Annotated in this window: 108 protein-coding genes and 1 pseudogene (2 of these 109 running past the window's edge); 51 read left to right on the forward strand and 58 right to left on the reverse strand. The window is 64.2% G+C overall.

The genetic code is table 11. The annotated features are described in order from the left end of the window. The 7 genes from NCS00_RS23640 to NCS00_RS23670 all read right to left on the reverse strand — a co-directional run. Positions 1-272, reverse strand: the 5' end (the start) of a protein-coding gene (locus tag NCS00_RS23640) for a hybrid sensor histidine kinase/response regulator (protein ID WP_250441133.1). 2,944 nt of this gene lie to the left of the window's left edge; only the first 272 of its 3,216 coding nucleotides appear in the window; it begins with the start codon at positions 270-272; the stop codon falls past the left edge of the window. Positions 273-322: 50 nt separating this feature from the next. Then, the gene (locus tag NCS00_RS23645; protein ID WP_008347384.1) at positions 323-961 is read right to left on the reverse strand and encodes a response regulator; all 639 of its coding nucleotides are present in this window, start codon (positions 959-961) and stop codon (positions 323-325) included. 168 nt (positions 962-1,129) lie between these two features. Beyond that, positions 1,130-1,564, reverse strand: coding sequence for a hypothetical protein (locus NCS00_RS23650; RefSeq protein WP_250441134.1), 435 nt, complete (start codon positions 1,562-1,564; stop codon positions 1,130-1,132). Between the two features lie 392 nt (positions 1,565-1,956). Continuing rightward, entirely contained in the window at positions 1,957-2,949 is a 993-nt protein-coding gene (locus tag NCS00_RS23655) for a glycosyltransferase family protein (protein ID WP_250441135.1), read from the reverse strand. Further along, the gene (locus tag NCS00_RS23660; RefSeq protein ID WP_284508168.1) at positions 2,946-4,544 is read right to left on the reverse strand and encodes a two-partner secretion domain-containing protein; all 1,599 of its coding nucleotides are present in this window, start codon (positions 4,542-4,544) and stop codon (positions 2,946-2,948) included. The genes NCS00_RS23655 and NCS00_RS23660 overlap by 4 nt, the downstream gene beginning before the upstream one ends. 457 nt (positions 4,545-5,001) lie before the next feature. Then, positions 5,002-5,691, reverse strand: coding sequence for a response regulator (locus tag NCS00_RS23665; RefSeq protein ID WP_250441137.1), 690 nt, complete (start codon positions 5,689-5,691; stop codon positions 5,002-5,004). Between the two features lie 5 nt (positions 5,692-5,696). After that, positions 5,697-6,383, reverse strand: a complete 687-nt coding sequence (locus NCS00_RS23670; RefSeq protein WP_250441138.1) for a response regulator transcription factor — start codon at positions 6,381-6,383, stop codon at positions 5,697-5,699. Between the two features lie 435 nt (positions 6,384-6,818). Here NCS00_RS23670 and NCS00_RS23675 point away from each other — a divergent pair, with 435 nt between their 5' ends. Beyond that, positions 6,819-7,007 (forward strand): hypothetical protein, encoded by a 189-nt coding sequence (locus NCS00_RS23675; protein ID WP_008347374.1) that lies wholly within the window; start codon positions 6,819-6,821, stop codon positions 7,005-7,007. Here the strand turns inward: NCS00_RS23675 and NCS00_RS23680 are convergent. From NCS00_RS23680 to NCS00_RS23690, 3 genes are read right to left on the reverse strand one after another with little or no spacing between them, the layout of a single operon-like run. Continuing rightward, the gene (locus NCS00_RS23680; RefSeq protein WP_008347372.1) at positions 7,004-7,657 is read right to left on the reverse strand and encodes a response regulator transcription factor; all 654 of its coding nucleotides are present in this window, start codon (positions 7,655-7,657) and stop codon (positions 7,004-7,006) included. The genes NCS00_RS23675 and NCS00_RS23680 overlap by 4 nt on opposite strands. Next, positions 7,647-9,155: a sensor histidine kinase gene (locus NCS00_RS23685; protein ID WP_175982010.1), complete on the reverse strand. Its 1,509-nt coding sequence runs from the start codon at positions 9,153-9,155 to the stop codon at positions 7,647-7,649. The genes NCS00_RS23680 and NCS00_RS23685 overlap by 11 nt, the downstream gene beginning before the upstream one ends. A 60-nt stretch (positions 9,156-9,215) precedes the next feature. Continuing rightward, positions 9,216-9,596: a response regulator transcription factor gene (locus NCS00_RS23690; RefSeq protein WP_033535859.1), complete on the reverse strand. Its 381-nt coding sequence runs from the start codon at positions 9,594-9,596 to the stop codon at positions 9,216-9,218. Positions 9,597-9,798: 202 nt separating this feature from the next. On the opposite strand from NCS00_RS23690, the gene NCS00_RS23695 reads away from it, so the two are divergent. Continuing rightward, a complete protein-coding gene (locus NCS00_RS23695) occupies positions 9,799-11,016 on the forward strand; it encodes an MFS transporter (RefSeq protein WP_034472203.1) in 1,218 nt (405 codons plus the stop codon). 3 nt (positions 11,017-11,019) lie between these two features. Here NCS00_RS23695 and pssA read toward each other — a convergent pair whose 3' ends face one another. Then, positions 11,020-11,634: a CDP-diacylglycerol--serine O-phosphatidyltransferase gene (pssA, locus tag NCS00_RS23700; RefSeq protein ID WP_033535860.1), complete on the reverse strand. Its 615-nt coding sequence runs from the start codon at positions 11,632-11,634 to the stop codon at positions 11,020-11,022. 161 nt (positions 11,635-11,795) lie between these two features. On the opposite strand from pssA, the gene NCS00_RS23705 reads away from it, so the two are divergent. Beyond that, positions 11,796-12,611 carry a cytochrome c gene (locus NCS00_RS23705; RefSeq protein ID WP_250441139.1) on the forward strand — a complete coding sequence of 272 codons (816 nt, stop codon included), beginning with the start codon at positions 11,796-11,798 and terminating at the stop codon, positions 12,609-12,611. A gap of 9 nt (positions 12,612-12,620) precedes the next feature. Here NCS00_RS23705 and NCS00_RS23710 read toward each other — a convergent pair whose 3' ends face one another. Further along, positions 12,621-13,445 carry an isocitrate lyase/PEP mutase family protein gene (locus NCS00_RS23710; RefSeq protein WP_250441140.1) on the reverse strand — a complete coding sequence of 275 codons (825 nt, stop codon included), beginning with the start codon at positions 13,443-13,445 and terminating at the stop codon, positions 12,621-12,623. Positions 13,446-13,573: 128 nt separating this feature from the next. Here NCS00_RS23710 and NCS00_RS23715 point away from each other — a divergent pair, with 128 nt between their 5' ends. Continuing rightward, positions 13,574-14,329 carry a COG4705 family protein gene (locus NCS00_RS23715; RefSeq protein WP_250441141.1) on the forward strand — a complete coding sequence of 252 codons (756 nt, stop codon included), beginning with the start codon at positions 13,574-13,576 and terminating at the stop codon, positions 14,327-14,329. A 72-nt stretch (positions 14,330-14,401) separates the two neighbouring features. Here NCS00_RS23715 and katG read toward each other — a convergent pair whose 3' ends face one another. Continuing rightward, positions 14,402-16,666 (reverse strand): catalase/peroxidase HPI, encoded by a 2,265-nt coding sequence (gene katG / locus NCS00_RS23720; RefSeq protein WP_250437024.1) that lies wholly within the window; start codon positions 16,664-16,666, stop codon positions 14,402-14,404. A 396-nt stretch (positions 16,667-17,062) separates the two neighbouring features. Here katG and NCS00_RS23725 point away from each other — a divergent pair, with 396 nt between their 5' ends. Further along, a complete protein-coding gene (locus NCS00_RS23725) occupies positions 17,063-17,422 on the forward strand; it encodes a toxin-antitoxin system TumE family protein (protein ID WP_250441142.1) in 360 nt (119 codons plus the stop codon). Further along, a complete protein-coding gene (locus NCS00_RS23730) occupies positions 17,419-17,898 on the forward strand; it encodes an HVO_A0114 family putative DNA-binding protein (protein WP_250441143.1) in 480 nt (159 codons plus the stop codon). The genes NCS00_RS23725 and NCS00_RS23730 overlap by 4 nt, the downstream gene beginning before the upstream one ends. A 10-nt stretch (positions 17,899-17,908) precedes the next feature. Here NCS00_RS23730 and fae (NCS00_RS23735) read toward each other — a convergent pair whose 3' ends face one another. Beyond that, positions 17,909-18,442 (reverse strand): formaldehyde-activating enzyme, encoded by a 534-nt coding sequence (gene fae / locus NCS00_RS23735; RefSeq protein ID WP_008347352.1) that lies wholly within the window; start codon positions 18,440-18,442, stop codon positions 17,909-17,911. A 316-nt stretch (positions 18,443-18,758) separates the two neighbouring features. On the opposite strand from fae (NCS00_RS23735), the gene NCS00_RS23740 reads away from it, so the two are divergent. Then, positions 18,759-20,051: an MFS transporter gene (locus NCS00_RS23740; protein ID WP_250441144.1), complete on the forward strand. Its 1,293-nt coding sequence runs from the start codon at positions 18,759-18,761 to the stop codon at positions 20,049-20,051. 6 nt (positions 20,052-20,057) lie between these two features. Here the strand turns inward: NCS00_RS23740 and NCS00_RS23745 are convergent, their stop codons facing one another. Beyond that, a complete protein-coding gene (locus NCS00_RS23745; RefSeq protein ID WP_008347350.1) occupies positions 20,058-20,768 on the reverse strand; it encodes a GntR family transcriptional regulator in 711 nt (236 codons plus the stop codon). Between the two features lie 171 nt (positions 20,769-20,939). Here NCS00_RS23745 and NCS00_RS23750 point away from each other — a divergent pair, with 171 nt between their 5' ends. Continuing rightward, positions 20,940-21,848: a TauD/TfdA dioxygenase family protein gene (locus NCS00_RS23750; protein ID WP_250441145.1), complete on the forward strand. Its 909-nt coding sequence runs from the start codon at positions 20,940-20,942 to the stop codon at positions 21,846-21,848. A 26-nt stretch (positions 21,849-21,874) separates the two neighbouring features. Continuing rightward, the gene (locus NCS00_RS23755; RefSeq protein WP_250441146.1) at positions 21,875-23,302 is read left to right on the forward strand and encodes an aldehyde dehydrogenase family protein; all 1,428 of its coding nucleotides are present in this window, start codon (positions 21,875-21,877) and stop codon (positions 23,300-23,302) included. 60 nt (positions 23,303-23,362) lie between these two features. On the opposite strand, the gene NCS00_RS23760 is transcribed toward NCS00_RS23755, so the two are convergent. Both NCS00_RS23760 and NCS00_RS23765 read right to left on the reverse strand, forming a co-directional pair. Beyond that, positions 23,363-23,731, reverse strand: a complete 369-nt coding sequence (locus NCS00_RS23760; RefSeq protein ID WP_250441147.1) for a BON domain-containing protein — start codon at positions 23,729-23,731, stop codon at positions 23,363-23,365. A 106-nt stretch (positions 23,732-23,837) separates the two neighbouring features. Then, a complete protein-coding gene (locus tag NCS00_RS23765) occupies positions 23,838-24,950 on the reverse strand; it encodes a porin (protein ID WP_175982025.1) in 1,113 nt (370 codons plus the stop codon). Positions 24,951-25,246: 296 nt separating this feature from the next. Here NCS00_RS23765 and NCS00_RS23770 point away from each other — a divergent pair, with 296 nt between their 5' ends. Then, a complete protein-coding gene (locus NCS00_RS23770) occupies positions 25,247-28,054 on the forward strand; it encodes a winged helix-turn-helix domain-containing protein (protein WP_175982027.1) in 2,808 nt (935 codons plus the stop codon). Positions 28,055-28,071: 17 nt separating this feature from the next. On the opposite strand, the gene NCS00_RS23775 is transcribed toward NCS00_RS23770, so the two are convergent. From NCS00_RS23775 to NCS00_RS23800, 6 genes are read right to left on the reverse strand one after another with little or no spacing between them, the layout of a single operon-like run. Then, positions 28,072-29,211, reverse strand: a complete 1,140-nt coding sequence (locus NCS00_RS23775) for an acyl-CoA dehydrogenase family protein (RefSeq protein ID WP_008347336.1) — start codon at positions 29,209-29,211, stop codon at positions 28,072-28,074. Positions 29,212-29,219: 8 nt separating this feature from the next. Further along, positions 29,220-30,413, reverse strand: a complete 1,194-nt coding sequence (locus tag NCS00_RS23780; protein WP_250441148.1) for an acyl-CoA dehydrogenase family protein — start codon at positions 30,411-30,413, stop codon at positions 29,220-29,222. A gap of 59 nt (positions 30,414-30,472) precedes the next feature. Continuing rightward, positions 30,473-31,261 carry a citryl-CoA lyase gene (locus NCS00_RS23785; RefSeq protein WP_250441149.1) on the reverse strand — a complete coding sequence of 263 codons (789 nt, stop codon included), beginning with the start codon at positions 31,259-31,261 and terminating at the stop codon, positions 30,473-30,475. 9 nt (positions 31,262-31,270) lie between these two features. Next, positions 31,271-31,774: a MaoC family dehydratase gene (locus tag NCS00_RS23790; protein ID WP_008347330.1), complete on the reverse strand. Its 504-nt coding sequence runs from the start codon at positions 31,772-31,774 to the stop codon at positions 31,271-31,273. A 7-nt stretch (positions 31,775-31,781) separates the two neighbouring features. Further along, positions 31,782-32,930 carry an acyl-CoA dehydrogenase family protein gene (locus NCS00_RS23795; RefSeq protein ID WP_250441150.1) on the reverse strand — a complete coding sequence of 383 codons (1,149 nt, stop codon included), beginning with the start codon at positions 32,928-32,930 and terminating at the stop codon, positions 31,782-31,784. A 42-nt stretch (positions 32,931-32,972) separates the two neighbouring features. Then, the gene (locus NCS00_RS23800) at positions 32,973-33,725 is read right to left on the reverse strand and encodes an SDR family NAD(P)-dependent oxidoreductase (RefSeq protein ID WP_250441151.1); all 753 of its coding nucleotides are present in this window, start codon (positions 33,723-33,725) and stop codon (positions 32,973-32,975) included. A 227-nt stretch (positions 33,726-33,952) separates the two neighbouring features. Between NCS00_RS23800 and NCS00_RS23805 the strand changes: the two genes are divergently transcribed. From NCS00_RS23805 to NCS00_RS23835, 7 genes are all read left to right on the forward strand, one after another. Continuing rightward, on the forward strand, positions 33,953-35,836 hold the full coding sequence (locus NCS00_RS23805; protein ID WP_250441152.1) for a feruloyl-CoA synthase: 1,884 nt from the start codon (positions 33,953-33,955) through the stop codon (positions 35,834-35,836). 20 nt (positions 35,837-35,856) lie between these two features. Next, on the forward strand, positions 35,857-36,996 hold the full coding sequence (locus NCS00_RS23810; protein WP_250441153.1) for an acyl-CoA dehydrogenase family protein: 1,140 nt from the start codon (positions 35,857-35,859) through the stop codon (positions 36,994-36,996). 35 nt (positions 36,997-37,031) lie between these two features. Continuing rightward, a complete protein-coding gene (locus tag NCS00_RS23815; RefSeq protein ID WP_008347320.1) occupies positions 37,032-38,219 on the forward strand; it encodes a lipid-transfer protein in 1,188 nt (395 codons plus the stop codon). After that, positions 38,219-38,656: a MaoC family dehydratase N-terminal domain-containing protein gene (locus tag NCS00_RS23820; RefSeq protein WP_008347319.1), complete on the forward strand. Its 438-nt coding sequence runs from the start codon at positions 38,219-38,221 to the stop codon at positions 38,654-38,656. The genes NCS00_RS23815 and NCS00_RS23820 overlap by 1 nt, the downstream gene beginning before the upstream one ends. Before the next feature lie 14 nt (positions 38,657-38,670). Continuing rightward, positions 38,671-39,087, forward strand: coding sequence for a MaoC family dehydratase (locus NCS00_RS23825; RefSeq protein ID WP_008347317.1), 417 nt, complete (start codon positions 38,671-38,673; stop codon positions 39,085-39,087). A gap of 22 nt (positions 39,088-39,109) precedes the next feature. Then, on the forward strand, positions 39,110-39,931 hold the full coding sequence (locus tag NCS00_RS23830) for an SDR family NAD(P)-dependent oxidoreductase (protein WP_008347316.1): 822 nt from the start codon (positions 39,110-39,112) through the stop codon (positions 39,929-39,931). A 331-nt stretch (positions 39,932-40,262) separates the two neighbouring features. Further along, positions 40,263-41,246 carry a glycosyltransferase family 2 protein gene (locus NCS00_RS23835; protein WP_250441154.1) on the forward strand — a complete coding sequence of 328 codons (984 nt, stop codon included), beginning with the start codon at positions 40,263-40,265 and terminating at the stop codon, positions 41,244-41,246. A 45-nt stretch (positions 41,247-41,291) separates the two neighbouring features. Here NCS00_RS23835 and NCS00_RS23840 read toward each other — a convergent pair whose 3' ends face one another. Next, complete coding sequence (locus tag NCS00_RS23840) at positions 41,292-42,452, reverse strand: CaiB/BaiF CoA transferase family protein (RefSeq protein WP_250441155.1); 1,161 nt, start codon at positions 42,450-42,452, stop codon at positions 41,292-41,294. 124 nt (positions 42,453-42,576) lie between these two features. On the opposite strand from NCS00_RS23840, the gene NCS00_RS23845 reads away from it, so the two are divergent. Both NCS00_RS23845 and NCS00_RS23850 read left to right on the forward strand, forming a co-directional pair. After that, positions 42,577-43,830 (forward strand): aconitase X, encoded by a 1,254-nt coding sequence (locus NCS00_RS23845; RefSeq protein WP_008347313.1) that lies wholly within the window; start codon positions 42,577-42,579, stop codon positions 43,828-43,830. Further along, positions 43,817-44,257 carry an aconitase X swivel domain-containing protein gene (locus NCS00_RS23850; RefSeq protein ID WP_250441156.1) on the forward strand — a complete coding sequence of 147 codons (441 nt, stop codon included), beginning with the start codon at positions 43,817-43,819 and terminating at the stop codon, positions 44,255-44,257. Before NCS00_RS23845 ends, NCS00_RS23850 begins: the two co-directional genes overlap by 14 nt. Here the strand turns inward: NCS00_RS23850 and NCS00_RS23855 are convergent. The 10 genes from NCS00_RS23855 to NCS00_RS23900 all read right to left on the reverse strand — a co-directional run bounded on the left by NCS00_RS23855 (position 44,238) and on the right by NCS00_RS23900 (position 54,780). Then, complete coding sequence (locus NCS00_RS23855) at positions 44,238-44,939, reverse strand: GntR family transcriptional regulator (RefSeq protein ID WP_250441157.1); 702 nt, start codon at positions 44,937-44,939, stop codon at positions 44,238-44,240. The two genes, NCS00_RS23850 and NCS00_RS23855, sit on opposite strands and share 20 nt — an antisense overlap. Before the next feature lie 46 nt (positions 44,940-44,985). Beyond that, entirely contained in the window at positions 44,986-46,221 is a 1,236-nt protein-coding gene (locus NCS00_RS23860; RefSeq protein WP_250441158.1) for a metal-dependent hydrolase family protein, read from the reverse strand. Between the two features lie 12 nt (positions 46,222-46,233). Next, positions 46,234-47,232, reverse strand: a complete 999-nt coding sequence (locus tag NCS00_RS23865) for a 4-hydroxyproline epimerase (RefSeq protein WP_008347309.1) — start codon at positions 47,230-47,232, stop codon at positions 46,234-46,236. Next, positions 47,229-48,131: a dihydrodipicolinate synthase family protein gene (locus tag NCS00_RS23870; RefSeq protein ID WP_008347307.1), complete on the reverse strand. Its 903-nt coding sequence runs from the start codon at positions 48,129-48,131 to the stop codon at positions 47,229-47,231. Before NCS00_RS23870 ends, NCS00_RS23865 begins: the two co-directional genes overlap by 4 nt. Before the next feature lie 15 nt (positions 48,132-48,146). After that, positions 48,147-49,373, reverse strand: a complete 1,227-nt coding sequence (locus tag NCS00_RS23875; protein WP_250441159.1) for an NAD(P)/FAD-dependent oxidoreductase — start codon at positions 49,371-49,373, stop codon at positions 48,147-48,149. Between the two features lie 4 nt (positions 49,374-49,377). Beyond that, the gene (locus tag NCS00_RS23880; RefSeq protein ID WP_250441160.1) at positions 49,378-50,457 is read right to left on the reverse strand and encodes a proline racemase family protein; all 1,080 of its coding nucleotides are present in this window, start codon (positions 50,455-50,457) and stop codon (positions 49,378-49,380) included. Between the two features lie 2 nt (positions 50,458-50,459). Further along, a complete protein-coding gene (locus NCS00_RS23885) occupies positions 50,460-51,770 on the reverse strand; it encodes an MFS transporter (RefSeq protein ID WP_008347300.1) in 1,311 nt (436 codons plus the stop codon). A 129-nt stretch (positions 51,771-51,899) separates the two neighbouring features. Further along, positions 51,900-52,535: a M12 family metallopeptidase gene (locus NCS00_RS23890; RefSeq protein ID WP_250441161.1), complete on the reverse strand. Its 636-nt coding sequence runs from the start codon at positions 52,533-52,535 to the stop codon at positions 51,900-51,902. Positions 52,536-52,736: 201 nt separating this feature from the next. After that, positions 52,737-54,113, reverse strand: a complete 1,377-nt coding sequence (locus tag NCS00_RS23895; RefSeq protein ID WP_008347296.1) for a sensor histidine kinase — start codon at positions 54,111-54,113, stop codon at positions 52,737-52,739. Continuing rightward, positions 54,103-54,780 (reverse strand): response regulator transcription factor, encoded by a 678-nt coding sequence (locus NCS00_RS23900; RefSeq protein ID WP_008347294.1) that lies wholly within the window; start codon positions 54,778-54,780, stop codon positions 54,103-54,105. Before NCS00_RS23900 ends, NCS00_RS23895 begins: the two co-directional genes overlap by 11 nt. Before the next feature lie 167 nt (positions 54,781-54,947). Between NCS00_RS23900 and NCS00_RS23905 the strand changes: the two genes are divergently transcribed. Genes NCS00_RS23905 through NCS00_RS23915 form a run of 3 tightly spaced genes read left to right on the forward strand, consistent with a single transcriptional unit; the run spans position 54,948 to position 57,647 of the window. Beyond that, on the forward strand, positions 54,948-55,964 hold the full coding sequence (locus tag NCS00_RS23905) for an ABC transporter substrate-binding protein (protein ID WP_250441162.1): 1,017 nt from the start codon (positions 54,948-54,950) through the stop codon (positions 55,962-55,964). A gap of 10 nt (positions 55,965-55,974) precedes the next feature. Further along, positions 55,975-56,763, forward strand: coding sequence for an ABC transporter ATP-binding protein (locus NCS00_RS23910; RefSeq protein ID WP_008347290.1), 789 nt, complete (start codon positions 55,975-55,977; stop codon positions 56,761-56,763). Between the two features lie 23 nt (positions 56,764-56,786). Then, the gene (locus tag NCS00_RS23915; RefSeq protein WP_008347288.1) at positions 56,787-57,647 is read left to right on the forward strand and encodes an ABC transporter permease; all 861 of its coding nucleotides are present in this window, start codon (positions 56,787-56,789) and stop codon (positions 57,645-57,647) included. Positions 57,648-57,713: 66 nt separating this feature from the next. Here NCS00_RS23915 and NCS00_RS23920 read toward each other — a convergent pair whose 3' ends face one another. The 3 genes from NCS00_RS23920 to NCS00_RS23930 all read right to left on the reverse strand — a co-directional run bounded on the left by NCS00_RS23920 (position 57,714) and on the right by NCS00_RS23930 (position 59,599). After that, on the reverse strand, positions 57,714-58,037 hold the full coding sequence (locus NCS00_RS23920; RefSeq protein ID WP_008347287.1) for an outer membrane protein assembly factor BamE: 324 nt from the start codon (positions 58,035-58,037) through the stop codon (positions 57,714-57,716). Between the two features lie 64 nt (positions 58,038-58,101). Further along, positions 58,102-58,857: a phosphatase PAP2 family protein gene (locus NCS00_RS23925; protein ID WP_250441163.1), complete on the reverse strand. Its 756-nt coding sequence runs from the start codon at positions 58,855-58,857 to the stop codon at positions 58,102-58,104. Between the two features lie 52 nt (positions 58,858-58,909). After that, a complete protein-coding gene (locus tag NCS00_RS23930; RefSeq protein ID WP_250441164.1) occupies positions 58,910-59,599 on the reverse strand; it encodes a 4'-phosphopantetheinyl transferase family protein in 690 nt (229 codons plus the stop codon). 248 nt (positions 59,600-59,847) lie between these two features. Here NCS00_RS23930 and fae (NCS00_RS23935) point away from each other — a divergent pair, with 248 nt between their 5' ends. The 6 genes from fae (NCS00_RS23935) to NCS00_RS23960 all read left to right on the forward strand — a co-directional run bounded on the left by fae (NCS00_RS23935) (position 59,848) and on the right by NCS00_RS23960 (position 65,305). Continuing rightward, on the forward strand, positions 59,848-60,357 hold the full coding sequence (gene fae, locus NCS00_RS23935; protein WP_250441165.1) for a formaldehyde-activating enzyme: 510 nt from the start codon (positions 59,848-59,850) through the stop codon (positions 60,355-60,357). Between the two features lie 13 nt (positions 60,358-60,370). Next, complete coding sequence (locus NCS00_RS23940) at positions 60,371-61,408, forward strand: aldo/keto reductase (protein WP_008347280.1); 1,038 nt, start codon at positions 60,371-60,373, stop codon at positions 61,406-61,408. Further along, a complete protein-coding gene (locus NCS00_RS23945) occupies positions 61,405-62,844 on the forward strand; it encodes an NAD-dependent succinate-semialdehyde dehydrogenase (protein ID WP_250441166.1) in 1,440 nt (479 codons plus the stop codon). The genes NCS00_RS23940 and NCS00_RS23945 overlap by 4 nt, the downstream gene beginning before the upstream one ends. A 106-nt stretch (positions 62,845-62,950) precedes the next feature. Continuing rightward, positions 62,951-64,321 (forward strand): MFS transporter, encoded by a 1,371-nt coding sequence (locus NCS00_RS23950; protein ID WP_250441167.1) that lies wholly within the window; start codon positions 62,951-62,953, stop codon positions 64,319-64,321. 401 nt (positions 64,322-64,722) lie between these two features. After that, complete coding sequence (locus tag NCS00_RS23955) at positions 64,723-64,968, forward strand: BPSL0067 family protein (RefSeq protein ID WP_250437063.1); 246 nt, start codon at positions 64,723-64,725, stop codon at positions 64,966-64,968. Beyond that, positions 64,955-65,305 carry an STY0301 family protein gene (locus NCS00_RS23960; RefSeq protein ID WP_250441168.1) on the forward strand — a complete coding sequence of 117 codons (351 nt, stop codon included), beginning with the start codon at positions 64,955-64,957 and terminating at the stop codon, positions 65,303-65,305. Before NCS00_RS23955 ends, NCS00_RS23960 begins: the two co-directional genes overlap by 14 nt. A gap of 22 nt (positions 65,306-65,327) precedes the next feature. On the opposite strand, the gene NCS00_RS23965 is transcribed toward NCS00_RS23960, so the two are convergent. The 6 genes and pseudogenes from NCS00_RS23965 to aldA form a co-directional block, all read right to left on the reverse strand. After that, a complete protein-coding gene (locus NCS00_RS23965) occupies positions 65,328-66,209 on the reverse strand; it encodes a LysR substrate-binding domain-containing protein (protein ID WP_175982054.1) in 882 nt (293 codons plus the stop codon). 11 nt (positions 66,210-66,220) lie between these two features. Further along, the gene (locus tag NCS00_RS23970; protein WP_033535896.1) at positions 66,221-67,141 is read right to left on the reverse strand and encodes a LysR substrate-binding domain-containing protein; all 921 of its coding nucleotides are present in this window, start codon (positions 67,139-67,141) and stop codon (positions 66,221-66,223) included. A gap of 158 nt (positions 67,142-67,299) precedes the next feature. Continuing rightward, positions 67,300-68,958 (reverse strand): GMC family oxidoreductase, encoded by a 1,659-nt coding sequence (locus tag NCS00_RS23975; RefSeq protein WP_250441169.1) that lies wholly within the window; start codon positions 68,956-68,958, stop codon positions 67,300-67,302. 17 nt (positions 68,959-68,975) lie between these two features. Next, positions 68,976-70,193 (reverse strand): mandelate racemase/muconate lactonizing enzyme family protein, encoded by a 1,218-nt coding sequence (locus tag NCS00_RS23980; protein ID WP_250441170.1) that lies wholly within the window; start codon positions 70,191-70,193, stop codon positions 68,976-68,978. Beyond that, a pseudogene (locus NCS00_RS23985) lies at positions 70,190-71,493 on the reverse strand (MFS transporter). Before NCS00_RS23985 ends, NCS00_RS23980 begins: the two are co-directional and overlap by 4 nt. 115 nt (positions 71,494-71,608) lie before the next feature. Then, positions 71,609-73,033 (reverse strand): aldehyde dehydrogenase, encoded by a 1,425-nt coding sequence (aldA, locus tag NCS00_RS23990; protein ID WP_008347265.1) that lies wholly within the window; start codon positions 73,031-73,033, stop codon positions 71,609-71,611. A gap of 280 nt (positions 73,034-73,313) precedes the next feature. On the opposite strand from aldA, the gene NCS00_RS23995 reads away from it, so the two are divergent. From NCS00_RS23995 to NCS00_RS24015, 5 genes are all read left to right on the forward strand, one after another. Beyond that, complete coding sequence (locus NCS00_RS23995; protein ID WP_250441171.1) at positions 73,314-74,459, forward strand: porin; 1,146 nt, start codon at positions 73,314-73,316, stop codon at positions 74,457-74,459. A 185-nt stretch (positions 74,460-74,644) separates the two neighbouring features. After that, the gene (locus NCS00_RS24000) at positions 74,645-75,307 is read left to right on the forward strand and encodes a response regulator transcription factor (protein WP_008347261.1); all 663 of its coding nucleotides are present in this window, start codon (positions 74,645-74,647) and stop codon (positions 75,305-75,307) included. Next, entirely contained in the window at positions 75,304-76,587 is a 1,284-nt protein-coding gene (locus tag NCS00_RS24005; RefSeq protein ID WP_250441172.1) for an ATP-binding protein, read from the forward strand. Before NCS00_RS24000 ends, NCS00_RS24005 begins: the two co-directional genes overlap by 4 nt. Before the next feature lie 23 nt (positions 76,588-76,610). Further along, entirely contained in the window at positions 76,611-77,081 is a 471-nt protein-coding gene (locus NCS00_RS24010; protein WP_502801597.1) for a hypothetical protein, read from the forward strand. 260 nt (positions 77,082-77,341) lie between these two features. Then, a complete protein-coding gene (locus tag NCS00_RS24015) occupies positions 77,342-79,705 on the forward strand; it encodes a beta strand repeat-containing protein (protein ID WP_250441173.1) in 2,364 nt (787 codons plus the stop codon). 20 nt (positions 79,706-79,725) lie between these two features. On the opposite strand, the gene NCS00_RS24020 is transcribed toward NCS00_RS24015, so the two are convergent. Next, the gene (locus NCS00_RS24020; RefSeq protein WP_250441174.1) at positions 79,726-81,501 is read right to left on the reverse strand and encodes a ShlB/FhaC/HecB family hemolysin secretion/activation protein; all 1,776 of its coding nucleotides are present in this window, start codon (positions 81,499-81,501) and stop codon (positions 79,726-79,728) included. 281 nt (positions 81,502-81,782) lie between these two features. Between NCS00_RS24020 and NCS00_RS24025 the strand changes: the two genes are divergently transcribed. Continuing rightward, complete coding sequence (locus NCS00_RS24025; protein ID WP_008347252.1) at positions 81,783-84,173, forward strand: ATP-binding protein; 2,391 nt, start codon at positions 81,783-81,785, stop codon at positions 84,171-84,173. 64 nt (positions 84,174-84,237) lie between these two features. On the opposite strand, the gene NCS00_RS24030 is transcribed toward NCS00_RS24025, so the two are convergent. Further along, complete coding sequence (locus NCS00_RS24030) at positions 84,238-85,395, reverse strand: porin (RefSeq protein WP_008347250.1); 1,158 nt, start codon at positions 85,393-85,395, stop codon at positions 84,238-84,240. An 839-nt stretch (positions 85,396-86,234) separates the two neighbouring features. On the opposite strand from NCS00_RS24030, the gene NCS00_RS24035 reads away from it, so the two are divergent. Continuing rightward, positions 86,235-86,546: a hypothetical protein gene (locus NCS00_RS24035; RefSeq protein WP_075583514.1), complete on the forward strand. Its 312-nt coding sequence runs from the start codon at positions 86,235-86,237 to the stop codon at positions 86,544-86,546. A gap of 25 nt (positions 86,547-86,571) precedes the next feature. Here NCS00_RS24035 and NCS00_RS24040 read toward each other — a convergent pair whose 3' ends face one another. The 5 genes from NCS00_RS24040 to NCS00_RS24060 form a co-directional block, all read right to left on the reverse strand. Then, the gene (locus NCS00_RS24040) at positions 86,572-86,877 is read right to left on the reverse strand and encodes a hypothetical protein (RefSeq protein WP_250441175.1); all 306 of its coding nucleotides are present in this window, start codon (positions 86,875-86,877) and stop codon (positions 86,572-86,574) included. Positions 86,878-86,901: 24 nt separating this feature from the next. After that, positions 86,902-87,291 carry a hypothetical protein gene (locus NCS00_RS24045; protein ID WP_250441176.1) on the reverse strand — a complete coding sequence of 130 codons (390 nt, stop codon included), beginning with the start codon at positions 87,289-87,291 and terminating at the stop codon, positions 86,902-86,904. A gap of 134 nt (positions 87,292-87,425) precedes the next feature. Next, positions 87,426-88,865 carry an MFS transporter gene (locus NCS00_RS24050; protein ID WP_250441177.1) on the reverse strand — a complete coding sequence of 480 codons (1,440 nt, stop codon included), beginning with the start codon at positions 88,863-88,865 and terminating at the stop codon, positions 87,426-87,428. A gap of 59 nt (positions 88,866-88,924) precedes the next feature. After that, positions 88,925-90,073 (reverse strand): CaiB/BaiF CoA transferase family protein, encoded by a 1,149-nt coding sequence (locus tag NCS00_RS24055; RefSeq protein ID WP_008347241.1) that lies wholly within the window; start codon positions 90,071-90,073, stop codon positions 88,925-88,927. Positions 90,074-90,080: 7 nt separating this feature from the next. Then, entirely contained in the window at positions 90,081-91,022 is a 942-nt protein-coding gene (locus NCS00_RS24060; protein ID WP_250441178.1) for a hydroxymethylglutaryl-CoA lyase, read from the reverse strand. Positions 91,023-91,140: 118 nt separating this feature from the next. On the opposite strand from NCS00_RS24060, the gene NCS00_RS24065 reads away from it, so the two are divergent. Next, on the forward strand, positions 91,141-92,043 hold the full coding sequence (locus NCS00_RS24065) for a LysR family transcriptional regulator (RefSeq protein WP_250441179.1): 903 nt from the start codon (positions 91,141-91,143) through the stop codon (positions 92,041-92,043). Here the strand turns inward: NCS00_RS24065 and NCS00_RS24070 are convergent. After that, positions 92,040-92,378, reverse strand: coding sequence for a cupin domain-containing protein (locus NCS00_RS24070; RefSeq protein ID WP_250441180.1), 339 nt, complete (start codon positions 92,376-92,378; stop codon positions 92,040-92,042). The genes NCS00_RS24065 and NCS00_RS24070 overlap by 4 nt on opposite strands. Positions 92,379-92,445: 67 nt before the next feature. After that, the gene (locus NCS00_RS24075) at positions 92,446-92,721 is read right to left on the reverse strand and encodes a hypothetical protein (RefSeq protein WP_250441181.1); all 276 of its coding nucleotides are present in this window, start codon (positions 92,719-92,721) and stop codon (positions 92,446-92,448) included. A gap of 138 nt (positions 92,722-92,859) precedes the next feature. Between NCS00_RS24075 and NCS00_RS24080 the strand changes: the two genes are divergently transcribed. After that, positions 92,860-93,915 (forward strand): DMT family transporter, encoded by a 1,056-nt coding sequence (locus tag NCS00_RS24080; RefSeq protein ID WP_175982066.1) that lies wholly within the window; start codon positions 92,860-92,862, stop codon positions 93,913-93,915. On the opposite strand, the gene NCS00_RS24085 is transcribed toward NCS00_RS24080, so the two are convergent. Further along, positions 93,912-95,300 carry an FAD-binding oxidoreductase gene (locus NCS00_RS24085; protein WP_250436985.1) on the reverse strand — a complete coding sequence of 463 codons (1,389 nt, stop codon included), beginning with the start codon at positions 95,298-95,300 and terminating at the stop codon, positions 93,912-93,914. The genes NCS00_RS24080 and NCS00_RS24085 overlap by 4 nt on opposite strands. A 97-nt stretch (positions 95,301-95,397) precedes the next feature. Here NCS00_RS24085 and NCS00_RS24090 point away from each other — a divergent pair, with 97 nt between their 5' ends. Then, positions 95,398-95,676 carry a hypothetical protein gene (locus NCS00_RS24090; protein WP_008347227.1) on the forward strand — a complete coding sequence of 93 codons (279 nt, stop codon included), beginning with the start codon at positions 95,398-95,400 and terminating at the stop codon, positions 95,674-95,676. Between the two features lies 1 nt (position 95,677). Here NCS00_RS24090 and NCS00_RS24095 read toward each other — a convergent pair whose 3' ends face one another. Next, a complete protein-coding gene (locus tag NCS00_RS24095) occupies positions 95,678-96,550 on the reverse strand; it encodes a LysR family transcriptional regulator (protein WP_008347225.1) in 873 nt (290 codons plus the stop codon). A gap of 131 nt (positions 96,551-96,681) precedes the next feature. Between NCS00_RS24095 and NCS00_RS24100 the strand changes: the two genes are divergently transcribed. The 11 genes from NCS00_RS24100 to NCS00_RS24150 all read left to right on the forward strand — a co-directional run bounded on the left by NCS00_RS24100 (position 96,682) and on the right by NCS00_RS24150 (position 107,268). Next, positions 96,682-97,935 carry an MFS transporter gene (locus NCS00_RS24100; RefSeq protein ID WP_250441182.1) on the forward strand — a complete coding sequence of 418 codons (1,254 nt, stop codon included), beginning with the start codon at positions 96,682-96,684 and terminating at the stop codon, positions 97,933-97,935. 296 nt (positions 97,936-98,231) lie between these two features. Then, positions 98,232-98,672: an SET domain-containing protein gene (locus NCS00_RS24105; RefSeq protein WP_008347218.1), complete on the forward strand. Its 441-nt coding sequence runs from the start codon at positions 98,232-98,234 to the stop codon at positions 98,670-98,672. A gap of 30 nt (positions 98,673-98,702) precedes the next feature. Then, entirely contained in the window at positions 98,703-99,275 is a 573-nt protein-coding gene (locus NCS00_RS24110; RefSeq protein WP_008347216.1) for a sigma-70 family RNA polymerase sigma factor, read from the forward strand. Beyond that, positions 99,272-99,997 (forward strand): anti-sigma factor, encoded by a 726-nt coding sequence (locus NCS00_RS24115; RefSeq protein WP_008347214.1) that lies wholly within the window; start codon positions 99,272-99,274, stop codon positions 99,995-99,997. The genes NCS00_RS24110 and NCS00_RS24115 overlap by 4 nt, the downstream gene beginning before the upstream one ends. A gap of 110 nt (positions 99,998-100,107) precedes the next feature. Next, on the forward strand, positions 100,108-100,887 hold the full coding sequence (locus NCS00_RS24120) for a DUF1295 domain-containing protein (RefSeq protein WP_250441183.1): 780 nt from the start codon (positions 100,108-100,110) through the stop codon (positions 100,885-100,887). A gap of 19 nt (positions 100,888-100,906) precedes the next feature. Further along, positions 100,907-102,028 (forward strand): SAM-dependent methyltransferase, encoded by a 1,122-nt coding sequence (locus NCS00_RS24125; protein ID WP_250441184.1) that lies wholly within the window; start codon positions 100,907-100,909, stop codon positions 102,026-102,028. Continuing rightward, positions 102,025-102,630 (forward strand): lipocalin family protein, encoded by a 606-nt coding sequence (locus NCS00_RS24130; RefSeq protein WP_250436979.1) that lies wholly within the window; start codon positions 102,025-102,027, stop codon positions 102,628-102,630. The genes NCS00_RS24125 and NCS00_RS24130 overlap by 4 nt, the downstream gene beginning before the upstream one ends. Before the next feature lie 120 nt (positions 102,631-102,750). Next, positions 102,751-104,052, forward strand: coding sequence for an NAD(P)/FAD-dependent oxidoreductase (locus tag NCS00_RS24135; RefSeq protein WP_250441185.1), 1,302 nt, complete (start codon positions 102,751-102,753; stop codon positions 104,050-104,052). After that, on the forward strand, positions 104,037-104,807 hold the full coding sequence (locus NCS00_RS24140) for a DUF1365 domain-containing protein (RefSeq protein WP_250441186.1): 771 nt from the start codon (positions 104,037-104,039) through the stop codon (positions 104,805-104,807). Before NCS00_RS24135 ends, NCS00_RS24140 begins: the two co-directional genes overlap by 16 nt. After that, positions 104,804-106,015 carry an SAM-dependent methyltransferase gene (locus NCS00_RS24145; RefSeq protein WP_250441187.1) on the forward strand — a complete coding sequence of 404 codons (1,212 nt, stop codon included), beginning with the start codon at positions 104,804-104,806 and terminating at the stop codon, positions 106,013-106,015. Before NCS00_RS24140 ends, NCS00_RS24145 begins: the two co-directional genes overlap by 4 nt. A gap of 209 nt (positions 106,016-106,224) precedes the next feature. Next, positions 106,225-107,268 carry a sensor domain-containing diguanylate cyclase gene (locus tag NCS00_RS24150; RefSeq protein WP_008347198.1) on the forward strand — a complete coding sequence of 348 codons (1,044 nt, stop codon included), beginning with the start codon at positions 106,225-106,227 and terminating at the stop codon, positions 107,266-107,268. 4 nt (positions 107,269-107,272) lie between these two features. Here NCS00_RS24150 and NCS00_RS24155 read toward each other — a convergent pair whose 3' ends face one another. The 4 genes from NCS00_RS24155 to NCS00_RS24170 form a co-directional block, all read right to left on the reverse strand. Beyond that, entirely contained in the window at positions 107,273-107,974 is a 702-nt protein-coding gene (locus NCS00_RS24155) for an SDR family NAD(P)-dependent oxidoreductase (protein ID WP_008347197.1), read from the reverse strand. Between the two features lie 58 nt (positions 107,975-108,032). After that, positions 108,033-108,419: a potassium channel family protein gene (locus NCS00_RS24160; protein WP_008347195.1), complete on the reverse strand. Its 387-nt coding sequence runs from the start codon at positions 108,417-108,419 to the stop codon at positions 108,033-108,035. Between the two features lie 162 nt (positions 108,420-108,581). Beyond that, entirely contained in the window at positions 108,582-109,775 is a 1,194-nt protein-coding gene (locus tag NCS00_RS24165; RefSeq protein WP_250441188.1) for a polysaccharide pyruvyl transferase family protein, read from the reverse strand. A 54-nt stretch (positions 109,776-109,829) separates the two neighbouring features. Beyond that, the gene (locus NCS00_RS24170; protein WP_175982076.1) at positions 109,830-110,306 is read right to left on the reverse strand and encodes an outer membrane lipoprotein; all 477 of its coding nucleotides are present in this window, start codon (positions 110,304-110,306) and stop codon (positions 109,830-109,832) included. Positions 110,307-110,487: 181 nt separating this feature from the next. On the opposite strand from NCS00_RS24170, the gene NCS00_RS24175 reads away from it, so the two are divergent. Both NCS00_RS24175 and NCS00_RS24180 read left to right on the forward strand, forming a co-directional pair. Beyond that, positions 110,488-111,246, forward strand: a complete 759-nt coding sequence (locus tag NCS00_RS24175) for a hypothetical protein (protein ID WP_250436972.1) — start codon at positions 110,488-110,490, stop codon at positions 111,244-111,246. A gap of 231 nt (positions 111,247-111,477) precedes the next feature. Further along, positions 111,478-112,263, forward strand: partial view of a PQQ-dependent sugar dehydrogenase gene (locus NCS00_RS24180; protein WP_034472221.1) — the 5' portion only. The gene runs 483 nt beyond the window's last position; the window shows 786 of its 1,269 coding nt (coding positions 1-786); the start codon lies at positions 111,478-111,480; its stop codon lies beyond the right edge, outside the window.

Here is a 112,263-nt window from a genome sequence, read left to right on the forward strand (position 1 = left end):
GGCAGCGCGGCCCGAGGACCGTTGGGCGATGGATGGTAGTCCTGCGGGGTGACTTCGAGGAGTAGCTCGCCCGTCTTCAGCATGTTGTAACGACTGAAGATACCGATATTCACGCCGCGCATGACGGACTGGACGTCGGCAAGCTCGGTCCTGAGCGTACTATTGACCAGAAAAACGATGGCCGCGAAAGCGGCACACATCGAAGAGAAAATCAGCAAGCCGATGGCGACCGCGAAAATGCGTCGCTCGCGTTTGAGATTGTCCTCGAGCATTCGCAGCATCTGCAGAGGAGAATCTCGCGATGCGGCGAAAACATGCTCCATCAGGCAAGTCCTGCTCTGGCCGCGTATTTGACGAGATCGACGTGGTTCTCCACATGCAGCTTGCGCATGGCCGATCGCTTCTGCGTGGCGACGGTCGGCACGGATCGGTTCAGCGTGCGCGCGATTTCAGTCACCGAAAGGCCCTGTGCGAAGAGGCGCACCACTTCCAGTTCGCGGGGCGAAAGCGGCTGCTCGCGCGCGAGGTCCTGCAGGGTCGATCCATCGCGCGCCAGACGGTGTTGAATCTTAGGCGAAATGATCGTCTCTTTCGTGCTCAATGCACGAAGCGTGACCTGGCTGAGCTCGCTGGCGGGCTCCTCCTTGCTCATGATCGCAGCGACGCCCAGCTTGCACAATTCGTGGTAGATGCCACCGCTCGTCATCATGGTCAGCACAATGACGGGTATGTTAGGAAAGGACCGCTTGAGCTTGCTGATCAGCCGCAAGCCGTCTATGTCCGTCTCGTCTTCTCCCTGCATCACGAGATCGGTGATGATAAGGTCGACGGGCTCCTTTTCGAGTACGCGAAGCAACTCGGCGCCGGAATGAGCCATGGCGGCGATCGTAAAACCCGGAATTTTCGAGAATTGGTCGGCTACAGCCAACAGCACGATCGGATGATCGTCCGCCAAAACCATCCGAATCTTGTCCCCTCGTGCGTTCATATAACAACCGTTTTTTGAGTTGCCGCTCTTCGAGTCAAAACCCGAAACGTACGGCTCATTTATTGATGTAAAAGCAACTCACGAATGTCGGGCGGGCCTGAGCTATCCCGCAAAGGAAGCCTATCGGATTTTAGGACGTGCTCAATCCGGGAGAAACATCGGCGGTGTCAGAAGTGCGTTTCGCCCGGCGAAACGAATCTTCCCGGCGACACCGGCTTCACGTCCCGCACGCACTTTGTCTGTAGCGCGGACGTTTGTGCATCCTGACCCGCGCTGCTCATGCTCATTGCTTCCACGAAGCGAACTCGCGAGCTGGTCGAGCGGAATCGATGTCACCGGTGGCCTGGCCTCACGTTCGTACTTACGGCTTTCGGATAGCAGCATGCAAGCAAAGATGATCATCGAAAGGCTGAATACCAAAGCAATCGGCACGATCAAATTCCAACTCGATACCCCTAGCGCTGCCAGAAGCAGGAACGACAAGCCGAAATAAACCGACGTGAGAATCGACGACGCGCGCCCGGCCATTGCGCAGTAATGCCGAAATTTTCGGCTCAGAAATTCGAGAATTGACATGGCGATATTCAGTGCAAAGGGCACGACGGTCGACCCCGGCTCATACAGGATCCGAAGGAAGACAGTGCTTACTCAGGCCAGCACGCAGGCAGAGCGAGTGCCCATCGCTCGTGACTTGCGCCCTGCCACAACGATGGTCGAATTTAGCCGACGGGCTCTCCGCTCGATATAGAAAAATATCGAAAGCCCGATATGGTCAAAATATCCGCACGATTCATCCGGGAATGGTCTTGCTTCGATCTGCGAACTTATGTAGGGAGATCGTTTTTTTCGTCATCTCCGAAGACGAAAACACCGAAGCGCGAGAGGGTCTATCGCGGAGTCTTCGGTGATTGGGCACAGCATGCAAGACATCCCGCAGACTCGCGTCTTGAGGATGTCTTATGAATTTCTCAGACGCACGTGGTATCGTCCCTTAGCATCTTCAGATGCCCGGCGATGCGCGCGACCACTTCCGACCAGTCGCAACCGTGACGCTTGCGGAAGAGACGCATCGTCGGATACCAGGGACTGTCCTCGCGGGTGTAGTGCCAGCGCCAGTCGCCGTAGAACGGCAGCATCATCCACACGCGCTTGCCCATCGCACCGGCGACGTGCGCCACCGACGTATCCACCGTGAGCACGACGTCGAGTGACTCGATGGCTTTCGCCGTCTCCGCCATCGTCGTGATATGCGCGCCTACATCGTGGAAGTTCGCGTGCTTCTGCGCGTAGTCGGCGGCTTCGTCGGCTCCGGCGCCCTTCTGCAGGCTGAAGAACTCGATGTCCGGAATCCTGAGCAGATCGTCGAGCACGGCAAGCGAGGGCAAGGAGCGCGCGCGATCGTTCTCATGCGTGGGATTGCCCTTGAACACCAATCCCACTTTCAGCTTGTTCGGCGCGACGATCGGCAGCTTAGAAGGCACAGCGGACGGCGCACGAAGATACGGCACTGCTTTTGGCAACGCTTCGAGATCGAGCGTCAAATGAGCCGGGATCGCGTGCGGATACACCCAGTAATCGATGTCCGGAAGATTCGCGGCCGATTCGGTGCTCACGACTTCGTCCGCCTCGCCCGACGCCTCGTAAAGCTCGACGAGCGGCGGCTGACACATGACGATGACGCGTTTTGCCCCGCACTGCTCGCGGAAGAATCTCGCGAAACGCAGGAAGAAGATTTCGTCACCGAGGCCGAACTCGCTCCAGATCGCAATCGCTTTCCCCTCAAGCGACTGGCCGCTCCACTCCGTTACATGACGCGGCGGCTCGACGGTCGTGCGGCGCTTCCAGCCGAAGCGTGCCATCAATTCCTCGCGCATGCGAAAGCCCTTCTGCAGCCGTCCGCGTGCGATCTCGTGCAGCACGTGATAAAGGCGCGGGTGATGTTCCCCAGGCAGGCGCTTCACGCATTTCTCCCACATCGAGTCGACTTCTTCCAATGCGTCCCAGCGCAGCAGTTCCAGCAACACGTATCGATAAAGGTCGAAGTGATACGGATATCCGCCCCCGCCTGCTGCACGATGTTGCCCGTGGCCGTGCCCGAGCTCGCCGTCGTGATCGTCACGTTCGTGCCGCCGCTCAGCACGTTGCTGATCGACTGGTTGTTCACCGTCGCCGCGTTGCCGCTCGGCGTGAAGCCGCTCATGCCGCCCGTGTAGTTCGCATCCGGGTTCGTGCTGATGGTCACGTCCGTCGGATCGATCAGCCACTCGCCGCCCTTGCCGTTCGGCGCCGCCGCGCTCAGGTTGCCCTGCACGCTCAGGCTATGGCCCGACGTCTCGATGAAACCGCCATCGCCATGCGCCGCGTCCGCCTTGATCGTCGCGCCGCTATCGACTTGCGTGAAGTCCGCGAACTGCACGCCGTCTTGCAACATGCCTTGTGCTTGCGTGCCCGAGAGCTTGCTCAGGCTGTCACCACCGATGATGACCTTGCCGCCCGACTTGTCGCCGCTCGCGTCGATGCTCGCGTTGCCGAACACGCCCACGCGGTTGCCCGAGAGCACCACCGTGCCGCCCTGACCGCCCGCGCTCATGTTCGATGCATCGATCTTGCCCGACACCGTCACGTCGCCCGTGTTGCCCGCATCGGCCACCACCGTGCCCGCCTTCACCACGCCAGACATGTTCACCACGCTGTTCAAGAGCGTGTTGCTGCCGCGCGCGGTCAGCAGGACCGAACCGTTGTCCGCCTTGATCGTGCCGCTGTTCTCGACGAGCGCGTTGGCCGTCGCGTTGTTCAGCGTCAACTGGATGCCCTGGCCGTTGGCGAGCGCAACCGTCGCGCTGTCGCCCGCGGCGAGCGCGACCTGACCGTTCTTGCCCGCATCGATGGAACCGGTGTTGCGCACCTGATCGCCCATCAGCGTGACATAGCCTTGCGCGTTGATCGTGCCGTCGTTGACCACGCTCGCGTTCTTGCCCGTGCCCGACAGCTTCAGCGGACCGCCCGACATGAACTGGTTCGCGTCGATCGACTTGGTCGTCGCCAGCAGCGAACCGACGTTCACCACCGCGCCCTTGCCGAACAGCACGCCGTTGGCGTTCTGGATCAGCACCTGACCGTTGGCCAAGAGCGAACCTTGAATGTTGGAAGCGCCCGCGCCCGTCACGCGGTTCAGCGCCTGCGCTTGTGCGTTCGGCTGATTGAACTGGACCGTGTTGCCCTGGCCGACGTTGAACGAGTTCCAGTCGATCACGGCACGTTGCGTGCCCTGATTGATGGTCATCGTGTTGGAATTCTGCGAGATCGAAGCCTGACCTGCGGTGACTTGACCGCCGGTCGGCAGTGCCTGCGCGAAGCTCGTCGCAGGGGTCGATGCGAACATCGCGAGCGCGAAAGCCGTCATCGTTGCGATGACGCCCATTTTCGCGCTTTGAGGAGAAGAGGAGGAAGCGTTGCCTTCGCCGGGCGCCTTGCCCTGGCTTGTTACGTCTTCCGCAACGGCGACCAGCATGCCATGACGCTTACTGAAAACACGACGAAACCGATTCTTGTTCATCCGAAAATAAACCTAGTAAATGAGATTTAGCCGTCCCGGATATCGAGTACGGCGCAACGTGTGACAGGAATTCGCTCAGCTCGACGCACGCGCGGTCGCGCACCTTTTTCACACTCAGGAACCGGTGCCAGAAAGCAGACCAACTCCACGGATCGAATGCTATTGATCGACGCCGCGTCGCCATATAGAAGAAATTCGAATGCCCTCACGGCTGCCCGAGCGGGTACCGTGGATCAAAGGCCCGGCGGGCCAAGCGTCGATGGAATTCAGAATGTTCCCCAATCGACAAAGCGTGAACTTCGAGACAGCCGGCAGTTAGCGGCGCGCGCACCTCGATGCGCGCCATCCAGCCCGGTACACCGATAAGGGATCGTGGGAGAAACGCGCCGTTTCTGTACGCGACGCCGAAACGCGTGCGCCCGGTCTGGATAGACCGGGCATCGGCACGCCGCCCGAATCAGGCTGCGTGAGAAAGGTCGCCCGGACCGAACCGGTCCAGCTTCAATCCAAGGTTCGATGCGAAGCGATGCAGCTCAGAAAGCCGGTCGAAGCCCAGCAAGCTGCGTACTTTGATACTCTGCGAGCTGATCGCGCTCTTGCGACGTTGCATCAAACTCGCTATCTCGCGGCCTGAAATGCCGCACAGCATGAGCCCGGCGATCTCCATCTGGCGCGCCGTCAGCATCCCGAAGCGCTGTAGCTCCGGATTACTCCGGTACTGATACAAAGCCGCGCGCGCGGTCGCCGACAGATATGACGCGCCGCGCTCGAGCTCCCGCACCGCGGTCAACACTTCGGACATCTCGTCGGATTTGCTCACGATCCCTGCCACACCGCGTTGCTCGAGCGATCCAACGAGAAACGGCTCATGAAATTCGGTATAGACAAGAATCCGCAGATCGGGAAATTCGCGCGAAACAATGGAAAGGAATCGCCATCCGTCTGGCGATCCTCTGCCAGGCATCGAATAGTCGGCGATCAAAATATCGCATTCGCGGTGTGCCAGTAAATCCATCAGATCGGAGACGTCGTGCGTCGTGCCGACCACATCGCAGCCGGCCTCATCCAATGCCTTGCGGAGACCAAATGCGACGAGTGGATGATCATCCGCGATAACGACCTTCAGCTTCTCGCGTTTGCCAGTCATGACATTTACCCCCGGATCGCGTCGAATTCGACGCCGATTTGCGAACGCTCCAACGACAATCCGTGTCTCGCCGCGAAGCGATACATCTCGGATTCCCGGGAAAACCCCAGTCGCTTGCAAGCCGCCGCACGCTGAGAGCTGATCGTATTCATTCGGCGATCGAGCAGGCGCGCTGTTTCGCATACAGAAAGACCACATAGCATCAAGCCCGCGATCTCCATCTGCCGACGCGTGAGCGCGGTGAAGCGGCTCAGCTCGGGCGACACATTGAAGCGCTCTACTGCCGATTGCGCGACGGGAGACAAATAGCGCCCGCCAGCGAAGAGCGTATGGATCGCGACAAGCATTTCAGACATGTTTTCGCGCTTGCTGACCACGCCAGCGACGCCGCGTTGCGCGAGACTTCCCACGAGAAATGGATCGTCGAATTCGCTGAAAACGACGACGGGCAACTTCGGGTATTTGCTCGACAAGGCGGTCAGAAATTGCCAGCCGTCCAACGAGGAAGCATCCGGCATCGAATAATCGGCCACGACCACATCGCACGCTTCATTTTCAAGGACGTTCATCAAACCGTCGGCGCTGCTTTCCACGCCACGTACGTTGAATCCCGCTTCAAGTAATGCTTTATTGAGGCCGCACAGGACGATCGGATGATCGTCGACTATTGCGACTCGAATGTCTTTCGCCATCGTTTCATCTCCCCGAAATCTGCTTAGCTCAACCGTACTGAATATGGATAACGATCCGGATGAACAATATCGACCGGGATTTCGGCTCGATATAGAACGACTTTGAAACGAACCGGGAAGGACGAAACGTTCGACTTGCGTCATGAAAGCCGATGGTTTGCCGAGCAAGGCGCATCGCCGTATTGCGGATAGCGGACGTACACACGAAAAAAAGCCGCCGGGCTAACGCAACGGCGGCTGAACGGGGGCAGACTTAAAACTACGACGGGAGATTACGCGCGATCCGGGCGCCGATATATCGATCGATTTCGAAATGGCGAAGACCTGCCTTGCTTGCATCAAACGTTCGTATAAGCACGCCGAGCCGTTCGTAGAATGGCGCGCGCGCATGCGCTTCTCTAAGCTGACGTCATGGTCACGCATCGGGAGCGCATCATGGGCGATACATCGACACGCAGGCTGTTATCCGCTTGCGCCGCCGTTCTGGCGTTCGGAACGTGGTATTCGCTGAGCGCGCCGCACGACTGGAGCGCGCTCGATCGCGCCGGTTACGACACGCAGTTGCCGCTCGAACGCATCGCGTTGAGCGAAGAAACCGCGCCCTCGATGATGCAAGACCGCTAGGCGCGCGGCGGCGTCGATGCGCCTTGCGGCATCTTCACGCCGAGCGCTTCGGCTTTTAGCACCAGGTCGGCCAGCGAACGCGCGGCCATTTTCTTCATCGCCTGGCCGCGATGAATCTTCACCGTGATCTCGCTCAGATTCATCTCCGCTGCGATCTGCTTGTTCATCAGACCCGACACGACGAACGCCATCACCTCGCGCTCACGCGGCGTCAGCGACTCATACGCGCGCCGCAAGTCCGCGACCGAGCGGCTCGCCGCGCGCCGTTCTTCATCGGCTTCGAGCGCCTGCGCGACGGCATCGAGCATGTCCTGATCGCGGAACGGCTTCGCGAGAAAATCCTTCGCACCCGCTTTCATTGCTTTCACCGTCATCGCTATGTCGCCGTGCGCCGTCATGAAGACGATCGGCAAGCCGAGCTGGCTCGCGGCCATCTGCTCCTGCACGGCAAGACCGCTCTGCCCTTTCAGCCGCACGTCGAGGATCAAACAGCTCGGCACTTCGGGCATGTCGTGCGCAAGGAACTCGTGCGCGGACGCGAACGTCGTCACGTTCAGTCCGACCGAACGCAGCAGCATGCGCAGCGCATCGCGCATCGATTCGTCGTCGTCGACCACGTAGACCATCGCGGCGTGCTTGTCATTGCTCATCGTCTCTTCTCTCGTTTTCGGGCAGCACGAAAAGCAGACGCGCGCCGCCTTCATCGGGCGATTCCGCCCATATCCTGCCGCCGTGCGCCTCGATGATCGAACGGCAGATCGACAAGCCCATGCCCATGCCTTCGGCCTTCGTCGTAAAGAACGCATCGAACAGACGCCGCGCGTTCTCGTCGCTGATGCCCGTGCCCGAATCCTGCACGACGATCTGAGCGTAACCGGGATCGCTGTCGCTCTCGCGCGTCGCCACACGCAACACACGCGGCCCGTTCACGGCGGACATCGCCTGCGCCGCGTTCATCATCAGATTGATGAGCACCTGCTGCAACTGCACGCGGTCGCAACGCACCGTCGGCGACGGCGTCGCGAGATCGGCGCGCACATCCACGCGATGACGCGCGAGTTCGCGCCGCACGAGCTCGATCGTCTCGCCGACGATCTCGTTGACTTCGAGCGTCGCGGGCTGGCTGTCGCGCTTTCTCGCCATCGCGCGAATGCGTGCGATGACTTCGCTCGCGCGCTTGGCGTCGCGGACCATCTGCGCGATCGATTGCTGCGCCTCCGCGATATCCGGTTGCGCGCGATTGAGCCAGCGCAAGGCGGCGCCGCCGCTCGTGACGATCGCGGCCATCGGCTGCGTGACTTCGTGCGCGATCGACGCGGCCAGCTCGCCCAGCATCGTCACGCGCGTCACATGCGCGAGTTCGGCGGTCGAGCGCGCGAGCGCTTCCTGCGCGAGCTTGGTTTCGGTGACGTCCATCAGCGCGCCGACGTATTCGCCGCCGTCGTTTTCGCTCGATGCACGATGCGCCACGTAATGAACGTGCTTCACGGTTCCATCCGGCAGCAGCAGCCGATGCTCGACATCGATATCGCGCACGCTGGACAGCGCCGCTTCATGCGCGCCGCGCACGATCGCGATGTCGTCGGGATGCGAGCGCGCGAGAATTGCATCGATGGAAGGCGTCATGTCGCGCGGATAATCGAAGATGCGATACGCCTCGTCGGACCACCACATCGTGCCGGCGGGCAGACGCGTCGCGATGCTGCCGGTAAGCGAAAGCCGCTGCGCATCGAGCAGGAACGCTTCGCTGCGCTTCAATGCATCGCGCTGACGCTGCAACTCGGCTTCCATGCGCTTGCGCTGCATCGTCGTGGCCTGAATGCGCAGCGAGAGAACGGCGGTCGTGCCGATTGCGAGCAGGCTCACCGCGCAGCGTGCGAGCGCGCCGCCCGAGACGTTCTCGTCGTGCGAAAGAATGAAGCCGACGAGCGTGAGGATGACGCAGCCCCACGCGGTCGCGACCGTCGCGGTGCGATTGCCCGTCGATGCGATCAGCAGCACGACGACGACATACAGCACCGCGATGGCGATATCGAGCGGCGTGAGCGCGTCGATCAGAAACACGGCGAGCGCGATGGCCGCCGCGAGCATCGACACGATGCGCGTATCGTGACGCACCGCGCGCGGCGCGCTCTGGAATGTCTCCATCAATCAATCATCGGCGTTCGTTGGAAAGGTCCGGGCCCGCGCCAGATTACGCGAAGCATTCTAATCCTTCAAAAATCCTTGCCGAATGCGTTCGAGGCAATCGGCGACGGCGGTTCCATCGACGGGCTTGCTGAGAAAGCACACCGCGCCGCCGTCGAGCGCCTGACGGCGCGCGGCATCGGATGCGAACGCGGTGATGAACATGACCGGCACGTTCAGATTCAGCTCGTGCAGACGTTGCTGAAGTTGCAGGCCGGACATGCCGGGCATGTTGAGATCGGTGATGATGCACGCGAGGCCGTCGAGCGGATCTGCGTCGAGAAACGTCTCCGCCGACGCGTACAGGCTGACCTCCCAGCCGAGCGAGCGCAGCAGACTGGAAGAGGCGACGCGGACGGATTCGTCATCGTCGATCACGGAAACTCTGGAAGGCGATTGCAAGGGCGTTGTCCTGTTTCGGCGCGCAATGAACTGATCCACGCCTGATTGGAAGCCATCTTACGCACGCGCCTCGTGCCGCGAAATAACATGAAGGTATAGGTCCGAAGCGCCCGCTTTCATCTGATGAAACGGCGTGAGCCCTTTCTGCGGGAAATGCGCCGACAACGTATAGTCCCGTTCTGCTACCTCAGGGTCTGTTTACATGCCGGCTTCAGCTTCGACCACACGCGACGGCGGCAAGCACGTCGAACTCACGCGCGGCCTGATCGCGCTCTTCGCCTTCTGCTGCGGCGCGATCGTCGCGAATCTGTATTACGCGCAGCCGATCATCGAACTCATCGCGCCCGATCTGCACATGGCGGGCGGCACGGCGAGCCTGATCGTGTCGCTCACGCAGATCGGCTATGCGCTCGGGCTGTTCTTCATCGTGCCGCTCGGCGATCTGCTCGAAAACCGCAAGCTCATGATCGCGACCGCGCTCGTGTCGATCGCGAGTCTCACGGCCGCCACGTTCACGCACACGCCCGGCTGGTTTCTCCTGATCTCGCTCGTGATCGGCTTTTCGTCGGTGGCGGTGCAGATTCTGATTCCGCTCGCCGCGCATCTCGCGCCGGACGAATCGCGCGGCAAAGTGGTCGGCACGATCATGAGCGGGTTGTTGCTCGGCATTCTGCTGTCGCGGCCGATATCGAGTCTCGTCGCGGGCCACTTCGGCTGGCGCGCGATGTTCGGCGCGGCCGCCGTGTTGATGATCGGCATCACGAGCGTGCTCGCGTTCACGATTCCGAGCCGCAAGCCAGATCATCAGGCGACGTATTTTCAGCTCATCGGCTCGCTCGGGCATCTCGTGCGAACGATGCCGGTGCTGCGTCATCGCTCGCTTTATCAAGGGCTGATGTTCGCGTCGTTCAGTCTCTTCTGGACCGGCATTCCGATCGAACTGACGCGTCATTACGGGCTTTCGCAGACGGCCATCGGCATCTTCGCGCTGATCGGCGCGACCGGGGCGACATCCGCGCCGATCGCCGGGCGTCTCGCCGATGCGGGCCACACCGTGCGCGCGACCTTCATCGCGCTGATTCTCGCGGCGATCGCGTATCTTCCCGTGGTGATTCATCCCGCGTGGGGCGTGGGCGCGCTTGTCGTGACGGGCATCGTGCTCGATTTCGCCGTGCAGATGAACATGGTGCTCGGCCAGCGTGAAATCTACGCGCTACACGCCGCGAGCCGCAACCGGCTGAACGCCGTCTACATGACGAGCATTTTCATAGGCGGCGCATTCGGCTCGGCGTTCGCGAGCCAGCTTTACGAGCACGGCGGCTGGACGCTCGTCGCGAGCGTCGCGACGTGCTTTCCGCTCATCGCGCTCGCGCACTTTCTGCTGATCGGGCGGCATCACGCGGCTTCGGCCAGCGCCTGATCCTCACGGCTTGGGAATGCGGATGCGGCTGATCATCAGCGAGCCGGAGATCGCGTAGATCAGCACGAGCGGATGCAGCGTGAAGCCGCCGAGACGCACCGTGCCGAGCCACATGCTTTCGCCGATCGCGCCGGACCACGCGCCGATGGTCAGCAGCAGCACGATGAGAAACGATGTGGGAATGGGCGTGCCTTCGAAGTGCGTGACCTTGCCGCTTGCGCCCGACATCTCTTCGGTCGTGACGTTGTAGCGCGCGAGCCGCGACACGCCGCACGCGACGAAATAGGCCAGGATCACGCGGTCGTAGAGGCCGCGCATGCCGAACCCATAGCCGATGATCGCCGGCGCGACGCCGAACGAGATCACATCGGCCAGCGAGTCCAGCTCCTTGCCCAAGAGCGACGCCTTCTGACGCCAGCGCGCGATGCGGCCGTCGAGCACGTCGAACACGAGCGCCGCGAACACGAGCGCGCAAGCGAGATAGATATGCAGCACATCGGAGTCGTCGAGATAGGACATCGACGAGAAAAGCGCGCCCGTGCCGCACACCGCGTTGCCCAGCGTGAACCAGTCGGCCAGATGGAAATCGCGGATCATCGAGAATCGTTTGGCTTTCATTCGTTTCTGTTTTCGTGACGTTCGGGCAGCGCCGATGGCCAGCGCCGCGAGACTTTCAAGTCTATCATCGCGCCCTCTTTCCCCTAGCACTCCGCATGCCACGCATCGTGGCAAACGGCGTGAGGCAGTATCATCACCGCACGCAAAGGAGGACCGCGACGATGATGTTCAAACGCGCCCTGGCGCTCGCGAGCCTGATGCTCGCCTGCGCGTCATCGATGGCCGCATCGCTCACGATCAACGTCGGCGGCGAGCGCTCGCTCACGGCCGATCAATTGCTCGCGCGCCCGGATGCCGCGATCATCCGCGTGCCGAACGACGTCACGTTTCATCGCAGCATGACGTATCGCGCCGTGCCCTTGCGCGCGCTGCTCGGCATCACGGAACTGCCCGCGGGCAAGGAGCTTCAGGTCACGGCCACCGACGGTTTCATCACGCACTTTTCCGCGAAGCTGCTGTTCGGCGATGCGAAGAAGCGCGCCGAACCGTGGCTCGCGATCGAGCCGGCGGACGACCCTTGGCCACAGGTGCCGGGCAGCGGCGATGTCGGTCCGTTCTATGTCGTGTGGATCGATCCCGCCGCGTCGGGCGTCACGAGCGAGCAGTGGCCGTTCAAGGTCGACGCGATTCGCATTGCGCCGACGCTCGCCGCGCGCTTCCCGCAGATCGCCGTCGACAAGAGCGTGCCCGCGAATTCGCCGATACGTCGCGGCATGACCGTCTTCACGACGCAATGCATGGTCTGCCACAAGCTGAACGGCGCGGGCGATGCGTCGGTCGGCCCGGACCTGAATCGTCCGCATAATCCGACCGAATATTTTCAGCCGTGGGCGCTGAAGGGATACATCCGGGATCCGAAGTCGATTCGCGCGTGGGCCGACATGAAGATGCCCGGCTTCGACAAGAACGCGATCAGCGATAGCGATCTCGATGCGGTCATCGCGTATCTCGGCTACATGGCGAAGCGCAAGAAGTAGCCGGGTACGTTACGCGCGCGCGTCGAAAATCGCGTTGAGATCGTTGCCCGCCGCGGCGTCCTTGAACCCGTCGAAGCGGCCATCGACAAGTCCTTGCGCCGCGCGCATGAACCCGCCCCACGCGACGCGCGCAAGCCCTCCGCCGACGCTCACGCGCCGCACGCCGAGCGCGGCGACGTCGCTCAGCGTGAACTCGGACACGCCGCCGATCAGCAGATTCACCGGCTTCGGCGCGACCGCCTTCACGACAGCTTCGATCTGCTCGCGCGTCTTGATGCCGGGCGCGTAGAGGCAATCGGCGCCGGCATCGGAATACGCCTTGAGACGCGCGATGGCATCGTCGATATCGGGCTTGCCCGCGAAGAAGTTTTCCGCGCGGCCGACGAGCAAGGTGTCGCCGCCGCTTGCGTCGATCGCGCGCCGCGCCGCCTTCATGCGCGCCACGGCGACATCGAGCGCAAAGAGCGGCGCGGATGCGTCGCCGGTCGAATCCTCGATCGACAAGCCCGCGACGCCCGCCTCCACCGCGAGCATCACGCTTTGAGCCACTTCGTCGGGCGTCGCGCCGAAGCCGCTTTCGAAGTCGGCGTTCACGGGCAAATCCGTCGCCTCGACGATTACGCGCAGATGAGCGAGCACGGCGTCGCGCTGCATGTGATTGTCCGCATGACCTTTGGACCATGCGAAGCCCGAGCTCGTCGTCGCGAGCGCCTTGAAGCCGAGCGTCGCGAGATAGCGGGCGGAACCGACGTCCCAGGGATTCGGCAACATGAAGCAGCCGGATTCGTGCAGCGCGCGAAAAGCGGCGCGTTTCTCGGCGACGGTGCGGGGCATGGCGTGGCTCCTTGTGGATGAACGGGTCGGAAGGTCGACGATACGCGAAGGGGCGAAATGGTGCTCGTACTAAGCCGCTCCTAAGCCCTTACCCCTACGCTCGAGTCTTTCCTCGCATGAGAGACGACATGGAGCGAACAGAAAATGCACTCGCCAAGGTCCCCGAACTGACCCTGGCGTTCTGGATCATCAAGATAGCGGCGACGACGCTCGGCGAAACCGGCGGCGACGCACTCTCGATGTCGATGAACCTCGGCTATCTGGTGAGCACGTTCATCTTCGCGGCCGTGTTCGTCGTCGCGGTGATTGCGCAAGTCAAGGCGGAGCGATTCCAGCCCGCGCTCTACTGGATCACGATCATCGCGACGACGACCGTCGGCACCACGCTCGCCGACTTCGCGGACCGCTCGCTCGGCATCGGCTATGCAGGCGGAAGCGCGATCTTGCTTGCGTTGCTGATCGCATCGCTCGCGGTGTGGCATCGCGCGATGGGATCGGTCTCGGTATCGACGATCGCATCGCCGAAAGCGGAAGCCTTCTACTGGGTCACGATCATGTTCTCGCAGACCCTCGGCACCGCGCTCGGCGACTGGACCGCCGACACCGCGGGCTTCGGCTACACGGGCGCCGCGATGATCTTCGGCGGCGCGCTGTTGCTGATCGTGCTCGCGTATCGCTTCACGAACGTTTCGCGCACCCTGCTGTTCTGGAGCGCGTTCATCCTGACGCGGCCGCTCGGCGCCGTAGTCGGCGATTTTCTCGACAAGCCGGTCGCGAACGGCGGTCTCGCGATGAGCCGCTACGGCGCGTCGATCGCGCTCGCGATGTTCATCGTCGTGTGCGGATTTCTCTTCAAGCAGCGGCCCGCGCGCGTCGCGCATTGAAGCGCGTTGCAAGAAGAAACGGCGGCCCCGAAGGACCGCCGCGTTGCCTGCAGCTTCTACCAGCCTGGCCGCTTACTTCTTCAGATCGAAGCGGTCGAGGTTCATCACCTTCGTCCACGCCGCGACGAAGTCGCTGACGAACTTCTCCTTCGCATCGCTGCTCGCATAGACTTCGGCGAGCGCGCGCAGCACCGAATGCGAGCCGAAGATCAGATCGACGCGGCTGGCGGTCCACTTGCGCTGCCCCGACTTGCGATCGCGCCCTTCGAACACATCGCGGCGCGACGACATCGGCAACCACTCCGTATTCATGTCGAGCAGGTTGACGAAGAAGTCGTTCGTCAACGTTTCGGGCTTGTCGGTGAAGACGCCGTGCGCGTTGTCTGCGGCGGTCACGTTGAGCGCGCGCAAACCGCCGATGAGCGCTGTCATCTCCGGCGCGGTCAGCGTCAGCAATTGCGCCTTGTCGATCAAGAGCGTCTCGACGGGCACGCGCACGTTCGACTTGACGAAGTTGCGGAAGCCATCGGCGACCGGTTCGAGCGCCGAGACCGAGAGCACGTCTGTCTTGTCCTGCGACGCGTCCATGCGGCCCGGCGTGAACGGCACCGTGACCGTGTGGCCCGCCTTCTCCGCCGCCTTCTCGATCGCCGCGTTGCCCGCCAGCACGATCAGATCGGCCATCGAGATCTTCTTGCCGCCCACTTGCGCGCCGTTGAATTCTTTCTGAATGCCTTCGAGCGTCGACAAGACCTTGCCGAGCTGTTCAGGCCTGTTCGCCTCCCAGTCCTTCTGCGGAGCGAGACGAATGCGCGCACCGTTCGCGCCGCCGCGCTTGTCGGAGCCCCGGAACGTCGATGCCGATGCCCACGCCGCCGACACCAGATCGGTAATCGACAACCCCGACGCCAGCACCTTCTGCTTGAGCCCCGCGACATCCTGATCACCGACGAGCGGATGATCCACCGCCGGAATCGGGTCTTGCCACAGCAGTTCTTCCTGTGGCACTTCCGGCCCGAGATAGCGAGCCTTCGGACCCATGTCGCGATGCGTCAGCTTGAACCACGCGCGGGCGAAGGCGTCGGCGAACTGGTCTGGATTCTCCCAGAAGCGCTTGGAAATCTTCGCGTATTCCGGATCGAAGCGCAGCGACAGGTCCGTCGTCAGCATCGTCGGCCTGATCTTCTTCGACGGGTCGTGCGCGTGCGGGATGGTTTCCGTCGAATCCTTCGCGATCCACTGATTCGCGCCCGCGGGACTCTTCGTCAGTTCCCACTCGTAACCGAAAAGGTTCTCCCAGAATCCCTGGCCCCACTTCGTCGGCGTCGTGGTCCAGGTGACTTCGAGGCCGCTCGTGATCGTGTCCGCGCCCTTCCCGCTGCCGTAGCTGTTCTTCCAGCCGAGGCCCATGTTTTCCAGATCCGCCGATTCCGGCTCCGGACCGACGTTATCGGAAGGCCCCGCGCCGTGCGTCTTGCCGAACGTATGGCCGCCGGCGATCAGCGCGACGGTTTCTTCGTCGTTCATCGCCATGCGGGCGAAAGTCTCGCGGATGTCATGCGCCGCCGCGAGCGGATCGGGATTGCCGTCCGGGCCTTCCGGATTGACATAGATCAGGCCCATCTGCACCGCGCCCAGCGGATTCTCCAGATTGCGGCCGCCGTCGGTGCGGCTGACTTCCTCGCCGTGCTTCTGTTCGTCGGCGGTGATGACGCCCTGATCTTCATCGTTGCCGGCCGCGCCCTTGCCGTAGCGGACATCGCCGCCGAGCCAGGTCTTTTCATTGCCCCAGTAGACGTCCTGATCCGGCTCCCATGTGTCTTCGCGTCCGCCCGCGAAGCCGAACGTCTTGAAGCCCATCGTTTCCAGCGCGACGTTGCCGGCGAGGATGATCAGATCGGCCCATGAAAGATTCTGTCCGTATTTCTGCTTGACGGGCCAGAGCAGGCGGCGCGCCTTGTCGAGGCTGACGTTGTCCGGCCAGCTATTGAGCGGCGCGAAACGTTGCTGGCCGCGTCCGCCGCCTCCCCTGCCATCGCCGATGCGATACGTGCCCGCGCTATGCCACGCCATCCGGATGAACAGCGGACCGTAGTGGCCGAAGTCGGCAGGCCACCATTCCTGCGAATCGGTCATGACCTCCGCGAGATCTTTCTTGACCGCGGCGAGGTCGAGGCTCTTGAATGCTTCGGCATAGTCGAAACCCGAGCCGAGCGGATTCGACTTGTCGGAATGCTGACTCAGCAGATCTACCCGCAGTTGCCGCGGCCACCAGTCACGGATGGTCGTTCCGGTGCCGGCGGCATGCGTAAACGGGCACTTCGATTCGTTTGACATGCGTTATCTCCTTGCGAGGACGTACCCACTAGTACTAGTTCTTGTGCTACTGACTACCATGGCGTCAGATCCATGCGAGGCGCTGCACGAACCTGGTCCGATAAGGGATTTCGCGGCGTGCATCGGGCGATGCGTGGTTCATCCCGACAGCCTTGTGCAACTTAAAAAATACGTGAGAGCGGCGCTCAATAGAATGCGATTTTTGCAATGCCGCCGATAGGTGACGGCTATAAGGTGGTGGCGCGTTGTTGTCGCGCGGGCATGTTGCAGTGCGGAATCGCGGGCGGCGCGTCTGACTTCTTTTCGTCATGAAAGCGCGCAGCTCGACGCGCGTGTCAGTCTAGCAGCGTCTCGCGAGCTTGGCAGCGAAGGTGTGTCAAGTCGTCCGTTCGGGGAATGGCGGGCGGCGGCCGGGTGTTGGAGCATTTGACAACACACTATGGCGTTGTCAGAGTGTCCAACAGAAAAGCTCCGCTCGTCCTGGGTGCGCGAGAGGAGCTGCCTTCCGGTGGTTTCGTCGAACTAACGATATGGCATGTCCCTGAGCCTGCTCCGGGATGCACACATTCATATAAATACAGGCTTGCGTATGTCGTCGCTGGCGAGTGCGTGCTGCGTTACGACAACGAGCGAGGCAAAGGCGATCACCGTCACTTCGCGAACGTCGAGACACTTTATGAATTTACGTCGGTCGAGCAGTTATGCGCCGACTTCTTCACGAATGTGCAAGTCTGGAACAGATGGAGCTCAAGATGATGAAGACCGTCACGATCGGCATCGCGTCGCTGGAAGAGTTCAGCGAGCGCGTTCTTGCCACGGTCAAGAGCGGCAAGTTCCCAGGAAGGTTCTTCTCCTACGCCACGCCCGAACTCCTCTTCCGCACCTTCACCACGCCCCGCTGGCAAATCATCCGCGCGATGAGCGGCGCCGGCCCGATGTCGATCCGCGAGCTGTCGCGCCGGCTCGAACGCGACGTGAAAGGCGTGCATCGCGACGTGCAAGCGCTTCTCGAAGCCGGCTTGCTGGAACACGACGAGCACGGCGCCATCGTGTTTCCGTACGACACCGTGCGCGTCAACTTCACCTTGAAAGCGGCCGATCTCGCGCCGCCCGCCGCGCAGCACAAATCCGCCGGCACCGCCATCGGCGAAGATTGCGCACCGTCGCCGCGCAGCCCGCGTCGGCGAGCGGCGCCACGAAAGCGCGAGCCGCGTCCGGCGGGAAACCGCTGAGCCGCGGAATTCAGCTCCAGTCGTCCATGTCGTGCTTGATCGTGTGGCGATTCGCGATGAGTTCCTCCACGCTCGGCTCGTTGCTCATGGCGCGCTGAATGGCGAGCTTGGTCGCTTCGTAATTCGTGCGGTACATGTCCTTCTTGTCGATGTTCGCGTCCGTCGCGCAACGCGGATCGATCCACACCAGACTGATGATGCACAAATCGTTCGCCTGATCCTTCGGCAGGATGCCTTCTATCAGGCAATCGACGACCGCATCGGCGGTTGCCGACTGCACCACGCCGCCGAACAGATCGATGTTCGCCATGTCCTTCAGCGTCACTTTCGGCACGATCATCGTCGCCGGGCGCACCATCTGATTGCACGCGCGTATCGCGAACATCGCCGTGTGTCCTTTCGATTGCGCCATCATGTTGGCGAACGCGTGGCCGACCGGCCCGTCGACGCGGCCGATGAGAATTTCGGGCATCGCGTCGGTCGCTTGTCCCGGCGCCGCCAGCACGGTTGCTTCGCCTGCGCGGAAGGTCAGATCCAGACTCATGAGCACTCTCCTTTCAGGGCTGAACGATGGTTCGATAGTCCGGAGGAAGAACCGTTTGCAAGGACGATGCCATCCGCGTGATGCCAGGCGCGCCGGCAATCCAGGCAACGAGGCGGCGAACAGTCTGCGCCCGCCGCGTGACACACTGTGCGGGACGGCGTTTTCCCTGTCCTCCCTGTTTCGGGTGGGGGTGCGGTTCGTCACGCGCACTTAACGTGGCGACGTGCAGCTTGCACTCCGCGCGAGCGCGCGCGGCGAAACCTACAACGCACCCCGCGGCCCGAACGGGCGCCGCATTTTTGAGCCGATCCGACCCATGAACTCACTCGACGGTTACAGGCCACGCGCGGCGTGGTTGACGACGCTGATGCTGACGGCGCTTGCCCTCATCAATTTCCTCGACAAGATCGTGCTCGGCATGGTGGCCGTGCCGCTGATGCGCGATCTGAACCTGTCGCCGGCGCAATTCGGCGTCGTCGCGGGAAGCTTCTTCTGGCTGTTCGCCGTATCGACGGTGCTGGTCGGCTTTCTGTCGAACCGCATCCAGACCCGCTGGCTACTGCTCGCGATGGGCGTCATGTGGGCCGTGCTGCAGATTCCGCAGGCGCTCTTCAGCAGCATGGCCGCGTTTCTCCTGAGCCGCATGGTGCTCGGCGCGGCGGAAGGCCCGTTCTATCCCGTTTCCGTACACGCGCTCTACAAATGGTTTCCCGACGAAAAGCGCAACATGCCGGTCGCCTTGCTCAATCAGGGCGCGATGGTCGGCCTGCTGCTCGCGGGCCTGCTCATTCCGGTGATCACGCATCACTGGGGCTGGCGCATGAACTTCATCCTGCTCGGCATCGTCGGCGCGTTGTGGAGCGTCGTGTGGCTGTTCGTCGGACGCGAGGGCAATCTTGCGCGGCGTCCGCGCGGCAACGCCAGTGCCGACGCCGCGCTTCAGAAAGTGCCGTATCGCAAGCTCCTGAGCAATCCGACCGTCCTCAGCGTGTTCATGCTCGGTTTCGCCGCTTACTGGATGCTCGGCGCCAACACGACCTGGCTGATGAGTTACCTCGAAAAAGCGCTCGGCTTCTCCGGCATCGCGTCCGGACGCTGCTTCGCGCTCGTGATCGCCACCGCGGCGCCGTTCAGCCTCGGGCTCAGTTGGCTGTCGCAGCGCATGCTCGCTCGCGGGGCGTCGTCTCGCAGCGCACGCGTGCGTTTGCTGTGCGCCGCGTTCGCGATATCCGCGTGCCTTTTCTTCGCGCTGATGCTGCCGGGCCTCAGCTCCGCGCAGAAGGTCGCCGTGTTCGCGGTGGCCGGCGCGCTGCCGGCCGTGTGTTTCGCGCTCGCGCCCGCCGTGCTGTCCGAAGTCGTGCCGGATGCGCAGCGCGGCGCGCTCATCGGCATCCACACCGCGCTCACGAGCACGGGCGCGGCGATCGCGCCGATGGTCATCGGCCGCATCGTGCAGGCGCACGGCAGCACGAGTGCCCACGCCTACGAACTGGGCTTCGCGACGACCGCCGCCATGCTGATCGTCGCCACGCTCATCGCGCTGCGCTGGATGCATCCGGATCGCGCGCCGCGCGCTTCGACCGAGCCGGTCGCGACGAGCGCCGCCTGAGCGCGGCTAGCGCGACACCTTCGCCTTGTACGCGAAGCGGTCGCCGCGAAACAGCAGTTCGGCGCAGCACAGCGCCTTGCCCTGAATGTCGAAAGGCGTGCACCGGACGCGCAGAAGCGGCGCGCCCGGATCCACCTTCAGCCGCCGCGCGTGCTCTTTCGTGGCGGCGATCGCGGCGCTCTCGGTTTCCAGGTGCTTCAGCCGATAACCGAGGCGTTCTTCGAGAATGCTCGTGACGTCGTTCGTTTCGAGGTCTTCGGCGACGAGTGCGTCCATGAGCGCCGGGTCGGCCATCACCATGAACATGGCGACAGGCGCGGCGTCCCACAGACGCAAGGTCGTCGCGCAGACGAGCGTGTCGCCTTCGCTTAAGCCGAGCGCTTCCATCGCGAACGGCGGCGGCGTGATCGTCCGCACCGACAGCAGTTCGCCGTTGGCCGTCTGGCCGCGCTTGCGCGCCGCTTCGTAGAAACCGGTCAGTTGTCCGAGATCCGAGCGCTCCGACGGACGCGTGACGAAACTTCCCTTCCCGTTGATCTTCTCGATCAACCCGCTCGCATGCAGCCCGGCGAGCGCCTGCCGGATCGTGATGCGGCTCGCGCCATATTGTTCGACGAGTTCCGCTTCCGACGGCAGCTTGACGCCCGGCGCGAGATCGTTGGCGATGATCTGCTGCCGCAACGCTTCTTCGATCTGCCTGAAACGAGTTTGTGTCATGGCGCCCTTTTATCTTGTCCGGTGGATCGAAACACTGACGGCGATTGTAGCTGTCATGACAGGCTACGGGTTTTAACCGGTACACCTGTTATGACAGGTTGTGCGACCATGCTCGCGAGCATCGCGGCTCGGGCGCCTGTTTTGGCGACGCCGCATCAACGGGAGATCGACATGCAGCAAGCCGGTTCGACCATCGAAGCACGCACTTCCGATTCGGCTCCAGGCGAAATCTGGCCGTTCACCGTCACGCAGGCCACACCCGCGATCGGCGCTTACGTGAGCGACATCGACCTGCGCCAGCCGCTCGACGAGCCGACGTATCTCGCGCTGCGCCGCGCGCTGATCCGCTACAAGGTGCTGTTCTTCCGCGATCAGGACATTACGCCCGCGCAGCACGTCGCGCTCGGGCAGCGGTTCGGCAAGCTGGAAGTGCATCCCGTCATCGCGCATCATCCCGATCATCCGGAGCTCGTCGTCTTCGACAAGTCCGACAAGAAGCGCGGCCGCGAAAACATCTATCACAGCGATGTTTCGTGGCGCGAAGTGCCGTCGATGGGCTCGATCCTGCGTTGCGCCGAATGTCCGCCAACCGGCGGCGACACCATCTGGGTGAACATGGCGCTCGCCTACGAGAACCTGCCCGCCGAAGTCAAAGCGCGTCTCGAGGGCCTCATCGCCGTGCACGATCTGATGCCGCTCTTCGGCTCGATGCTGCCGCCCGAACAGCGCATCACCGTGCGCGCGCAAAACCCGGCCGTCACGCATCCGGTGGTCCGCACGCATCCCGAATCCGGCGAGAAGCTGCTCTTCGTCAACGAGGCATTCACGACGCATTTCTCCAACTACGCGGAGATCGCGGGCTATCGCTTCGGCTTCGATCTCAAGCTGGCCGAAATGGACCTCCTTCAGTATCTGTTCCGGCAAGCGGCCGCGCCGGAATATCAAGCGCGCCTGAAATGGGAGCCGCACACGATCGCGTTCTGGGACAACCGCGCCACGCAGCACTATGCCGTTCAGGACTACTATCCCGCCGTGCGCCGCATGATGCGCGCGACGATCATCGGTGAGCGCCCGGTCTGAGCGCGTCATCACGCAATGGAGAAACCGTGAAAGAGTTGAACAAGTTCTATATCGGCGGACGTTGGGTCGAGCCGGCCGCCGGCGCGCATTTCGCCGACATCGTCAATCCCGCGACGGAAGACGTCATCGGCCGCGTGGCGATGGGCACGAGCGCCGACGTCGACGCCGCGGTCGCAGCGGCGCGCGCCGCGTTTCCCGCGTGGTCGCGCACGAGCGTCGCGACGCGCGCGGCGTTGCTGAGCCGCGTCATGACGCTGTACAAGGAACGCATGGGCGCGCTCGCCGACGCGATCACCACGGAAATGGGCGCGCCCGCATGGCTCGCGCGCGAGAAGCAGGCGCCCGCCGGACTCGGCCAGTTTCACGGCACGCTGACCGCGCTGCAGGACTTCCCGTTCGTCGCCACGCGCGGACGCACGCAGATCGTGCGCGAGGCGATCGGCGTGGCGGCGCTCATCACGCCGTGGAACTGGCCGCTCAATCAGATCGCGGCGAAAGTCGCGCCCGCGCTTGCGGCGGGCTGCACCATCGTGTTGAAGCCATCGGAAATCACGCCGCTCGACGCCGAACTTTTCGCGCAGATTCTCCACGACGCGGGCGTGCCAGCCGGCGTGTTCAACATGATTTTCGGCGATGGCGCCGACATCGGCGGGGCGCTCGCGAGCCATCGCGGTGTCGATATGGTGTCGATCACCGGATCGACGCGCGCGGGTGTCGATGTCGCGATGAAAGCGGCGCCGACCGTGAAGCGCGTCACGCAGGAGCTGGGCGGCAAGTCGCCGAACCTGATCCTCGACGACGCCGATCTGAAGAGCGCTGTATCGAACGGCGTGATCTTCTGCATGCTCAACTCCGGCCAGACGTGCATCGCGCCGACGCGCATGCTGGTGCCGAAGCGTCTGCACGACCACGCCGTTGCAATCGCTGCCGCGACCGCGAACGCGCTGACGGTCGGCGATCCGGCGCATCCCGATACCAAACTCGGCCCGATCTCGAATCGGCGTCAGTACGAGCGCGTGCAGCAGATGATCCAGCGCGGCATCGACGAAGGCGCGACGCTCGCAGCCGGCGGCCCCGGCCGGCCCGATACGCTCACGCGCGGCTTCTACGCGCGCCCGACCGTGTTCGCCAACGTGCGCAACGACATGAGCATTGCGCGCGAGGAAATTTTCGGTCCGGTCGTCGTGATGATTCCGTATTCGAGCGAAGACGAAGCCATCGACATCGCCAACGATACCGACTTCGGTCTCGCCGCCTACGTGTCGTCATCCGACGCGGCGCGCGCGCGTCGCGTCGCGGATCATCTGCGCGCGGGGGCGGTGATGCTCAACGGCGCGACGCTCGACCTGAACGCGCCTTTCGGCGGCTACAAGACATCCGGCAACGGTCGCGAGTTCGGCGAGCACGGTTTGTCCGAGTTCCTCGAAACGAAGTCGATCGCCGGCTGCGCGTAATGCAAACGCCCCGCGTCGGCGCAAACCGGCGCGGGGCCATGAAGGAACGTTCAAGCGCTATCAGAACGTCGAGAGCGTCAGCGTGTTGCGCACCGTTTTCACGCCCGGCACGCCCTGCGCCACGCGCGTCGCCTGCTCGATCTGCGCGACTTCGGGAACCCAGCCTTCGAGCAGCACGTCGCCGTCGGTGGCGCGCACAGTGATGCCGGCCGCGCGCATTCCCTTTGCGTCGGCGAGCGCGGTGAGGATCTTCCGGCGCAGCGCGCGATCCGCCGCTTTCGACGAAGTCTTGCCGCCATTCGCCGCCGATGCCATCGCCGGCGCGGACGCGCTCACGGGCGCCGACGCGCCGCTCTGCGCGTTGCCATAAAACGATGCGCTGACGGCGGCGACGCCGATCATCAGCTTTGCAGTTCGAAGTAATTTCATAGTGTGATTTGCCGCCATGTTTGTTGTAACGATGCTCGATGCGATGAATGCCGAACGGCGCACTCCGCCGCGCCCGCAGGTTCGGACGAAGCGCGCCCGCTGTCAATCAGAAGCGATGCGACATGCCGACGCCGACGAGCGTCTGATTCTCGCCCGCGGTCGTCGTGTAGCCGGGCCAGGCGGTCGTCGCGAGGCCGTTGTTCTTCATGAAGCCCGCGCGCGCATAAAGGGTCGTGCGCTTCGAGAGGCTATGATCCGCGCCGACCTGCACGCCCCAGGTGTTGTCATGCACGCCGCGCGCGAGGCGCTGAAAGCCGGCGATTTCGATGGCGTCGGCGGGCGTCGCCTGAATCGTCGCGCCGATTTCCGCGACGCTGAACGGATGCGCCGCGTTCAGCCGCGCCGCGACGGAACCCGCGGCCGGATTCTCCGGCTTGTGATACGTGTAGTTGGCCTGCAGATTCACGATGCCGATGCGATACGCGAGCGCCGCCGTGTAATGCTCGACGGACACCGTGTTCACCGCAGCCGGCAATCCCGGCAAGGTCTTCGATCCGGGATGCTGGAACTGATACGACACGCCTGCGTACAGCCCGTAACCGGAGTACGTGGCGGCCACATCGAGCATGTTGCCCGTGCTCTGCGGATACGGCTGCGTCACGGACGCCGCGAGCGCATACATGCCCCAAAGCTGGAATCCGCTGAGATTCGGCGACTTGTAGACGATCGCATTGCTCGAACGGCCGCCGCCCGTCTGCGTGGCGATCGTGTTTCGGTCGATGGAATTCGCCGATGCCGCGAGCGGCGAGAGCACTTCGTTCGCGCGAAACGGATCGGTCGGATAGAGCGACCAGAACGTCGGCTGATACTGCCGGCCGAACGTCAGCGAGCCGTACTTTTCGTGCGACAGACCGACCCACGCCTGACGATAGAACATCACCGAGGAATCGGCGAAAGCGGTGCCGTTGTTGATGTTGAAGCCGCTCTCCAGCGTGAACACGGCCTTCAGGCCGCTGCCGAGATCTTCGCTGCCCTTCAGACCGACCATCGAACCGCTGTTGCCGCCGCTTCGCATCGACCAGGAATGCTGGCCGCCGTTGTCGTACCACTGAAAGAATGCGTCCGCGACGCCGTAAAGCGTGACGCTGGACTGGGCCGCCGCGCCGCTCGCCACGACCGCAAGGGCCGCACCGGCAACGCTCTTCCTGACGATACACATAGCTGTCTCCTCGTTATGGGTTTTTGGTCTCCCCGGCGCGTTTGTCCGATGCACGCGACGCACGCCGACGCCCCTCCGATCCCGTCCGATTCAGTGTTGCAGGGCGTCTTCGCGTCACCACTACCCGAATCGAGTAGGCGCGGGAATACCCCAGTTCGTTCGTCGAGCGAACCATTGCCGTACTCCGATAGTTCCCGCGCCGGACTACGCGTGTTCCCTAGCGGGCACGGCGCGTCGTGAACGCTAGAATCGCCGGCATCGGAGTTTTGTCCCACCTTGAAAGACGCAGGTGCTTGATGACTGAAACGATCCTCCTTCGCTATCCGAATCATTCCGACGACGACACCGCGCGGGCATCCGCGTCCGATCCGGCCTGCGCATCGCCGCGCATATCGACGCGCATCGTGGGCCGCGAGCGGCTCGTCGCGCAGCTCGTCGAAGCGCGGCGCAAGCGCTGCATCGTGATGCAAGGCCCGGCGGGCTACGGCAAGACGACCGCGCTCATCGCGTGGCGCGAGGCGCTTTATCCGCTCGCGTTTCAGGTCGCGTGGCTCACGCTGTCCGATGAAACCGACGACCTCGCCCGGTTCCTCGACGCACTGGCCGCGAGCCTCGCGCAAGTCGATCCGTCGATCGCCGGCGACGCCGCCCTGCTCGGCGGCCGCGGCCTCGACGACGAAGCGGTCGAACGCACGATCATCGCGCTGGTGCGCGGCATCGCGGGCCGTCAGGGCGATCTCGTGCTCGTGCTCGACGATCTGCATCGGCTGACGGATCGGCGCTGTCATCAATCGCTGCAATGGCTGCTCGATTACGCGCCGCCGAATCTGCATGTCGCGATCGCGTCGCGCGGCGCGATTCCGCTGTCCGTCGGCCGCATTCGCGACGAAGGTCTGCTGCTCGAACTCGACATGCGCGATCTGCGCTTTTCGATGGCGGAATCGTTCGCGTTTCTCAAATCGCAGCTTCGCGACATCGCCCCGCGCGACGCGCGCCGCATGCACGAAATGACCGATGGCTGGATCGCCGGGCTGCAGCTGATGGTGGTCGGCGCGAAGCGCGGGAACGTCGCGCCGAAGCAGCTCGCGCTCGATGAAGCGTTCGCGGACGCACCGCTGCTCGACATCCACACGTTCGCGGAGTATTTCGGACGCGAAGTGCTGTCGCGGCTCGCCGCGAGCGAATGCGAGCTGCTCATGCGGATGGCCGTGTGCGAGCGGCTCTGCGCGCCCTTGTGCGTCGCGCTGATCGGCCGCGCGGATCATCCCGACAGCGTGCTCAAGCTGCTCGCCCGTCTGGAAAGCGACAATCTCTTTCTCGCGCCCGCCGGTCAGGATGCACGCAATGTGTGGTATCGCCTGAATCCGCTTTTTCGCGAGACCTTGCTGGAGCGTTTTCGCGCACGCAGCGAGGCGCAGCAGCGGCAAGTGCATCACACGGCATGGCAGTGGTTCCGCGAGCACGATTACGCCGATGAAGCCGTGCGTCACGCCGTGCTCGCCGGCGAACCCGCCGCCGCCGCCGATCTCGTCGCGCAGATCGCGCGCGCCCTGCAGCCGCGCGGCGAACTGCGCCGGATCGTCGCGCTGATGCGTCTCTTGCCGCAAGCCGAGATTCAGGCGCGCGTCGGGCTGCGGCTCTGGATGATCCATCTGCATCTCTACAATCGCGAGTTCGACGCTTGCGCGAGCGAGATCGAACGGCTGCGCGCCGATCTCGCGCACGACGACACGCACTCGCGCTATCGCGTCACGCTGCTGGAAGCCGCGCTCGCGGTCCAGCGCGACGATCTCGACGCCGCCTGCACACTGCTGCCGCAGCTGCGCACGCTGCCGGACGACGCGCAAGGCATCACCATCGGCGCGCACAACAATCTGCTGACCTGGGCGCATACGCTGCGCGGCGAATTCGACGAAGCGCGCCGCGCGCAGACCGACCGCGCGCCCGTGCTCGCGGACGGCACGCCGCTCATGAGCACGTCGGCGGGCGTGCTGAGCGGGCGCGCGCTCGTGGGTTTCGGTCATCTGCTGGAAGGCGATCTGCTGCGCACCGAGCGCGTGTGCCGCGACGTGCTCCACGAGGCCGAACCGCGTGGCAGCGCCGCGGCGGAGGCGTCCGCGCTCGCCGCCGCGCTGCTCGGCGAAGTGCTCTACGAATCCGGCGATGCCGATCAGGCGTGCAAGCTGCTCGAAGAACGTCTCGACGTCATCGAGCGCGTGTCGTTTCCGGATGCGGTGACGAGCGTGCTCACGGTGCTGTCGTCATCGCGCTGGCTCGCGGGTCATCGGCTCGATGCGATCGCGTGTCTCGATCGGCTCGAGGATTACGCCGCGAAGCACGATCTGCGGCGCGCGCTCGCGCATTGCGTCGCGCAGCGCGTCCGGCGCGACTTGCAGGGCGGCCAGTTCGACGCCGCGCACGCGGGCCTCGCGCGGCTCGACGAACTGACCGCGCGCGCCGGCTCGCTCGCGCACGCGGCCGATTTCCGCTTCGTCGCGCAGCAGGCGCACATCGACTGGCGCATGGCGCACGAGGATCACGACGCGGCGGCGCATGCGCTCGCGCCGCTCATCGAACTGTGCCGGGCGCGCGGCTGGCAGCGACGCACCGTGTCTCTGGAAGTGCGCAGGGCTGTCACGGCGCACGTTCGCGGCGACGCGGATTCGGCGCGCCAGGTCATGCTGGACGCCGTGCGCCACGGACATCGCCTGGGCCTCGTGCGCACGCTGCTCGATGCGCATCCCGCCGCGCTGGATCTGATCGGCGCCGCCGTCCGGACCGAACCGCAGGGCGCGGTGTTGCAGTTCTACGCCGATCGTCTGCGCAGCGCGCAAGCGCGCGCGACGGCGAAGCGGCCGGGCGCGCCAGGATCAGGCGTGCGCGCCGGCGAGGCGAAGGCGCCGGAAATCCTGAGCGTGCGGGAAACGAAGGTGTTGAGCCTGCTCGCGCAGGCGTTGCCGAACAAGAAGATCGCCCGGACGATGGGCATATCGCCCGAGACGGTCAAATGGCATCTGAAGAACATCTACAGCAAGCTCGGCGTGTCGAGCCGCGACGAAGCCGTCGCGCGCTCGCGGGACCTCGCGCTGAACGACGGCGCGTGATCCCGGACGCGCGCGTCTCACGCGGCGCGCGCGCGTGCCTCCGGCTCGATCGGCAGATTCGCCAGCACGTCGGCGTGAAATTCGGCATCGCCCAGACGTAGCGACGCCACCATCAGCGACTTGAAGTAATCGCCGACAGCCAGTTCCGCCGTAACGCCCATGCCGCCGTGCAACTGCACGGCCTGCTCGCCGACGAAACGCGCCGCGCGGCTCACGATCAGCTTCGCCGACGAAATCATGCGACGCCGCTCGATGACGCTCGGATGATCGATGGCCGATGCCGCCAGATGCGCCATCGACAACGCCAGTTCCTTTTGCACGGCCATGTCCGCGACGCGATGGCGCAACGCCTGAAAGCGCGCGAGCGGCTGGCCGAACTGCTTGCGGGTGCTCAGATATTCGGCCGTCATCTCGACGAGGCGTTCCAGCGCGCCCGCGCTTGCCGCGCATTGCGCCGCGATGCCGAGTTCGAGTGCGCTTTCGAGCATCGCTTCGCCGCGCGCGGCATCGCCGATGAGCGCGCTTTTCGGCACGCGCACCGCCTTCAGCGTGACTTGCGCATCGTGCGTGCCGTCGAGCGTCGGATAGGCGCGAATCGTCACGCCGGCAGCCGACGACGGCACGACGAACAGCGACATCGCCTGCGCCGACGCGTTCCACGCCGATACGATCAGCGATTGCGCGACGGCGCCATGCCATACGTGAACTTTCTCGCCGTCGAGCAGGAAGCCGTCGTCACGCGCTTCGGCTACCGTCGACGGACGCGCGAAGTCGTAGCGGGCACACGGCTCCTGATACGCGAGCGTCACGATCTCGCGGCCTTCGGCGATCGGCGGCAGCCACGCTTCGCGTTGCGCTTCGGTGGCGTATCGCTGAATCAGCCCGGCCGCCATGACCGCGCACGGAATGAGCGGCTCTGGCAAGCACGCGCGGCCCGCTTCGAACTGAATGGCGAATGTGTCCGTGGCTTGGCCATCGAAACCGCCGTGCTCGGAGCCGATCACGAGCCCCAGCACGCCGAATTCCGCGTAGGTTCGCCACGCGTCGCGGCTGAAACCGTTCGCCTTGCGGCGCGCCTCCAGCGGATAGCGCTCTTCCGTGAAGCGCCTCAGGCTGTCCGCGAGCTGGCGCTGTTCTTCGCTGTATGAAAAGTCCATGTCCGATCTCATCCCTCGATGACCGCTTTCGCAATGATTTCCTTCTGCACCTCGTTCGTGCCGCCGTAGATGGTCGGCTTGCGCATTTCCAGATAGAAGCTGCCGATGCTCGCGCCATGACCGGGATCGGGCGTCCATCCGTCGAAGCCGTCGGCGAGCCAGTCGGGCGAGAACGGCACCGCATTCGGCCCGGCGATATCGAGTTGCAGCGCCGACAACGACTGCTGCAGTTCGGACCCGCGAATCTTGAGGATCGACGATTCCACGCCCGCGCCGCGCTGACTCGCCTGCGACGCGACGCGCATCAGCAGCATTTCGAGCGCCAGCACTTCGGCCTCGATGCACGCGATCTTCCCGCGCACGCGCACGTCGTCCGCGAGCGGCTTGCCGTGGCGGCGCTCGCGCTGCGCCAGCGCCTTCACGTAATTCAGCTCGCGTCTGCAATTGCCGATGCCCGCGATACCCGTGCGCTCGTGGCCGAGCAGGTATTTCGCGTAGGTCCAGCCGCAGTTCTCCTCGCCGACGAGGTTTTCGACGGGCACCTTTACTTCGTCGATGAAGACTTCGTTGACATCGGTCAGGCCTTCGAGCGTGCGGATCGGACGCACGCTGATGCCGGGGCTTTTCATGTCGATCAGCAGCAGCGAGATGCCGCTTTGCGGCTTCGCTTCGGGATCGGTTCGCACGAGACAGAACATCCAGTCGGCGTGCTGCGCGTAGGTCGTCCAGGTCTTTTGCCCGTTGACGATGTAATGGTCTCCGTCGCGCACCGCCCGTGTTTTCAGCGAGGCGAGATCCGAACCCGCGCCCGGTTCGGAATAGCCTTGACACCACCAGTCCTCGGCGGTCGGAATGCGCGGCAGGAAGCGCGCCTGCTGCGCCTTGCCCGCGAACTTCATCAGCACCGGGCCGATCATGTTGAGGCCGAATGGAAGCTGACGCGGCGCACCCGCGATGCCGCATTCGATATCGAACAGCAGCCGCTGCAACGCACTCCAGCCCGTGCCGCCGAACTCGGCCGGCCAGCCGGGCGCGCCCCAGCCATGCTGATACAGAATGCGCTGCCAGCGCACGAAGTCGTCGGCATCGAGGTGACGATGATTGAGCACTTTCTCTCGCAGATCCACGGGCAGGTTCTCCGCGAGAAAGCGGCGTACCTGGTCGCGGAACGCGAGATCCGCGCTTGAATAGCTGAGGTTCATGGCACTTCCTTCTGGAGGCGCCCCTTCGCGGAGCGCCTGAGTTAGCGTCGGCTGGCGGCTCAGCGCGTGCGTGAGCGCGCCGGAATTTCGTTGCGCTCGTCCTGCGTCAACACAAGATCCCAGATTTGCTGCGCGACCGGGTTCTGACGCTCCTCGTACAGATGCGCGATGAGCCCCGCCGCGCGCCCGACGAGCATGAAGCCGCGCGCGAGCAGCGGATCGAGCGACATGTCCGCGACGATCGCACCGATCGCGCCCACGGCGTTGAGCGGCAGGTTCTTGCCGTGCTCGTCGCGCAGCACGCGCTCGATCGCGAACACGAGCCGCCAATGCTTGCAGAAATAGCCGTTGTCGCGCGATGCCTGCGCGAGCGTCGCGACGCGCGGATCGCCGTGGATGTGGATCGGATGCCCGACGCCGTAGATCGGCTGCTTCGCTTCCTTCGCGCGCCGCACGGTCTCGCGCGCGCACGCGGTGATGTCGTCCTCGCTCGCGTCGTCGCGCAATTCGCGTCCGGCCTTGATGAGCATCTCCGCCGCGTTCTGCGTCGTGCCGAGAAAGACGCTGCCCGCGCCGAGGAGCCCAGCCGCGACCGCCGCCTGCATCGCCTCGGGCGCGCCGAGATACGTGAGACGCGCGCTCATCGCGGAAGGCGTCAGGCCGTGATCGCACGCCGTCACGAGAATGAGATTGACCATGCGCTTTTCGCGCTCGTCGGGCACGCGGTTCAGGATCGTCAACATCATCGTTTCGACGAAGTCGAGTTTGCCCAGAATGTCCTTCGACAGATCCTTGCCGCGCACGGTGATCCTGTCGATCGTCGTGTAGCCGATTTCGGTGCTGACCATGCTGTCTCCTTATGAATCGTTCTGCGCGCGGCGCAGGACCATCATGCGTACGTCGCATTCGCAGACGGTCTCGCCGCGCTGATTGACCGCCACACGCCTGAAATCGACGATGCCGCGCGCCGGGTTCGACGTCTCGCGCCTGTCGCTGATTTCGATGCGCGCCTTGATCGTGTCGCCGATGAGCGTCGGCTTCGGAAAGCGGATGCGCGTCTCCAGCATGCCGATCAGCGACGGCTCGAGCAGTTGATTGACCACCGTGCGCGTGTTCAATCCCGACACGATCGACGCGACGAGCATGCCGTGCGCGATGCGCGCGCCCCACGGCGTGCTCGCGGCGTACTCGGCATCGACGTGCACGCGGTTGTAATCGGCGGAAAGCGCGGCGAAGCTCACGACGTCCGCTTCGGTCACGGTGCGGCTCGCCGTTTCGAACGAGAAGCCCGGCTCCAGGTCTTCCCAGTAGTAGCGCGCGGTGTGGAGGTCGCGCGGCGCGAGCATGTTTTCCTGGTTCATGCGCGCCTCACACGATGGCCGACATGCCGAGCACTTCGCGCCCGACGATCAGCGTCTGCACTTCGGCGGTGCCTTCGGGAATGGTGCCGCCGCTCGTGTCGCGGAATATGCGCTCCAGCGGATACTCCGTCGAATAGCCGATGCCGCCGTGCACGCCGATCGCGATCTTCGCCACTTCATGCGCCGCTTCGGCGGCATAGAGCTTCGCGATCGAGCATTCGATGCGCGCGGGCAAACCCTTCTGCAACGCGACGGCCGCCTTGTAGCCGAGCGCGCGCGCAGCTTCGGTGCGCACCATCATGTCGACGATATGCTTCTGCACGAGCTGGAACTGGCCGATCGGCTTGCCGAACTGCTTGCGCGTCTTCGCGTATTCGACGGACAGATCGAGCGCCGCCTGCGCCGCGCCGACCGCGCCCATCGCAATATTCATGCGGCCGTAGTTCAGTCCGATCGCCATCACCTTTAGGGCGCCGCCTTCCGCGCCGAGCAGGTTTTCCTTCGGAATGCGCAGATCGCTGAGAAAAAGCTCGGACGTGCCCGACGCCTTCAGCACCATCTTGTCGACGAGCCGCGCCTCGACGGGCGTCTGCGACTTGTCGACCAGAAAGAGCGAGTGGCCGCCGTCGCACGTCTTGCTGTGCGTGCGCGCGAGCACGATGGCGTAATCGGCCGCGACGCCGTTCGTGATCCACAGCTTCGTGCCGTTGAGCACGTAGTGATCGCCGCGATCTTCGGCGCGCGTTTCGATGCCCGCCGGATTCGAGCCGTGATTCGGCTCGCTGAACGCGACGCACGCGCCCTTTTGCGACGCGAGCACGGGCGCGAGAAAACGCGCCTTCTGCTCGTCGTTGCCCTGATGCGAAACGAGGCGGCAGAACACGTTCGTGATATTGACGATGGTGCGCAGCGAGCCCCAGAAATAACCGCATTCTTCGAGCATCATCGCCCAGGTGACGAAATCGAGGCCCATGCCGCCGTCTTCTTCCGGCAGCAGGCCGCCGATATAGCCGAACTGGCTCACGCCCGCGAGCAGGTCGAGCGGAATGCGCCGCGCCTTCTCGCATTCGTCGATGCGCGCCACGACTTCATTGCGCATATAACGGCGGATGCTGTCGCGCAGCGCGACCTGATCCGCGTCGAAATCAAAATCCATGTGCCACCTGCGTCTTCGAATGATGGGTAAATGAATGCGCGTTCAGGACGAGAAGCGCCCGCCCGTGACGTACAGCGTGACGCCGGAGATGTAGCGCGCGCGCTCCGACGCGATGAACGCAACCGCCGACGCGATGTCGCCGGGCATGCCGAGAAAGCCGACGGGCGTTTTGGAGATCGCCGAGTCGCGCAGCGTTTCGTACGTGGGATTGGCGCGCATCAGTTCGGTCTCGACGAAGCCCGGCGCGACCGCGTTCACGGTGATGCCGAACTTCGCCTGTTCGAGCGCGAGCGCGCGCGTGAAACCGATCAGGCCGAGTTTGGCGGCGCTGTAGTTGGTTTGCCCCGGATTGCCGAACACGGAGCGCGAAGAGATGTTCACGATGCGCCCCCACTTGCGCGCCATCATGCCGGGCAACACCGCGCGGCTGCTGTGAAACGCGCCTTTCAGGATCACGTCGACGACGGAGTCCCATTCGGGCTCGGTCATCTTCGTCAGATAGCGGTCCTTGTTGAAGCCCGCGTTGTTCACGAGGATGTCGACGCCGCCGAAGGCTTCGTCCGCCGCGTTCGCGACGTGCCGCACTTCGTCCTCGCTGCATACGTCGCAGCGCACCGCGATCGCCTGCGCGCCGCTCTTTTGCAGGCCGCGTGCGACTTCGTCTGCGGCGGCGGCGTCGATATCGGACACGACGATGCGCGCGCCTTCCGCCGCCAGCATGCGCGCGACTTCCGCTCCAATGCCGCGTCCGCTGCCCGTGACGAGCGCGACCTTCCCGGCGATACCCAGATCCATGACGTCTCCCTTTGATTCGATGGCTTCACCGATGCGCGTTTTCAGCGACTTCGCGTTGTGCCGCATCGTGGAATGAAGATACGCTGCGGCGCCACAGGAGCCGCCACCCACCTCGGGTGGTCGCCGCCTTGCGCGCAAGCCGTATGCTTCTGAAAAGTGCAGAGCGCTCGAATCAGGCACCCAAGCCCGATCGGAAAGAAGCCAAACATGCTCAGGAGACAGGCGTAATGAGTACGTTAGAAGCAAGCGACGCGACGAAGCCGCGATATCGTCCCGTGCGGTTTCCGCAACGCCGCACGCTCGTGGAGCGCCGCGCCGACGGCACGCTGATTCTTCGCTGCGACCGTCCGTTGCCGGACATCGCGCAGCGTTCCTTCGCCGATTTCATTCCGCTCTGGGCCGCCGAACGCGGCGACACGCCCGCCTTCTGCGAGCGCGGCGAAGATGGCGCGTGGCGCGCGTTGAGCTGGAGCGAACTGTGGCGGCAAGTCCGCACGGTCGGCGCCGCGCTGCTCGAAATGGGCCTCGGCGCGGAACGTCCGCTGATGCTGCTGTCCGGCAACTCGATCGAACAGGCTGTCGTGCTGCTCGCCGCCGAATACGCGGGCATTCCGAGCGCGCCCATTTCGCCCACTTATGCGCTGCTCAGCAAGGACTTCGCGCGACTCAAGGCGATTTGCGAACGCGTGCCGCCCGGCGCGGTGTTCGTGCAGGAAACCGGTCCGTTCGCGCGGGCGCTCGCGGCGCTGCCGCTGAACGGCGCGCCTGTCATCGCAGTGAAACAGGCGCTGGCAGGACACATCGCATGGGACGCGTTGACCGCTCTTCCGCTATCGGACGCGCGGCTGCAAACGGTCGAGCAAGCGCATGCGGCCATCCAAAACGACGACACCGCGCGCGTGCTCTTCACCTCCGGCTCGACCGGCGCACCGAAGGGCGTGCGCCTCACGTACCGCAATCTCGGCGCGGTGGCGGCCTACTATTCGGACAATCTCGCGTGGCTGCGCGAATTGCAGCCCGTGTTCCTCGACTGGCTGCCGTGGCATCACGGCCTGGGCGGCGTGCTGCATCTCGGGCGCGCAATCCAGTTCGGCGCGACGCATTACATCGACGATGGCCGGCCGCTTCCCGGCATGATCGAGCGCACGCTGCGCAATCTTCGCGACGTCGCGCCGACCATCTATACGAGCGTGCCGTCCGCCTGGGCCGCGCTGTCGAACGAACTCGAACGCGATCCGCTGCTCGCACAGAATCTCTTCGGCAAAGCCAGCTTCTTCGGATATGGCGGCGCGAGCATGCCGGTCGAAGTGTGGAACCGCATTCAGGCCGTCGCGGAGAAGACCATCGGCGAGCGCATGACGTTCTGCTCGGGACTCGCGGCCACGGAAACGTCGGGAATGGGCACGTACTGCGGCTGGGCGACCGACACACCGGGCAATATCGGCACGCCGTCGCTCGGCACCGAAGTCAAGCTGCTGCCGCTTCCGGGCGGCGACGGACGCTATGAAATCCGCATGCGCGGCCCGAACGTGTTCGGCGGCTACATCGGCCAGCCGGATTTGACCGCCGCCGCTTTCGACGAAGAAGGCTTCTTCCGTTTCGGCGATGCCGTGCGCCTCGCCGATCCCGCCGATCCGGCGAGGGGCATGGAGTTCGCGGGCCGCACCGTCGAAGACTTCAAGCTCGCGAACGGCAGTTGGGTGCGCGTCGGCGCGTTGCGGCTCGCGCTCGTCGACTGCTGCGCGCCGCTCGTTTCCGACGCCGTGATCTGCGGTCACGACCGCGACTATCTCGCGGCGCTCGCCTGGCCGAACGTCGCGGCATGCCAGCGCCTCGCGCCCGAGCTCGCGTCGCTGGATGCGAAGTCGCTCATCGCGCATCCGCTCGTCATCGAAGCTTTGCGCGAACGGCTCGTGCGGCAAAAGCCCGCCGGCGCGACGCTCGTCATCGAACGGCTCATGCTGATGGCCGAACCGCCATCGCTCGATGCCAACGAAATCGCCGACAAAGGTTACGTCAATCAGGCGACCACGCGCGCGCGCCGGGCGCATCTGATCGACCAGCTGTACGGGACCGAACCGGGCCAGCACATCGTCCGCGCGCGCCGATAACAAAACAAGAGGAGCTTGCAATGCACATCAATCGAACCGTCTTCAGAGACGATCACGAAATGCTTCGGACTACTGCGCGCAGATTCTTCGAGCGCGAATGCGTTCCGCGCCAGGCGCAATGGGATAAGGCCGGTTGCGTGGATCGTGAAACATGGCTCAAGGCCGGCAAGCAAGGGCTGCTGTGCACGTCGATTCCGTCGGAGTACGGCGGCGGCGGCGGCGACTTCGGGCACGTCGCCGTGCTCGTCGAAGAGATGGCGCACACGGGCGTGAGCGGACCGGGCTTTGGCGTGCACTCGGACATCGTCGCACCGTATATCGCGCGCATCGGCAATGAAGAGCAGAAGCAGAAATGGCTTCCCGCGATTTGCGCGGGCGAGCAGATTCTCGCGATCGCGATGACCGAGCCCGGCGTCGGCAGCGATCTCAAAGCCGTGCGAACCACCGCGCGGCGCGAAGGCAACGAGTACGTCATCAACGGCAGCAAGACCTTCATCACGAACGGTCTGAACTGCGATCTGATCGTGGTCGTCTGCACGACCGATCCGGCTGCGGGCGCGAAGGGCGTGAGCCTGATCGTCGTCGAAGCGACGCGCGAAGGCTTTCGCCGCGGCCGCAAGCTCGACAAGGTCGGATTGCACGCGCAGGACACCGCCGAACTCTTCTTCGACGACGTGCGCGTGCCCGTCGGGAACCGGCTCGGCGACGAAGGCAAGGGCTTCGCCTATCTGATGGCGGAATTGCCGCAGGAACGGCTCTCGATCGCGGTGAGCGCGGCGGCGCGTCTCGAAACCTGCCTGCAGCACACAATCGATTACGTGAAGGACCGTCGCGCGTTCGGACAGACCGTGTGGGACTTTCAGAACACCAAGTTCAAGCTCGCGGACGTCAAGGCGCAGGCGATCGCGGTGCGTCTGATGATCGATCACTACATCGGCGAGCACACGCGCCGCCGGCTGACGCTCGAGGAATCCGCGATCGCCAAGCTCTATTCGACCGAAGCGCTCGGCAAGGCGCTCGACGAGATGGTGCAACTGCACGGCGGCTACGGCTACATGCTGGAGTATCCGGTGGCGCGCGCATTCGTCGACGCCCGTGTCTCGCGCATTTTCGGCGGCACCAGTGAAGTCATGCGAGACCTCATCTCGCGCAAGCTCTGAATCCATCGAATCCTCAATCACTGAAGGAGAAGCACATGAGTCGCAAGGTGTATGTCGCGGGCGTGGGAATGATTCCGTTCAAGAAGCCGGGTGCAAGCGAGACGTACGACGTGATGGGCGAAATCGCGATCCGCGATGCGCTCGCCGACGCCGGCCTCGACTTCAAGGCCATCCAGCAGGCTTACGCGGGTTATGTGTACGGCGATTCGACGTGCGGCCAGAAAGCGCTTTATCGCGTCGGCATGACGGGCATTCCGGTCATCAACGTCAACAACAACTGCGCGACGGGTTCGTCGGCGCTCTGGCTTGCGCGCCAGGCCGTGGAAAGCGGCGCGGTCGATTGCGCGCTCGCCTTCGGCTTCGAATTCATGCAGCCGGGACCGCTGCTGCCGAAATGGCCGGATCGCGCGGCCGCGCTCGAGCGTGCGATCAGCCTGACGAACGAACTCGTCGACAACACGGAAGTGCCCACGGCGATTCGCCAGTTCGCGGGCGCGGGCCAGGCGCACATGCGCAAGTACGGCACGAAGCTCGAAACGTTCGCCCGCATTCGCGCGAAGGCGAGCGAGCACGCGGCACGCAATCCGCTCGCGGTGTTCCGCAACGTCGTGACGACCGAAGACGTGATGAACGCGCCGATGCTTTGGGAAGGCGTGCTCACGCGCCTGATGGCCTGCCCGCCGACATGCGGCGGCGCGGCGGCGATCGTCGTGTCCGAGGCCTTCGCGCGCAAGCACGGCCTGCGCACCGACGTGCTGATCGCCGGCCAGTCGCTCGCCACCGATCTGCCGAGCACGTACGAAGCGCGCGACATGATCCGCGTCGTCGGCTTCGACATCACGCGCAACGCGGCGCAGCAGGCATACGAGCAGGCGGGCGTCGGTCCCGAAGACATCGACGTGATCGAGCTGCACGACTGCTTCGCGCAGAACGAACTGCTGACCTACGAAGGACTCGGCCTGTGCAAGGAAGGCGAAGGCGAGCGCCTCGTCATGGATGGCGACAACACCTACGGCGGCAAATGGGTGACGAATCCGTCGGGCGGCCTGCTTTCCAAGGGGCATCCGCTCGGCGCGACGGGTCTCGCGCAATGCTACGAGCTGACGCATCAGTTGCGCGGCACGGCCGGCGACCGTCAGGTCAAGGACGCGAAGATCGCATTGCAGCACAACCTCGGGCTGGGCGGCGCGGGCGTCGTCACCATCTACAAGAAGACTGCGTAATGGCGATCGACAAACAACACATCGGCATGAAGTTGCCGGTCTATTCCGCGACGGCGGACGCGTGGCGTCTGCGCTTCTTCGCGAAGGCGATCGGCGAAACCAATCCGGTCTACTTCGACGAAGCCGCCGCTCACGACGCCGGTTATCCGGCGCTGCCGCTGCCGCCGACGTTCCTGTTCTCGCTCGAATTCGAGCAGCCGTCGACGGCGTGGCGCGAGGCGATCGGCATCGTCTCGTCGCGCATTCTCCACGGCGAGCAGTCGTTCACGTATCACCGCATGGCGTATGCGGGCGACGTGCTGCGCTTCGAGAGCCGCATCGCCGATATCTACGACAAGAAGAACGGCGCGCTGTGGTTCATCGTGCGCGAAACGCGTGTCACGAACCAGCGCGGCGAGCACGTTGCCGATCTGCGCAGCGTCGTCGTTCAGCGATAAGCGGGGAAATGCGAATGAGCACCATCAATTTCGATTCGATCCAGATCGGCGACAGCTTGCCGCCGCTCACCCTTCCGCCCGTCGACCGCACGATGCTCGCGCTGTTCGCGGGCGCATCGGGCGATCACAACGCCATTCACATCGACACCGACTATGCGCGGCGCGCCCGCGTGCCGGACGTGTTCGCGCACGGCATGTTGTCGATGGCCTGGCTCGGCCGGCTGTTGACGTCGTGGGTGGAGCAACGGCAGCTTCGTGCGTTCGGCGTGCGCTTTGTCGGCATCACGCAGCTCGGGCATGTCGTGACGTGCACGGGCAAGGTCACCGAAAAATTCGAAGCCGACGGCGAACGCCGCGTGCGGCTCGAGATCCAGACCGTCAATCAATATGGCGAACCGCGCGTGCTCGGCGACGCGGTGATCGCGCTCTGACTTCAATCATCAGGAAGACATCATGGGAAAGCTCGAAGGCAAAGTGGCATTGGTAACCGGCTCGGGACGCGGCATCGGTCAGGCGATCGCGATGAAGCTCGCGAGCGAAGGCGCGCGCCTCGTCATCAACGATCTCGATGCCGAACCCGCGCAGGAAACCGTGGAACTGCTGCGCAAGCAAGGCACGGAAGCGGTGGCGTGTGTCGGTAACGTATCCGCGCCGGATTTTGCGGACCGGTTCATCGGCACGGCGATGAATTCGTTCAAGGGCATCGACATCATCGTGAATAACGCTGGTTTCACCTGGGACGACGTCGTGCAGAAGATGACCGACGAGCAATGGTACGCGGTGCTCGATTGCCATCTGACCGCGCCGTTTCGCATCCTGCGCGCCGCGTATCCGCACATCAAGGCGCTGCACGCCGCCGACAAGGAAGCCGGACGCGACAATTACCGCAAGATCGTGAACATTTCGTCGACGTCCGCGCTGAACGGTAACGCCGGTCAGATGAATTACTCGTCGGCGAAAGCGGGCGTGATCGGGATGACGCGCGCGCTGGCGCGCGAATGGGGCCGCTTCAACGTGAACGTCAACGCCGTGGCTTTCGGGCTCATCCATACGCGCATGACCGTGAGCACGGAGCAGGCGCAGACCGTGAAGATCGACGGGCGCGACATCCGTGTCGGCCTCAACGCCGACATGCTGAAGACGCACGCACAGCGCAATCCGCTCGGTCGTGGCGGCACGCCGGAAGAAGCCGCGGGCGGCGTTTATCTGTTCTGCTCGCCCGAGTCGAATTACATTACCGGCCAAACGGTGGCGGTTGCGGGCAACTTGCAGTAGAGCGATCGATTTTCCCTGGAGTGGGTGCTTCTCTTTGGCACGTTCGGATAGAGCCGAACGTGCCTTTTGCTTTTATCGCCATGCAAACGCGATAAGTTTCCAAAGTCCATAAATGACCGCCTTCGCGTCAGCCCGGTCATCAATTCGTGAATAGCAGGAGAATGAAGTATTAAGTTCTTGTTGAAACAAAATATAACAGGGAAAATATGCTGAATTGAACCATGCACCGGTTTGGCAATAGTCAATGACCCTGATGCGTGCATGCGATGCACCAAGTAGAATCCCTAAGCCGTTCTACTGAAAAAGGTCTCGAAGCTGGGACTGACAATACATGCAAGCACCGCCAAAAATCAGTGTCCTGCTGCCCGTGTACAAAGTCGAGCCGTACATTGAAGAATGCCTCGACTCGCTATTGTCACAAACCTCCACCGACTTTGAGATTATTGCCGTCGACGACAGCAGTCCTGATCGATCCGGCGAAATGACTTCACGCATTCTGGAAAAGCAAAACAGAATATCGTGGAAACTCATCAAGAATCTCAAGAACAAAGGACTGGCCGAAACCCGCAAAATCGCCGCAATGGCGGCGCGTGGTGAATACGTCTTGTGCGTCGACAGTGACGATCACATTCATCACGACACCATTCGCCGTGTGATCCAGGAAGCCGACAAGCACAATGCGGACGTCGTGGTCTTCGCCGCCGAGAATCTGACGCCGGATGGCAAGGTCAATTACCGCATCGAGACGGGCGACGCCGTTATCAGCGGCATGCAGGCGGTCGAGAAAATCCTCGATTTGTCCTTGCAGGCGTATTGCTGCAACAAACTCGTGCGCCGTTCGATTTTTCTCTCCGTGGAACATCCGACCGGACTGATTTACGAGGATATCGTCGTCTCGGTCCAGACGCTCGGGAAGTCGAAAATCGTGCGGCTGATGCCCGATACCTTGTACGCGTATATGTATCGGGAAGCGGGAATTTCGACGCGCTTCAATCCGAAGATCGTGGATCTCTTTGCGATTGTCGATCGCGTGGAGAGACTCACGGCGTCGATGCCTATACCGAATTACCGGCGTCTGCTGTTCCGGTTGAAGTACATCTATGCGTATCGCACAATTGCGTTTCAGGCGGCGATGAAGGCGCCGACTTACGGTTCGGCGAAGCCGATTCTACGCAGCGTGTCGGAAAAGTTGCGCATGGCGCATTTGCTCGGCATGTATTCGGACAGTCGGCCGAAACTGTCGATCGTCATGGCGATGCTGAAGATTCATCCGTGGATTTTCTATTGCTTCGTCCGGCGATTCGGACAAAGGTAATCCTGCCACAGCGGCCGCGCCCCATGCGGCCGCTCGTCCCGCCGGTCAGTCTTCCGCGTTGAATCCCAATCCGCTCGCGCGCAAACGCGTCAGTTCCGCGTCGTTCAACCCCCAATCCCGAAGTGCATCGCGCCCGCCTTCGCCGCGTTGCGGCGCGGGGCGCGAGATCGCGGATGGCGTCGCGGAAAAGCGCGGCGCGGGCGCGGGCTGTACGACGCCATCGAACTCGACGAAGCTTCCGCGCGCCCGATGATGCGCGTGCGCCGGCGCTTCCGAGAAGCCGAGCACGGGCGCGACGCACGCATCGCTGCCATCGAACACGCGGCACCATTCGTCGCGCGTGCGCTCGGCAAAAGCCGCCGTGAACCGCGCCTTCAGCACGGGCCATCCGGCGCGATCGTGCTGCGCTGGCAAACCGGCATCGGCGAGCCCGAGCTTCTGCAGCAGTTCCGCATAGAAGCGCGCCTCCACTGCACCGACCGACATGTAATGCCCGTCGCGGGTGCGATAGCTGTCGTACCACGGCGTGCCGCCATCGAGCAGATTGCTTTCGCGCGTCTCGCGCCAGTTGCCCGATGCGATCAAGCCCCAGACGGTCGTGCCGAGTTGCGCGGCGCCTTCGATCATCGCGGCATCGACGACCTGACCCGCGCCGCCGCGCTGCACGTTGAGAAGCGCCGCCACGACGCCGAGCGCGAGCAGCATGCCGCCGCCGCCATAATCGCCGACGAGGTTGAGCGGCGGCACCGGCGCTTCGCCCGCGCGGCCGATTCCCGACAGCACGCCCGACAACGCGACGTAGTTCAGATCGTGCCCGGCGCTTTGCGCGAGCGGCCCCGTCTGTCCCCAACCGGTCATGCGTCCGTAGACGAGCTTCGAATTGCGCGCGAGCGCGGCGTCTGGGCCGAGGCCGAGACGCTCCATCGTGCCCGGACGGAATCCTTCGATGACGACATCCGCGTTCGACATCAGTTCGAGCGCGGCATCGGCCGATTCGCGCTTTTTCAGATCGAGCGTGACCGAGCGCCGGCCGCGCCCTGTCAGATTCTTGTGCTTGCCGCTGACCTTCGGACCGAGATCGCCGGGCGCGACGGCCCGATCGATACGCAGCACGTCCGCGCCCATATCGGCGAGCAACATGCAGCCGAACGGCGCAGGACCGATCGCCTCGAATTCCAGAACCTTTATCCCGCTCAATACGCCCATGACTGCCCGCCTCCGCATTTAGAAGTTCTGCAATCTTGCCAGTAGGCCAGACGCGCGAACGCGCCGCGCCACCCGCTTCGGGTAGACTGCGCTGACATCCCTCCGCGCTGCGTCAGCGAATCCGATGCTCACACTTTCCCCACGCGACACCGCCATGCTCAACGGCGATTTCGGCGATGGCCTCGCGCTCGCGATGCGTATCGTCGCGGCGACGGCGCGCGTCATGGATGCCGATGCGCTCATCGATATCTCGGGCGCGCATATCGACGGCTGTCTGTATCACGGCGCGGCGAGTCTCGATTTCGTCGAGCGCTTCGTCGCGAGCGGCGCGAAGGTCGCCGTGCCGACCACGCTCAATGTCGGCTCGCTCGATCTCATTCACCCGGAACTCTTTCGCGGCGACGCCGGTATCGCGAGCGCTGGCAAGCGGCTCATGCAGGCGCATCTCGAACTCGGATGCGAAGCCAGCTTCACCTGCGCGCCGTATCAATTGAAGCATCGTCCGAAGCTGGGCGATCAGATCGCGTGGGCCGAATCGAATGCGATCGTTTTCGCGAACTCCGTGCTCGGCGCGCGCACGAGCCGTTACGGCGATTTCCTCGATCTCGCCGCCGCCATCACCGCGCGCGTGCCGGATGCGGGACTGCATGTGACGGCGAATCGCGCGGCGCGCATCGTGATCGCCGCGCCCGATCTGCGCGCGTCGCCGCATCGCGATGCCGATTTCGCCGCGCTCGGCTTTCTGCTCGGCGGCATTGCCGGCGCGACGGTCGCCGCGATCACCGGCCTGCCCGGCGACACCACCGAAGACGAACTCAAAGCGCTAGGCGCGGCGGCGGCATCGAGCGGATCGGTGGCGCTGTTCCATGCGGTCGGCATCACGCCGGAAGCCGCCACGCTCGATGCCGCGCTTCAGGGCCGCGCGCCCGAACGCACGATTGCCGTCAGCGCAGCCGATCTTCACGACGTGCGCGCGCGTTGGTCGCACGCGAAACCCGGCGATGCGCTCGCCGCGGTGAGCCTCGGCACGCCGCACTTTTCCGTCGATGAATTTCGCACGCTTGCCGCGCTCATGGGGCGTCACGACGGCGCGCCGCGCTGCGATATCTACGTGAACACGAGCCGCTTCGTGCTGTGGCAACTCGAGGAAGAAGGCATTGCGCAGAAGCTCGCGGCACGCGGCGTGCAGATCGTCGTCGATACCTGTACGTACATCACGCCGGTGATGAAGCAGGTGAGCGGCCTCGTGATGACCAACTCGGGCAAATGGGCGCATTACGCGCCGGCGAATATCGGCGTGACGGTCGCGTTCGGGAGCATGAGCGAATGCGTGCGATCGGCGTTCGAAGGAAAGGTGTGCATCGATGAACACGTTTGAGGCCGTCACGCTCGTTCCGGGCCACGCGCGCGCGTCGGGAATCGCGTTGCCGCCGCTCAGCTTCTGGGGCGGTTACGACGCTGAGCGCGGCCTGATCGTCGATGCGACGCATCCCGGTCACGGCCAAAGTCTCGCGTCGCGCATTCTCGTGATGCCGCGTGCGCGCGGATCGAGTTCGAGCAGCAGCGTGCTCGCCGAAGCGTTGCGCAACGGCACCGGGCCCGCGGGCATCGTGCTCGCGGAGCGCGATCTGATTCTGTCGATCGGCGCGATCGTCGCGAACGAACTCTATGCGTCGAACGTGCCCGTCGTGATGGTCGATGAAACCGCGTTCGCGCACATCGCCGCCGCCGGCGATGCTCACATCGAAATCGATGCGCGCGATGCGGCGAGCGTGCGGCTCGTCTTCAACCCTGACGCGACATGATCGTCTCCACGACCGAGACGATCTGCTGCGCCGCCGTCTTGACGTGCTGTTCCAGCAGCTTCGCGCCGAGCTTCGCATCGCGCTTCTTGCATGCGTCTATCAGGTTCATGTGTTCTTCGTGCGACTGCTCGCGGATCGGCACCTGCACCACCTGAAAGCGGAAATAGCGGTCGCTGCGATCGTGCAGCACGCGCAGCATCTGCAATGTGATGTCGCGCCGCGCCGGCAGATAAAGCGTCTCGTGCAGACGCCAGTTCAACTGGCCCCAGACGCCCGAATCGGCGGTATCCATTTCGGCGACGAGCGTCTCGGCTTTCGCGATCTCGGCATCGGTGATATGCGGGATCGCCTGCGAAAAGAGCCACGGCTCCAGCCGAATGCGGATTTCGAACGTCTCCTGCACTTCTTCGATCGACAGCTCCGCGACATACGCGCCCTTGTGCGGCACCTTCGTCAGCAACCCTTCTCCGGTAAGCCGCGTGATCGCTTCGCGGATCGGCACGCGGCTCACGCCGAGTTCATCGGCGAGCGCTTCCTGGCGCAGCACTTCGCCCGGCGCGAGATCGCCCGACAGAATGCGTTGCCGGATCGCGGTCGTGACGAGTTCGACCGTCGTCGTGCGCACGATCCTGTGCGTGGAGTCGCTCTCTTTTCGAAGGGATTTGGCGGCGACCGGAGACATGTTTTATCGGCTTAGGCGTGAAGGTGCGGCATCGTAACACGCGTGTTCACAGCAACTTCTCGCGTACCCACGCACCGTTTTTCATCACGCCCGCGATGCGCTCGCCCTGCCCTGTCAGCACGCGAATATCCTTCAGCGGATCGCCATCGACGACGAGCAAATCCGCGTACGCGCCCGCCGCGACGACGCCGAGCTTGCCCTTCATGTTGACGATCTCCGCGCCGATGGCCGTCGCCTGACGAATCGCCTCGAACGCGCCGACGATATTCGCGCGTATCGACAACTCATCGCTTTGATACTGATGCATGTCGCCGAGCAGATCGCTCCCGAGGCCGATCTTCACGCCGCGTTCGTGCAGCATCGCGAGCGCTTCGAGACCGCGCTTGCGCACCGATTCATTCTTGTCGAGCGTGTCTTGCGCGAGGCCCATTTGCGCGCCGACCTTTGACATCGCGTCATAGGTGACGAGCGTCGGCACCGCGTAGGCGCCGTGTTCGGCCATCACGCGCGCGGCATCTTCATCGATCAGATTGCCGTGCTCGATCGTGCGCACGCCGAGCTTCACGACACGCGCAATCGCCTTCGCGGTGTACGCATGCGCCATCACATACGTCTGATGCGATTCCGCTTCTTCGACGGCGGCCTTCACTTCGTCGACGGAGAATTGCAGATTGCCGATGGGATCGGTCGGCGAGGCCACGCCGCCCGACGCCATGATCTTGATGTGATTCGCACCCGCGCGCATCTCCTCGCGCACGGCCTTGCGCATTTCGTCGACGCCGTCGACCACGCGCCCGATCGCGCCCATGTTGCGATTGCAGCCGCACGGGTCCGGATCGGCGTTGTCGAAGCGCTCGCGAAAATCGCCGTGGCCGCCCGTCTGCGAAAGCGCCTTGCCCGCGACGAACAAGCGCGGCCCCGCGATCACGCCGTCTTCGATCGCGCGCGACAGCGCATAGTCCGCGCCGCCCGCATCGCGCACGGTCGTGAAGCCGCGATCGAGCATGCCCGCGAGGATCGGCACGGCGCGCAGCACGGCGAACGTGTTCGGCAGACGGCTGTTGTTGCCGAGATGCGCGACCGATGCAATGACATGCACATGGCAATCGATCATGCCGGGCATCACCGTCTTGCCGCCGACATCGATCACTTGCGCGCCGCTCGCCTCGACCGGTTCGCGCGTGACTTCGCGGATCGCATCGCCGTCGATGACGATGGAATAGCGGCCGTCGTCGCGTTCGTGGTCGGCGTCGAGCACGCGGGCGTTCTTCAGAATCAGCATGCGTTTTCTCCGTTATTTCAGCAGGAATCCGTGCGCGAGCGGATCGCGGTCATCGACGAAAATCGTGTTGTGGCCCGTCACGCGCGCCCATCCTTCGATGGCCGGCACGATCGCATCGTATTCGCCGACGCGTGCCGCTTCCATCGGCACGCCTTCGAACAAGGTGCCGATGATGCTTTCATGCACGAAGCGCTCGCCGATCTTCAACTGCCCTTTCGCGACACGCTGCGCCATGCGCGCCGACGTGCCCGTGCCGCACGGCGAGCGGTCGATGGCTTTGTCGCCGTAGAACACCGCGTTGCGCGCGCTCGCGCCTTCCACCGTCGGCTCGCCCGTCCACATGACGTGACTGAGGCCGCGTATCGCATCGTTTTCCGGATGCACGAACGCGTACTTTTCGTTCGCCTTCTGACGCAGGATCGGACTCAGACGCTGAATGTCCGATGGCTTCAGCGCGTGCAGCCCTTCGTAGTCGCGCTGCGGCTCGACGATCGCGTAGAAGTTGCCGCCATACGCGACATCGAAACGAATCTCGCCCAGGCCCTCGACGTCGACGGACAAGTCTTGCGAATGCAGAAACGAAGGCACGTTGACGAGCTGCACCGAATCGACATGCTCGCCGTTCATCCTGTAACGCGCGATCACGAGACCGGCGGGCGTGTCGAGCCGCAGCACGCCCGGCTCGCGCGGCCGCACGAGTCCGTTTTCGATGGCCGTCGTCACCGTGCCGATGGTGCCGTGCCCGCACATCGGCAGGCATCCGCTCACTTCGATGAAGAGAATCGCGAGATCGCAGTCGGCGCGCGTCGGCGGATAGAGAATGCTGCCGGACATCACTTCGTGGCCGCGCGGCTCGAACATGAGCGCGGTGCGTATCCAGTCGAACTCGCGCAGGAAGTGCGCGCGCCGTTCGATCATGTTCGCGCCTTCGAGCGGCGGCGCGCCGCCCGCGACGACGCGCACCGGATTGCCGCATGTGTGTCCGTCGATGCAGAAGAACGTCGATTTCATTGCGCGAGCGCCCGCACGTTGGCGATCGCCTTCTCGACGATCTCGATGGTCCGCTGCCGTTCCGCGCCTTCGAGCAAGAGGCGCGGCGCTTTCACGTACTCCGGATAACCCGCCGTGATGTTCTCCGCGAGCTTGATGTACTGCACGAGCTTGACGTGCGTGTCGAGATGGAACAAGTCGATCAACGCGCGATAGAGCGCGCGCGCCTTGTCGTATTCGCCGTTGACCGCGTAATTCAGCAGATCGACGGATTCCTTCGGCATCGCGTTGGCCATGCCGGAAACCCAGCCCTTCACGCCGAGCGCGACGGATTCCACGATCAGATCGTCGACGCCGCAGAACACGACGAAGCGGTCGCCGAAGCGCGCGTAGAGATCGGTGACGCGCGTCGTGTCGTAGGTCTCTTCCTTGATCGCGACGACGTTGGGTTCATCCGCGAGTTGCGCGAGCAAGTCCGGCCGCATGTCGACGCCATAGCCGCGCGGATTGTTGTAGATCATGAGCCCGAGCTTCGTCGAGCGCGCAATCGACCGATAGTATTCGACGGTCTCGCGATCGTCCGATCGATACGTGAGGCCCGGAAACACCATCAGCCCTTGCACGCCGATGGCTTCCGCGTCTTTCGCGAACTGCATCGCGTTGGCCGTGTTCAGTTCCGCCAGTCCCGAGATCACAGGCACGCGCCCGTTCACGGTTTCGACCGCGATCTTCAGCACCGTGCGCTTTTCCTCGGGCGTGAGCTGCGCGTTCTCGCCGACCATGCCCATCATCACGACGCCGCCGACACCGTTGTCGATCAGACGGTTCAGGCCGTTCACGATAGCGTCACGATCGAGCGAGCCGTCCTGCTTGAGCTTCGTCGTCACGGCGGGGAATACGCCTTTCCAGTTCACTTGCATGTTTGCTCCTCCAATTTAGAAACGTGCGATCGAGTAAGGCGTGAGCGGCACGCGCGGCGTGCGTCCCGCGAGTACATCGGCGACGAGCGCGGCGGTCGTCGCCGATTGCGTGAGGCCGAGATGACCGTGCCCGAATGCATGGACGACCGACGGCATGCGCGGCGATGCGCCGATCACCGGCAGCGAGTCGGGCGTCGCGGGGCGATGGCCCATCCATTTCACGGCATCCGTATCGTCGATGCCTTCGATGAAGCGCTTGCCCAGTTCGAGCAACGCGTCGCTGCGACGATAGTTCGGCGGCGCGTCGATGCCCGCGAACTCCGCCGCGCCGCCGATGCGCAAGCCAATATCGAGCGGCGTCGCCACGAACTTGCGCTCCGCGAAGATCACTTCGCGCGTCAGTGCGACGCCGTGCTTTGGCAGCGTCGCGTTGTAGCCGCGTTCGCTTTCGAGCAACACGCTATCGCCGATCGACCTCGCGAGCGCCGCCGACCATGCGCCCGCCGCGATCACGATGCGTCGTCCGTTGACGCGCGTGCCGTCGTCGAGCACGACGGATTCCGGCGCGTCGATGGCGCGCGCGATGCCCGTCACGAAGCGCGCGCCGAGCGCACGCACGCGCTCGCGCAATAGCGTGACGATGCGGCGCGGATCGCCGATATGCGACCAGTCGTCGAGGAACACGCCATGCCTGAAGACCGGCGCGAGCGACGGCTCGCATTCGCGCACTTGCTGCGCGCTCAACGCGTGCCAGCGCGCGCCGAGTTCGCGCTTGAAGGACCATTCGGGCTGATCGGCGGCGAAGGCTGCATCGGTTTCATAGACCGTGAGCGCGCCCCGCCGATACAGCATCGCGCTTGCGCCGATATCGTCGAACATCGGCAGGATGTCGTCGTAGATGCGGTTGTTGAGCAGCGAAAGCGCATGCGAGATCGCCCGAAAGCGCGCCGGCTCGCTCGCGCGGCGAAACGCCATGAACCACGGCAGCGCCTTCGGCACATGCTTCCAGTCGAGCGCGAGCGGCCCGAGCGGGTCCATCAGCCATTTCGCGGCCTTCGTGAACATGCCGTGCACGGCGATCGGCGTGCTCTCCGTCACCGCGATGCCGCCCGCATTGCCGTGCGATGCGCGATCGCCTTCGAAATCGCGATCGACGAGCGTCACGCGCGCGCCCTCGCGCAACGCGGCCCACGCGCACGCGAGTCCTACGATGCCCGCGCCGATCACGATGACGTCCGTCATGTCTTCACTCGCCACGTTGCGAACTCACGCGCGATTTGATGAGCTTGTCGTCGACGGCTTCGCACCATGTGTCGGCGAGCGTGAAGCCGGTCTGGAAGCGATCGGTCGGATCGACGCCGACCTGCGAGATCGCCGTGATCCACGCCTGTCCCGCGACGACGGGCACGACGGCGGGAACATCGCCTAGACGCGTCGTGGACTCGATGCGGCTTTCGAACACCGATCCGATGATCGACTCGTGCAGAAACGTCTCGCCGACATCGATCAGCCCTTTCGCGTGCATGACCGCGAGCCGCGCGGACGTGCCCGTGCCGCACGGCGAACGATCGCAGCGTCCCGGCGACACGATCACCGTGTTGCGCGATTTCAGCACGCCGTTCTCGCGCGAAATCGGGCCGACGAACTCGGTCATCGTGATGCCCTTGATGAGCGGATTGAGCGGATGCGGCGAAGGCAACTGCGCCGCCGCCGCGGCCTTGATGACTTGCCCCAGCTCGCACAGTTCGCGCGCTTCATCGGGCGTGATGCGAAAGCCGAGTTTCTCCGCATCGACGATCACATACGTCATGCCGCCATAGCCGACATCGACGGTCAAACTGCCGATGCCTTCGACCTCGATCGTCTTGTCGAGATGATTCGCGAACGCGGGCTGGTTCGTGAACTCGACCTTCGTGACCTTGCCGTTCGCGCACGAGCAGCGCAGATGGATGAGGCCCGCGGGCGCTTCGAGCACGAGTTCGGTGACGGGCTCGGTCATCGCCAAGATGCCGGTTTCGAGCAGCACGGTCGCGACGCACATCGTGTTCGAGCCGGACATCGCCGGATATTCGGTCGATTCCGCGATCACGTAGCCCATCTGCGCGCGCGGATCGGTCGCGGGCAAGATGAAGTTGACGGTCTGATTCGCCGAGCCGCGCGGCTCGAATATGCAGATGCGCCGCAAGTCGTCGCGCGCTTCTTCGAGGTGCATCATCTTGTCGAACATCGTGGCGCCGGGCACGTCGAAGACGCCGCCGGTCACGACATTGCCGACTTCACCTTCGGCGTGGCAGTTCACTACGGTGAGCGTGCGATTCCAGCGCATGTTTATTGCAGCGGCGCGTGCGCCGTCTCCTTGATGGTGGCGACCGTGATCGTCGAAAGCAACGCCGCGAGCATCACGAAATACGCGGGCGAAAGCGGCGAGCCGGTTGCCTTGATGAGCGCGATGGAGATCATCGGCGCGAAACCGCCGAACACCGCGTTGGCGATGCCGTAGCCGATCGACATCCACGTCGTGCGGATTTTCGTCGGGAAAAGTTCGGAGAGCACGGCCGGCCCCACACCCGAAAATATGCCGATGACGACGCCGCCCAGCACCTGCACCGCGCCGACGATCGCCGCCGACTTGTACGTGAGCATCAAGTGAAAGATCGGATACGGCAGCACGAGAAACGCGATGCAGCCGATCGCATAGATCGGCTTGCGGCCGAAGCGATCCGACGCCGCGCCCCAGAACGGAATCGACGCGGTCATCGCGATGAGGCCCGCCGTGTTGAGCCACAGCGCCGTCGACGGATGCATGCCGACGTATTTCGTCGTGAACGACGGCAGATAGTTGAGCAGCACGTAGAGCGAGACCGTCCACACGATCACGAGCCCGCACGCCTGCAGACCGAGCAGCGCGGGCGCGCGGCCTTTAGTCTTCGGCGCTTCGTCGCTTGCGCTTTGGTAGGCGGGCGTCTCCTCGCTGCGCTTTCTGATGATCCAGCCGATCGGCCCGATCACGATCGCACCGATGATGAACGGCACGCGCCAGCCCCAATCGAGCATCGCTTGAGGCGAGAGCAGCGTCGTCATGAGCGCGGCCGCGCCCGAGCCGAGCAGCATGCCGCCGAGGGTGCTGCATTGCTGGAAGCTGCCGTAGAAGCCGCGCTTGTTCGGCGGCGCCCATTCGACGAGAAACGCGACCGCGTTGCCCAGCTCGCCGCCGACGGAAATGCCTTGCAGCATGCGCGCCGCGACGAGCAGGATCGGCGCCCATATGCCGATGGCCGCATACGACGGCAGCAGCGCCATGAAGAGCGTCGCGGCGGCCATGAGCGGCATGACGAAGGTGAGCGTCCACTTGCGGCCTTTCTTGTCGCCGAGCCAGCCGAAGATGATCGCGCCGAGCGGACGCGCCGCGAAGCCCAGGCCGAATGCGCCGAATGTGCCGAGCATGGCGGCGAAGTCGTCGCCGGTGGGGAACATCACTTTGGCGATGACGGTCGCGAGGAACGCGTACGTGCCGAAATCGAACCATTCGAGGATATTGCCGACGACGGCGGCGGTGACTGCACGGCTGGTTTTCGATGAGACCCGCGGGCTGTCGCTCGCGGCATAGGGGTTCGCAACGGCATTGGCTCGGTCGGTCATGGGGGCTCCGTCGGCAGCGTTGGGGGCGGCGTGGGGGTGATTGTGCGCCCATGTCGAAATTGAATCAAGGATTTTGGATCCAAAATTGAAGCCCGCAAACCGCCGGATTTTCTGGCGACCCGTCGGCTTTCAGCGCGCCGTCTGCGCCGCGACGGTCTGCGTGACGGCCGGCGCCCCATAAAACATCTGCGCCATCGCGATATCCGTCGCGCTCAACTGTCCGTTACCGTTCCATTGCGGATTGCAGTAATTCATGATCGACGCCAGATCCCACGCGCCGATCATCGTGTCGCCGTAAGTGCCTTGCGCGGGCTCCTTGCATGTCGTCGATGGCGTGTCCGGCCGATTCTGCTCATGCGCGAATCCCAGCGCATGACCGAACTCGTGCGCGGCGATGGCGCGAACACAATTCTCCTCGCGTCCGATGCAACTCGTACTCCAGTTTCTGAACGTGAAGTTGAAGACCATGCCGCCGGCGACATTGTTGATCTGCGTCCCGAGACCTTGCGTATGCGGTCCCGCCTTGGCGCTATCCTCGACCGATATTCGAATGCCGTAATAGTTCGGCGCGTTGGTGCATTGCTGCCATCCCGCGAATACGACGCCCGAATGCGCCTCCCAGCTTTGCTGAACCGCGAGCTGACTCCAACTGCGTTGATTGGCGTACATCGCGAAATCGGCGTTGCTCAGATCCCAGCACACGTTGATCGGAAACTGCTTCCAGATGACCGTCGATAATGCGAAACCCTTGTTCGTCCCATTCATCGGGGCATCTTTCGCGGATGAATTCACGGCATCGGATGCGCCGTCGCCTCCGCCGCATGCGCCAAGCAGCATTGCTAACAATAATGCGAATAGGCACGCGCCGATCCGTCTCATCTTCTTCTCCTGCTGCGATAGTTTCGCTGCAAACGAGAAGTATATTTTCAAAGCAGCGGTGAAATTCGTTTGGTCATTCCATAGCATTTACGAAAGATGCGTGAAGCGCACCGTCACGACCACCCCACGATCCGGATGCTCGCGCTGCGCCAGCACGATCTGCCCGCGATGCGCCTGCACGATCTCCTTCGCAATCGCGAGGCCGAGGCCGGTTCCTTCCGTATCCGCCGATGCGCGATAAAACGGCTCGAACACGCGACTGCGCGCTTCGGCGGGAATACCGGGGCCATCGTCGATGACGGTGAGCGTCACGCGTTGCGCATCGCGCATGACGGCAACGGTCACGTGCCCGCCCGGCTGCGTATAGCGAATCGCATTCTCGACGACGTTGTACACGAGCGCCGACAACAATCCTTCATGGCCGATGATCCACGCCGATTCAACCAGCTCCGCGCCGAGATCGATCTCGCGCTTCTGCGCGAACATCGCCAGATCCTCGATCACGTCCTGCGCGATGGCGGCAAGATCCACCTTCTGCCGCGCGAGTTGCGCGTAGTCCGCGGCTTCGGCCTGCGCGAGCAGCAACAGCTTGTTGGTGAGACCGACCATCGAACGATTGCTTCGCTGCATCGCCGCGAGCGTTTCATTCAGCGACGGCTCCATCGCGCGATGCTGCCGCGCGAACTGCAATTGCGTCTCCAGCAGCGTGAGCGGCGTGCGCAACTGATGCGCCGCATCCGCGATGAAACGCCGCTGCGCCGCGACCTGAAGCCCGAGCCGCGCGATGCACTGATTGATCGCATCGACGATCGGCCGCAACTCCGTATGCAAGCGCTCCACGCGCAGCGGCTCGAGCTGCATCGGATCGCGGTCCATCACTTCTTTCTTCACCTTCAGAAGCGGCCGCAGCTCGAACGTCAGTCCGATGCAGGCGAGCGCCACGGCCAGCAACACCATCTCGATCTGCCGCACGAGCTGCGGACGCCATAGCTCGCGCACCATCGCATCGCGCGAAGCCTGCGTCTTGCCGACCGACACCAGCACGCGGCGAATCGCGCCGTTGTCGTACATCTGGCGCACGAAGCCGACGGCGCGTATCGGTTTGCCGTGGAGATCGGCGTCGTAGTAATCGGGCGCGTCGTGGCCGGCGGCGTCGCGCGTCGGGAAATCGGGCACGCCAGCGAGCAGACGGCCATCGTCGACGCTCACGTTGTAGAACACCTGATCGCCCTGCGGCGACGCGAACACTTCGAGCGCGGCCGGCGGAATATCGACGAGCAAGCGTCCGTCCGACCATTCGACCTCGCCCGCGATCATCCGCGCCGATGCAAGCAGCGTGTTCTCCTGCACGAGATCGGCGGTGTGGCGCGCGTTGTCGTAGGCGGCTTTGCCTGTCACGAACACGTAGATCGCGAGCGGCACGAGCAGCCACCATAGAAGACGGACGCGCAGGCTATTGGTCATCGTCCTTTTTGCGCAGCAGATAGCCGAGACCACGCAGCGTGACGATCGCCGCCGAACTGCCATCGAGCTTCTTGCGCAGCCGCGACACGTAGATTTCGAGCGCGTCTTCGCTCGGGCTGTCTTCGTGCGTGAAGATCGTATCGAGCAGCGACGCCTTCGACACCGTCTTGCCGAGACGCAGGATCAGCGCTTCGAGCACGCTGCGTTCGCGCGGCGTCACGTTGAGCGGCGCGCCTTTGAGCGTGAACTGGCGCGTGTCGATATCGAACACGAGATCGCCGCACGACACCTCGTTCGCCGTCGATGAACTGCGCCGCCGGATCATCACCTTCACGCGCGCGACGAGCTCTCGCACTTCGAAAGGCTTCACCAGGTAATCGTCCGCGCCCGCGCCGAGCAACTCCACCTTCTCGTCGATGGAACCGCTCGCCGTGAGGATCATCACCGGCGTTGCGTCGCCGCGTTGACGCATGCGGCGCAGCACGTTCTTGCCGGAAAGACGCGGAAGGTTCAGGTCGAGCAGCACGACGTCGTAAAGATTTGCGCGCAGGAGCTGATCGGCGGATTCGCCATCCTGCACGGTTTCGAGCGTGAACGACTCCTGTTCCAGCATCTTCGCGAGCCAGAGCGAAAGCGTCGGATTGTCTTCGATCAACAGCAGTTTCATGGTGGCGCGATTGTATTGGCTTCGACGAACGATGAAGCATCGGGTTAACACCCATGATTTCGCATCGTCGCAGAAAGCTGGCAGAAGGTTTCGCGTTCCTATAATCGCCGCACAACTGAAAAAGCGGGCCATTCCCAACTTCACGGCCCACATTAAGGAGACTCCTGATGCGTACTCTGCGCCAGATCGCTGCTGTGTCCGGTATCGCTTTCGCCCTCGCCGCCGCTTCCGTATCCGCTCACGCCGAAAAGATTTCGATCATGGTCGGCGGCGCAACCAAGATCATCTATCTGCCCGCGAAGCTCACCGAGCAACTCGGCTATTTCAAGGACGAAGGGCTCGACGTCGAGATCCTGTCGCAACCCGCGGGCGTCGATGCCGAGAACGAATTGCTGGCCGGCGCGGTGCAAGGCGTCGTCGGCTTCTACGATCACACCATCGATCTGCAAAGCAAGGGCAAGGAAGTCCAGGCGCTCGTGATCTTCGGTCAGGTGCCGGGCGAAGTCGAATTGGTCTCGACGAAGCAGGCCGACAAGATCAAGAGCATGGCCGACGTGAAAGGCAAGACGCTCGGCGTGACCGGCCTCGGCTCGTCGACGAGCTTTCTGACGCAATATCTCGCGCAGCGCGCGGGCGTCACGTCGAAGGAATACACGCTGCTGCCGGTGGGCGCGGACGCGAGCTTCATCGCAGCGATCAAGCAGGAGCGCATCGATGCGGGCATGACGACCGAGCCGACCGTCTCGCAGTTGATCAAGACCGGCGAGGCGAAGGTGCTCGTCGACATGCGCACGCTCGAAGGCACGCGCGCCGCGCTCGGCGGCACGTATCCGGCGTCGAGCTTCTACGTGCAGCGCGCGTGGGCCGAGGCGCACAAGCCCGAAGCCGCGAAGCTCGCGCGCGCGTTTGCGAAGACGCTGAATTTCATCGCGACGCATAGCGCCGAAGAAATCACCGAGAAGATGCCGAAGGACTATTACGCGAAGAACAAGGACCTGTACGTGGGCGCGCTGAAAGCCTCGCTGCCGATGTTCACGAAGGACGGCAAGATGCCCGCCGACGGTCCCGAAACCGTTCTGAAGGTGCTCGCCGCGTTCAATCCGTCGGTGAAGGGCAAGCATATCGATCTCGCGCGCACGTATTCGAACGAGTACGTGTCGGGCACGGCGACCGCGTCGAAGTGAGGCTTTCACGATGAATCAATCGAATCAACCCGCGATCGAACTGCGCCACGTATCGTGCCGCTTCATCTCGCCGGACGGCAAGGCGACGGTCGCGCTGCGCGATTTCAGCATGTCGGTCGCGAAGGGCGAATTCGTCGCGATCGTCGGGCCGACCGGCTGCGGCAAATCCACGACGCTCAGCATGATTACCGGTCTGCTCAAGCCGACGACGGGCGAAGTGCGCGTGATGGGCCAGCCGGTCGATGGCATCGATCCCCGCATCGGCTTCGTCTTTCAGGCCGATGCCGTGTTTCCTTGGCGCTCGGTGCTCGACAACGTCGCAGCCGGCCCGCTGTATCGCGGCCGCTCGAAGTCCGCCGCTTACGACGAAGCGCAGTCGTGGCTGCGCCGCGTCGGTCTCGACAAGTTCGGCAAGCACTATCCGCATCAGTTGTCGGGCGGCATGCGAAAGCGCGTCGCGCTCGCGCAGACGTTCATCAACAAGCCCGAAATCCTGTTGATGGACGAACCGTTCTCCGCGCTCGACATGCAGACGCGCACGCTGATGCAGGACGAATTGCTGCAGCTCTGGTCGGCGAATGCGGGCTCGGTCGTGTTCGTCACGCACGATCTCGAAGAAGCGATCGCGCTCGCGGATCGCGTGTTCGTGCTGACCGCGCGCCCCGCGACGCTCAAGAAGGTCTACGAGATCGACCTGCCGCGTCCTCGCATCACGTCGGAGATTCGCTATCACCCGCGCTTCATCGAAATTTCGCGCGATATCTGGCACGACCTGCGCGAAGAAGTGCAGATCGGTTGAACCCGCCTCAAAGGAACATCACTATGTCCACGCCTCAACAAACGATGCCCTCGGGCATCGATCCCGGCACGCTCGCGCAAGTCGAACGCGAAGCGCAAAAGCGCATCAGGCAGCGCAATGCGCTCGTCATCGGGCTGCGTATCGCGGTGCTCGTGTTCGTGCTCGGCGGCTGGGAACTCTCGGCGCGCCTGCACTGGATCGATCCGTTCTTCTTCTCGATGCCGTCCGCGATCTTCGATCAGATCGTCGAATGGTTCGTCGACGGCACGTCGCAAGGACCGCTGCTCACGCAAGTCTGGGTGACGCTCGAAGAGACGATTCTCGGCTTTCTGATCGGTTCGGCCGGCGGCATTTTCTGCGGCATCGTGTTGGGCCGCAACAAGCTGCTGTCGGATGTGTTCAGCATCTACATCAAGATCGCCAATTCGATTCCGCGCGTCGTGCTCGGCTCGGTGTTCGTGATCGCGCTGGGTCTCGGCATGGCGTCAAAGGTCGCGCTCGCCGTCGTGATGGTGTTTTTCGTCGTGTTCGCGAACGCGTTCCAGGGCGTGCGCGAAGCCGACCGTTACATGATCGCGAACGCGCAGATTCTCGGCGCATCGCGACGCCAGGTGACGACCTCGGTCGTGATTCCGTCGGCGCTTTCGTGGATTCTCGCGAGCCTGCACGTCAGCTTCGGCTTCGCGCTGGTCGGCGCGGTCGTCGGCGAGTTTCTCGGATCGAAGCAGGGCATCGGCTTGCTGATCTCGACCGCGCAGGGCGCGTTCAACGCGAGCGGCGTGTTCGCGGCGATGATCGTGCTCGCGGTCGTCGCGCTCGCGGCGGATTATCTGCTGACGGCGGTCGAGCAGCGTCTGTTGAAGTGGCGGCCGACGGCGAACTGACGCGTCGAATTTCAGGCTCATAAAACGACAAACCCCACGGCGCGTGGGGTTTGTCTTTTCTGGCGTTCAGCGCAGGCCGACTTCCTTCGCCCGCTTGACGTTGCAGCCCGCGTGCTCCGTATAGACCACGCGATTCTGATTGTTGTAATACACGGACCAGCGGTCGGTGCCGTGCTTCTTGAACGCGTATTCGGTGCACAGCGAATGCCACGGTCCCCAGTTTCCGTCAGGCGGGCCGAGGCTGTCCTCGACTTCCGCGCGCGTCATGCCGACCTTCACGCGGCTCATGTATTCCTGCGGATCGGGATCCTTGACGAAGGCCGAACATCCGTTCAGACCGATCAGCACCAGGGCCATGGCCACCGCGCCATACGCTTTCGATTCGAGCATCGTTTCAGCCTCGCAAAAGGTCTGAAACTAACGTCTACGGATGCGCGGAACAATCGAACTAATCCTAAAGCGTCCGGCTACGTCGCCGCACGAATTCCGCCGCGCCGATGCACGCCGCGAGCCACGCGCCGCCCGACGCGAAACCGCCGACCACATCGCCGGGAAAATGCACGCCCATCACCACGCGGCTCACGCCGATCGTCAGCACGATGAAGCACGCGAGCGCGACGATGAGCGGATCGCGGCGCGTCGGCGCGAGGCGCAGCAGCACATAGGCGCACATGCCGTAGCAGACGATCGAGCCGAACGTATGTCCGCTCGGGAACGCGAAGCTTTCGGGCAACGGCACGGTCGCGCCGGTGGGACGGTCGCGGCGCATCATCGACTTGAGCGCCTGATTGAGCAGGCCGCCCGCGCTCGTGACCGCGGCGAAATAGACAGCGAGACCGAAGCGCCGCGTCAGCAGCAGCCACGCGCACATGAGCGCCGACAGCAGCGTGAGGAACCAGGGATCGCCGAGATGCGTGAGCGCGGCGAATCCTCGCGCGGCGAATGCGGGCGTGCCGTCGCGCAGAGCGTCGACCATGCGCTGATCCGCCGATGAAAACGCCGTGCCATGCGCGATGCGCGTCGCGATGGCGATGAACACCGCCGCGCCCGTCGCGCTGACGATGCCCGCCGTAACCGCGACGGCCGCGCCGGAAGCGCGCCGTCCGCGCGCGGCGAAGGCCCACGCGACCGCTGCGAGCGCCGGGCCGGCGAAGAGCGCGATCGCCATGATCGCGGCCGCGTGGCGTTGTGCGAGCGCCGTGTATTCCATGATGTCCTGTTTTCTCCCGATCCCGATCCGTGATTACACGGCGCTCGCGGGCTCAGGACGCGGCTGCGTTGCCCTCCGCTTCGAGCGGCCGTTCCCAGCCGAACGCCTGCACGCGCGCGACGGGCTTGTCCAGGACGAGCACGCCGCAGATGCCGCCGGGCATCGGCAAGGTGAGTCCGTGCCAGTCGGCGTCTGTGTCGGCGTCCGTGTCGCCGCGCTGCGCACGCGACTTGCCGATGCGCGCCGCTTCGTCCCACATCGATTGTCTGGCGGCAGCGTCATGCGCGCCCGTCGATTCGACCGTCAAGCCAAGCCCTATTCTCGCCGATGCCACCGCGACCACGATCCAGATGCCCGAATACGCGACATCGACGTGAACCGGGCCGTCGTCATGCGGATGCGTCACGACGATGCGATCGTCCGGTTCGTCCTCGACGCCCACTTCGTGTGGCTCGCAATGGAACATGTGCGAAAGCACGAGCCGCAGCGTCGCGCGCGCGACGGAAAAGCGCCGCCCGAGCGCGGAATTCGGATGCAGCCGCGTGCGTTTTCGTTCGGCGGGACTGAGCCAGTTCCCGATATTCGATGCCGATGCGAAGCGGAATTCGCTCGGCACCAGCCACAGAAAGACTTCGCCGGGCGCGGGCGGTTCGTGGATCTGCACGCGCGATTTGGCGAGATCGTAGTAGCGCCACGCGACATCGGTGACGGGAAGCGGGGAGATGCGATCGATGGAAGACATGTGCGTCAGCGGACCCGGCGGCGCGCTCACGCCGGAATAATCCGCATTCAGAACAAACTCACATTTTGGGCGCTGGAAGCTTATGGGACGCTTATCCCGCCTACGGGTGATTCCCGAGTTGAGCTTTCATCAATCCGGTCCTCAAAAATCGTCGATTCCTCCCCGCGCGACGCCCGCCGCAGAATGCCTCACATCCACCGCAACGGTGGTTGAACTGCACACATCACGCGGACACAAGGAAGGAGTCAATGGAAAAGAATCTGTTTATCGGCGAAGGCTTCGAAGGGCCGGGCGTCAATCTCGCGCACATCAACGTGCTGGTCGGCCCGCGCAACGGCCCGGCCGGTCAGGCTTTCGCGACCGCGCTCGCGACGCCGTCCGCCGGGCACGCGCCGTTCGTCGTGATCGCGCAGCCGGGCGTGCCGACCAAGCCGCTCACGCTCTATGTCAACAAGGCGCAGATCGACGGCGATTTCCACGGCAACGCGACGTGGGGCGCATCGCAGGCGGGCATCGCGAAGGCGGTCGCCGAATCGCTCGAAAACGGCACGCTGCCGCCGGAAGCGGAGAACGACTGGGTCGTCGTGTCGGCGAACTGGGTCAATCCGAAAGCCGACGATCTCGACGCCGTATTCGAGAACAACTATCGCGCGTGCCGTAACGCGATCATCGCCGCGATGGAAGGCCTGCCGCGCAAGGAAGCCGTGTTCAAGGCCGCGCGCGATGTGTCGAATCCGTTCTACACGCCGAAGAAGTAAGGAGTTTTCGACAATGGAATATGTGCGTCTCGGCCAGTCCGGCCTGAAGGTTTCGCGCCTGTGCCTCGGCACGATGAACATGGGCACGCCGCAATGGAAGCCGTGGATTTTCGATGAAGCGCAAAGCGAGCCGATCGTGAAGCACGCGCTCGACCACGGCGTGAACTTCATCGACCTGGCGGATTTCTATTCGACGGGCGTCGGCGAGGAAGTCGTCGGCCGCATTCTGAAGCGGCTCGTTGCGCGCGAGGAAGTCGTCGTGACGACGAAGGTCGGCTACGACATGGCGAGCCATCCGAACGCGGGCGGCCACTCGCGCAAGCACATCATGGACGGCATCGACGGCTCCCTGAAGCGTCTCGGCATGGACTACGTCGATATCTACATGCTGCATTACTTCGACGTGAACACGCCCGTCGAAGAAACGATGCACGCGCTCGACGACATCGTGCGCGCGGGCAAGGCGCGTTACATCGGCGTATCGACGATGTATACGTGGCAGTTCGCCAAGATCATGCAGGCGTGCGAGCGCCACGGCTGGCACAAGCCGATCAACATGCAGTTGCAGTTGAACGTCGCGTATCGCGAGGAAGAGCGCGAGATGATTCCGTACTGCATCGATCAGGGCGTCGGCGTGTCCGTGTTCAGTCCGCTCGCGCGCGGCCTGCTCACATCCGACGCGAAATCCACGCGCAACCAGACCGATTTCTTCACCGCGCAAATGTATGGCGATCGCGCGTCGCAGGACATCGCGGCATCGGTTGCGCGCGTCGCGGCGCGGCGCGGCGTGCCGGCCGCGCAGATCGCGCAGGCGTGGGTGTTGAGCCGTCCCGGGATTGCGTCGATGCTCGTCGGCGCGGATTCGCCGGCGCAATTCGACAGCGCCCTCGCCGCGCTGGACACGAAGCTCGACGACGACGAACTGCACGAGCTGGAGCGCAACTACACGCCGTGCGATCTCATCAACGACTACACGGCGGGGCGGCGCATCGCGCGCGAGGCGCGTGCGGCGCAAGGCGTGTTCGAACAAGCGATGGAGCGCGCGGCATGATCGATCTGATGCGGACGAATCACTACATCGACGGCACATGGCGCGAAAGCGCGGGCACGTATCCCGTGCGCAATCCGGCGACGGGCGAGTCCATCGCGAACGTCGCGCGCGGCGGTCGTGCCGAAGCGCAGCAGGCGATCGATGCCGCGAAGCGCGCCTTCCCCGCATGGCGCGCGCTGACCGCGAAGGAACGCAGCGCGCGCGTGAAGCGTTGGGGCGAACTGATGCTCGCCAATCGCAACACGCTCGCCGAACTGCTGACTCGCGAACAAGGCAAGCCGCTTGCCGAAGCGCTCGGTGAAGTCGCGTACGCGGCGAGTTTCTTCGAATGGTTCGCGGAAGAAGCGAAGCGCAGCTACGGCGACATCATCCCGAGTCCGAAGCCGAACGCGAAGATCGTCGTGACGCGCGAGCCGGTCGGCGTCGTCGCCGCCATCACGCCGTGGAATTTCCCGCTCGCGATGATCACGCGCAAAGCCGGTCCCGCGCTGGCCGCGGGCTGCACGATGGTGCTGAAGCCGTCCGAGGAAACGCCGCTGTCCGCGCTCGCGCTGGCGGTGCTCGCGGAGCAAGCAGGCATTCCGGCAGGCGTGTTCAACGTCGTGTCGGGCGATGCGGTCGCCATCGGCGAGACGCTGACCGCATCGCCCGACGTGCGCAAGCTCTCGTTCACCGGCTCGACGCGCGTCGGCAAGCTGCTCGCGAAGCAATCGGCGGATACCTTGAAGAAGCTGTCGCTGGAACTCGGCGGCAACGCGCCCTTCATCGTGTTCGACGACGCCGATATCGACGCCGCCGTGCAAGGCGCGATCGCGTCGAAGTTCCGCAATACCGGGCAGACGTGCGTGTGCGTGAACCGCTTCTACGTGCAGGACGGCGTCTACGATGCCTTCACGCAAACGCTGACGCGCGCGGTGCACAAGCTGCGCGTCGGCAACGGGCTCGAAGGCGAGTTCGATCAGGGGCCGCTCATCAACGAAGCCGCGCTGACGAAGGTGCAAGCCCATGTCGCCGATGCCGTGAGCAAACGCGCGAAGGTGCTGACGGGTGGCAAGCCGCACGCGCTCGGCGGCACGTTCTACGAGCCGACGGTGCTCGCGGACGCCACGCCTTCGATGCTCGTCGCCGATGAGGAAACCTTCGGTCCGGTCGCCGCGTGCTTCCGCTTCGCGACGGAAGAAGAGGTCATCGCCGCCGCGAACGACACGCCGTACGGCCTTTCCGCGTACTTCTACACGCGCGATCTGGGCCGCGCGTGGCGTGTCGCGGAGGCGCTGGAGAGCGGCATGGTCGGCATCAACGAAGGCATCATCTCGACGGAAGTCGCGCCGTTCGGCGGCGTGAAGCAGTCGGGACTGGGCCGCGAAGGTTCCAAGTACGGACTCGATGAATACACGGAACTCAAGTACATGATGATGGCCGGACTCGGCCGCTGAATCATCGCCATACCGCGCATGCACGAAACATAACGCTATCGCGTGCGCGGTTTTCTTGCGGCGTCGACGCGCCGCTCCACTCGAGGTGGAGGAGATACTCTTGGACATGCAAAGCCTGAGCGCGCAGCCGCTCGCCCCGGGCGCCGCCGCGCCCTTCGATACGACGCGCAATCGCGTCGCGCTCGACGATGTGCCGCTGAACCGTTTCCACATCAAGATCGCGGGCCTCACGTTCGGCGCGCACTTCACCGAAGGTTATGCGCTCGGCACGATCGGTTATGCGCTGTCGTCGCTCAACAAACAGATTCCGCTCGACGCGTTCTGGATGGGCCTGCTCGGTTCATCCGCGCTGATCGGCATTTTTCTCGGCAGTCTCGTGTTCGGCTGGCTTTCGGACAAGCTCGGACGTCAGAAGATTTTCCTGTTGAGCTTCATCATCATCACGGCGGCCGCGTTCGCGCAGTTCTATGCGACGACGCCCGCGATGCTCGTCGGCTTGCGCGTGCTGATCGGCTTCGGCATGGGCGGCGATTTCGCGGTCGGTCATGCGATTCTCGCGGAGTTCTCGCCGCGCAAGCATCGCGGCGTGCTGCTCGGCTCGTTCAGCGTGATCTGGACGATCGGCTATGTGATCGCGAACGTGCTCGGCATGCATTACGCCGACGCGACGCCCGATGCGTGGCGCTGGCTGCTGGCCTCCGCCGGCGTGCCGGCGTTTCTGGTGCTCATCATGCGCGTGGGCACGCCGGAATCGCCGCGCTGGCTGCTCGGCAAAGGCCGCGTCGATGAAGCGATGCGCATCGTGCGCAAGCACTTCGGCCCGAACGTCACGCTCGAAGCCGATACGGGCGAGCATTTCGCGGGCAAGGGCGGCTTCGCGCGGCTCTTCAAGCCGGATCTGATTCGCCGCACGATCTTCAATTGCGCGTTTTTCGTGTGCCTCGTGATTCCGTACTTTGCGATCTACACGTTCCTGCCGAGCATTCTCACGGCGATCCGTCTGCCCGAAGGATCGGGCGCTGATCTGCTGCTCAATGGCTTTCTCGTGCTCGGTGCGCTGATCGGCATCTGGCTGACCATCAAGCTGTCGCGGCGCTCGTTCCTGATCGGGTCGTTCGCGGTGTGCTGCCTGTCGCTGTTTGTGTTGAGCGTGCTGCCGTCGTCGGCGAATGTGGGGATGATCGTCGCGTTCGGCGTCTTCACGCTGACGATGTCGGCATTCTCGAATCTCGTCGGCGTGTTTCCGCCGGAGTGCTTTCCGACCGAGGCGCGGGCGTGCGGTGTGGGACTGTCGATCGCGTGCAGCAGGTTGGGATCGGCGGTGGGGACGTTTCTTTTGCCTATCGGGATCGCGCAGGCCGGCGTGCAGATGACGATGCTCGCGCTCGCGGCGGTGTTGCTCGTCGGGATGATCGTGTCGATCGCGTGGGCGCCGGAGACGAAGCATCTGACGTTGAGTGAGGCGAGTGGGGGGTGAGACCAAGTGCAGTAACGCGCGGCAACGGAAACGTTGCCGCGTTTCATGGCAGATTCGGAATAAACGCGTCGAGGCCGTCCGACATAGTTGTTACCTTTGAGGTGAGCGCCGAGAGGACAAGGCGCGAAGCGGGACGTTGACTCGCGTCATTGCCGACAGAGATTTTCCTGTCATTTGACAGTCTCGTCATTCTGAACATCTCGATCGTTTTCGCCATGAGCTATATCAGTTCAAACTACAAGAACTCACCCTCGGCGCGGCTGAACACTTGGGTATGCGCCCCATGATCCGCACACGGTCCTTACGACGATGCGCCACCCGATGGTCGCACTGGCCACCCGGACTATTGCGGCGGATGCGTCTCCTATGTCAAGCAAGTATGTCCGTCGCTGCCGGCCACGATTGCATGGAAAAAAGGAGCTGCTGTTAAAAACAACCCGCACATCGTTGAGGGGACCGTCATCGCCACATTCGACAATCACCGACACTTCCACGGGCACGCTGCAATCTATGTCAGTCAGAGTCCCGTCGGCGTAACGGTATATGACCAATACGCGCATCCGCCCAAGCCCATTGGACCGCGCATCTTGCGCTGGGGCCAAGGCTCCGACGTCAACAACGGAGACAAATTCTATGTCGTCGAGTAAGACGCTCGCCTGTCTGACGACATTGCTCCTCGCCGCAAGCGTCAGCGGACTCGCGAAGGAGGAAGCGATCGCGTGTCCTGCGTTGCCGGGCACGCATCTCCAATACGTCGCGGCCTTCGACGGAAAGCCGGAAGAACACGTCCGGCTCATTGCGGATCATGGCGATGCCAAGCGGGGCTATTGGAAACTCGGCTACGTCTACGATCACGGCCGCTCAGTGACCGTTCAGTGCGTCTACGCCAACAAGGAAACGCGGGACTTCACCCTTGAGAAGCGAGTCGATGAGTGCCGATATCGGATCGACGAGCCAGGATCCGCCGAACTCGATTGCACGTAACGCGAAGGCGAAGGCCGCGCACTCAATCCCGCGCCGCCTTCGCTCCCTCCCCGCGCAGCCATTCCGCGAACGCCTGCACGGAATCCGCCCCGGCGAACGAAGGCGCGATATCCAGCCAATATCCGTAAGGCCCTGTCGACTCCACCGGCGACAGCAGAACCAGCGACCCGTCATGCAGTTCATCGGCGATCATGTTGCGATCGACGACCGCCAGCCCCGATCCCGCGCGCGCCGCGTGAATCGCCTGATCGAGTGTCGAGAACTCGATGCCGTTCTCGCCGAACGCGCGCGGCAAACCGGCGGCATCGAGCCAGTTGGGCCAGAGCGTGAGCCGCGCATCGTTGTGCAGCACATGCAGCGCGGGCAGCCGCTTCAGCAGCGCTTCGACCGGCTGCCCCGCCAACTTCATCGCGCCGACGAGCACATGCCGCTCGATGAACAGCAGCTCCGACCGATGATCCGCCCGCGCCTCGTATCCGAAGCGAATGCTGCACTGACGGTCTTCGACGGCATCGGTGCGAACCGAGAGATCGATGTCGGGCACGGCGTCCATTAGCGAACCCAGTCGCGGCGAGAGCCAGCGCGTCGCGAAAGTCGGCGGCGCGATCACGGTCAGACGCTTGCGCTCGCTGCGTTGCACGTTGGAAAGCGAACGCGTGACGCGCTCGATCGAATCGAACGCCTCCGACAGGCAAGCAAGCAATTCGGCGCCCTGCTTCGTGAGCCGGATGCCCTTGTGATCGCGATCGAAAAGCTTCGTGCCGAGCGCATCTTCGAGCAGGCGAATTTGACGGCTGACCGCGCCCGGCGTCACGCACAACGCCGCCGCCGACTTGTTGAAGCTCATATGGCGCGCGCTTTCCTCGAAAAAGCGCAACGCGGTCAGAGATGGCAAGCGCCGCACGGTCGGCTCCTTCAGACGAACGCGCTACGCTTGCCGCCGAGCGCCTGCGTCTGTTTCCCGATCTCGCCGCGCAGCCATTCACGAAACAGCGCGACTTGCGGCGCGTCGTCCTGGCCGGTGCGCGTCACAAGCCAGTAAGACTGATGCCCGTCCACTTCGACATCGACGATCGGCACGAGCGTCCCCTGCCGCAACTCGTGCCCGATCATGTGGCGATCGGCGATGGTGACGCCGAGGCCGTCGGTGGCCGCACGAATCGCGTTGTCGAGCAGATCGAACTCGTAGCCGCCGCGCGTATCGACATTGTCGATGTTCGCCGCCTTGAGCCAGTGCTGCCACGTCAGATAGCGCTGATCGCTCGCCGCGAGCACATGCAGCAGCGTGAACGCGTTCAGATCGATGCCGGTCGTATCGCACTCGGCGAGCAGCGCGGGCGAGCACACGGCGATATGCCGCTCGTTCATCAGCAACTCATTGTCGAGGCCGTCCCATTCGCCATTGCCGAAGCGGATGGCGCAGTCAAGTGCGCCCGATTCGACGAGATCGTCCTTCAGGCGCGTAGTCAACGTGATTTCGAGTTCCGGCGCGGCGGCGCGCAGTGATTGCAGCCGCGGCATCAGCCAGCGGCGCGCGAAGGTAGGCGGCGCATTGACGCGCAAGCGCGTCAGATGAGTCTTTTCCTGAATGCTGCGCACCGTGAGTTCGATGCGATCGAACGACATTCTGAGCGCCTGCAGCAAGAGCCGCCCCGTCGCCGACAACTCCAGATAATGATGGCGGCGCAACAGCAGCGGTTCGCCGAGCTGCGTTTCGAGCTGACGCACCTGCCGGCTCACCGCGCTTTGCGTCACATGCAGCATTTCCGCCGCGCGCGTGAAGCTGCCGGTGTGCCCGGCGACTTCGAAAGCCCTGAGCGCATTCAGGGCAGGCATTTTTCGCTTCAATTCCGTCTCCTCTTCCTGGCGTTCGACGGGCGCATTGAACACGTATCCGCGCCGGAACGTATCGCTCTTGGGCGACATTTTACGAATCGAGGCAAATTATGCCGCTTCGGGGCGCGAAGACGTTTCATGTCTCGCGCCCGCGTGCATCACGCGATCGCGGCAGGCTCCGCAGGCGCCGACACCTGTTCGATGACCGTGCGGGCATCGTCGAGAATCATGTCCGCGCCTTTCTCCGCGACCATCATCACCGGCGCGTTGAGATTGCCCGACGTGATGTTCGGAAAGATCGACGCATCGACGATGCGCAAGCCTTGCATGCCATGCACGCGCAGGCGCTCGTCGACGACCGCGGTGCGCGCGTCCGGTCCCATCGCGCAGGAACCGCACAGGTGATAGATCGAGCCCGACTGCTCGCGGAAATACTCGAGCATGTCGGCATCGCTTTCGACTTGCGGTCCCGGCGAAATCTCTTCCGCCGTAATCGCCTGCAGCGCGGCCGAACTCATGATCTTGCGCACGAGCTTGCTGCCCTGCACCGCTTCGCGGATGTCCTTCGGCGTCGTCAGCGCGTTGATGCTGATCTTCGCGGCATCTTCCACGCGGTTCGACGCGATTTCGATCGATCCGCGGCTCGTCGGACGGCACGGATTGAAGCACAGAAGGAAGCCCGAATACGGCTCGGGTTCGAGCTGCGCCTTGCTGCTCTTCGGAATCCGATAGGAAAGCGGATTGAAATAGAGCTGCAGGTTCGGCTCTTTCTCGTCGTCATCGCCTTTGAAGAAGCCGCCCGACTGGTTCACGCTCATCGAGAGCGGGCCCTTGCGCGATGTCAGATACCGCATCGCCGCCTTGACCTTGCCGAAGAGCGAGGAGAGTTCGTCGTTCAGCGTCGGCACCGTCGCGCGATAGTAGAAGCTCACGCACAAGTGATCCTGCAGATTCTTGCCGACCGCCGGCAACTCGTGCACGACCGGAATGCCGTGGTTCGCGAGCAGCGCCGCGTCGCCGAGACCGGAAAGCTGCATGAGCTTCGGCGTATCGACCGCGCCCGCCGACAGAATCACCTCGCGCTTCGCACGGAACTGCAGCGATTCGCCGTTGCGCGTGGCGATGACGCCGGTCGCGCGCTTGCCGTCGAACGTCACGCGGCTCACGCTGACATTGCGCTCCACGCGCAGATTCTTGCGCCCGAGCACCGGATGCAGATACTCGAAGCTGCTCGACGAACGCTCGCCATTGCGCGCGTTGATGTCATACACGGTCGCGCCTTCGTAATCGGGGCCGTTGATGTCGCCGGTCACGGGAAAGCCCGCTTGCCGCGCGCCTTCGAGGAACGTGCCGCAGATCGCGTGCGCGCCCTCTTTCATCGACGAAATGCTGATCTTGCCGTTCGCGCCGTGATACGGCGTGTCGCCGGCCCAGTGCGATTCGAGGCGGCGGAAATACGGCAGCACGTCCCGATAGCCCCAGCCCGCGTTGCCGGCGCGCGCCCAGTCGTCGAAATCGTGCGGCTGGCCGCGCACGTAGATCATCGCGTTGATCGAGCCGGAGCCGCCCTGCACCTTGCCGCGCGGGCAATACAGCGAGCGGTCCTTCAGTTGCGCTTCCGGCTCGCTGTAGTACATCCAGTTGTATTGCGGGTTGTAGTAGGTCTTCGTGAAGCCGACCGGCACCTTGAACCAGAACGAATCGTCCTTGCCGCCCGCTTCGAGCAGCAGCACCGAATGCTCGCCGGACTCGGTGAGACGATTGGCGAGCACGCAGCCCGCCGATCCCGCACCCACGATGATGTAATCGAATTCCATGTTTTCTGCTTTTCCGTTCAGCCCTTGGCGGGCGCGAGATCTTTCACGTCGGCGGGCTTCGCGGCCATCTGCAGATGCAGACGCTCGCCCGTGTACGGCGTATGCGCGCGCACGACGTCCATGTTCAGTTCGACGCCCAGGCCCGGCTCAGTCGACGGAATGATGTAGCCGTCTTCCCAGCGAATCTTCGTCTTGAGCACTTCCGCGTGGAATCCGCCCCACGTCTCGATGCTTTCCTGAATCAGGAAGTTCGGCGAGCACGCGGCGATCTGAATGCTCGCCGCCGCGCCGACCGGACCGTTGTAAAGATGCGGCGCGATCTGCGCGTAGTACACCTCGGCGAGACTCGCGATCTTCTTCGCTTCGAGCAGACCGCCGACGCGTCCCACGTTAAATTGCAGGATCGACGCGGCTTTCGCTTCGAGCAGCTTAAAGAACTCGTACTTCGTCGTGAGGCGCTCGCCGGCCGCGATCGGAATGCGGGTTTTCTCGGCGACTTGCGCCATCGCGTCTTCCTGTCCCGGCGGCACCGGTTCCTCGAACCACAGCGGATCGAACTTCTCGAGGCGCTGCGCAAGACGGATCGCCGACGACGGCACCATCTGACCATGCGTGCCGAACAGCAGATCGGCCTTGCTGCCGACCGCCTCGCGCACCTTGCGGCAGAACGTCTCGCAGCGGTCCATCACTTCGAGCGAAATCTGATGCCCCGAATACGCGGTGTACGGGCCGGCCGGATCGAACTTGACGGCCGTGAAGCCGAGCGCGACGTTGTGCGCGGCGCATTCGGCGGCGAGATCGGGATCGTCGTAGTCGTATTCGCCGCGCGCGTTCTTCGGATAGAGATACGTGTACGAACGCAGACGTTCATGCACGCGTCCGCCGAGCAGTTCGTAGACGGGCTTGCCCGCCGCCTTGCCGATGATGTCCCAGCACGCCATTTCGAGGCCGCTGACGACGCCCATCATCGTGAGATCGGGGCGCTGCGTGAAGCCGCTCGAATACGCCTCGCGATAGAAGCGCTCGACATGATGCGGATCGTGACCGAGCAGATAGCGCTCGAACACGTCTTCGATGATCGGCGCCATCGCTTTCGGATGGAACGTCGCCGAATAAATCTCGCCGACGCCCTCGATGCCGCAGTCCGTGCGCAGCTTCACGAAAATCCAGTACATGCCGCCGATATGCGGCGGCGGCACGGCGACGATATGTGTTTCCAGTGCGGCGATCTTCACTGTTGCGCTCCCAGCTTCCTGAGTCGAAGTTTGAACATGATGGCCGCCACGCCGCCGAGCGCGGACATGAAGGCGATATAACCGAAGTACAGCTGATATCCGTACACGCCCGGATAGTTCTGCGTCAGATAGCCGTTGATGAGCGGCAGCACCGCATCGGGCGAATAGCCGACGACGGACACGAGGCCGATCGCGAGGCCCATCGTTTCGGCGGGCACCTTGCATTGATCGAGCAGCGACCAGTAAAGCCCGCGAATCGCGTACGTCATCACGCCGATGAACAGCACGAGCACCGCGACGAGCACATGGCTCGAAATGCCGGGCGCGGCCATCAGCAGGATGAGCGCGGCGGATGCGGAGAAGAGCGCGACGATGAGCACGGTCGTCTTCGAGAAGCGATCGCCGAGAAAGCCGCCGCCGATGCCGCCGATCGGGCGCATCCAGAGTTTCAGCGTCGTGATGAAGCCGGCCAGAACCACCGACAGCCCGATCTCCTTCTCATGCAGATAAGCGGAGAAACTGTAAGTCGACCAGAAGACCTGATAGCCGCAGAAGACGATCGCGGAAAGCAGCGCGAGTTGCGGATTCTTCATCAGCGATATGAGATCGCGCAGCACATTGCGCTTTTCGCGCTTCGCCGCAGCCGCCGCCTGCGCGCCTTGCGGATCGCGCACGAGGCCGAGCACGACGCCGAGCCCGATGCACAGGACGCGTACATGTAGACGACGAGCCGGAAGCCCGCGACCGTCGAATCGCCGCGCGTCTGCGTGACCCAGGCGAACAGCCCGATCGCGATGGTCGCGAGCAGCGCTTCGATCAGGCCGCGCCCGCCGTCGAGAAAGCCGAAGAAGCGGCCTTGCTCGTCGGCGGCGGCGATCGTCTGCACGCGCTTGATGATCGCGGCCCAGAACGTGAGGCCGGTCGTCAGGCCCCATCCGCCGAAGATCACGATCAGCGAGGCGAACGACGGCGCGGTGGAATACCACAGCCCGAGCGCGCCCGTCGCGATCAGCGAGAAGCTGATGAGCAGGCGCGGCGCGACGCGATCCGCGAGCCAGCCGCTCGGCAAATAGCACACGAGGAAGATCGTGCCGAGCGCGGAGTAGAGATAGCCGAGTTGCGCTTCGGTGATATGGAAGACTTCGAGCATCGTCGGCTGATACACCTGCCGCAGATACAGAATCGGATAGATGGCGCCGGCGGCGATGACGAGCAGCGCGAGCTGGATATAGCGGTCGGCGCGCGTGCCTTCGCGCGGCGTCGCCACGCTTTGGCCGGATTGAGCGGGATTCGATGACACAGGCGTGCTCCTCGAAGGGCAGCGGCGCGCGGCGTGCGGACGCCGCGCGGCTGGGCCTTCACTATGTTTTTGTAGAGGGTGAGAAAAGGAATGCGGCCGGAAACGGCCGCGAGAATCAGTACTTCATGACGACGAGACGCGTCTGCGTGAACTCGAGCATGCCGTGCTTGCCGTCGTCGCCGCCGATGCCGGAGCGCTTCCAGCCGGCGTGAAAACCTTGATACGGATCGGCGGGCGTGCGGTTGATGTACAACTCGCCCGCTTCGATCGAATTCGCGACCTTCATCGCCGTGCGGTAGTTCTCGGTGTAGAGCACCGACGAAAGGCCGAACTGATGATCGTTCGCCATCGCGATCGCTTCGTCGATCGTCGCGTACTTCAGCACCGCGAGCACCGGGCCGAACGTCTCTTCCTGCACGATTTCCATGTCCTGACGGCAGTTCGACAGCAGCGTCGGCGGATAGAAAAAGCCCTTGCGGTCCGGCACTTCGCCGCCGGTTTCCAGCGTGGCGCCCGCTTCGATCGCGCGGCGGACCATCGCGTGAATGCCGTCGCGCGATGCCTTGTTCACGAGCGGACCCATGTGGCTCGCGTCCTCGTAGCGATCGCCGATCGCCTTCGCCTTCATCTGCTCGCGCAGCAGGCCGACGAATTCGTCGTGGATGCGCTCGTGCACATAGACGCGTTCGATCGCCGTGCAAAGCTGACCGCTGTGCGTGAGCTTCGATGCGACGAGTTCGCGCGCGGCCTTCTGCAGATCGGCGTCCGGCTCGACGATCGCGGGCGTCTTGCCGCCCAGTTCCAGCGAAGGTTTAGCGATGTTCGCCTTGCAGTATTCGAGCACCTTGCGGCCCGCGTTGACGCTGCCCGTCAAGGTAATCATGCCGACCTTCGGATGCGTGCAGACGACCCCGGCGGTCGCGTGATCCATCGCGAGCACATTGATGACGCCGGCGGGCAAGGCCGCGCGCTCGACGGCGCGCGCCAGTTCGAACGCCGACAGCGGCGTGTTGTTGCTCGGACGCACGACGACCGTGTTGCCCGCGATCAGCGCCGGCGCGACCTTGCGCATCAGCGTGTAGATGGGGAAGTTGAACGGGATCAGGCACGCGACAACGCCGATCGGCTCGCGATGCAGCACGAGATTTTCGTTCGGCGTATCGCTCGGAATGACTTCGCCTTCGATGCGGCGCGCCCATTCCGCGTGATAGCGCGTGATCTGCGCGGCGTAGACGGCTTCGTTGGTCGCGTCGAGCAGGCTCTTGCCGGACTCGGCCGCGAGCGCCGCGCCGATATCGGCGGAGGCTTCGACGATTGCATCCGCGAGGCGCTGCATATGCGCGCCGCGCTCCGCGGCAGGCATCGCGCGCCACAGACGTTGCGCGTCGGCGGCCTGATCGACGGCGAGCAGCGCCTGCTCGCGCGACGCATTGTGAACGTGGCCCAGCACCTCTTCGGTCGCGGGATTCAGGACGGCGGTGACGTCATCGCTCACGGGCTCGATGAAACGTCCGTTCACAAAATTGCGTTCTGGCTTCATGTGGCGGTTTCCTTGATCGCTGCGCGCCACGACGCCCGGCCGCCGGGAAATCGGACGACCGCTGCGACAAGGCAACGCATTTGCGGGCCATTCTTTCGTGCCTCGCGCTGCAACGACAAGCGAAGAATTCGCTGGAAAAACATTCAAAAAACTCGCGCTCGCTGTTCGACTAAATCCTTTTGCGGCGTCCCTTTAATCGCGCACAATCCGTCGCTCGCCGTCCTCGCCGAGCCTCATGGCTAGGACTTCTTGACGAATAAGTAAAAGACTTGAGACTTTCATGAGAATCAAAGTAATCGCCCTCGCTTCGCTCGCCTGTATCGTGACTTCAGCTCATGCTCAAAGCAGTGTCACGCTGTTTGGCGTCCTCGATGAAGGCTTCGACTACACGAGCAATGTCGGCGGGAATCGTGTCTATGAGCTGACGAGCGGCTATGCGTCGGGAAGCCGCTGGGGCCTGCGCGGCGTCGAAGATCTGGGCGGCGGCACGAAGGCCGTGTTCCAGCTCGAAAGCGGCATCAATTTGAGCAACGGCGCGGCGGGCCAGGGCGGACGCATGTTCGGGCGGCAGGCCTACGTCGGCGTCACCGATAACCGTCTCGGCTCGGTCACGCTCGGCCGTCAGTACGATTCGGTGGTCGACTATCTCGCGCCGACGACGGCCAACGGCAACTTCGCCGGCTATCTCTTCGCGCATCCGTTCGACAACGACAACACCGACAACTCGTTCCGCGTGAACAACACGGTCAAGTACGCGAGCCCGTCGTTCGGCGGCTTCAGGTTCGGCGGCACGTACAGCTTCAGCAACGACACGAACTTCGCGAACAACCGGCAGTACAGCATCGGAGCGTCGTATGCGAACAGCGGCCTTCTGATCGGCGCGGCTTACTTGCGCGCGGATGGCGTCGGCATGAACGCGAACGGCGCAATCGCCACGAACGACGCGAGCTTCATCGCGCAGCGCATGCAGATTTTCGGCGCGGGCGTGAACTACACGTTCGGCAAGGCGACGGCGGGCTTCGCGTACACGAACTCGAGTTATCGCGATCCGGTGACGAACGGCTATATCGGCGGGTCGCTGGCATCGGCGGGCAACACGCTCGACAACCTGCGCTATCAAAACTTCGAAGTGAACGGGAAGTATCAGTTCACGCCGGCGTTCTTCGTCGGCGGTCAGTACGTCTATTCGATGGAAACGTACGACTCGACCGCCGGCACCGTGAAGCCGCACATCCATTCGGCCGGTCTGATGGCGGATTACTTCCTCTCCAAGCGCACCGATGTGTACGTGCAGGGCGTCTATCAGAAGATCGCGGGCAGTTCGACCGGTTCGGTGATGGATCAGGCGTTCATTCCCGGCACGCAGGGTGTGTCGTCGAATTCGGAGCAGTTCGTCGCGCGCGTCGCGTTGCGGCACGCGTTCTGACGGTCGAATCGATGAAATCGCTGTCCGCGTATTAAACGCGGACAGAAAATTCCTAAGCATTTCCTAAGCTTTCGTCTTCTAATCTTGCGGCTTTCCCGAACGCCAAGACGCCGCAAGATGAATCACACGCTCGCCCCAGCCCCCGCGCGCCGCCGTCGGACGCCATGACTGCCCGGAGACACGCCATGAGGGTATTGCTCGTCGAAGACGATCGCATGATCGGCGAATCGGTTCAGAACGAACTGCGCGACGGCGGCTACGCGGTCGACTGGGTGCGCGACGGCAAGCTCGCGCTCACGACGCTCAACACGCACGTCTACGACGCGATCCTGCTCGATCTCGGCTTGCCCGGCGCCGATGGCTTCGCGGTGCTGCGCGCCGTGCGCAGCGGGGCGAATCACGTGCCGCTCATCATCGTCACCGCGCGCGATTCCGTCGATGAACGCATTCGCGGACTCGACGAAGGCGCCGACGATTACCTCATCAAGCCCTTCGACATCTCCGAGCTCAAAGCGCGCATGCGCGCGGTGATCCGCCGCCGCGGCGGGCAGGCCGCGCCGATCATGTCGAACGGCGTGCTCACGCTCGATCCGGCCACGCGCGAAGCCACCTCCGGCGACATCGCGATCCGACTTTCCAGCCGCGAATTCGCGCTGCTGCAAGCGCTGATGATCCGCCCCGGCGCGATTCTCTCGCGCGCGGAAATCGAAGACCGCATCTACGGCTGGAACGAGGAAGTGGAAAGCAACGCCGTCGAATTCCTGATCCATTCGCTGCGCAAGAAGCTCGGCGCGACGGCCATCAAGAACGTGCGCGGCGTCGGCTGGATGGTCTCGAAGCAGCCATGACGCGTTCGCTTCAGTTCAGGCTGTCGGCCTGGCTGTCGGCGCTGATCGTCGCGATCGCGGCGGCGGGCGGCGTCATCGCGTTCCAGACGGCTTTCCACGAAGCCAACGAATTGCAGGACGGCCAGTTGAAGCAGGTCGCCGCGCTCGTCACGCCGCGCACGCTCGCGACGATGCAGCGTGAAGCGCTCGGCCGCGTCGACGGCGCGGATCCTGAGTCGAAGCTCGTCATCCAGACGATCGGCGAGCGAGCGCCGCTGCCGGTCGCGTCCGATCTGCGCGACGGCCTGCAGAACGCCATCGTCCAAGGCACGCGCTGGCGTCTCGTCGTGAAGACGCTCGATGACGGCACGCGCGTCGTGATCGGCCAGCAGACGGCGGGCCGCGACGAGATCGCCCGCAACGGCGCGCTCGCCACCGTGATGCCCTTCGCCGCGCTCGCGCTCGTGCTGCTCGCGGCGCTGCATCTGATCGTGCGCCGCCAGTTCCGGCCGTTGAGCGCGCTGTCGGCGAGCCTCGACACACGGCCCGAACACGATCTCTCCGCGCTTTCCCGCGACGCGCTGCCGAGCGAGATCGCGCCCTTCGTCGTCGCGATCAACCGGCTGCTCGCGCGCGTGGAGGCGTCGGTGGCGCTGCAGCGCCGCTTCGTCGCCGATGCCGCGCATGAACTGCGCTCGCCGCTGACCGCGCTGTCGCTGCAGGCCGAGCGCCTCGACGCCGCCGAGTTGCCCGACAGCGCGCGCGAACGGCTCGACGCGCTGCGGCGCGGCCTTGCGCGCACGCGCTCGCTGCTGCATCAACTGTTGACGCTCGCGCGCCTGCAGCAACGCACCGACGCCGATACCGCGCGTTTGCGCGTGCAGGACGTCTTCCGCAATGTTCTCGAAGATCTGATGCCGCTCGCGGAGGCGAAGGACATCGACATCGGCGTATCGACGAGCGACGACGTGTTCATCCACGCGCCGCAAGCCGATCTCACCATCATGGTGAAAAATCTCGTCGACAACGCGATTCGCTATACGCCAGCGGCCGGCCGCGTCGATCTCGCGGCGGGCGTTTCGAATGCGCGGCCGTGGATTCGCGTGGCGGACAGCGGGCCGGGCATCGCGCCCGAGGAACGCGCGCGCGTCTTCGATCCGTTCTATCGCGTGCTAGGCGGCGACGCGGACGGCTCGGGCCTCGGGCTCTCGATCGTCGGCACGATCGCGGCGCGCATCGGCGCGACGATCGAACTCGCGGATGCCGCGCCGCGCGGGCTCGTCGTGACCGTCACGATCTGAAGGCGTCGGCTGCCCGAAGCGACATGCACGACGCGCCGGACCATACGCGCCCGCGCGTGTCCGGCGCACGCGCGGCGTGCTATCGTCGATGCGTCATTCCGACGTGGCATTCCGATGCCGCCATCATGAGTCAAGTGCGCTATCCCCTCGGCCCCGATGACCGCGTGCATCTGCTCTGCTGGCTCACGTGCGGATTGCTCGGCGCGTACTACATCGAAGGCGATTGGCCCGATACGTCGTTTCAGGTGCGCGCCGCGCATCGCTGGCTCGACCGGCATCATCGCGCGGCCGACTGGATCGAGACCGCGCGGCTTTCGGTGGCGGCGCACGCGCTCGCCGCGCGGTTCTCGACGATGCTTGACGCCGACGCCTCGCGCAGCGACATCGAACGCATTCTCGAAGGCGAGGATCTCGACTACGAAAGCGTGCTCGTGCAGCGCATCTATCACGAGTGCTGGATCGAGTTGTCGAGCGGACGAAAGCCGTCGCACTAACGCGTTCCTCCGATCAATTTCCGTGCCGCGCCGCGCGCGTGCCTTGGCGCGTCTCGCGCGCGGGCACGGACATTTTTTTGCGCTGGCGGAATGTGCGGAACCCCACATTGGCGCTCAGGGCGCGGCGATACCATCGGCGCGCCTGCTCGCACGTCGATGTTCGCGCCTCCCGCCGATGTCCCCAATCGCCGGGCTGAAAAGCGGCTACACCGTCAGCGGCCAAAAACGATGACAACAATCGACACCGACTGGAGGTCGCCATGCAGCGCAGCATTCGTCCGCTTGTTTCTCAAACCGCGATTCGTCGTGCGCGCCTGCGCCCGCTCGCGATCCTCGTGCCGATCGTCGCGGGCCTGACTTGCGCGAGCATCGCCGATGCCGCGCCGCCGCTGCCCGCCGGCGGCCAGTTCGTCGCGGGCAGCGGCGCGATCAGCGGCGGCGGCACCGGTTCGACGCTCACCATCAATCAGACGACGACGCGCGGTGTCATCGACTGGAACAGCTTTTCCATCGGCAGCGGAAGGCAGGTCACGTTCAACAACGGCAGCGGCGCGACGCTCAATCGCGTGACCGGCGGCAATGCTTCGGTCATTCTCGGCCAGCTCAACGCGACGGGCAGCGTGTATCTCGTCAATCCGCAGGGCGTGCTGGTCGGGCCGGGCGGCGTCGTCGCGACGGGCGGGCGCTTCGTTGCGTCGGCGCTCGACATCGGCAACGATGCGTTCATGCAGGGCGGCCCGCTCACGCTTTCGGGCGGCGGCAACGGCATGGTCATCAATCTGGGCACGATCGGATCGAGCGGCGGCGACGTGTTCCTCGTGTCGCGCACGGCGGCGGTGAATGGCGGCAGCATCAACGCGCCGCAGGGCACGGTCGAAATCGCGAGCGGCAATCAGGTGCTTCTGCAGGATTCATCCGGTGGACAGCAGGTTTTCGTGCAGGCGGGCAGCGGCGGCACGGCGATGAACGGCGGCGTGATTCGGGCGGCGCAGGCGAGCCTCCAAGCCGCCGATGGCAACGTGTACGCGCTCGCCGGCAACAGCAGCGCGATCCGCGCGACCGGCACCGCGACGCGCGATGGCCACGTCTGGCTCGTCGCCGATCAGGGCGCGGTCCACGCGAACGGCACGCTCGCCGCGACGAACGCAGACGGCAGCGGCGGCACGGTCGAAACGCGCGCGAATACGCTCGATGTCGCGGGCGCGAACGTGACGGCGCGTACATGGAAACTCGGCGCGCCGTCGTTCACCGTCGATCAGGCGAACGCGGATTCCCTCGCGCGCGGCCTTGCCAACGGCACATCGGTGGATGTCGAAGCGAGCACCGGCGATCTGAACGTCGGCGGCAACGTCCAGTGGAACGGCAACGCGTCGCTGACGCTCGGCGCGGCGCACAGCGTGGCCATCGGCGCGGGCGCGACCATCGGCAACACGGGCAACGGCAATCTCACGCTGCGTGCGGATTCGGGCGGCATCGACAACGGCGGCGGCGTGGCGAACGGCGGCACGATCGACTGGTCGAAGAGCGGCGGCATCGTCAGCGCGCTTTACGACATGAACGGCAGCTATGCGCCGGGCACGCTGCTCACGAACAGCGGATGGACCGCCGCGCCGTACAGCGGCGTGCGCACGCAGGCGACCGCGTACCGGCTCGTGAACAATCTCGCGGATCTCTCGAACGTGACGCAGGATCTCGCGGGCAACTACGCGCTCGGCAAGGATATCGACGCGAGCGCGACGTCGTATCCGAACTATTTCACGGCGATCGGCTCGAAGACGACGCCGTTCACCGGACAATTCGACGGCTTCGGCCACACGATCGACAGGCTCGCGTCGACGCCCAATCTCAACGACGACCGTCAGGGCCTGTTCGGCGTGATCGGCGCGAACGGCGTCGTGCGCGATCTGAATCTCACGAACTCGAGCACGGGCGGCTACGCGTCGGGCGCGTACGGTTTGCTCGCGGGCCAGAACGACGGCCTCGTCACGTACGTCAACACGACGGGCGGCGTCGGACAGAACGGCTTCGGCGGCGCGGGCGCGGGCGGGCTCGTCGGCGTGAACAACGGGATCATCGAGCGCTCGTCGAGCACGGCGGATGTCGGCTATCAGATTCCTGCGGGCGGGCTCGTCGGCGTGAATAACGGCACCATCGTGCAGTCGTATGCGACCGGCACGACGTACGCCGGAAATCACGGCCAGACCGCCGGGCTCGTCGCGTACAACAACGGACTGATCACGCAGTCGTATGCGACGGGCGGCGTGGGCGGCTTCGGCGGCGGCGGGCTCGTGTTCGACAACGGCGCGACGGGTGTCATCAACGAGTCCTTCGCCGTGGGGCAAGTCGGCGGCGGCGGGCCTCCGGGCGACGCATACGGCGGTATCGCGGCGTACAACGAGGGCGCGATTCACAACAACGTCTACTGGAACAAGGAGACGACGATCCGCACGAGCGCGGCCGGTTCGAACTCGGGCACGACGCCGCCGGACTCGAACGGGCTCACGACCGCGCAGATGAGCAATGCGTCGAATTTCCTCGATTGGGGCATTCCGTCGGGCGGCGTCTGGGCGATGCCTACCGGCGCGACGCATCCCGTTTTGCAGTGGCAGCAGGCGCAGCCTTGAGGGGCGTGCCGAGCGGATCGTCAGCTTCCGATCACGAGGAATATCTCCCCCACCGGCGCCTTCGATCCGTTCGGCACGACCGCCTTCAACGGAAACCCATACGTTCCGCGAAAGCTGACGAACCTTCCGACCTGCACACGCACGCCCACACCGACGCTCGCCAGCGAAGCATTGTTCACTTCGCCGAATTCCGCGATGCGATTCCACACGTGACCCGCATCGAAGAACACGAACGGCTGCATCGCCGCCAATCCCGCGCGTCCCGCGCTTCCCGCCGATATCGCCGGCGCACGCAATTCGGTTTGCAGGTTCCATCCGCGATCGCCCTGCGCGGAATACGGCTCGTAGCCGCGCACGGTGGCATCGCCGCCGAGTCCGAGTTCCTCGCTCGGCAATAGCGTGCTGCCCGTCCACTGCAACAATCCGCGCGCCGATATCGAGAATCCCGACTTGCCGAGCGGCATGTCACGCTGCGCCGACAACTGCATGTACTGATAGCGCGGCTTCGCGCCGAGACGAGCGGCATCGTAGGCTTCGTCGTTGCTGTTGCTGTCGAAGTAACCGGGACTCGCGAAGAGCGCTGCGTTCAGATGCGTATCGCCCGATGCATCGCTATTCGAAAGATCGTAGGCGATCACGAACTGATGGATATGCGTGTTCGCATTGAACACCTGAAAGCCGCCGAACTCGAGATCGTTGTTCGAACGCTTGAAGTCGTAGCCGAGCTGCACCTGCTGTTGCCACGCGCCCGCGTTGTCGAGCGGCGGCAGACGCCAGTCATAACGAAAACTGAGCTGCGCGCTGAGACCCGTTTGTCCGTAACTGTCGGGCAAACGCGGCGTGCTTTGCGCGAACACGCCGAACAACTCGATGCGATCGAGCCACGGCAACGGCGCAACGGCATTGAACGCGTGCGCGATGTAGCGCGGACGATCGGGCCGCCCTTCGATATCCGGATTGCCGCTCAACAGATCGTTACTCGCGGTCATCTGATAGCCGATGCGCGCATCGACGCCGAACAGATTGCCGTAATCGAATCCCGCGAGAATGCGATCGCGGCCGAGGTCGCGCACGCCGTCGTTGTTATAGCCGCCGTAAATGCGGAACGGAAAGCGGTCTTCGGTTTGCAGCACGACGTCGGTCGTATCGGGCGCGGTGCCGGGCGCATAAATCACGTCCACGCGCCGATACGGATTCGCGTTGAGCAACGCGAGTCCCGCGGCGACATCGGCTTCGCGGATCGGCTCGCCGCGCGCGAGCGGCATCTCGCGGGCGAGCAGCGCATCGGAGAAATGGCGGTTGCCCTTCGGCATCACGCGCCCCGCGCGAAACTCCGCGATGGCGATCTTCACGACGCCATCGCTCACGTCCTGCTCGGGCACGTACACATCGACGAGCGGCTGGCCCGCCGCGCGATAACGTTGCACGACGGCGCGCCGGATTTCCGCGAGACGCGCGAAGGTCAGCGGCTTGTGGAGATCGGCGGAGAAGCTGTCGAGAAAATCGGGCGTGAGAAAAGGCGCGCCCGCCGATGTTATCGCGCCGTTCGCGCCCGATTGCGTCGCATCTGATGCAGCATCCGCACGCACGAACGCGATGCCGTGCAGATCCTGAAGCGCGATTCTGTGCGAGTCGTCGCTCGGCTCGGGCGGCGACGGCGACGCGCGCGGACGCTGCTCGGCGGGCGGCGCAATCGGCGCGACATCGCGATACGACTGCGCGGCGGCGTCGCGTTCGGCAACGATGCAGGCGATCGCGGTCGATAGCACGGTCACGGCGACGCGTGTGCGGTTCAAATCATGTCTCCTCGGCGCCGGCCGCGTAGGTTGGCCCCGCATGTTATCAGCGCACGGAGCGGAACGTTTCATGCGTCGGGCGCGCATGACCGGTCGCAAGAGAAAGATGCTCGCACCGTACCTGTTAGCGTCGCGAACGCGCGTAGAAATGACTCGACGCGAACGGCCGAGCCAGTAGAAAACACCGCAGCGACATTGGCCTTTCTTCCGACCGCGCAACGCATCTATGATTCGGAGATGATCGGCGCGATGAGCAGCCGAACCGCATTGTCAGGACGAGGATGGACAAAACCTCCAACGCAGAAATCACCGATTCCGCTTCGCTCGATGCATCGGTCTACGCGCAATGCGCGCGCGAGCCGATCCACATTCCCGGCGGCATTCAGCCTCACGGCGTGCTCTTCAGCGTCGACGCGCATTGCCACATCCTGCAGGCGAGCGCCAACGTCGCGCAGCTCGCGCACATCGCGCCCGAAGCGTGTCTCGGCCGCGCGCTCTCGACGGTGCTCGGCCAGCACGCGGCCGAACGTGCGAGCGCGGGACTGAAGCAACTCACGCGCGACGGCGCGGCGATCCACGTCGGCAACGTCGTGCTCGACGGATGGACGCCGGACGGTCCCGTCGCGATCGTCGTGCATCGGCATGACGGGCTATTGTTCGTCGAAGTGGAGCCGGCGCGCGACACCGCCGACGTCTTCTCGACGATGTATCCGCTCGTGCGCTCCTTCGTGAGCGATGTCCAATCGATGCACACCGTCGAGCAGATTTGCCAGTTCGCCGCGAACGAGATCGCGCGCATCACGGGTTTCGGCCGCACGCTCGTCTATCAGTTCGACGAGGAAGGCAACGGCAACGTGCTCGCGGAAAGCGTCGAGCCGGGCTATCCGTCGTATCTGAAGCAGCACTTTCCGGCATCGGACATTCCCGCGCAGGCGCGCGAGCTGTATCGCAAGAATCGCATTCGGCTCATATCGAACGCGAACTACGAAGCCGCGCCGCTCGTGCCCGCGCTGCATCCGGCGACGGGCCGCCCGACCGACCTCACGTACGCGTCCTTGCGCAGCGTGTCGCCCGTGCATCTGCAATACATGCGCAACATGGGCACGCTCGCGTCGATGTCCATGTCGATTCTCGTCGACGACAAGCTCTGGGGCCTCATTTCCTGTCATCACGCGACGCCGCGTCTGCCGCCGTTCGAAGTCCGCACTGCGTGCGAGCACGTCGCGCAGATCGTCTCGCTGCAGATCGAAGCGCGCGAGACGCAGGCCGAAGCGCATTACCGGCTCGAATTGCGCCGCATGCTTTCGAAGCTGCTGTCGTCGATGGCGAACACGGACAGCTTCGTCGAAGCGCTCGTCAGCGACGCCTCCGATCTGCTCGGCTTCACGCGCTCGTCGGGCGCGGCCGTGATCTTCGAAGGACGCACGTCGCTCATCGGCGTGACGCCGAGCGCGCACAGCGTCACGGCGCTCGTCGACTGGCTCGACAATCAGAGCGAGGACGTCGTGATGTCCGACCGCGCTTCGCAGGATTGCCCAGCGCTCGCGGATTCGCCCGAAGTCGCGGGCTTTCTCGCGGTGTCGATCTCGAAGATCTACCGCAATTACGTGATCTGGTTTCGCCGCGAAGTCGTGCAGACGATCGAATGGGCGGGCGATCCGCGCGCGAAGCTGACGGGCCTCGCCGCGTCGCTTTCGCCGCGCGTGAGCTTCGATACCTGGACCGATGTCGTGCGCGGCCGCTCGCTGCCGTGGCGACCCGCCGAGCGCGAGATCGCGCTGGAATTTCGCGCCGCCGTGCTCGGCATCGTGTTGCGGCGCGCGGAGGAAATTGCGCAGCTCGCGACGGAACTCGGGCGCGCGAATCACGAACTCGAAGGATTTTCATACACGGTGTCGCACGATCTGCGCGCGCCGCTGCGGCATATCGTGAGTTTCGCGGACCTGCTAAAGCAGATGGACGGCGAAAAGCTGTCGGAGCGCGGGCGCGGCTATCTGGAGCGCATCGTGACGTCGGCGCGTTTCGGCGGGCGTCTCGTCGACGATCTGCTGTCGTTCGCGCAACTCGGCCGCGCGGCGCTGCGTCCGCACACGGTCGACGTCCACGCGCTGGTGCATACGGTGATTCAGAACGATATCGACGAACAATCGTCCGCACGCGTGCATTGGAAGGTGGACGCGTTGCCGCGCGTCGAAGCGGATCACGTGTTTCTGCATGTCGCGTTCGCGAACGTGATGTCGAACGCGGTGAAGTTCAGCGCGCAACGCGAAGAGCCGACGATCGAGGTCGGCGCGCACGATGGCGTGGGCGAGCTGATCGGGCATGTCGTCTATTTCGTGCGCGACAACGGCATCGGTTTCGATATGCGTTATGTCGACAAGCTCTTCGGCGTGTTCCAGCGTCTGCACGTCAACGAAAAGTTCGACGGCACCGGCATCGGGCTCGCGAACGTGCGGCGCATCATCGAGCGGCATGGCGGCAAGGCATGGGCGGAAGGCGCGCCCGATGGCGGGGCGACCTTCTATATGGCGCTGCCGAAGCAGTTCCGCCCCGAAAGCGGCGTGCGGCGCGATACGGCCGCGACCGCGCTGGCGCGGCTCGCCGCGGGCACGGGCGGCGCGGGGCACGACATCGGCCAGCTCATCAAACGTTCGGAGCAGGACAAGAAGTAACGCGCAATGCAAAACGGCCGCGATCTTGTGGATCGCGGCCGTTCTTTTTCCTACGACGCTGCGCTTAGAAGCGGTGACGCAGGCCCACGGTCGCCGCGACCTGATTCTGCGTCGACGACGGCGACAGCGTGTTGATCATCGCGACGTTGGCGCCCGCATTGCCCAGCTCGCCCGACGCATGCTGGTACACGCCTTCGACGTACACATCGGTGCGCTTCGAGAGCGAGTAGTCAGCCTGCAGCGAAACGGTGTGCCACTTCGGATCGCCCGAGCCGTTCGCGCCCGTCACCTTGCCGTCCGTGTACGTGTACGCGGCGTCGAGGCTCAATGCCGGCGTCACGAGATAGCGGCCGTTCAGCTCGAAGTTGTTCATGTGCAGATTCGAGTTGCCCGGCAGCGCGAACGTCGTGCCGCCTTGCGATGCGGCGAGCAGGTTGTCGTAGTGCGTGTTGGTCCACACGAAGCCGACCGTCGCCGGGCCGTACGTGTAGTTCACGCCCGCGCCGAACGTGCGCTGCAGTTCAGCCGTCAGATTCGCGTTGTTGCCCTGACCCGCCGACACCGCGCCGCCCGTGTTCGCGTTGTTGCGCGAGTTGTTCGTCTGCAAGTAGGCCGCGGCGAAGTTCAGCGGGCCGTTGCCGTACGACGCGCCGGCGCTCCATGCGCGGTTGTTCGCGAACTGGCCTGCGTCGTTCGAGAAGCCATACAGGCCGCCGAACTTGAAGCCCGCGTAATTCGCGCTCTGATACTTCACCGAATTGCGGATCGAGAACGAGTGATCGAGATTGTCGTTGTCGAACGGATGCGCCGTCAGGTTATTGCCATAGCCCGCGCCTGCTTCGGCGAGCGGCGACAGATAATCGACCATCGAATCATATTGACGGCCGAGCGTGATCGTACCGAATTGATCGTGCTGAAGGCCGACATATGCCTGACGGTTGAACATCGTGCTGTTTTCGGTATAGCGGCCGTTATTGAGGTTGAAGCCGCTCTCCAGCTTGAAGAGCGCGTGCAACCCGCCGCCGAGATCTTCACTGCCTTTCAGGCCGAAGTAAGTATCCGAAACCGCGCCGCTGCCTTGCTGCCAATTGTTATGGCCACCGGCGTTGTTCGTATAGACGAGACCGGCATCCAGCGTGCCGTACAACGTGACGCTGCTCTGAGCGTGAGCTGCTGCTGCGAAGGTGCCGAGAATGCCCGCGATGAGAAGGGTTTTTTTCATGGTTCTCTGTGTCCTGTTTAATGCGAAAGCTTCCAGGGACTGAAAGAGCCCGGGAAACTGGGACACACTGTATGCGACGGGCGCTTGAATGTGACCGCGTATCCGGCGCAATAATCATTTGCTGATTCTGCGAACCGGCGTGCAGATCCCTTCATAATCTTTTAAGGTCAAGTGCTTAGCGGCGATTCGGCGCTCAGATAATCCAAATGGCTGTTGCACATCGACGACGTTATTACTGCGCATTCTGGAGAAGTCCATTGCGTCGCATGCGGTTTATAGCGGCCGAGGCGTTTTGCTAAGCTTCCCGGGTCTGAAGATCTCCACGCAGATATCTCGAGGACACGGAGCGGTTTCGCGAGAGGGAGCCGCTCCGTTTTTATTCCCGACGCGGCGATTAATCCGAGCGCTTTAGACGGTCTCAGAACAGCGGCCGTCGAAATCACTCAGTTACCCGAAGTACCCGAACGATTTTCCCGATTCTTGATGCCGACCGTAAAGGTTACGCGCCCACCGCGAACGGAACGAATCGCATTTAGATGAATCGAATCAATGAGTAACGCGATATGTTTCTCTAAATATCTCGATGTTTTGAAAATTTTGCGCGAGATAGACGGGCAAATCAGGCGACGAAATTACGGCCTGTGACGGCAAATTTCGGAAATTCGCGAACAAGTTCTTCACTAAATGTAACCGTCGCGCAAACGTTTGCTACCGCACAGAACGGGACCGGGCGTTCTGCTCGTTTCATTTCGAAACAATCTGAAGGAGCTTGAATCGCCTCTGCGGAACGCTGCTTGCTTTAATAGAGGCCTCTGTAAAATCTAGCCGGATATAGCCACATGAAAAGAAGCGCCAATGCCACGACCGTCCCAGCATTTCGACAGCGGCGGCCCGCTCAGCTCGCTGAACGCGAGCTTCTGCATCTCGAAATGATTCTCTCGAGTGTCGTCGAAGGGAACTCGGCTTCCGATCGCCTTCCCGCCAGCTATTGGGATATGCGGATTTCGCAACTGGACGCGGAGTACGACCTCGTCCCGTCGCAAAGTCAGCGTGTAGCATCGCTTCAACGCAAACTCGCGTTACTCGACAACGCGCTCGCCACCGCTGCCGACGCGCAGGAAGGGCAACAGAACCGGCGCGTCGCTGCCTGATCCGGGGTCGTCGCGCGGCGCCTATTTATAGTGTCGCCCGCACCCACTCGTCGACCAGCGTGCGCGCCTGCGTGTGCGCGCTCATCAGCGCGTCCTCGGCGGATGCGAAATTCGAATAGCGTGTGTTCTCGATCAGGAGTGGCGAGAACGCAGTGACCGGCCTTCCGGAACGGCTGATCGTCACGATCGCCAGATAGCGCAATTCGCCCGGCGGCGGCACGAGCCGGCTGCTCGTTTCGATCGCGACTTCGAGCACGAAGCCCTTGTGGTTGTACGACCGTATCATCCGGACACCCCCGTGCGCGCCGTGGATATGACGTGCTTCCAGCATGAGATGTACCCGTTCGAAGCGCTGCTACTTCGCGCGTCGAAGCGCCGTGCGCGCGATGTCGGCGGCGAGATCGGCGCGCAGTTCGGCCCATTTGCCGAGCAGCGTGGCGTCGTCGGTGAAGAAGTAAGGCGCGTGCGTCCAATGGGCGACCTTTCCGCCCGCGACGGCGAACTCGAAGATACGCATGTCCTGGTCATCGCTGACGCCAGCGCTCACGAGTTCGCGAAACGATCGAATATCGTGCAGCGAGACGTTCTGTATGCCGACGCCGTGCACCACCGCCATCACCGTCTTGCCGATGCGCCAAGCGGCCTCGCGGCTATCGGCGAGCACGAAAGCGACGCTTTCCAGAGGCGTCTCGAACTTCAGCCGATACAGCCGCGCCCTGCATTGTTCACTGAGTTGCGTGTTCATTTGACTCAAGCCCGCGTCGCTCGCCTGGAGCGACGCGCAGCAGGAGTTGATCCCGCTTCAGCATAGGATGCCGCGAGCCCGAACGTATGTCCGATTGCACTGCGTTTCGAACGCACGCGCGCGCGTCACCTGATTCACCGGTTCAGCTCCTCGAGCCGCAGCCCGTTGGTCTTCGGACCGAACAGGCCGATTGCCAGCGCCACGAGCAGCATGCAAACCGTAATGCCGATGAACACGCCCGGCACGCCGAAATCCTTCAGCAGCGACGCGATGATGAAGCCCGACATCATCGCGCCCGCGCGGCTCGCCGAGTAGACGATTCCGCTCGCCCGGCAGCGCACGGCCGTGGGAAAAAGCTCGGTCTGATACGCGTGATAGCAGACCGAGATCGTCTGGCCGGCGAGCGAGATCAGCACGCCGAGCGCGATGAGCGCAACGGGCGATTTCATCTGCCCGAACGCGAGACCGCTCGCGATCACGACGAGCGCACCGCCGACGATCAGATACTTCCGCTGCACGCGGTCGGCGTAGAACATCGCGAAGAGCGGTCCGAGCGGCAGCGCGAACGCGATGATGAACGAATACAGCAGGCTCTTCGTCACGGTGATGCCCTGCCCGATCAAGAGCGTCGGCACCCAGTTCGCGAAGCCGTAGTACCCGATCGCCTGACAGAAGTTGAAGACGATGAGCATCACGAGACGCGAGCGATACGGCGCGACGAACAGCTCGCCGAGCGACGCCCGCCGATGCGCCGGCTGCTCGACGACAGGCGCGGGCGGCGGCAATGCGGCGCCCGATTCGCGCTCGACCACGCGCTCGATGTTGCCGACGACGCGTTCGCTCTCCTCGAGCCGGCCATGCATCGCGAGCCAGCGCGGGCTTTCCGGCACCGCGCGCCGGATGAACCACACGATCACCGCGCCGACCGAACCCGCGAGCACGACGACGCGCCATCCATCGAGACCGAACACGGTTTCCGGCACGAGCCAGTATGAAAGCAGCGCGGCGACGGGCGCCGCCGCGAACATCACCATCTGATTGAAGGCCATCGCGCGGCCGCGCATGTGCTGCGGCACGAGTTCCGTCACGTAACTGTCGATCGTAATGATTTCGATGCCCACCCCGATGCCCGTCACGAAGCGCCAGAAGATCACGCCTTCGGGGCTCGTCTCGAACGCCATGATCGCGGAGCCGATCGAGTACCACAGCAGCGAGAACGTGAACACGCTGCGCCGCCCGTAGCGGTCCGGCAGCCAGCCGAAGAAGAACGTGCCGATGAACAAGCCCGCGAACGTCGCCGCGATGAATCCCGCAATGCCGGTGAAGCCGAAGAACGCATGCGTCGTCGTCTGCAAAAGTCCGCTCTTCGCCATGCCCGGCGCGATATAGCCGGTGAAGATCAGATCGTAGATTTCGAAAAAGCCGCCGAGCGAGATGAGCAACACGAGCATCCAGAGATGCCGCGTGATCGGCAGTCGATCCATGCGCGCGGAGATTTGCGCGCCGGGCGTCGTGGCGACGCGAACGTCGGGCGTTGCGAGCGGCTCGGCGACCGCGCTGAAAGTGGGCTGCATTGTCCTGTCTCCTGTGTTGGCGACGGCGCGTGTTTTTTATATGCGCCTGTCGCAATGCCTCATGCCGTGACGCGTTTCGTCAGTTGCCCGAGCACTTCGTCCGTGTGCTCGCCGACGCGCGCGAGCGGCTGCCGCACGCCGGGGCGGCGTCCGCCCATCGTGAGCGGGAGCAAAACCACGTCGGTCGTGCCGCCGTCGTCGGTCTGCATCGGCACGAGTCCGCCGCTCGCTTTCAGATGCGGATCGTCGAGCAACTGTTCGGGGCGCATGATCGGCGCGTAGGGAATGCCGGCCGCTTCGAGCTTCGGCGCGAGCTCGTGGGCGCGGTGATCCGCGAGAATCTCGCCGAGCCGCGCGAGCAATTGCGGCCGCACCGCGACGCGCATCGCATTGGTCGCGAACTCGGGCGCTTGCGCGAGATCGGGACGTTCGAGCACATCGCAAAGCGTAACGAATTGCTTGTCGCTCACCGCGCCGATGAACAACTGCTCGCCTTCGGCCAGCGTGAATACGTCGTACACGCTCCATGCCGATACGCGCGACGGCATCGGCGGCGGCGCTTCGCGCGTCATCGCGTATTGCTGCATGTGTTGCGCGGAGAGAAACACGCAGTTCTCGAAGAGCGCGCTCTGCACTTCCTGGCCGCGTCCGGTGAGATCGCGTTCGCGCAGCGCGGCGAGCACGCCGATCGCGCCGAACATGCCGCCCATGATGTCGTTCACCGACGTTCCCGCGCGCAGCGGCCTGCCCGCCGGACCGGTCATGTAGGCGAGGCCGCCCATCATCTGCACGACTTCATCGAGCGCGAGTCGCTTCTCGTACGGCCCCGGCAAAAAGCCCTTGTGCGACACGTAGATCAGTTTCGGGTGCGCCTTCGACAAGGTTTCGTAGTCGAGACCGAGCTTCGTCATGAGGCCGGGGCGGAAATTTTCGAGCAGCACATCGCATGCGCCGATCAGTTCGAGCGCGCTGTCACGCCCTTCTTCCGTGTTGATGTCGATGACGACGCTCTTCTTGTTCCGATTGAACGAGCGAAAGAAGCCGATGCCGAGACCCGGCAGATTGCGCGTCTTGTCGCCGCCGGGCGGCTCGATCTTGATGACTTCCGCGCCGAGATCCGCGAGGATCATGCCGCAGGTCGGGCCCATCACCATATGCGTGAACTCGATCACGCGCACGCCTTCGAGCGGCAGGGTTGAATGACTCATGACGTCCTCAGGCTTCGATTGCAGTTTTCGATTCGTGATTGACCGGCAAGCCCGCGAGCGCGAGCGCGCCGTGCAGCGTTTCGCCGTCGAGCCAGCGCGCGAGTTTCGCGCGCACGTCCAGCAACGCTGAAATATCGATGCCGGTCTCGATGCCCATATCGGCGAGCATGAACGCGAGGTCTTCGCTCGACGCGTTGCCGCTCGCGCCCGGCGCATGCGGACAGCCGCCGATGCCCGCGAGCGTCGCATCGAAACGCGCGACGCCGGTTTCGAGCGCGGCGTAGACATTGGCGAGCGCGAGGCCGCGCGTGTCGTGAAAGTGGCCGCACCAGAAGCGCTCGCCGGCGATGTCGCGCGCCTTCTCGAAGAGCTCGCGCACCGCACGCGGACCGGCGTATCCAACCGTATCGGCGATGCTCACGCGGTCCGCGCCCGCATCGAGCAGCGCCTGCATGTAGCGCAGCACATCGGCGTGATCGACGCGGCCCTGAATCGTGCAGCCGAACGCCGTGCCGATGCCGCCCTCGATCAGCGTCTTCGCGCCCGACGCATCGCGCGCCGCACGCATGCGCGCGACTTCATCGACGACTTCCTCGGGCGTCTTGCGCAGATTGGCGAGACTGTGCGCGCGGCTCGCGGAAAGCGGCACGAGCATCAGATCGGCGCGCGCTTCGATGGCGCGCTCCGCGCCTTTCAGATTCGGCACGAGCACCGAGACCAGCAGGCCCGGCAGCGTCGTTGCGTAGGCGACGAGTTCGGCGGTATCGGCGAGTTGCGGCAGAAGGCGCGCGGGCACGAACGAACCGACTTCGATTTCGCGCTGACCGGCGGCGTAGGCATCGCCGATCCATTCGATCTTGCGTTCGGTCGGCACGATCGTGCGAATGCTCTGCAGGCCGTCGCGCAGGCCGACTTCGCGGATTACGGCGTTCTGCGGGAACGCGGGCATGGCTTTGTCTCCGGTCTTATGTGTATGGTCTCGACTTTAGAGATTCCGCAAATGGCCTAAAAGCGGTAATTTGGAAGGCTCGTGCTTCCCGTTCGGAACGTCAGAGGAATCCAGTCACATGCGCGATATCGATCTGAAAACGCTGCGTCTCTTCGTGACGGTCTGCGAGCACCAGAACATCGCGCGCGCGGCGCACGAGGCGCATATCGAACCATCCGCGATCAGCAAGCGCATCGCGCAACTGGAAGCATCGCTCGGCGTGCCGTTGTTGTCGCGCTCGCGGCGCGGCGTCGAACCGACGCCCGCGGGCATCGCGCTGCTCGAACACGCGCGCAGCGTGCTGTTCACGATGGAACGCATCGCCAACGACGTCGCCGCGTTCGGCGGCGGTCTCATGGGGCGCGTGAGCATTTGCGCGTCGGCATCGGCGATTGCGGAAGCGTTGCTCGACGATATCGCGTCGTTCATGCGCGAGCCGTCCAACAAGAACATCAAGGTCGATGTCGAAGAACGGCTATCGAACGATCTCGTGCGGCAGTTGCGCGAAGGCGTGGCGTCGGTGGGCGTGTGCTGGGACAGCGTCGATCTGCACGGGCTGCAACATCGCGCTTATCGGCACGACCGGCTCGCGCTCGCGGTGCCGGCGGATCATCCGTTCGCGAAGCGGCGTTCGGTGAGCTTCGAGGAATCGCTGGAATTCGAGCACGTCGGTCTGCCGCCCGCGACCGCCGTGCATACGATGCTTCAGCGCGCGGCGGCGCAAGCGGGCAAGTCGATGTCGTATCGCGTGATCGTGTCGAGTTTCGATGCGGCGTTTCGCGTCGTCGCGGCGGGGCTCGGCATCAGCGTCGTGCCGATGGAAGTCGCCGGAACGTATCGGCAGGCGCTCGGCATCGAAGCCGTGCCGCTCTCCGATGCGTTCGCGAAGCGCCGCTTCGTCGTATGTTTTCGCGACTTCGAGGCGTTGCAGCCGGCCGCGAGGCGGCTCGTCGAGCATCTCGAAACGCGTGCGGCGCGTTAGGCGGGCGCGTCGCAGAACACGGTTTGCGTGTCCTTTTTCTCGATCGTCAGATTCACCGAACGCGCGCCGCCCGGGCGCGTGCAATGCGGCTTGCCCGCGGGCACGGTCAGCAATTGCCCGGCGCGCAATTCGACGGCGCCTTCCTCGAACTCGATGACGAGCGTGCCTTCGACCGCCACGAAAGTCTCGTCGGAGTTCGGATGAAAGTGCCATCGATACGGCGCGTCCATCACGCTGACATGGACGTCGTGATCGTTGACGTTCGCGATGACGCGATTCATGTAGCCATCGCGCGCGGCATCGGCGATGGCTGCGTAGTCGATTGTGCTGTTCATCGTTTCAGGCTAACGCCGCGCGCGAATCGGCACAAACGAATCGTTTTGACTTTCATGTGAGCGCGATTCACACGCCTGCCGCGTTCGCGTGCCCCATGATCGCCGAGATATTGCCGATGGCCGGTTGCGCGTACCGCACCGGCGGCGCATCGGGCGGCAGCGGCGCGGGGCCGGAATCCGTCGCGTGCGCATAGACCGGCAGCGGCGGCGCACTCTGCACGCTCGATGCGACCGGGAACACCGGCCCGCCCACAATGCCCACGCCGATGAACGGATGCGCCTGCGCCACCGTCACGAGGCCAAGGAGTTTCACGCCCACCATCACATGTCGGATCGTCTTCATTTCTCGTCTCCCGCGCTGCGTTGTTCGTCGATGGAGGCATTCTGCGCGGCGAAAATGAGCAAAGAATGAGAGCGCGGCGGGCGTCAGACCATGTGAACTACACTTTCGAGACGTCACGATGCGTTCCACGGTCCCTTCATGCAAAGCCGATTCACCGCGATTCTCGTCGCCCTCACCGCCGCCGCGCTCTTCGGCGCGACCACGCCCATCGCGAAAGCGCTGCTCGGCCCGATGCCGCCGTTCATGGTCGCGGGCCTGTTCTATCTCGGCAGCGGCGTCGGCCTCGGCGCGATTCTGCTCGCGCGCGGAATCTGGCGCGAAAAAACCGAAGGCATGCGCGCTCGGGAAATCGCATGGCTGTGCGGCGCGATCGCGTTCGGCGGCGTCGCCGGGCCGGCCTTGCTGATGCTCGGCCTGACCAGCACGCCCGCCGCGACGAGCTCGCTCTTGCTCAATCTCGAAGGCGTGCTGACGGCGGCGATCGCGTGGATCGTCTTTCGGGAAAACGTCGATGTATCCGTGTTTCTCGGCATGGCCGCGATCGTCGCGGGCGGCGTCGTGCTCGCGTGGGAACCGGGCGCCGCCCATGCGACGACCGGCGCGATCCTGATCGCCCTGGCGTGCCTGTGCTGGGCCATCGACAACAATCTGACGCGCAAGATCTCGACCGCCGACGCAATGGTCATCGCCTGCGCGAAAGGGCTCGTCGCGGGCGCGACGAATCTCGGCATCGCATTCGCGATGGGCGCGCACTTGCCCGCGCCGCCTATCGTCATCGCCGCGATGGCGACGGGCTTCGGCGGCTACGGCGTGAGCCTCGTGCTGTTCGTGATCGCGTTACGGCATCTCGGAACGGCGCGCACCGGCGCGTACTTCTCGGTCGCGCCGGTGTTCGGCGTCGCGCTCTCCCTCGCGATCTGGCCGCAAACGCCGGGCATGCCGTTCTGGATCGCCGCCGCGCTGATGACGCTCGGCGTGTGGCTGCACGTACGCGAACGGCACGAGCACGAGCACACGCACGAGCGCCTGGAACATACGCATCGGCATGTGCATGACGAGCATCATCGGCATACGCACGACTTTCCGTATTCCGGCGACGAACCGCACACGCATCCGCACGCGCATCTGCCAATCACGCACTCGCACGCGCACTTCCCCGACATTCACCACCGGCATTCGCACAAGCGCGGCTAGAACACCTTGCCGGGATTGAGCAGGCCGTGCGGATCGAGCGATGCCTTGATCGCGCGCATCGCCGCGATATCGGCTGCGCGGCGCGCGAGATGAAGATATTCGCGCTTCTTCACGCCGATGCCGTGCTCCGCCGAAATCGATCCTTCGAACTCGCGCGTGACGTCGTAAATGACGGCATCGACATCGTCGTGATCCTGCTTTCCCCGGCCGGGAATATCCACGACGATGTGAATGTTGCCGTCGCCGAGATGGCCGTAGGTCATCACGATGGCGCCCGGCCAGCGCGCGCGCAGACGCGCTTCGCATTGCGCGGCCGCATCGCCGACTTGCGCGATCGAAAAGCTCACGTCGTACGCCGCGTAGTTCGGGATGAAGCGATCGTATTCGCCGGGCGCATCGCGGATCGCCCAGAAATCGCGCGCGTGCGCTTCGTTCGATGCAATGGCCGCGTCCGTCACGATGCCCGCTTCGAGCATGCCGCCGAGAAATTCCTCGAACGCTTCGCCGTGCCGCGCGGGATCGGTGCCGACGCTTTCCAGCAGCACGTAGAACGGATGCGCATCGGCGAGCGGCGCGCGCAGGTTTTTCAGATTCGCGATGACCGTATCGTGATAGCCGGCCCACATCACTTCGAACGCGGACACGCCCGGCGCGAGGCTCGCCTGCGCGCGCGTGAGCAGCGTCGTCACCGCGGCGAAATCGGGCAGGCCGCACCATGCGGTCGCGGTCGCCGTGGGCTTTGGACGCAAGCGCAGCACGACCCGCGTGATGACGGCGAGCGTGCCTTCGCTGCCGATCAGAAGATGACGCAAGTCGTAACCGCTGTTGTTCTTGATCATCTTGTTGAGCCCGCCGACGATCTCGCCGCTCGCGAGCACCGCTTCGACGCCGAGCACCTGATCGCGCATCATCCCGTACTTGATGACGCGGTTGCCGCCCGCGTTCGTCGCGAGATTGCCGCCGATGGAACAACTGCCGCGCGCGCCGAGATCGAGCGGAAAGTAGAAGCCCGCCGCGCTCGCCGCTTCCTGCACGACTTGCAGCGGCGTGCCGGCTTCGACGGTCATCGTCCCCGAGATTGCGTCGATCTCGACGATGCGGTTCATGCGGTCGAGACTCAGGCTCACTTCGCCGCCGAGCAGATTCGCGCCGCCGACGAGTCCGGTCAATCCGCCTTGCGTGACGACCGGCTGCTTGTGCGCCGAGCAGATGGCGAGCGCCTGCGCGACTTCATTCGTATCGCGCGGACGGATGATCGCGAGCGGCGTCGCGCCGGGCATGCCGCTCCAGTCGGCGACGCGCCGGTCGCCGAATTCGTCGGGCAGCGCCACGACCTGTGCGCCGAGCGCTTCACGCAATGCCATCACTGCTTCGCTTACTGCCATGCGTCGTCTCCTTCGTTGTTTCGGTTCGGTATCGGATGCGATAGTTTGAACCAAAACGCGCGAGAATTATTGGCAACGATTCGGGAGAAACGCGACGATGGAACGGGCAGACTACGAAAGCGCGCTGGCACAACTGGTCGGCGCGGCGCAACTGGTTGCGTCGGGCGCGGATAAAGATCGGCGCGCGCAGGCGTTCGAGATGCTGGCGTTTTATCGGCTGCGTCAGGGACGAATCGGGGAAGCGGGCGCGCTCGTCACGTCGAACGACGAGCTTTTCAAGGACACGGCGATCGCCGCGCTCACGATGGCGGGCCGCAAGGAATTTCTCGCCGCCGCCGCGTTGCTCGAACAGGCGCGCGGACTGTTGACGAACTGAACTACGCAAGCGCGAGGAAATTGCGCACCACCGCCGATGGATCGTCGCGCCGCGACGCCAGCGCGAGCCGCGCGCGCAAGCCTCGCGCGACGATCGGACGGTAGACGACGCCCGCGACGCGCACCTGCGTGATCGCCTTCGGCACGATCGATATGCCGAGCCCCGCCGCCACGAGCGTCACCGCCGACGCCATCTGCGGCGCGGGTTGCGCGAGACGCGGCTCGAAACCCGCCGCGGCGCATGCGGCGACGATGTCGTCGAACAGCGTGCCGCCCGCCGCGCGCGGCACTTGCACGAAGGGTTCGTCGATCAGTTCCGCCAACTCGATGCGCCGGCGCGAAGCCAGCCGATGACCGACAGGCAAGGCGACGAACATCGGCTCGTCGTCCCAGTCATGCTGCTGCACGACGTCCGCGACGCGACGCTCCGGACGAACGATGGCGACATCGAGCTGCCCCGCTTCGATCTCGTCCAGCAGCACGCCGGAAGCGGCTTCGTGCAGCGTCAGTTCCGCATCGGGATACGCTTCGCGAAATTTGCGGATCAGCGCCGACACGCGCTCGTTGAACGCCGCCGTGCCCGTGAACCCGACGCGCAAATGTCCGGTTTCACCCCGCGCCGCGCGTTGGGCCGCTCGCGCTGCGCGTTGCGCGTCGTCGAGCACGCGGCGCGCTTCGTCGGCGAACACGCGTCCGGCCAGCGTCAGTTCCGCGCCGCGCGCGGTGCGCTTGAACAACACGACATCGAGTTCCTGCTCCAGCGCTTTCACTTGCTGGGAAAGAGGCGGCTGGCCGATGCCGAGCATCTCGGCGGCCTTCGTGAAATTCGCGGTTTCGGCCACGGCCAGGAAATAACGCAGATGCCGAAGCTCCATTTTCTTTTTCCTTTTGCATGAACACGATCGAGCCAGTGCTAAAAGATATCGCCGGGCATACTTTCATATATTGGACATATGAGCGCGCATTGGCAAGAATGAATCCGGTTACTTCTCAACCGGCGACGCCCATGTCCTCCCCTTCGATTTCACCGTCGGCGACCCACGAACGCACCGCCGCGATGCGCCCGCTTCCCAGCGGCATTTCTCCTGCTTCGGCCGCGTATCGGCGCATCGCGCTCGCGCTCTTTCTCGCGGGCTTCTCGACGTTTTCGCTGCTCTATTGCGTCCAGCCGCTGCTTCCGGCGTTCGCGCGCGAGTTTCATATCGGCGCGGCGGCGAGTTCGCTGTCGCTGTCGGTTTCGACCGGATTTCTCGCGGTGTCCATTCTGTGCGCAGGCGCGTTGTCCGAGCGCGTCGGGCGGCGCGGGCTGATGTTCACATCGATGACATCGGCGGCCTTGTTCAATCTGCTGGCGGCGAGCGCGTCGAACTGGGACGCGATGCTCGTATGGCGCGCGCTCGAAGGCTTCGCGCTTGGCGGCGTGCCCGCCGTCGCCATGGCGTATCTCGCCGAAGAAATCGCAGCCGAAGGGCTCGGCTTCGCGATGGGCCTTTACGTCGGCGGCACGGCTTTCGGCGGCATGATCGGGCGGATCGGCATGAGCGCGCTCGGGGAATATTTCTCGTGGCGCACGGCGATGTGGACGATCAGCGTCATCGATCTGATCGCGGCCATCGCATTCGTGATGCTGCTGCCGCCGTCACGGCGTTTCGTCAAACGCACCGATCTCACGCTTCGGCATCATTTTCAGCTGTGGAAAGCGCAATTGCTTCACGGACTTCTGCCGCTCGTGTTCGCCATCGGCTTTCTCGCGATGGGCGCGTTCGTGACCGTGTACAACTACGCGGGATTCCGTCTTGTCGCGCCGCCGTTCAACCTGAGCGCGACCGCATGCGGCCTGATCTTCGGCGCGTATCTGTTCGGGATGGTGTCGTCGTCGACGGCGGGCGCGCTTGCCGACAGGTTCGGACGAGCGCCGGTTCTCGTCAGCGGTGTCGTGCTGTTCGCTCTGGGTCTCGCGCTGACGCTTTCGGGCGCGCTCGTGACGATCATCGTCGGCATCGTGCTCGTGACGATCGGCTTCTTCGTCACGCATTCGGTCGCGAGCGGATGGGTCGGGCAACTCGCCGGCAGTGCCAAGGGTCACGCGGCATCGCTCTATCTGCTCGCTTACTACGTCGGGTCGAGCGTGCTCGGATCGATCGGCGGATCTTTCTGGCAGCACGGCGGATGGCTGGCCGTCGTGGGCTATGTCGGCGTGTTGCTCGCGGTTTGTCTCGTGGTGGTGAGCCGCATCGTTCAGAAGCGCGACATCCGGTAGCGCTAGAACAACTCCGTTTCGAGCGGGAGCAGGTTGATCCATTTCACGGCGGTGCGCCGCTCCACGCCGTCGTCATGAATCGACCGTATCATCACGCGCTGGCCGCGCGCCTCCCCGAGAACTTCGACGATCCGGTTGCGATATCGCGCAAGCGAGCCGCGTAATGGCTTGCGCTTCCTGCTCTTGCGGGGAGAAACTGCGGGCATGGACGTGACAACGATTTATGACGGCCACATCATAACGATGCTCACGCCTGCACTCAAATATTCAACCTCCTCACTGCGGCCCGCCACACCATGCGTCGAATCACTGTCCGGACATCGCCCGTTCATGGCCGGGGCGTTTTCGCTCTCGCCGACCTTCCCACGGGCGCGCTGCTGCTCGAATACAAGGGTCTGCGCCTGTCGTGGAAGGAGGCGCAGCGCATGCACGCGAAATCGAACGCGGAAGAGGGTCATACCTTCCTCTTCGGTCTCGATGACGGCACGGTCATCGACGGCGCGCGCGGCGGCAATTCCGCGCGCTGGCTCAATCATAGTTGCGCGCCGAACTGCGAAGCGGAGCAGGACGGCGAGCGCGTGTTCATCCGCGCGATCCGGCCGATCGGCAAAGGCCAGGAGTTGTTCATCGATTATTGCCTGACCGTCGATGGCCGGCGCACCGCGGCGCTCAAGCGGCTCTATGCGTGCCGGTGTCTCGCGTCGGGTTGCCGTGGAACGATGCTTTCGCACAAATAGGGATTGCACCGCGAGACACCTGGCCTGCACATGACGGACACCTACTCCGGCGATATCGAACGCCTGCCCCGCGAGCGCATCGACGAGATGCTCACGAACGTCGCGAAGGGCGACGAACAGGCGTTCGCCGAGTTGTATCGCGCGACATCGGCGCGAGTGTTCGGCGTGATCGTGCGCATGATCCGCGATCGCGGCGAAGCCGAAGACCTGCTGCAGGAAGTGTTCGCCACGGCCTGGCGTCGCGCGGATACCTTCGATCCGGCACGCGGCAGCGCGATGACATGGCTCGTCGCGCTCGGGCGCAATCGCACGATCGACCGCATGCGTCAGCATCGCGAAGAACTGCTTGGCGAAGGCGATGCGCCCGACATCGCCGACGAAGCGCCCACGCCCGCGGCCGCGGCGGAATCGAGCGAGGAACGGCGGCGGCTCGAATCGTGTCTCGACCGGCTGGAGCCGCAGCAGAAGAGCGCGATCCGCGAGGCGTTCTTCACCGGCGCGACGTACAACGAACTGGCGCAAAGGCTCGCCGTGCCGCTCGGCACGATGAAAAGCTGGATTCGCCGCAGCCTGATGCAGCTCAAGACCTGCCTCGAACAATGAACACGCCCGCTCGCGACGACGACGATCTGCGCTGCGCCGAATATGCGCTCGGCGTGCTCGACGCGCACGAACGCGCAGCGCTCGAAGCGGACGTGTCGCGCGATCCCGCGTTGCGGCACACGCTCGATGACTGGCAGCGACGTCTTGCCCCGCTCGCCGACGATGTCCGCGCGATCGCGCCGCCGCCGCGCGTGTGGACGCGCATCCGCCGCGATCTGGGATTCATCGCGCCGCAGCCGAAACGCGAACGCTGGCGCGACAGCCTGAACGTGTGGCGCTGGCTGACGATCGGCGCGAGCGTCGCCGCGCTCGTCCTGCTCGGCGTGACCTTCACCTTGCTGCGGCAAGCCCCGCAAACGCCGACGACGGCAGCCGTCTCCGGCGAGTACATGGTCGCGTCGATCGCGCGCAAGGACGGCGTCGTGCACTGGACCGCGACCGTCGATGTGCGGCGCGCGCGCATGGTCGTCGTGCCCGCGTCGCACGTCACGATCCCCGCGAATCGCGCGACGGAACTGTGGCTGATTCCGCCGAACGCGAAGCCGATTGCCCTCGGCGTCTTCCCGCCCGATCGTCCCGCGACGATGACGCTGCCGCCCGAGATCGTCGCGCAACTCAGCGCGCAGGCCGTGCTCGCCGTATCCGACGAACCCCCCGGCGGCTCGCCGACGGGCGCCCCGACCGGACCCGTGCTCGCAACCGGCCAGATGCGTTCGACCTGACGATCGATCGCATCGCGACTCTCGCACAGCGAACGTCCATCTTTCGTTCGCTGCATCCAATCGCACTCGGCATCCGTATGACTCGGTGAACGCCTGTTCGCGGAGCCGCCATGCCTTTCATCGTCACCGTGCTCGTCGTCGTCAGCGGATTCGTGCTGGTCTTTTTCGCCGCGTGGCTCTGGCAGTTGCGCACGGAAAACGCGGGCATGGTCGATCCGCTCTGGGCCGCTTCGCTCGGCGCGGCCGCGCTCGTCATCGCCGCGTGCGGGACAGGCGCGACGGTCAATCGCGTATGCGTCGCGGCGGGCGGCGGGCTCTGGAGCGCGCGGCTCGCGCGGCATCTGTGGCGGCGCAATCGCGGCAAGCCGGAAGACACGCGCTATCGCGCGTTTCGCGAACGCTGGGGCGAACACGCCGCGCGCAACATGCTCGGCTTCTTCCAGTTGCAGGCGTTCATTTCGATGCTGCTTGCCATCGCGTTCTTCGTGCCCGCCTATGCGCGCGAGGCGGCGAGTCCGCTGTGCATCGCGGGATTCGCCGCCGTGTGGATCGTCGCGGTCGCGGGCGAAGCGGCGGCCGATCGTCAACTCAAGCGCTTCGCCGCCGATCCCGCGCATCGCGGAAAAGTGTGCCGCGATGGCTGGTGGCGCTATTCGCGCCATCCGAATTACTTCTTCGAATGCGTGCATTGGCTCGCGTACGCGGTGCTCTCGATCGGCATGCCGCGGGGCTGGGCGACGCTCGCGCCGCCCGTGCTGATGGCGTGGCTGCTGCTGAAGGTATCGGGCATTCCGATTCTCGAAGCGCATCTCGCCGATACGCGCGACGGCTATCGCGACTACATGCGAACGACGAGCGCGCTGATTCCGTGGCCGCGTAAACGCGCATGAACAAAGCAAGGACACGCCGATGAACATCACCGCCCGCGATACCTCATCCGCGCCCGCCGCACCCGCCGACATGCCCGCGCTCGACGAAAGCCGCATCATTCGCGCGTGCGAGCGCGGCCTCGTGCCTGATGCGCTCGTGCGCGCCGGCATGCGCCTGCTGATCCGTCAGCGTCTCATCGACGAATATGCGAACGACAACGCGCAACGCACGCAGGCGTTTGAGCGCTTTCTGAACGAACTGCGCGCGAGCCCGATCGCGATCGATACGCACGCCGCCAACGCGCAGCATTACGAGCTGCCCGATGCGTTCTTCGAAGCGCACCTCGGCCCGCGCCTGAAGTACTCGTGCGGTCTGTACCCGCGCGGCGACGAAACGCTCGCGCAAGCCGAACTCGCGATGCTCGAACGCTATGCCGAGCGCGCGCAACTCGCCGATGGTCAACGCATCCTCGATCTCGGCTGCGGCTGGGGCTCGCTCGCGCTGTGGATGGCGGAGCGTTATCCGCGCGCACAAATCGTCGCGCTGTCTAATTCGGGCGGGCAACGCGCGTTCATCGAAGCGAGGGCGCAACAGCGCGGCCTTCGCAACTTGCGCGTCGTGACGGGCGATGTCGTCGATTTCGATTTCGCGCACGACGAGACGCCGTTCGATCGCATTCTGTCGATCGAAATGTTCGAGCACATGAAGCATTACGGCCTGTTGCTCGCGAAGATCGCGCGCTGGCTCGCCGATGATGGACGACTTTTTGTCCACCACTTCGCGCACGCGACGCTTGCGTATCACTTCACATCGCGCGACGGCGGCGACTGGATGTCGCGCTATTTCTTCACCGGCGGCACGATGCCATCCGCGTCCTTGCTGCTGCACTTTCAGGACGATTTGCGCGTCACACGTCAGTGGTGGATGAACGGCACGCACTACGCGCGCACGGCGAATCAATGGCTCGCGAATCTCGATGCCGCTCGCGATCGCGTCATGCCGATGCTGCGCGACGTCTACGGCGATGCGGCCGCCATCTGGTTTCAGCGCTGGCGCATGTTCTACATGGCGGTGGCCGAGTTGTTCGGCTACGCGCGCGGCCGCGAATGGGGCGTCGCGCACTATCTGTTCGAGAAGCGTCCGATAAAGGTGATGCCATGACAAACACGAAGCGGGCGCTCGTCGTGGCGCTGGTGGCGGCCGGCGTCGTCGTGGCGGTGGCGAGCTGTTCGAGTCCGCCGAATCCGAATCCGCGAGCGAACCGACCGCTCGAAACCGTTGCCGTGGACGTGCCGCGCTACATGGGGCGCTGGTATGTCATCGCGAATATTCCGTACTTCGCGGAACGCGATTTCGTCGGCACGCATGTCGAATGGTCGCTGCGCGCGGACGGAAAAATCGACGACGTCTTTTTCGGCCGCAAGAACGGCTTCGAGCAAGAGGAAACGACGCATCGTTTCGTCGATACCGTGAAGCCCGGCAGCAACGGCGGCGAATGGAGCGTGCAACTCTTCTGGCCGATACGCGTGACGCAACTCACGCTCTACGTCGATCCGGATTATCGCTACACGATCCTCGGCTATCCGAACAGAAAGCTCGGCTGGATCTTCTCGCGCGAGCCGGCGATGAGCGACGACATCTATCGCTCGATGCTCGCGCGCCTCGACGCGATGGGCTACGACACCGCGCGTTTTAGCCGCGTGCCGCAATCGCCGGAGCAGATCGGTCAGCCGGGATTTCAAAGTCCCGGTCAGCGCGACTGAAGCAGCGCGGCGCGCGTGCATCCGCGCGCGCGTCTTTCTCGTATTTGATCTCGCACTCGTCTGGAACAGCCACGTCCACGCGGCGCGAGGAGACCTTTTGGCGCGAGGAGACCGCCCGTCATGGAATCATCGACAAAAGAAAGACAGCAGCGCATCGCGGTGATCGGCGCGGGGATCGCCGGTCTCGCGAGCGCGTATCTGCTCTCGCGCGCGCATCGCGTGACGCTTTTCGAAGCCGCCGATTATCTCGGCGGCCATACGCATACCGTCGATGTCGCGCTCGACGGCGTGCAGCATCCCGTCGATACGGGCTTTCTCGTGTTCAACGACCGAACGTATCCCAATCTCATCGCGCTGTTCGATGAACTCGGCGTCGCGGCGCATCGCAGCGACATGACGTTTTCCGTTTCGCTCGACGGCGGACGCTTCGAATGGGCGGGCACAAACCTCAACACCGTGTTCGCGCAGCGGCGCAATCTCTTCTCGCCGTCGTTCATCGGCATGCTGCGCGACATTCTGCGCTTCAATGCATCGGCTCATAGGCAGCTCGAACGCGTGAGCGCGACGCGCTGCTCGGTCGGCGAACTGCTCGTCGAGGGCGGATACGGCGCGCCGTTTCAGCGCCACTATCTTCTGCCGATGGCCGCGGCGATCTGGTCGAGCGCCGCGCACGACATCCTGCGCTTTCCCGCCGCCACGTTCCTGCGCTTCTGTCTCAATCACGCGCTATTGCAGGTGAACGGCCGGCCGCCGTGGAAGACCGTCGCGGGCGGCGCGCGCGAGTATGTGCGGCGCATCGCGGCCACGCTCGACGACGCACGCACGCGCGCGCCCGTGCGAGGCGTGCGCCGCGACGACAACGGCGTCACCGTGATGACCGACGATGCCGGTCCCGAGCGCTTCGATGCCGTCGTGCTCGCGACGCACGCACCGACGAGCCTGCACCTCATCGACGACGCATCCGCCGACGAGCGCGCAGTGCTCGGCGCCGTGCGGTATCAGCGCAACGTCGCGGTGCTGCATACGGATTGCGCGCTCTTGCCGCGCCGCCGCCGCGTGTGGTCGGCGTGGAACTACATCGGCGCGCGTGCGGCGCTTGCGCGCGACGCGGCCGCGCCCGTCTGCGTGAGCTATTTGCTCGATCAGCTTCAGCCGCTTCCTTTCAGGACGCCGGTCATCGTCACGCTCAATCCCGTCGATGAACCCGCGCCTCGCACGCAACTCGGCCGCTACGAATACGAACATCCGCTCTTCGATCTCGCCGCCATCGATGCTCAGGCGCGTCTGCCGCGCATTCAGGGCGTGCGCCGGACGTGGCACGCGGGCGCGTGGACCGGCTACGGCTTTCACGAAGACGGCCTGAAATCGGCGTTGCGCGTCGCGCGCGATTTCGGCGTCCAGCCGGCATGGGCGCGACCATGAAGACGGCGCAATGGCTGACGGGCCGCGTGATGCACGAGCGGCTGCGTCCGGCGCGGCATCGCTTCGAGTATCCGGTGCGCTACGTGCGTTGCGACGTCGCGCGTCTCGACGCGTTGCGCCGTGCGTGGTTCGGCATCGACCGCATTCGGCCGCTCGCGCTGTTTCGATGCGATTACGGCCCGCGCGAACACTGCGATCTCGATCTATGGATGCGGGCGTGCCTCGCGCAGTCGCGCATTCCCGCCGACGGCGAAATCCATCTTCTGACGATTCCGCGCGTCTTCGGCTACGCGTTCAATCCGGTGAGCTTCTGGTTCTGTCATGACCGCGCAGGCGCGTTGCGCGCGCTTTACGCCGATGTGCGCAACACCTTCGGCGAGCATCGCGGCTATTTGCTGAGCGCGCAGGATCATGCGCCGATCGTCGAAGACACCGTGCTCGTCTGCCGCAAGACGCTGCACGTTTCGCCCTTTTGCGATGTCGCCGGCGACTACGCGTTTCGCGTGCGGCAGCGTGGCGACCGCTTGAGCATCTCGATCGATTATCGCGACCGCGACGGGCTGCTGCTGCGCACCGCGATCGGTCTCGTTGCGCAGCCGCTCACCGGCGCGCTCGCGTGTCGCACGCTCTTGTGCGCGCCGCTCTTCGCCGCGGGCGTCGCCGCGCGCATTCACTGGCAGGCGCTGCGGCTGTGGATGAAGCGCGTGCCTTTTTACGGCAAGCATCCACCGACGAGGGACGAGACGGGACCATGAACCTGCTGCGATCTTTCTCCGCGACATCGGCGATGCCGATGTCCGCGCGGATCTTTCTCGGCCTTCTGCGTCGCATCAGCGTCGGACATCTCGTGCTCGTCATGCCGGATGGCGGGCGCTCTGTGTTCGGCGATCCGCTGATGCAACCAGCCGCGCTTCTTTTCATCCGCGACTGGCGCGCGTGCCGGGCGATTCTGCGCGCGGGCGACATCGGCTTCGCGCGGGCGTATCGGGCGCAATGGCTCGATACGCCCGATCCGTGCGCCCTGCTGCGGCTCGCGATCCGCAACGAGACGGCGCTCGCGCGCACGGTCGCGGGCGGCTTTGTCGCGCGGTGCTGGCACAACGTGCGGCATCGTCTGCGCCTGAATACGCGCGCGGGGAGCCGCCGCAACATTCACGCGCATTACGACATCGGCAACGCGTTCTACGGGCTCTGGCTCGATCCGACGTGGACGTATTCGAGCGCATGGTTCGATGGCGACGCCGGTCTTCCGCTCGAAGCGGCGCAGGCACGGAAGTATCGGCGCATCGTCGATACGCTCGGACTCACGGCGGGGATGCGCGTGCTGGAGATCGGCTGCGGCTGGGGCGGCTTCGCGCGGCACGCGGCGCGTCTCGGCATACGCGTGCACGGCGTGACCGTTTCGACCGCGCAGCATGCGTTCGCCGTGGAACGCGTGGCGCGCGAAGGTTTGAGCGGGCTTGTCGATATCGAACTGCGCGACTATCGCGATGTGTATGGACAGTACGACGCGGTGGTGTCGATTGAAATGTTCGAAGCCGTGGGCGAACGGTTCTGGCCGGCGTATTTCCGCGTGCTGCGCCGCTGTCTCGCGCCGGGCGCGAAGGCGCTCGTGCAGTCGATCACCATCGACGATGCGCGCTTTGCCGCGTATCGCGCGTCGAGCGACTTCATCCGCGAGACGATCTTTCCGGGCGGCATGCTGCCGAGCCCGGAGCGCTTCGCACGCGCGGCGCGGCGCGCGGGACTCGATGCACGCGCGACGCTTTCGTTCGGCGCGGATTACGCAAGGACGCTGAGGTGTTGGCGAGACGCGTTCGAGATGCACGCCGATGCAGTCCGCGCGCAAGGATTCGATGAAGCCTTCGTGCGGACGTGGCGGCTGTATCTGGCTTATTGCGAAGCGGGCTTCGACGAGGCGCGCACCGATGTCATGCACTTTGTGGTGTGGCGGGAGGGGTGAGGACGTCGATCGGGCGAAAAAAAGCCCCGACCCTGTCGGGGCAAAGGTACGAGACCACCTTGTAGCGTTGCAGCTACCCGGCGAGCATAGGCGACTGCGCGCGCACTTCCCACCAGTAAAGTCCGAAACCTCACGCGCGACTTCAGAATCGGCGGACGTTGCCGATAACACACGCACACGTCCACCAGGCATCGCCGCCACCGCACACGATGAATCGCGCCCCATCCGACAGTTCGCTCCAGGCCGCTTTCCTGCGGCACGAAGACACACTCGCGCCGCCCGAGCGCGCGCTCGGCGAGGACGATCACGCCGTCTATCGCACGCTGCTCGAATCGACCAAGGCGATTCCGTGGAAGATCGACTGGGCGACGATGGAATTCGCCTACATCGGCCCGCAGATCGAGGCCTTGCTCGGCTGGGCGCCGTCGTCGTGGAAAACGGTCAACGACTGGGCCGAGCGCATGCATCCCGACGACCGCGAAGCAGTCGTCAACTTCTGCGTCTCTCAATCGAAGGCGGGCACGGATCACGAAGCGGATTACCGCGCGCTCACCCGCGACGGCGGCTACGTGTGGCTGCGCGATGTCGTGCACGTCGAGCGCAACGAGAAAGGCGAGGTCGAGGCGCTGATCGGCTTCATGTTCGATATCAGCGAACGCAAGCGCACCGAAGAAAAGCTCGCGCAAATGCAGCGCGAACTGGAACGCCTGTCGTTCAGCGACAGCCTGACGGGCGTCGGCAACCGCCGCCGCTTCGACGACGTGATGGCGCGCGAATGGCATGCCGCGAAGGATTCGGGCAAGCCGCTGTCGCTCGTGATGATCGATATCGACTTCTTCAAGTCGTACAACGATTACTACGGCCACGTTCAGGGCGACGAGTGTCTGAAGCGCATTGCGCGCGTGCTCGGCGAGGCGGCGGGTCCGCAGCACTTTCTCGGCCGGTTCGGCGGCGAGGAATTCGCGCTGATTCTCGCCGATACCGACGCCGAATCCGCGATACGCGTCGCGGAGCGTTGCCGCGCGCTGATCGCCGAGGAAGCGATTGCGCACGTGCGCTCGCCGCACGATCAGCGAGTGACGGCGAGCTTCGGCGTGGGCACCGTCGTTCCGGGCGAGCGCATGGACGTGACGGCGTTCATCAATCTGACCGACGCGCAGTTGTATCAGGCGAAGGACAACGGCCGCAACCGCATTGCGGCGGTGGATCGCGCGGGCATGCAGGGCGAAGGCTTCAAGGCGCAGTCGCGCTGAAACGTCAGACGCGTCCCGTCACCGGAATCGCCGCGCCCGTGATGCATTGCGCATCCGGCGAAAGCAGGAACGCGATCACCGCGCCGAGCGCTTCGGGCCGCACCCAGCGGGAGAAATCGGCGTCGGGCATGTCGCGGCGATTCGGCGCGGTATCGATGATCGACGGCAACACCGCGTTCACCGTCACGCCCGTGTCCTTCAACTCTTCGGCGAGCGCTTCGGTCAGGCGCAACAGCGCGGCCTTCGATGCCGCGTAAGCGCCCATCCCCATGCCCGCTTTCATCGCCGCGAGCGCGCCGACATTGACGATGCGCCCGCCTTCCTTCGCGCCCAGTTGCGCGAGCGCGGCCTTCGATGCGTTGAGCGCGGTCTTCACGTTGACATCGAACATCGCTTGCCAGGTGTCGGCGCTGCCGTCCGCGACCGTTTCCCAGGCGAATGCGCCGGCGACGTTCACGAGCGCATCGAGGCCGCCCGTCCGCTGAACGACCGTATCGATGGCTTGTTGCGCCGATTTCGCATCCGTCAGATCGATGCCGGTCACGATGCACGCGTCGCCGAGCGGCGCGGGCAACGCTTCCGACGCCGCGCCGTGGCCGATCAGCGCGACCCGCGCGCCGCGTTGCGCGAGCACGCGCGCCGTCGCGAGTCCGAGACTGCCGAAGCCGCCCGTGATGGCGACGATCTTTCCTTCGAGGCTGTTCATGACGTTGTCGCTCCCTTCGATGGCGCCTGATGAAGCATAGGACGGAACGCGGCGATCTTCAGGGCGCGTGTCGCGGATCGCGTTTCACCGCGCGCTGGACCGCGAACACGGCTACCGCCGTCGTCGTGCCGGTGACGAGCACGCCATACAAGCCCAGCAACATCGACAAGGCTCGCCCGATGCCCGTCGTCGCGACGACATCGCCGTATCCGATGGTCAGCGCCGTCACGCCGCAGTAATAGACGGTTGCGCCGAACGAAACGCGCGCGTGCGTCGCGGTTTCGACGGGCGCGCCGAGCCAGAACATCGCCGCGCAGAGCGCGAAGAACGCCATCAGCAGCGTGCCGAGCAGCGAGCGCAAATGCCACAGCGCGCGGATGAACTCGACCGTCACCTCGCGTGAATTGATCGTTTCGACCTTGAAGAGTTTCGTGATGCTATTCATTCGGAATGGACCTGCGGCGCGTGAACGAAAGCCGTCATCCTACCTTCGCCCGCATCGGCCCGAAGCATCCGGGCGCGTTATTCAGCCAGCGCCGATCTCGCCTTTCCGGACGCCTTCGCGCCGCTTTCGGCGGCCGTCAGGTCGTATCCGGATTTCGCGTCTTCATGGCCCGAGCGCCGATCGCGCGACACGCTCGAATCCCGCCCGATGCGCCTTCGCGAGCGCCGATGCCGTCTCGCGAAGCGCCGCGCGATCCATCGCCCGCGCTTCGTGCATGGCGGGGTGCAATTCGGCGATGCTCACCACACCCGGCGCGCCCGCGATCTCCCACGTCGAGGCGTACGCGCGCTGCTTGGCCGCGTCCGCGTGCGCGATATTCACGCGCGGCAAGCCGTACGCCATCGCGACGATCCGGCCATGCAGGCTGCTGCCCGCGTAACCGTCGCTTTTCGCGATCAGCGCGCAGATGTCCCAGACGTCGAGCGAATCGAAGATCGTCACCGACGGATGGCGCATACGCGCCGCCATGCGCTCGTAGACCGCGATGTCGTCGTGCCACGGCGCCGCGCCCGCGCGAAACAGCGCGATGCCCAGTCCCGTCGATGCGCCGATCAGATCCAGTTGATGCGCGATTTGCGCGAGCGTCGCGTCGTCGCCGAAATCCGCGCTGAACTGGACGGCCAGATAACCGCGCGGGAACGCGCGGCATGCGCCGGCGCGCGTCCGGATGCGCGCGTCGAAAAGCTCGGCGACCATCGATGCCGGATCGGGGACGAGGCGCGCGTCGATTCCCGCGCGCTTCAGGAAGGCTTGCGTGTGCGTGTCTCGGACGCTGATGTCATCGGCTGAACGGAGCTTGGCCAGCACTTCGGCCTGAAACGCGGCATCGCGGGCGTCGAGCGTCGCGCCGCCGATCGCATCGAAGGAAATCGACGCCGCTCGCGGAAACATCTCGCGGCCGATGACGTACGGCGCGAGCGCGTCCATGCCGAGTTCGGCGCGCGCCCACGCGTTTCGATCCGCCGCGCGCGACTCGTATCGGGGGATGCAGGCTTGCGCTTCGTCGGGATGCTTCAGCATCACGGCGGCTTCCCACGCGTCGCACGTCAGCAACTCGCCGCCCGCGTGGATCAGCACGACGGGCTCGTCGCGCCAGCGCGCGGCCAGTTGCGAAAGCGCGGCGACGCCGTGGCCGCCGTGCGCGCGCAGTTCGCGCCGCGCGCATCCGGCGAATATCGGTTCGACGTTCGGACGGCGTTCAGCGAGCAAGGCCGCGACGACATGCGCGAACAACATGTCGCCGAAGTTATGCCGGTCGAACGCGCCGAACACGATGATCCGCCGATTGCTTCCCATCCGAACGCACCTCACGATCCGCTCATTCTGCACGTTCACACTTCGTTCACACGATCACGCCGTCACGCGCGTGATGCCGCCGCTCGACAGCAAACGCACGCGCTGGCCGGCGTAGAACATCTGGCCATCGGCGGCCTGGGTGATCGCGCGCAAATCGCCGTTGTCGAGACGCACGGTGATTTCGAGTCCCTTCTGCCGTTCGAGATGATCCTGAATTTGATCGCCCGCGACCGCGCCCGCAATGCCGCCGATCACGCCGGCGAGCAGCGAGCCGTGTCCTTCTCCGACCGCGCTGCCCGCCACCGCGCCGAGCAGGCCGCCACCGATCGCGCCGAACGGAGCCGGATGGCCGTCGTTGTTCTCGATCGTCACGCCGCGCACGCTTTCGACGGTCGCCATACGCACCGTTTCCTCGTGTTGCGTCTGCATGCTGTCGTAGATGTCGGCGGAACTTCCCATCGATGCGCAACCGCTCATGCCCACCGTGCAGGCGACGGCCAAAGCGCAGACCGCGATAGTCGACTTGTTCATGTTCTTGCTCCTCAGATCGGACGATGTCTTGTTGGTTTCGGCTCGCGTTTCGCGTATCGCGTTGCCATGCAAAGCATCGTAAAGAGGCCGAATGAGCGCTGAATGAGCCGGCGCGACGCGCTTGACCTGCATGATTGAAGCGCTTATACAGGACTCTCATCGCTCGCGACCGGAGTGCAGAATGACAAGAAACGCAATTCCCTTCGTGGTTTGCGCCATCGCTCTCGCTGCATGTTCCACCGGCGGTTCCAACTCCGCGCCGCCGCCCGGCGCCGTTACGACGACGCTACCTTCGGGCGGCGTCTACAAAGGCTCGCTCACGGGCAGCACGGCGCAAGCCACGCTTCTCATGCTTTTCGACGGCACAGCCTATCTCTTCTACGCAAGCGCGGGCGGCGCGGGACTCGCGGGCGTCGCGGTCGCGAAGAACGGCAAGCAATCGGGCGATGGCCGCTTCATCAGCGACGCCGCATTCGACTATCGCGTGGGCAAGGCGCCTGCGTCGGCGGCCGTTTTCAGCGTGAACTTCGCGCGCGCGCCCGCCGTCGATGGAACTGTCGCGAACAAGGACGGCGGCGCGGGGCTCGCGTTTTCCGCCAACGCCGCGCCGATGCTCGACATCGCGCCGAGCCGCGCCAACGCGGGCGGCCTGTACAGCGGACGCGGCATGTCGCTCGGCGGAACGACGCAGACGCGCATCACGGTCGCGGGCGACGGCTATCTCGCCGGCACGACGACATCCGGCTGCATCTTCAAAGGCACGACGGCGCCGCACCAAGGCGCGAACGCCTACGACGTCTCCGTGACCTTCGGCCCCGCGCCCTGCCCGCTTCCCGATACGACCGTGACCGGTCACGCGGTGCTCGACGGCGCGCGTCTACTCGTCGCGTTGCCGAGCCCGGACCGCACCGACGTCTTTCTCTTCGACGGCCGGAAATAGATGCCGCATGCAACCGCGCGCCGCAGCGAAACTTAGTCATCCGCTGCTTACTTAAGCGATTTCTATCCTAAGATTGTTTTCATTGCCGAAGCGTCGTGCGATGCGCGCGTCGGCGGAAGTGGCCGTGTTTTGTTCAGTGCAATTCCGAGAGCACCTTTTGCTTTGCATGGAACCGGACGGCGCCACCGAAACGTCCGCTCCGGTTATTAACAACAACAGGAGACAAACCGGATGAACGCAACGTTCAAGCTTTTGCCGTTGGCCGTCGGCGCGATGATCGCCTGCGTGCCGCACGCGAACGCCGCGCAGGACAACATCAACGCGCTTTCGAATTTCCGGCAGACGGGCAATGCCGCACCGCCGGAAACCATTCCGCAAGCTGGCCAGACGGCCGATGCGCTGCGCAAGAATCTCGAGCAGATCAAATTGCCGCCCGGCTTCAAAATCGAGCTATACGCCGTCGTGCCCGAGGCCCGCGCGATGACGATCGAGCCTTCGACGGGCGTCGTGTTCGTCGGCAGCCGCAAAAATCGCGTGTGGCAGGTGACTGACCGGACCAAGCAACGCGTAGCGAGCGATGTCGTGCAGTTTGCGTCGTCGGTGACGTTCAAGGTGCCCAATGGCGTCTGCTTCTCGCCGGACGGCGTGCTCTACGTGGTCGAGCAGAACCGCGTGCTCGGCTTCCCGGCGGCGCAGTTCTTCGGCGAAGGCGGACCGGATGTCGCCGCGGCGGTCGTCGTCCCGCAGGGCAAGCTGATCCCGACGCAGTTCGAAAGCTTCAATCACGGCGCGCGCTACTGCCGCGTCGGGCCGGACAAGAAGCTGTACATCGCGCTCGGCCAGCCGTGGAACGTACCGCCGAAAGACAAGCTCGCCGAACTCGACAGGAATGGGCTCGCGGGCATCATCCGTCTGGATCAGGACGGCAAGAACCGCGAAGTCTACGCGCACGGCGTGCGCAATTCTGTCGGTCTCGATTTCAATCCGAAGGACAAGACGCTCTGGTTCACCGATAAC

Source organism: Caballeronia sp. AZ1_KS37 (assembly GCF_023631165.1).
In the GTDB taxonomy this organism is placed as follows: domain Bacteria; phylum Pseudomonadota; class Gammaproteobacteria; order Burkholderiales; family Burkholderiaceae; genus Caballeronia; species Caballeronia zhejiangensis.

Excerpts from the sequence above, each read along its gene's own strand:
- NCS00_RS23810 (WP_250441153.1), top strand. The coding sequence starts at position 35,857 with ATGCACATCAATCGAACCGTCTTCAGAGACGATCACGAAATGCTTCGG.
- NCS00_RS23730 (WP_250441143.1), top strand. The coding sequence starts at position 17,419 with ATGATGAAGACCGTCACGATCGGCATCGCGTCGCTGGAAGAGTTCAGC.
- NCS00_RS23900 (WP_008347294.1), bottom strand. The coding sequence starts at position 54,780 with ATGAAACTGCTGTTGATCGAAGACAATCCGACGCTTTCGCTCTGGCTC.
- NCS00_RS23705 (WP_250441139.1), top strand. The coding sequence starts at position 11,796 with ATGATGTTCAAACGCGCCCTGGCGCTCGCGAGCCTGATGCTCGCCTGC.
- NCS00_RS24120 (WP_250441183.1), top strand. The coding sequence starts at position 100,108 with ATGCCTTTCATCGTCACCGTGCTCGTCGTCGTCAGCGGATTCGTGCTG.
- NCS00_RS23840 (WP_250441155.1), bottom strand. The coding sequence starts at position 42,452 with ATGGGCGTATTGAGCGGGATAAAGGTTCTGGAATTCGAGGCGATCGGT.
- NCS00_RS24080 (WP_175982066.1), top strand. The coding sequence starts at position 92,860 with ATGCAAAGCCGATTCACCGCGATTCTCGTCGCCCTCACCGCCGCCGCG.
- NCS00_RS23650 (WP_250441134.1), bottom strand. The coding sequence starts at position 1,564 with ATGTCAATTCTCGAATTTCTGAGCCGAAAATTTCGGCATTACTGCGCA.
- NCS00_RS24145 (WP_250441187.1), top strand. The coding sequence starts at position 104,804 with ATGAACCTGCTGCGATCTTTCTCCGCGACATCGGCGATGCCGATGTCC.
- NCS00_RS24015 (WP_250441173.1), top strand. The coding sequence starts at position 77,342 with ATGCAGCGCAGCATTCGTCCGCTTGTTTCTCAAACCGCGATTCGTCGT.
- NCS00_RS23925 (WP_250441163.1), bottom strand. The coding sequence starts at position 58,857 with ATGGAATACACGGCGCTCGCACAACGCCACGCGGCCGCGATCATGGCG.
- NCS00_RS23880 (WP_250441160.1), bottom strand. The coding sequence starts at position 50,457 with ATGCGCTGGAATCGCACGCTCACCGTAGTGAACTGCCACGCCGAAGGT.
- NCS00_RS23945 (WP_250441166.1), top strand. The coding sequence starts at position 61,405 with ATGATCGATCTGATGCGGACGAATCACTACATCGACGGCACATGGCGC.
- NCS00_RS23835 (WP_250441154.1), top strand. The coding sequence starts at position 40,263 with ATGCAAGCACCGCCAAAAATCAGTGTCCTGCTGCCCGTGTACAAAGTC.
- NCS00_RS23930 (WP_250441164.1), bottom strand. The coding sequence starts at position 59,599 with ATGTCTTCCATCGATCGCATCTCCCCGCTTCCCGTCACCGATGTCGCG.
- NCS00_RS23895 (WP_008347296.1), bottom strand. The coding sequence starts at position 54,113 with ATGACCAATAGCCTGCGCGTCCGTCTTCTATGGTGGCTGCTCGTGCCG.
- NCS00_RS23770 (WP_175982027.1), top strand. The coding sequence starts at position 25,247 with ATGACTGAAACGATCCTCCTTCGCTATCCGAATCATTCCGACGACGAC.
- NCS00_RS23740 (WP_250441144.1), top strand. The coding sequence starts at position 18,759 with ATGAACTCACTCGACGGTTACAGGCCACGCGCGGCGTGGTTGACGACG.
- NCS00_RS24155 (WP_008347197.1), bottom strand. The coding sequence starts at position 107,974 with ATGAACAGCCTCGAAGGAAAGATCGTCGCCATCACGGGCGGCTTCGGC.
- NCS00_RS24075 (WP_250441181.1), bottom strand. The coding sequence starts at position 92,721 with ATGAAGACGATCCGACATGTGATGGTGGGCGTGAAACTCCTTGGCCTC.
- NCS00_RS23915 (WP_008347288.1), top strand. The coding sequence starts at position 56,787 with ATGTCCACGCCTCAACAAACGATGCCCTCGGGCATCGATCCCGGCACG.
- NCS00_RS23845 (WP_008347313.1), top strand. The coding sequence starts at position 42,577 with ATGCTCACACTTTCCCCACGCGACACCGCCATGCTCAACGGCGATTTC.
- NCS00_RS23725 (WP_250441142.1), top strand. The coding sequence starts at position 17,063 with ATGGCGGGCGGCGGCCGGGTGTTGGAGCATTTGACAACACACTATGGC.
- NCS00_RS23875 (WP_250441159.1), bottom strand. The coding sequence starts at position 49,373 with ATGACGGACGTCATCGTGATCGGCGCGGGCATCGTAGGACTCGCGTGC.
- NCS00_RS23715 (WP_250441141.1), top strand. The coding sequence starts at position 13,574 with ATGGAGCGAACAGAAAATGCACTCGCCAAGGTCCCCGAACTGACCCTG.
- NCS00_RS24165 (WP_250441188.1), bottom strand. The coding sequence starts at position 109,775 with ATGGGAAGCAATCGGCGGATCATCGTGTTCGGCGCGTTCGACCGGCAT.
- NCS00_RS23645 (WP_008347384.1), bottom strand. The coding sequence starts at position 961 with ATGGTTTTGGCGGACGATCATCCGATCGTGCTGTTGGCTGTAGCCGAC.
- NCS00_RS23685 (WP_175982010.1), bottom strand. The coding sequence starts at position 9,155 with ATGGAGACATTCCAGAGCGCGCCGCGCGCGGTGCGTCACGATACGCGC.
- NCS00_RS23960 (WP_250441168.1), top strand. The coding sequence starts at position 64,955 with ATGTCGTCGAGTAAGACGCTCGCCTGTCTGACGACATTGCTCCTCGCC.
- NCS00_RS23780 (WP_250441148.1), bottom strand. The coding sequence starts at position 30,413 with ATGAACCTCAGCTATTCAAGCGCGGATCTCGCGTTCCGCGACCAGGTA.
- NCS00_RS24050 (WP_250441177.1), bottom strand. The coding sequence starts at position 88,865 with ATGCAGCCCACTTTCAGCGCGGTCGCCGAGCCGCTCGCAACGCCCGAC.
- NCS00_RS23850 (WP_250441156.1), top strand. The coding sequence starts at position 43,817 with ATGAACACGTTTGAGGCCGTCACGCTCGTTCCGGGCCACGCGCGCGCG.
- NCS00_RS23795 (WP_250441150.1), bottom strand. The coding sequence starts at position 32,930 with ATGGATTTTGATTTCGACGCGGATCAGGTCGCGCTGCGCGACAGCATC.
- NCS00_RS24030 (WP_008347250.1), bottom strand. The coding sequence starts at position 85,395 with ATGAAAAAAACCCTTCTCATCGCGGGCATTCTCGGCACCTTCGCAGCA.
- NCS00_RS23920 (WP_008347287.1), bottom strand. The coding sequence starts at position 58,037 with ATGCTCGAATCGAAAGCGTATGGCGCGGTGGCCATGGCCCTGGTGCTG.
- NCS00_RS24005 (WP_250441172.1), top strand. The coding sequence starts at position 75,304 with ATGACGCGTTCGCTTCAGTTCAGGCTGTCGGCCTGGCTGTCGGCGCTG.
- NCS00_RS24095 (WP_008347225.1), bottom strand. The coding sequence starts at position 96,550 with ATGGAGCTTCGGCATCTGCGTTATTTCCTGGCCGTGGCCGAAACCGCG.
- NCS00_RS24115 (WP_008347214.1), top strand. The coding sequence starts at position 99,272 with ATGAACACGCCCGCTCGCGACGACGACGATCTGCGCTGCGCCGAATAT.
- NCS00_RS24035 (WP_075583514.1), top strand. The coding sequence starts at position 86,235 with ATGAAAAGAAGCGCCAATGCCACGACCGTCCCAGCATTTCGACAGCGG.
- aldA (WP_008347265.1), bottom strand. The coding sequence starts at position 73,033 with ATGAAGCCAGAACGCAATTTTGTGAACGGACGTTTCATCGAGCCCGTG.
- NCS00_RS23825 (WP_008347317.1), top strand. The coding sequence starts at position 38,671 with ATGAGCACCATCAATTTCGATTCGATCCAGATCGGCGACAGCTTGCCG.
- NCS00_RS23805 (WP_250441152.1), top strand. The coding sequence starts at position 33,953 with ATGAGTACGTTAGAAGCAAGCGACGCGACGAAGCCGCGATATCGTCCC.
- NCS00_RS24125 (WP_250441184.1), top strand. The coding sequence starts at position 100,907 with ATGAACATCACCGCCCGCGATACCTCATCCGCGCCCGCCGCACCCGCC.
- pssA (WP_033535860.1), bottom strand. The coding sequence starts at position 11,634 with ATGAAAGCCAAACGATTCTCGATGATCCGCGATTTCCATCTGGCCGAC.
- NCS00_RS23830 (WP_008347316.1), top strand. The coding sequence starts at position 39,110 with ATGGGAAAGCTCGAAGGCAAAGTGGCATTGGTAACCGGCTCGGGACGC.
- NCS00_RS23860 (WP_250441158.1), bottom strand. The coding sequence starts at position 46,221 with ATGCTGATTCTGAAGAACGCCCGCGTGCTCGACGCCGACCACGAACGC.
- NCS00_RS24090 (WP_008347227.1), top strand. The coding sequence starts at position 95,398 with ATGGAACGGGCAGACTACGAAAGCGCGCTGGCACAACTGGTCGGCGCG.
- katG (WP_250437024.1), bottom strand. The coding sequence starts at position 16,666 with ATGTCAAACGAATCGAAGTGCCCGTTTACGCATGCCGCCGGCACCGGA.
- fae (WP_250441165.1), top strand. The coding sequence starts at position 59,848 with ATGGAAAAGAATCTGTTTATCGGCGAAGGCTTCGAAGGGCCGGGCGTC.
- NCS00_RS24060 (WP_250441178.1), bottom strand. The coding sequence starts at position 91,022 with ATGCCCGCGTTCCCGCAGAACGCCGTAATCCGCGAAGTCGGCCTGCGC.
- NCS00_RS24040 (WP_250441175.1), bottom strand. The coding sequence starts at position 86,877 with ATGCTGGAAGCACGTCATATCCACGGCGCGCACGGGGGTGTCCGGATG.
- NCS00_RS23670 (WP_250441138.1), bottom strand. The coding sequence starts at position 6,383 with ATGGCGAAAGACATTCGAGTCGCAATAGTCGACGATCATCCGATCGTC.
- NCS00_RS24025 (WP_008347252.1), top strand. The coding sequence starts at position 81,783 with ATGGACAAAACCTCCAACGCAGAAATCACCGATTCCGCTTCGCTCGAT.
- NCS00_RS23785 (WP_250441149.1), bottom strand. The coding sequence starts at position 31,261 with ATGGTCAGCACCGAAATCGGCTACACGACGATCGACAGGATCACCGTG.
- NCS00_RS24110 (WP_008347216.1), top strand. The coding sequence starts at position 98,703 with ATGACGGACACCTACTCCGGCGATATCGAACGCCTGCCCCGCGAGCGC.
- NCS00_RS23950 (WP_250441167.1), top strand. The coding sequence starts at position 62,951 with ATGCAAAGCCTGAGCGCGCAGCCGCTCGCCCCGGGCGCCGCCGCGCCC.
- fae (WP_008347352.1), bottom strand. The coding sequence starts at position 18,442 with ATGAGTCTGGATCTGACCTTCCGCGCAGGCGAAGCAACCGTGCTGGCG.
- NCS00_RS24100 (WP_250441182.1), top strand. The coding sequence starts at position 96,682 with ATGTCCTCCCCTTCGATTTCACCGTCGGCGACCCACGAACGCACCGCC.
- NCS00_RS24010 (WP_502801597.1), top strand. The coding sequence starts at position 76,611 with ATGCACGACGCGCCGGACCATACGCGCCCGCGCGTGTCCGGCGCACGC.
- NCS00_RS24135 (WP_250441185.1), top strand. The coding sequence starts at position 102,751 with ATGGAATCATCGACAAAAGAAAGACAGCAGCGCATCGCGGTGATCGGC.
- NCS00_RS23995 (WP_250441171.1), top strand. The coding sequence starts at position 73,314 with ATGAGAATCAAAGTAATCGCCCTCGCTTCGCTCGCCTGTATCGTGACT.
- NCS00_RS23660 (WP_284508168.1), bottom strand. The coding sequence starts at position 4,544 with ATGAACAAGAATCGGTTTCGTCGTGTTTTCAGTAAGCGTCATGGCATG.
- NCS00_RS24140 (WP_250441186.1), top strand. The coding sequence starts at position 104,037 with ATGGGCGCGACCATGAAGACGGCGCAATGGCTGACGGGCCGCGTGATG.
- NCS00_RS23910 (WP_008347290.1), top strand. The coding sequence starts at position 55,975 with ATGAATCAATCGAATCAACCCGCGATCGAACTGCGCCACGTATCGTGC.
- NCS00_RS23750 (WP_250441145.1), top strand. The coding sequence starts at position 20,940 with ATGCAGCAAGCCGGTTCGACCATCGAAGCACGCACTTCCGATTCGGCT.
- NCS00_RS23890 (WP_250441161.1), bottom strand. The coding sequence starts at position 52,535 with ATGAATGGGACGAACAAGGGTTTCGCATTATCGACGGTCATCTGGAAG.
- NCS00_RS23680 (WP_008347372.1), bottom strand. The coding sequence starts at position 7,657 with ATGAGCAATGACAAGCACGCCGCGATGGTCTACGTGGTCGACGACGAC.
- NCS00_RS23940 (WP_008347280.1), top strand. The coding sequence starts at position 60,371 with ATGGAATATGTGCGTCTCGGCCAGTCCGGCCTGAAGGTTTCGCGCCTG.
- NCS00_RS23865 (WP_008347309.1), bottom strand. The coding sequence starts at position 47,232 with ATGAAATCGACGTTCTTCTGCATCGACGGACACACATGCGGCAATCCG.
- NCS00_RS23765 (WP_175982025.1), bottom strand. The coding sequence starts at position 24,950 with ATGTGTATCGTCAGGAAGAGCGTTGCCGGTGCGGCCCTTGCGGTCGTG.
- NCS00_RS23760 (WP_250441147.1), bottom strand. The coding sequence starts at position 23,731 with ATGAAATTACTTCGAACTGCAAAGCTGATGATCGGCGTCGCCGCCGTC.
- NCS00_RS23800 (WP_250441151.1), bottom strand. The coding sequence starts at position 33,725 with ATGGATCTGGGTATCGCCGGGAAGGTCGCGCTCGTCACGGGCAGCGGA.
- NCS00_RS23675 (WP_008347374.1), top strand. The coding sequence starts at position 6,819 with ATGGGCGATACATCGACACGCAGGCTGTTATCCGCTTGCGCCGCCGTT.
- NCS00_RS23775 (WP_008347336.1), bottom strand. The coding sequence starts at position 29,211 with ATGGACTTTTCATACAGCGAAGAACAGCGCCAGCTCGCGGACAGCCTG.
- NCS00_RS24085 (WP_250436985.1), bottom strand. The coding sequence starts at position 95,300 with ATGGCAGTAAGCGAAGCAGTGATGGCATTGCGTGAAGCGCTCGGCGCA.
- NCS00_RS23695 (WP_034472203.1), top strand. The coding sequence starts at position 9,799 with ATGCCGGCTTCAGCTTCGACCACACGCGACGGCGGCAAGCACGTCGAA.
- NCS00_RS23870 (WP_008347307.1), bottom strand. The coding sequence starts at position 48,131 with ATGCAAGTGAACTGGAAAGGCGTATTCCCCGCCGTGACGACGAAGCTC.
- NCS00_RS23905 (WP_250441162.1), top strand. The coding sequence starts at position 54,948 with ATGCGTACTCTGCGCCAGATCGCTGCTGTGTCCGGTATCGCTTTCGCC.
- NCS00_RS24000 (WP_008347261.1), top strand. The coding sequence starts at position 74,645 with ATGAGGGTATTGCTCGTCGAAGACGATCGCATGATCGGCGAATCGGTT.
- NCS00_RS24150 (WP_008347198.1), top strand. The coding sequence starts at position 106,225 with ATGAATCGCGCCCCATCCGACAGTTCGCTCCAGGCCGCTTTCCTGCGG.
- NCS00_RS24055 (WP_008347241.1), bottom strand. The coding sequence starts at position 90,073 with ATGAGTCATTCAACCCTGCCGCTCGAAGGCGTGCGCGTGATCGAGTTC.
- NCS00_RS24160 (WP_008347195.1), bottom strand. The coding sequence starts at position 108,419 with ATGAATAGCATCACGAAACTCTTCAAGGTCGAAACGATCAATTCACGC.
- NCS00_RS24065 (WP_250441179.1), top strand. The coding sequence starts at position 91,141 with ATGCGCGATATCGATCTGAAAACGCTGCGTCTCTTCGTGACGGTCTGC.
- NCS00_RS23855 (WP_250441157.1), bottom strand. The coding sequence starts at position 44,939 with ATGTCTCCGGTCGCCGCCAAATCCCTTCGAAAAGAGAGCGACTCCACG.
- NCS00_RS23975 (WP_250441169.1), bottom strand. The coding sequence starts at position 68,958 with ATGGAATTCGATTACATCATCGTGGGTGCGGGATCGGCGGGCTGCGTG.
- NCS00_RS23790 (WP_008347330.1), bottom strand. The coding sequence starts at position 31,774 with ATGAACCAGGAAAACATGCTCGCGCCGCGCGACCTCCACACCGCGCGC.
- NCS00_RS23970 (WP_033535896.1), bottom strand. The coding sequence starts at position 67,141 with ATGCCTGCCCTGAATGCGCTCAGGGCTTTCGAAGTCGCCGGGCACACC.
- NCS00_RS24130 (WP_250436979.1), top strand. The coding sequence starts at position 102,025 with ATGACAAACACGAAGCGGGCGCTCGTCGTGGCGCTGGTGGCGGCCGGC.
- NCS00_RS23885 (WP_008347300.1), bottom strand. The coding sequence starts at position 51,770 with ATGACCGACCGAGCCAATGCCGTTGCGAACCCCTATGCCGCGAGCGAC.
- NCS00_RS24105 (WP_008347218.1), top strand. The coding sequence starts at position 98,232 with ATGCGTCGAATCACTGTCCGGACATCGCCCGTTCATGGCCGGGGCGTT.
- NCS00_RS24175 (WP_250436972.1), top strand. The coding sequence starts at position 110,488 with ATGACAAGAAACGCAATTCCCTTCGTGGTTTGCGCCATCGCTCTCGCT.
- NCS00_RS24070 (WP_250441180.1), bottom strand. The coding sequence starts at position 92,378 with ATGAACAGCACAATCGACTACGCAGCCATCGCCGATGCCGCGCGCGAT.
- NCS00_RS23815 (WP_008347320.1), top strand. The coding sequence starts at position 37,032 with ATGAGTCGCAAGGTGTATGTCGCGGGCGTGGGAATGATTCCGTTCAAG.
- NCS00_RS23710 (WP_250441140.1), bottom strand. The coding sequence starts at position 13,445 with ATGCCCCGCACCGTCGCCGAGAAACGCGCCGCTTTTCGCGCGCTGCAC.
- NCS00_RS24045 (WP_250441176.1), bottom strand. The coding sequence starts at position 87,291 with ATGAACACGCAACTCAGTGAACAATGCAGGGCGCGGCTGTATCGGCTG.
- NCS00_RS23820 (WP_008347319.1), top strand. The coding sequence starts at position 38,219 with ATGGCGATCGACAAACAACACATCGGCATGAAGTTGCCGGTCTATTCC.
- NCS00_RS23665 (WP_250441137.1), bottom strand. The coding sequence starts at position 5,691 with ATGACTGGCAAACGCGAGAAGCTGAAGGTCGTTATCGCGGATGATCAT.
- NCS00_RS24170 (WP_175982076.1), bottom strand. The coding sequence starts at position 110,306 with ATGAACAAGTCGACTATCGCGGTCTGCGCTTTGGCCGTCGCCTGCACG.
- NCS00_RS23745 (WP_008347350.1), bottom strand. The coding sequence starts at position 20,768 with ATGACACAAACTCGTTTCAGGCAGATCGAAGAAGCGTTGCGGCAGCAG.